The sequence below is a fragment of the Pseudomonas sp. ANT_J28 genome (genome assembly GCF_008370005.1).
In the GTDB taxonomy this organism is placed as follows: Bacteria; Pseudomonadota; Gammaproteobacteria; order Pseudomonadales; family Pseudomonadaceae; genus Aquipseudomonas; species Aquipseudomonas frigoris.
Map to the genome: position 1 here is coordinate 115,343 of NZ_VOBM01000006.1, position 85,272 is coordinate 200,614.

73 protein-coding genes and 4 pseudogenes (1 of these 77 running past the window's edge) are annotated in these 85,272 nt (G+C 58.7%); 35 read left to right on the forward strand and 42 right to left on the reverse strand.

Features of this window, described 5'->3' with window-relative positions:
• The 4 genes from FQ187_RS05710 to FQ187_RS05725 form a co-directional block, all read left to right on the forward strand.
• Nucleotides 1–492, forward strand: the 3' portion of a protein-coding gene (locus FQ187_RS05710) for a LysR family transcriptional regulator (RefSeq protein WP_149628737.1). The gene continues 414 nt to the left of window position 1, outside the view; 492 of the gene's 906 nt are visible here — the last part of the coding sequence; its start codon lies beyond the left edge, outside the window; the stop codon is at nucleotides 490–492.
• A gap of 75 nt (nucleotides 493–567) precedes the next feature.
• Nucleotides 568–1,581 carry a sensor domain-containing diguanylate cyclase gene (locus FQ187_RS05715; RefSeq protein WP_149628738.1) on the forward strand — a complete coding sequence of 338 codons (1,014 nt, stop codon included), beginning with the start codon at nucleotides 568–570 and terminating at the stop codon, nucleotides 1,579–1,581.
• Nucleotides 1,578–1,982, forward strand: coding sequence for a GNAT family N-acetyltransferase (locus FQ187_RS05720; protein WP_149628739.1), 405 nt, complete (start codon nucleotides 1,578–1,580; stop codon nucleotides 1,980–1,982). Before FQ187_RS05715 ends, FQ187_RS05720 begins: the two co-directional genes overlap by 4 nt.
• A 43-nt stretch (nucleotides 1,983–2,025) precedes the next feature.
• A complete protein-coding gene (locus FQ187_RS05725) occupies nucleotides 2,026–2,553 on the forward strand; it encodes a GNAT family N-acetyltransferase (RefSeq protein WP_149628740.1) in 528 nt (175 codons plus the stop codon).
• Here FQ187_RS05725 and msrA read toward each other — a convergent pair.
• Genes msrA through msrB form a run of 3 tightly spaced genes read right to left on the reverse strand, consistent with a single transcriptional unit; the run spans nucleotide 2,548 to nucleotide 5,623 of the window.
• Nucleotides 2,548–3,255 (reverse strand): peptide-methionine (S)-S-oxide reductase MsrA, encoded by a 708-nt coding sequence (gene msrA, locus FQ187_RS05730; protein WP_149628741.1) that lies wholly within the window; start codon nucleotides 3,253–3,255, stop codon nucleotides 2,548–2,550. The two genes, FQ187_RS05725 and msrA, sit on opposite strands and share 6 nt — an antisense overlap.
• Before the next feature lie 31 nt (nucleotides 3,256–3,286).
• Nucleotides 3,287–5,062, reverse strand: coding sequence for a cytochrome c biogenesis protein DipZ (locus FQ187_RS05735; protein ID WP_149628742.1), 1,776 nt, complete (start codon nucleotides 5,060–5,062; stop codon nucleotides 3,287–3,289).
• Between the two features lie 42 nt (nucleotides 5,063–5,104).
• Nucleotides 5,105–5,623 carry a peptide-methionine (R)-S-oxide reductase MsrB gene (gene msrB / locus FQ187_RS05740; RefSeq protein ID WP_149628743.1) on the reverse strand — a complete coding sequence of 173 codons (519 nt, stop codon included), beginning with the start codon at nucleotides 5,621–5,623 and terminating at the stop codon, nucleotides 5,105–5,107.
• Between the two features lie 151 nt (nucleotides 5,624–5,774).
• On the opposite strand from msrB, the gene FQ187_RS05745 reads away from it, so the two are divergent.
• The 4 genes from FQ187_RS05745 to FQ187_RS05760 all read left to right on the forward strand — a co-directional run bounded on the left by FQ187_RS05745 (nucleotide 5,775) and on the right by FQ187_RS05760 (nucleotide 9,427).
• Entirely contained in the window at nucleotides 5,775–6,491 is a 717-nt protein-coding gene (locus FQ187_RS05745) for a response regulator transcription factor (protein ID WP_149628744.1), read from the forward strand.
• The gene (locus FQ187_RS05750; RefSeq protein WP_149628745.1) at nucleotides 6,488–8,005 is read left to right on the forward strand and encodes a HAMP domain-containing sensor histidine kinase; all 1,518 of its coding nucleotides are present in this window, start codon (nucleotides 6,488–6,490) and stop codon (nucleotides 8,003–8,005) included. Before FQ187_RS05745 ends, FQ187_RS05750 begins: the two co-directional genes overlap by 4 nt.
• Before the next feature lie 64 nt (nucleotides 8,006–8,069).
• Entirely contained in the window at nucleotides 8,070–8,585 is a 516-nt protein-coding gene (locus FQ187_RS05755; protein WP_149628746.1) for a DUF6622 family protein, read from the forward strand.
• Between the two features lie 137 nt (nucleotides 8,586–8,722).
• Nucleotides 8,723–9,427, forward strand: coding sequence for a hypothetical protein (locus tag FQ187_RS05760; protein WP_149628747.1), 705 nt, complete (start codon nucleotides 8,723–8,725; stop codon nucleotides 9,425–9,427).
• A gap of 73 nt (nucleotides 9,428–9,500) precedes the next feature.
• Here the strand turns inward: FQ187_RS05760 and FQ187_RS05765 are convergent, their stop codons facing one another.
• The 13 genes from FQ187_RS05765 to FQ187_RS05830 form a co-directional block, all read right to left on the reverse strand.
• A complete protein-coding gene (locus FQ187_RS05765) occupies nucleotides 9,501–9,995 on the reverse strand; it encodes a RidA family protein (RefSeq protein WP_129445070.1) in 495 nt (164 codons plus the stop codon).
• Between the two features lie 415 nt (nucleotides 9,996–10,410).
• Nucleotides 10,411–11,298, reverse strand: a complete 888-nt coding sequence (gene cyoE / locus FQ187_RS05770) for a heme o synthase (protein ID WP_008147631.1) — start codon at nucleotides 11,296–11,298, stop codon at nucleotides 10,411–10,413.
• A gap of 11 nt (nucleotides 11,299–11,309) precedes the next feature.
• Nucleotides 11,310–11,645, reverse strand: a complete 336-nt coding sequence (gene cyoD / locus FQ187_RS05775; protein WP_033061037.1) for a cytochrome o ubiquinol oxidase subunit IV — start codon at nucleotides 11,643–11,645, stop codon at nucleotides 11,310–11,312.
• Nucleotides 11,646–12,272, reverse strand: a complete 627-nt coding sequence (locus FQ187_RS05780; protein WP_008147627.1) for a cytochrome o ubiquinol oxidase subunit III — start codon at nucleotides 12,270–12,272, stop codon at nucleotides 11,646–11,648. It lies immediately after the preceding gene.
• Nucleotides 12,273–12,275: 3 nt separating this feature from the next.
• Nucleotides 12,276–14,306 carry a cytochrome o ubiquinol oxidase subunit I gene (gene cyoB, locus FQ187_RS05785; RefSeq protein WP_149628748.1) on the reverse strand — a complete coding sequence of 677 codons (2,031 nt, stop codon included), beginning with the start codon at nucleotides 14,304–14,306 and terminating at the stop codon, nucleotides 12,276–12,278.
• 3 nt (nucleotides 14,307–14,309) lie between these two features.
• Nucleotides 14,310–15,254: a ubiquinol oxidase subunit II gene (gene cyoA / locus FQ187_RS05790; RefSeq protein ID WP_008147621.1), complete on the reverse strand. Its 945-nt coding sequence runs from the start codon at nucleotides 15,252–15,254 to the stop codon at nucleotides 14,310–14,312.
• Nucleotides 15,255–16,069: 815 nt separating this feature from the next.
• Nucleotides 16,070–16,579 carry a disulfide bond formation protein B gene (locus tag FQ187_RS05800; RefSeq protein ID WP_129438267.1) on the reverse strand — a complete coding sequence of 170 codons (510 nt, stop codon included), beginning with the start codon at nucleotides 16,577–16,579 and terminating at the stop codon, nucleotides 16,070–16,072.
• Nucleotides 16,580–16,769: 190 nt separating this feature from the next.
• Nucleotides 16,770–17,546, reverse strand: a complete 777-nt coding sequence (locus FQ187_RS05805; protein ID WP_149628749.1) for an ABC transporter substrate-binding protein — start codon at nucleotides 17,544–17,546, stop codon at nucleotides 16,770–16,772.
• Nucleotides 17,547–17,865: 319 nt separating this feature from the next.
• Nucleotides 17,866–18,318 carry a molybdopterin synthase catalytic subunit MoaE gene (moaE, locus tag FQ187_RS05810; RefSeq protein ID WP_046045949.1) on the reverse strand — a complete coding sequence of 151 codons (453 nt, stop codon included), beginning with the start codon at nucleotides 18,316–18,318 and terminating at the stop codon, nucleotides 17,866–17,868.
• Nucleotides 18,319–18,321: 3 nt separating this feature from the next.
• Nucleotides 18,322–18,564 carry a molybdopterin converting factor subunit 1 gene (gene moaD / locus FQ187_RS05815; RefSeq protein ID WP_149628750.1) on the reverse strand — a complete coding sequence of 81 codons (243 nt, stop codon included), beginning with the start codon at nucleotides 18,562–18,564 and terminating at the stop codon, nucleotides 18,322–18,324.
• Nucleotides 18,561–19,034: a cyclic pyranopterin monophosphate synthase MoaC gene (moaC, locus tag FQ187_RS05820; RefSeq protein WP_149628751.1), complete on the reverse strand. Its 474-nt coding sequence runs from the start codon at nucleotides 19,032–19,034 to the stop codon at nucleotides 18,561–18,563. The genes moaD and moaC overlap by 4 nt, the downstream gene beginning before the upstream one ends.
• Nucleotides 19,035–19,137: 103 nt before the next feature.
• Nucleotides 19,138–20,532, reverse strand: coding sequence for a PhoH family protein (locus FQ187_RS05825; protein WP_149628752.1), 1,395 nt, complete (start codon nucleotides 20,530–20,532; stop codon nucleotides 19,138–19,140).
• Between the two features lie 337 nt (nucleotides 20,533–20,869).
• On the reverse strand, nucleotides 20,870–21,994 hold the full coding sequence (locus FQ187_RS05830; protein WP_149628753.1) for a polysaccharide deacetylase family protein: 1,125 nt from the start codon (nucleotides 21,992–21,994) through the stop codon (nucleotides 20,870–20,872).
• Between the two features lie 180 nt (nucleotides 21,995–22,174).
• Here FQ187_RS05830 and yaaA point away from each other — a divergent pair, with 180 nt between their 5' ends.
• The 16 genes from yaaA to FQ187_RS05910 all read left to right on the forward strand — a co-directional run bounded on the left by yaaA (nucleotide 22,175) and on the right by FQ187_RS05910 (nucleotide 42,101).
• Nucleotides 22,175–22,954, forward strand: a complete 780-nt coding sequence (gene yaaA / locus FQ187_RS05835; RefSeq protein WP_149628754.1) for a peroxide stress protein YaaA — start codon at nucleotides 22,175–22,177, stop codon at nucleotides 22,952–22,954.
• An 807-nt stretch (nucleotides 22,955–23,761) separates the two neighbouring features.
• Nucleotides 23,762–25,078: a nucleotide sugar dehydrogenase gene (locus FQ187_RS05840; protein ID WP_149628755.1), complete on the forward strand. Its 1,317-nt coding sequence runs from the start codon at nucleotides 23,762–23,764 to the stop codon at nucleotides 25,076–25,078.
• 122 nt (nucleotides 25,079–25,200) lie between these two features.
• Nucleotides 25,201–26,682: a mannuronan synthase gene (gene alg8 / locus FQ187_RS05845; protein WP_371925509.1), complete on the forward strand. Its 1,482-nt coding sequence runs from the start codon at nucleotides 25,201–25,203 to the stop codon at nucleotides 26,680–26,682.
• A 35-nt stretch (nucleotides 26,683–26,717) separates the two neighbouring features.
• The gene (locus FQ187_RS05850; RefSeq protein WP_149628757.1) at nucleotides 26,718–27,887 is read left to right on the forward strand and encodes an alginate biosynthesis protein Alg44; all 1,170 of its coding nucleotides are present in this window, start codon (nucleotides 26,718–26,720) and stop codon (nucleotides 27,885–27,887) included.
• Nucleotides 27,888–27,899: 12 nt separating this feature from the next.
• Nucleotides 27,900–29,306 (forward strand): alginate biosynthesis TPR repeat lipoprotein AlgK, encoded by a 1,407-nt coding sequence (gene algK, locus FQ187_RS05855; protein ID WP_149628758.1) that lies wholly within the window; start codon nucleotides 27,900–27,902, stop codon nucleotides 29,304–29,306.
• The gene (locus FQ187_RS05860) at nucleotides 29,303–30,790 is read left to right on the forward strand and encodes an alginate export family protein (protein WP_149628759.1); all 1,488 of its coding nucleotides are present in this window, start codon (nucleotides 29,303–29,305) and stop codon (nucleotides 30,788–30,790) included. The genes algK and FQ187_RS05860 overlap by 4 nt, the downstream gene beginning before the upstream one ends.
• A 26-nt stretch (nucleotides 30,791–30,816) precedes the next feature.
• Nucleotides 30,817–32,406, forward strand: coding sequence for a mannuronan 5-epimerase AlgG (algG, locus tag FQ187_RS05865; RefSeq protein WP_149628760.1), 1,590 nt, complete (start codon nucleotides 30,817–30,819; stop codon nucleotides 32,404–32,406).
• A 10-nt stretch (nucleotides 32,407–32,416) separates the two neighbouring features.
• On the forward strand, nucleotides 32,417–33,865 hold the full coding sequence (locus FQ187_RS05870; protein ID WP_149628761.1) for an alginate O-acetyltransferase: 1,449 nt from the start codon (nucleotides 32,417–32,419) through the stop codon (nucleotides 33,863–33,865).
• Between the two features lie 7 nt (nucleotides 33,866–33,872).
• A complete protein-coding gene (locus tag FQ187_RS05875) occupies nucleotides 33,873–34,997 on the forward strand; it encodes a mannuronate-specific alginate lyase (protein ID WP_149628762.1) in 1,125 nt (374 codons plus the stop codon).
• Nucleotides 34,998–35,227: 230 nt separating this feature from the next.
• Nucleotides 35,228–36,793 carry an MBOAT family protein gene (locus FQ187_RS05880; RefSeq protein WP_149628763.1) on the forward strand — a complete coding sequence of 522 codons (1,566 nt, stop codon included), beginning with the start codon at nucleotides 35,228–35,230 and terminating at the stop codon, nucleotides 36,791–36,793.
• A gap of 11 nt (nucleotides 36,794–36,804) precedes the next feature.
• A complete protein-coding gene (locus FQ187_RS05885; protein ID WP_149628764.1) occupies nucleotides 36,805–37,980 on the forward strand; it encodes an alginate O-acetyltransferase in 1,176 nt (391 codons plus the stop codon).
• A 17-nt stretch (nucleotides 37,981–37,997) separates the two neighbouring features.
• Entirely contained in the window at nucleotides 37,998–38,654 is a 657-nt protein-coding gene (locus FQ187_RS05890; protein WP_123365349.1) for an alginate O-acetyltransferase AlgF, read from the forward strand.
• Between the two features lie 106 nt (nucleotides 38,655–38,760).
• Complete coding sequence (locus FQ187_RS05895; RefSeq protein ID WP_149628765.1) at nucleotides 38,761–40,212, forward strand: mannose-1-phosphate guanylyltransferase/mannose-6-phosphate isomerase; 1,452 nt, start codon at nucleotides 38,761–38,763, stop codon at nucleotides 40,210–40,212.
• Nucleotides 40,213–40,381: 169 nt separating this feature from the next.
• Complete coding sequence (locus tag FQ187_RS05900; RefSeq protein WP_149628766.1) at nucleotides 40,382–40,846, forward strand: multidrug transporter; 465 nt, start codon at nucleotides 40,382–40,384, stop codon at nucleotides 40,844–40,846.
• Between the two features lie 32 nt (nucleotides 40,847–40,878).
• A complete protein-coding gene (locus FQ187_RS05905; RefSeq protein WP_149628767.1) occupies nucleotides 40,879–41,706 on the forward strand; it encodes an SDR family oxidoreductase in 828 nt (275 codons plus the stop codon).
• Nucleotides 41,703–42,101 carry a DUF4440 domain-containing protein gene (locus FQ187_RS05910; protein WP_149628768.1) on the forward strand — a complete coding sequence of 133 codons (399 nt, stop codon included), beginning with the start codon at nucleotides 41,703–41,705 and terminating at the stop codon, nucleotides 42,099–42,101. Before FQ187_RS05905 ends, FQ187_RS05910 begins: the two co-directional genes overlap by 4 nt.
• Nucleotides 42,102–42,103: 2 nt before the next feature.
• On the opposite strand, the gene FQ187_RS05915 is transcribed toward FQ187_RS05910, so the two are convergent.
• The 4 genes from FQ187_RS05915 to FQ187_RS05930 are packed head-to-tail and all read right to left on the reverse strand — an operon-like array spanning nucleotide 42,104 to nucleotide 46,908.
• Nucleotides 42,104–42,952, reverse strand: a complete 849-nt coding sequence (locus FQ187_RS05915; RefSeq protein WP_149628769.1) for an HlyD family secretion protein — start codon at nucleotides 42,950–42,952, stop codon at nucleotides 42,104–42,106.
• 39 nt (nucleotides 42,953–42,991) lie between these two features.
• Entirely contained in the window at nucleotides 42,992–43,192 is a 201-nt protein-coding gene (locus FQ187_RS05920; protein WP_007896379.1) for a DUF1656 domain-containing protein, read from the reverse strand.
• Nucleotides 43,182–45,386 (reverse strand): FUSC family protein, encoded by a 2,205-nt coding sequence (locus FQ187_RS05925; RefSeq protein ID WP_149628770.1) that lies wholly within the window; start codon nucleotides 45,384–45,386, stop codon nucleotides 43,182–43,184. Before FQ187_RS05925 ends, FQ187_RS05920 begins: the two co-directional genes overlap by 11 nt.
• A gap of 10 nt (nucleotides 45,387–45,396) precedes the next feature.
• On the reverse strand, nucleotides 45,397–46,908 hold the full coding sequence (locus tag FQ187_RS05930; RefSeq protein WP_149628771.1) for an efflux transporter outer membrane subunit: 1,512 nt from the start codon (nucleotides 46,906–46,908) through the stop codon (nucleotides 45,397–45,399).
• Between the two features lie 192 nt (nucleotides 46,909–47,100).
• On the opposite strand from FQ187_RS05930, the gene FQ187_RS05935 reads away from it, so the two are divergent.
• The 4 genes and pseudogenes from FQ187_RS05935 to FQ187_RS05965 all read left to right on the forward strand — a co-directional run bounded on the left by FQ187_RS05935 (nucleotide 47,101) and on the right by FQ187_RS05965 (nucleotide 50,632).
• Nucleotides 47,101–48,069: a LysR family transcriptional regulator gene (locus FQ187_RS05935; protein WP_008150590.1), complete on the forward strand. Its 969-nt coding sequence runs from the start codon at nucleotides 47,101–47,103 to the stop codon at nucleotides 48,067–48,069.
• 26 nt (nucleotides 48,070–48,095) lie between these two features.
• A pseudogene (locus FQ187_RS05940) lies at nucleotides 48,096–48,366 on the forward strand (DUF6124 family protein); the annotation flags it as partial.
• 643 nt (nucleotides 48,367–49,009) lie between these two features.
• Nucleotides 49,010–49,984, forward strand: a complete 975-nt coding sequence (locus FQ187_RS05960) for a D-glycerate dehydrogenase (RefSeq protein ID WP_149628773.1) — start codon at nucleotides 49,010–49,012, stop codon at nucleotides 49,982–49,984.
• 138 nt (nucleotides 49,985–50,122) lie between these two features.
• Entirely contained in the window at nucleotides 50,123–50,632 is a 510-nt protein-coding gene (locus FQ187_RS05965; protein WP_149628774.1) for a DUF2165 family protein, read from the forward strand.
• A gap of 27 nt (nucleotides 50,633–50,659) precedes the next feature.
• Here FQ187_RS05965 and FQ187_RS05970 read toward each other — a convergent pair whose 3' ends face one another.
• Both FQ187_RS05970 and FQ187_RS05975 read right to left on the reverse strand, forming a co-directional pair.
• Entirely contained in the window at nucleotides 50,660–51,562 is a 903-nt protein-coding gene (locus tag FQ187_RS05970; RefSeq protein WP_149628775.1) for a DMT family transporter, read from the reverse strand.
• A 212-nt stretch (nucleotides 51,563–51,774) separates the two neighbouring features.
• A complete protein-coding gene (locus tag FQ187_RS05975; protein ID WP_149628776.1) occupies nucleotides 51,775–52,263 on the reverse strand; it encodes a hypothetical protein in 489 nt (162 codons plus the stop codon).
• A gap of 226 nt (nucleotides 52,264–52,489) precedes the next feature.
• Between FQ187_RS05975 and FQ187_RS05980 the strand changes: the two genes are divergently transcribed.
• On the forward strand, nucleotides 52,490–53,365 hold the full coding sequence (locus FQ187_RS05980; protein ID WP_149628777.1) for an AraC family transcriptional regulator: 876 nt from the start codon (nucleotides 52,490–52,492) through the stop codon (nucleotides 53,363–53,365).
• A 164-nt stretch (nucleotides 53,366–53,529) separates the two neighbouring features.
• Here the strand turns inward: FQ187_RS05980 and FQ187_RS05985 are convergent, their stop codons facing one another.
• The 8 genes and pseudogenes from FQ187_RS05985 to FQ187_RS06020 all read right to left on the reverse strand — a co-directional run bounded on the left by FQ187_RS05985 (nucleotide 53,530) and on the right by FQ187_RS06020 (nucleotide 61,737).
• Nucleotides 53,530–55,959, reverse strand: a complete 2,430-nt coding sequence (locus FQ187_RS05985) for a TonB-dependent receptor (protein ID WP_149628778.1) — start codon at nucleotides 55,957–55,959, stop codon at nucleotides 53,530–53,532.
• Nucleotides 55,960–56,191: 232 nt separating this feature from the next.
• Nucleotides 56,192–57,181 carry a FecR family protein gene (locus FQ187_RS05990; RefSeq protein ID WP_149628779.1) on the reverse strand — a complete coding sequence of 330 codons (990 nt, stop codon included), beginning with the start codon at nucleotides 57,179–57,181 and terminating at the stop codon, nucleotides 56,192–56,194.
• A complete protein-coding gene (locus tag FQ187_RS05995; protein WP_149628780.1) occupies nucleotides 57,178–57,741 on the reverse strand; it encodes an RNA polymerase sigma factor in 564 nt (187 codons plus the stop codon). Before FQ187_RS05995 ends, FQ187_RS05990 begins: the two co-directional genes overlap by 4 nt.
• A gap of 4 nt (nucleotides 57,742–57,745) precedes the next feature.
• Nucleotides 57,746–58,073: pseudogene (locus tag FQ187_RS06000) on the reverse strand (DUF3325 domain-containing protein).
• Nucleotides 58,074–59,654, reverse strand: coding sequence for a PepSY domain-containing protein (locus tag FQ187_RS06005; protein WP_149628781.1), 1,581 nt, complete (start codon nucleotides 59,652–59,654; stop codon nucleotides 58,074–58,076).
• A complete protein-coding gene (locus FQ187_RS06010; RefSeq protein WP_149628782.1) occupies nucleotides 59,654–59,956 on the reverse strand; it encodes a DUF3649 domain-containing protein in 303 nt (100 codons plus the stop codon). The genes FQ187_RS06005 and FQ187_RS06010 overlap by 1 nt, the downstream gene beginning before the upstream one ends.
• 212 nt (nucleotides 59,957–60,168) lie before the next feature.
• Complete coding sequence (locus tag FQ187_RS06015; protein ID WP_074873857.1) at nucleotides 60,169–60,576, reverse strand: HPF/RaiA family ribosome-associated protein; 408 nt, start codon at nucleotides 60,574–60,576, stop codon at nucleotides 60,169–60,171.
• A 213-nt stretch (nucleotides 60,577–60,789) separates the two neighbouring features.
• Nucleotides 60,790–61,737, reverse strand: a complete 948-nt coding sequence (locus tag FQ187_RS06020; RefSeq protein WP_008150625.1) for a LysR substrate-binding domain-containing protein — start codon at nucleotides 61,735–61,737, stop codon at nucleotides 60,790–60,792.
• 135 nt (nucleotides 61,738–61,872) lie between these two features.
• On the opposite strand from FQ187_RS06020, the gene FQ187_RS06025 reads away from it, so the two are divergent.
• The 3 genes and pseudogenes from FQ187_RS06025 to FQ187_RS06035 all read left to right on the forward strand — a co-directional run bounded on the left by FQ187_RS06025 (nucleotide 61,873) and on the right by FQ187_RS06035 (nucleotide 64,601).
• Nucleotides 61,873–63,249 carry an L-serine ammonia-lyase gene (locus FQ187_RS06025; RefSeq protein ID WP_149628783.1) on the forward strand — a complete coding sequence of 459 codons (1,377 nt, stop codon included), beginning with the start codon at nucleotides 61,873–61,875 and terminating at the stop codon, nucleotides 63,247–63,249.
• 39 nt (nucleotides 63,250–63,288) lie between these two features.
• Nucleotides 63,289–64,078, forward strand: a pseudogene (locus FQ187_RS06030) (HAAAP family serine/threonine permease); the annotation flags it as partial.
• A gap of 205 nt (nucleotides 64,079–64,283) precedes the next feature.
• Entirely contained in the window at nucleotides 64,284–64,601 is a 318-nt protein-coding gene (locus FQ187_RS06035) for a DUF3509 domain-containing protein (RefSeq protein ID WP_149628784.1), read from the forward strand.
• Here FQ187_RS06035 and FQ187_RS06040 read toward each other — a convergent pair.
• Nucleotides 64,598–65,098 (reverse strand): phosphate-starvation-inducible protein PsiE, encoded by a 501-nt coding sequence (locus FQ187_RS06040; RefSeq protein WP_008150634.1) that lies wholly within the window; start codon nucleotides 65,096–65,098, stop codon nucleotides 64,598–64,600. The two genes, FQ187_RS06035 and FQ187_RS06040, sit on opposite strands and share 4 nt — an antisense overlap.
• Before the next feature lie 308 nt (nucleotides 65,099–65,406).
• Here FQ187_RS06040 and FQ187_RS06045 point away from each other — a divergent pair.
• Nucleotides 65,407–65,661: pseudogene (locus FQ187_RS06045) on the forward strand (YebG family protein); the annotation flags it as partial.
• A gap of 162 nt (nucleotides 65,662–65,823) precedes the next feature.
• Here the strand turns inward: FQ187_RS06045 and FQ187_RS06050 are convergent.
• The 4 genes from FQ187_RS06050 to FQ187_RS06065 form a co-directional block, all read right to left on the reverse strand.
• Complete coding sequence (locus FQ187_RS06050) at nucleotides 65,824–66,933, reverse strand: dihydrolipoamide acetyltransferase family protein (RefSeq protein WP_149628786.1); 1,110 nt, start codon at nucleotides 66,931–66,933, stop codon at nucleotides 65,824–65,826.
• Between the two features lie 16 nt (nucleotides 66,934–66,949).
• The gene (locus tag FQ187_RS06055; RefSeq protein WP_149628787.1) at nucleotides 66,950–67,936 is read right to left on the reverse strand and encodes an alpha-ketoacid dehydrogenase subunit beta; all 987 of its coding nucleotides are present in this window, start codon (nucleotides 67,934–67,936) and stop codon (nucleotides 66,950–66,952) included.
• Nucleotides 67,929–69,023, reverse strand: coding sequence for a pyruvate dehydrogenase (acetyl-transferring) E1 component subunit alpha (gene pdhA, locus FQ187_RS06060; protein ID WP_149628788.1), 1,095 nt, complete (start codon nucleotides 69,021–69,023; stop codon nucleotides 67,929–67,931). The genes FQ187_RS06055 and pdhA overlap by 8 nt, the downstream gene beginning before the upstream one ends.
• 113 nt (nucleotides 69,024–69,136) lie before the next feature.
• The gene (locus FQ187_RS06065) at nucleotides 69,137–70,156 is read right to left on the reverse strand and encodes a Glu/Leu/Phe/Val dehydrogenase dimerization domain-containing protein (RefSeq protein WP_149628789.1); all 1,020 of its coding nucleotides are present in this window, start codon (nucleotides 70,154–70,156) and stop codon (nucleotides 69,137–69,139) included.
• A gap of 183 nt (nucleotides 70,157–70,339) precedes the next feature.
• On the opposite strand from FQ187_RS06065, the gene FQ187_RS06070 reads away from it, so the two are divergent.
• Nucleotides 70,340–71,143: a SirB1 family protein gene (locus FQ187_RS06070; protein WP_149628790.1), complete on the forward strand. Its 804-nt coding sequence runs from the start codon at nucleotides 70,340–70,342 to the stop codon at nucleotides 71,141–71,143.
• 7 nt (nucleotides 71,144–71,150) lie between these two features.
• Here FQ187_RS06070 and maiA read toward each other — a convergent pair whose 3' ends face one another.
• Genes maiA through hmgA form a run of 3 tightly spaced genes read right to left on the reverse strand, consistent with a single transcriptional unit; the run spans nucleotide 71,151 to nucleotide 74,411 of the window.
• The gene (gene maiA, locus FQ187_RS06075; protein WP_149628791.1) at nucleotides 71,151–71,786 is read right to left on the reverse strand and encodes a maleylacetoacetate isomerase; all 636 of its coding nucleotides are present in this window, start codon (nucleotides 71,784–71,786) and stop codon (nucleotides 71,151–71,153) included.
• Between the two features lie 12 nt (nucleotides 71,787–71,798).
• Nucleotides 71,799–73,103: a fumarylacetoacetase gene (fahA, locus tag FQ187_RS06080; RefSeq protein WP_149628792.1), complete on the reverse strand. Its 1,305-nt coding sequence runs from the start codon at nucleotides 73,101–73,103 to the stop codon at nucleotides 71,799–71,801.
• Between the two features lie 3 nt (nucleotides 73,104–73,106).
• Nucleotides 73,107–74,411 (reverse strand): homogentisate 1,2-dioxygenase, encoded by a 1,305-nt coding sequence (hmgA, locus tag FQ187_RS06085; protein ID WP_149628793.1) that lies wholly within the window; start codon nucleotides 74,409–74,411, stop codon nucleotides 73,107–73,109.
• A 163-nt stretch (nucleotides 74,412–74,574) separates the two neighbouring features.
• Here hmgA and FQ187_RS06090 point away from each other — a divergent pair, with 163 nt between their 5' ends.
• A complete protein-coding gene (locus tag FQ187_RS06090) occupies nucleotides 74,575–75,366 on the forward strand; it encodes an IclR family transcriptional regulator (protein ID WP_149628794.1) in 792 nt (263 codons plus the stop codon).
• A gap of 52 nt (nucleotides 75,367–75,418) precedes the next feature.
• On the opposite strand, the gene FQ187_RS06095 is transcribed toward FQ187_RS06090, so the two are convergent.
• From FQ187_RS06095 to FQ187_RS06110, 4 genes are all read right to left on the reverse strand, one after another.
• Nucleotides 75,419–78,910 (reverse strand): dermonecrotic toxin domain-containing protein, encoded by a 3,492-nt coding sequence (locus FQ187_RS06095; RefSeq protein ID WP_149628795.1) that lies wholly within the window; start codon nucleotides 78,908–78,910, stop codon nucleotides 75,419–75,421.
• A 162-nt stretch (nucleotides 78,911–79,072) separates the two neighbouring features.
• Nucleotides 79,073–81,628: a LuxR C-terminal-related transcriptional regulator gene (locus FQ187_RS06100; RefSeq protein ID WP_149628796.1), complete on the reverse strand. Its 2,556-nt coding sequence runs from the start codon at nucleotides 81,626–81,628 to the stop codon at nucleotides 79,073–79,075.
• Between the two features lie 140 nt (nucleotides 81,629–81,768).
• On the reverse strand, nucleotides 81,769–83,136 hold the full coding sequence (locus FQ187_RS06105) for a DUF1329 domain-containing protein (RefSeq protein ID WP_149628797.1): 1,368 nt from the start codon (nucleotides 83,134–83,136) through the stop codon (nucleotides 81,769–81,771).
• Nucleotides 83,137–83,159: 23 nt separating this feature from the next.
• Nucleotides 83,160–84,953 carry a DUF1302 domain-containing protein gene (locus FQ187_RS06110; RefSeq protein WP_149628798.1) on the reverse strand — a complete coding sequence of 598 codons (1,794 nt, stop codon included), beginning with the start codon at nucleotides 84,951–84,953 and terminating at the stop codon, nucleotides 83,160–83,162.
• Nucleotides 84,954–85,272 lie beyond the last annotated feature (319 nt).

Sequence of the window (85,272 nt, forward strand, 5' to 3'; positions counted from 1 at the left end):
TTCGACGTGGCATTTCGCCTGGGCAATACCGAGGAGGCCCACCTGATCGCCCGTCCACTCCTCGACTACAGCCTGACCATGTGTGCATCACCGGGGTACCTGGCGCGCAAAGGCACACCGCAGAAACCTGATGATCTGCAACACCACGACTGTCTGTCCTTTGCCTATCCGGCCGGGGATGACTGGCAGTCGGTGGAAAAACATTGGCGCCTGACTGGTCCCGAGGGCGAAGTGGCGGTAGCGGTCAATGGACCGATGTTGATCAACAGTTCGGCAGGACTGCATCAAGCGGCGCGAACCGGTATGGGCATCGTGGTGTTGCCTGATGCGTTGATGGAGCAAGATCTCAAGGACGGAAAACTGGTGGCATTGCTGCAGAATTACTTGCCGCCGAGCCGACCGATGAACCTGATGTATGCCCAGGATCGCTACCGTTTGCCAAAACTGCGTAGTTTCGTCGACTTTGCCTTGCAGAGATGGGGCAAGCACTAGCCGACCGAATACCCCATGCACTAATCTCCTCGACAGGCGGGTCACTTAGATATCAGGGCGGCAGGGAGTGCGGACATGGGTGAAGCGTCGAATATCGAGCCGTTGAAGTTCAATCTGTCTGATTTGAACGAAGACATGCTGCACACCATTCTGGAACTGGTCAGCGACGGCATCTGGGACTGGAACGCCAACACCGGGTTCGTCTATCGCAACCTCGGGTGGTACGAGATGCTCGGTTACCCGCCTCATTCCCTGAATAACAACGTGTTGACCTGGGAAAACGTGATCCATCCCGACGATTACCCGCAGGTCATGGCGCTGTTCGACGACTACCTGAATCAACGAGCCCCCGGCTATCAGGCCGAGTATCGCTGCCGCATGCAGGATGGCAGCTATACCTGGATCGAAGACCGTGGCTACGTACTCGCACGCAATGCCGACGGTTCGGTGGCGCGGATGGTCGGCGCGCACCGCAGCATCGAAGACAAGAAGCGCCTGTACGAAGCGCTTGAACGGCGCAAGCAATCCCTTGAAGCGATCGTTGAAGAACGCACCCGAGAGTTGTCTCGCGTCAATCAGCAACTGCAAATCCAACTCGAAGAAAACCGAAAACTGGCGGAAACCGATGCACTGACATCGATCGCTAACCGCTATCGCCTGGAAAAAGCCCTGCCCCAGGAATGCGACCGTGCCCAACGCTTTCGACAACCGCTGTCGTTGATAGCCATGGACATCGACGACTTCAAGAACATCAACGATCACTATGGCCATGCGCTGGGTGATGCGGCATTGGTGCAGGTAGTCGAGAGCGTGAAGCACTGCGTGCGTGAAGGCGATCTGCTCGCGCGTTGGGGCGGCGACGAGTTCATCCTGATCCTGCCCAATACACCATTCGTCGATGCCCGGGCCCTCGCTGAACGTATCCGCCATGGCCTCGCAAGCCTGCATCCAGTCGGGGACTTTCAAGTGACCATGAGTTTTGGCGTGGTTCAGCGCTTTGAAGAGGAACAACAGACCGGGTTGCTGGCCCGGGCTGATCAAGCGCTGTATCGGTCGAAGATCGCGGGCAAGAATGTGATTTCGGGATGAACAATGTCATGCGTGTCCGCGATGTACTGCCCTCGGAAGTAGAGCCCGTGCGCCTTTTTCTGGACCAGAACGAATGGGCTCACCGCACAGGTTCCGCTGAACATTTTGCGCAGTTGATCGCTAACTCCCAACGCACAGCCCTTGCTATGAAGGGCTCCCAAATTATCGGTTTTGCCCGAGGCATCACTGACGGCCTATCAAACGGTTATCTGTCGATGGTCGTCGTCTGTGGACAACATCGACGTGAAGGTGTCGGGCGCGCGCTGGTTGAGCATGTCATGGGCGAGAACCCCGACATGACCTGGGTTCTGCGAGCAGGCCGGGAAGGCGCTTCGGATTTCTTTTCAAGCCTGGGTTTTGAAACGTCGACCATTGCGATGGAGCGCCCGCGTCGTAAATAGCCAAACATTCCTTAACTGAAACAAGAAGTGCCAAGGAAAGCCAATGACTTCCCCTCTCCTCTATCGCCGGGCGACTCCGGACGATCTACTCGCCATTTGCGAACTGGCCCAGCAACTCAACAGTCTTCACCATCAAGAGCGGCCAGATATTTATGCGCCAGCAACTGAAAATTTCGCGCGCGACAGCACCCATTGGCAGCCGTACATCGACGGTGAAAATCAGGTGACCTTTCTCGCCGAACAAGCAGGTAGAACGATTGGATTCATCACCGTGCAAGTCACTCAGTTCACCAGCCCGCTGATGCAACCTCAGCGGGTCGGCAGGGTCGGTTCAGTGTGTGTTGATGAAAGTATTCGGGGCCAAGGCATTGGACGAGCATTGATGCAGTGCGCTCAAACCTGGGCCATCGAACAAAACGCTGTGGATCTGCGGCTAACCGTTTGGGCATTCAATGCACCGGCACTTCGACTGTACGAAGAGTTGGGCTATGAAGTGCGAGCCTTCGAGATGGGCATTCGCCTGGAGGAAATTCCTGATCAAGGCGCGTGCCGTACCCTGTCACGTTTATGACCCCGCCTTCACCAAAACCGGTTTCTCCTGATACCGATCCGGATACAGCTGCTTCAACTGCGCGACCTTCGGTAGATCGTTGATCACGATGTAGGGATAGGTCGGGTGCTCGGTCAGAAAATCCTGATGTTCCTCCTCGGCCGGGTAGAAACCGTTGTAGGTTTCCAGCTTGGTAACAATGGGTTTGTTGAACGAATGGGCGGCGTCGAGCTGGGCGATGTAGGCCTGAGCGATACGCTGCTGTTCGCTGTTTTCCGGGAAAAGCGCCGAGCGATACTGAGTGCCGCGGTCAGGTCCCTGACGGTTGAGTTCGGTAGGATTGTGAGCCACCGAAAAGTAGATTTGCAGCAAGGTGCCGTAGCTGACCTGACGGGGGTCGAAGGTGACTTCGACGGATTCCGCATGACCGGTATCGCCATTGCTGACCCGTTCGTACTGAGCGGTGTTGACTGCACCGCCGGCGTAACCGGAGACCGCTTTCTTCACTCCTTTGACATGCTGGAACACACCTTGGACGCCCCAGAAGCAACCGCCGGCGAAGACCGCCTTTTCGCTGTCGGCCTGGGTGGTTTCGTCGAGGGTGGGTGAAGGAATGATGACCGCGTCTTCCGCCGCACCGAAAGAGAACGCCAGGCATTGGCCGATGACGCCGGCAGCGGCCAGGCCCAACAGGGTGCGGCGCCAGGTGAATAGGGTTTTCATGAGACTGATTCCTGAATGAATGGAATGAAGATCAACCGAACGTAAACGCATACGCCGACACTTCGGGATCGAGAAACTCGATGCTGAAGATCCGATCCGTCACGCCACCGGATTGGCGCACCAACTGGTACAAGCGTTGTTCAGTCACGCTGCCGCTGCCGTCGGGCGCCACGTCGGTACCGTGGTCTTCGCCGGGGGCTTTTCCGTCAATCAACACTTTGAAACGCACCGGTTTACCGTGAGTGCCAGGCCCCAGCACCAGGTGCAGATCGCGGGCATGGAAGCGGTAGACGATGCGACTGGCCGGGCCGCTTGAAGTCGCCCGCTCCGAGCCGACATTCCATTGACCGTCCAGACTCCAGTCATTGAGTGCTAATTGCGATGGAGCGGTATAGGCCGACACCCTGTCCGGCACCAGGCTGGTTTCAGGCACGAAATGCTCGGCGCGCTGGTAGCCAACATAGGTTTCCGGTGATTGCACTTCGTTCATGTCCGGCGCCAGTTGAACACCCTCGGCGCTGGCATTGATCAGACCGTCCGCGACCTTCACGGCACCTGCTTCGCGCAGCAGTTGCTGGATCACCCGCTCCGATTCGGCGTACTCGCCTTCGCCAAAGTGGTGATAACGAATGCGACCCTGAGCGTCGGCAAAATAGTGAGCCGGCCAGTATTCGTTGTTGAAAGCTCGCCAGATCTTGAAGTCATTATCGATGGCCACTGGGTAGTTGATGCCCAGGTCCTTCATCGCTTTGGTGACATTGCCTACGTCTCGTTCGAAAGCAAACTCGGGCGCATGGACGCCAATCACCACCAATCCCTGATCGCGGTACTTCTCGGCCCAAGCCTTCACATACGGCAGTGTGCGCAGACAGTTGATGCAGGAGTAAGTCCAGAAATCCACCAGCACGACTTTGCCCTTCAAGGCCTGCACTGTGAGCGGTGGCGAGTTGAGCCATTGCACCGCGCCGTCCAGCGATGGAAGGTTGCCTTCAATCGGCAGTGCGCCCGGCGCTTTGTCAGCCACTTTCATTGCACTTCCCGAGGCCGGAACCTGCGCCATCATCGCCCCGCTACCGTTCGGTGATTTTCCGGCCAGCCGTCCAACCAAAGCCTGCTCGATACCGCCGGTGGACGCCGTCGAAACCCGCGCCAGGATCCCGGTGTCGAGCCCCAGGGCAATCGCCGCGACACCGGCCAGCATCGCGGCGCCCAGGCCTCGACGCAGCCACTCGCCAGCGCCGATGGAACGCTTCATCGCCGCGAAGACTTTACCGCCCAGCAGCAGCGCCACCGCGAGGGAAGTTGCGGTACCCGCGGCGTAGGCCAGCAACAACAAGGTGGTTGCGATGCTTGCCCCTTGCAGCGCGGCTCCGGTCAGCAACAGCCCCAGAATCGGCCCGGCACACGGAGCCCAGAGCAGGCCCGTGGCGACGCCGATCAGGAACGAAGCGCCGGGACGCGGCCGGGCATCGGCGCCCGCGGCTTCCGACAACCGGCTGCCCGCTGCCACCAGTGGCCGCGTCAGGCGCTCGGCCAGTCGCGGCAGCAACAGCGTCAGCCCGAACAGTGCAACGAACAGCAACGCGAGCCAGCGACCGTACTGATTGACTTGCACCACCCAACCGCCACCCACCGCCGCCAACGAGGCGACGAGCGCAAAGGTCAGCGCCATTCCCGCCAATAGCGGCAACCCGCTCTTCATGAACGGCTGCCCGGTGCGAGCGAAGACAAAGGGCAGTACCGGCAGGATGCACGGGCTGACAATCGTCAACACACCACCGAGATAAGCGAGGACTAGAAGCCACATAACGTCGACCTGCAAAAATGAGTGAAAGGGAGTACCCGCGGATCAAGCTGTCTTCGGCACAAAAGTCATCGCCAGGCCGTTCATGCAGTAACGCAGACCGGTGGGTTTGGGCCCATCGTCGAAGACATGGCCCAGATGACCGCCACAACGCCGGCAGTGGACTTCTTCGCGCAGCACCCCGAAGGAACGGTCCTGACGAGTGGCCACAGCCTTGTCCAGCGGTGCCCAGAAACTCGGCCAACCGGTGCGGCTGTCGAACTTGGTCGCGGAAGAAAACAACGGCAGGTCGCAACCGGCACAGGCAAACGTACCTTCACGGTGCTCGTTGTTCAGCGGGCTGCTGTAGGCCCGTTCGGTGCCCTCTTCGCGCAGGATTTCGTACTGCTCGGCGCTGAGCATGGCGCGCCATTCGTTGTCGCTGTGAGTCACCTCGAACACCTCTGCCGCGCTGGCATCACTGACCAGTGCAGCGCTCGCGGAAAATTTTGGCAATACACCGATGACCAGCGCTGCAGCGCCTAGCCCGCCGCTTGCTACGAGAAACTGTCGCCGTGAAAACATGGTCGTCTCCGAAAAATCCAGGTGCCTGACATGGAACACAGCCTAGGCTTGGGTTGATCGCCAAATCCTCACGGAGAGTTAAATAATTCGTGATAACTCCGGCCCCGGAAAACCCGCACAATGCGCTCATTGCGCCGAAGGATTGAGCTTGATGGAACAGACCAAACGCGTCCTCGTGGTCGAGGACGACCTGCATATCGCCGACCTTATCTGCCTGCATCTACGCGATGAGCAGTTCGAGGTGGTGCACTGCGCCGATGGCGATGAAGGCATGCGACTGCTGCAACAAGGAAGCTGGGACGCACTGATCCTCGACCTGATGCTGCCCGGCGTCGACGGCCTGGAAATCTGCCGCCGCGCCCGTGCCATGGCCCGCTACACACCGATCATCATTACCAGTGCGCGCTCCAGCGAAGTGCACCGGATTCTCGGGCTCGAACTCGGCGCCGACGATTACCTGGCCAAACCCTTTTCCATGCTCGAGCTGGTGGCCCGGGTCAAAGCGCTGTTGCGACGGGTCGACGCCATGGCCCGCAATCTGAAAATGGACGCCGGAAGCCTGATCACGGACGGCCTATCCATCGACCCGATCACACGCGATGTGTCCCTTGACGGTCGCCGCCTCGACCTCACTCCACGGGAGTTCGACCTGTTGTATTTCTTCGCCCGCCAGCCCGGCAAAGTGTTCTCGCGCATGGACCTGCTCAACGCCGTCTGGGGCTACAGCCATGAAGGCTACGAGCACACCGTCAACACTCACATCAACCGCCTGCGGGCAAAGATCGAGGCTGATCCGGCACAACCGGTGCGCATCCTCACGGTGTGGGGGCGTGGCTACAAATTCGCGGCCAGGGAGGAGCAGCCGTGAGACTGACCCTGACTCAGCGCCTGTCTCTGGTGTTCGCCGTGTTGCTGCTGGTGTGCTGCGGCACGTCGGCCTGGTTGCAGGTGCGGTCCAACCAGATGCATGAGCTGGAAGTGGTGCAAGGGTTGTCGCGGGATCTGGCCCGGCACATCGCCCATGACACCGTGCTGATGGACACCAAAGGCCTGATGCCCGACGCCGTGCGCGACCTGTTCAGCCAACTGATGCTGGTCAATCCCAGTGTCGAGGTCTATCTGCTCGACCCCGAGGGCCGGATTGTCGGCAGTGCTGCGCCCGAGGGGCGGATACACCGGGAGCGGGTCGATCTGGCGCCGATCCAGCGCCTGCTCAATGGCGATGCCCTGCCGGTTCTCGGCGACGATCCGCGCAGCGTCGATGGCCGCAAAGTGTTCAGCGCCGCGCCATTGCAGGTCAATGGAAAACCGGTGGGCTATCTCTATGTGGTGCTGCTGAGCGAAGAGCACGACCGCTTCGCCGAACGCGGCGCCACCAGCGCCGCCCTGAATACCGCGCTGTTGTCGATCGGGCTGGTGGCGTTGCTGTGTCTGATTGCCGGTCTCACGGCATTCGCCCTCATCACCCGACCTTTGCGCCTTTTGACCGAAACCGTCAGCCAGTTCGACATTGATGGCGCTCCGGTAACGCCGTCTGCATCCGTACCGGTGGAAAAAGCCGCCAGCCACGATGAAATTGCCATACTCGACGCCACCTTCCGGCAGATGCAGGCGCGCCTCGGCGAGCAATGGCGTTCGTTGACCCGCCAGGACCAGGAACGCCGCGAACTGGTGGCCAACATCTCCCACGACCTGCGCACGCCTCTCGCCTCGCTGCACGGTTACCTGGAAACCTTGTCGCTCAAGGACGCCACGTTGTCACCCGCCGACCGTCGCCGTTACCTGGGCATCGCGCTGGATCAAAGCCGCAAGGTGGGTGGTCTGGCGCAATCGCTGCTGGAACTGGTGCGCCTGGAACATGGTTTCGTGCAACCGGTGCTGGAGCGTTTCTCGCTGACCGATCTGGTGCAGGACATTTTCCAGAAGTTCGAACTGACGGCCGAGGCACGCCAGGTCGAACTGAAGGCCACCTTCGCACCCAATGTTTCAGCGGCCTGCGCCGACCTTGGATTGATCGAGCGGGTGCTCACCAACCTGTTCGACAACGCCCTGCGCCACACCCCGCAAGGGGGAGAAATCGAGCTCAGCCTGCGCCCTCAAGGACCTTTTATCGAAGTGACCGTCAGCGACACCGGCCCTGGCATCACTGCCGAACTGCGCGAAGGTCTGTTCCTGCGCCCGTTCAACATTGGCGGCGCACGGCGTGACGGCGGACTGGGGTTGCGGATCGTGCACCGGATCCTGCAATTGCACGGCCACGAAATCCAGCTGATTGATGTTCCCGGCCGCGGCGCGACCTTCCGTTTTTCGTTGGCGGTGGACCAGCAAACGGCCGAGCAATTGGCGGTTCGGTCGATGAATCTGAATACGCTGGGGAAATAGTCGACTGCCTGGGCCGCAGCAACGGCTAATATCCCGGCACCCATTTCGGCAAGGACGCTGCGCGATGCTCAACACCCTGCAAAACACCCCGCAGTGGGTTTACGCGATTTTTCTGCTGCTGTGCTACTTCGGCGTCAAAGCCCTGTCCCCGACCCGTGAAGGCAAAACTTCATTGCTCGTCACAGCGCCGATCTTGCTGGGCTGGTCACTCTATTCGCTGAACCTGACGCTGAATCCGCAGCTGTCGGTCAGTTGCTGGTTGGCCGCCGTCATCCTGGGCAGCCTCGCGGCGCTGCTGATTTTCCCACGCAAGGGCATTGAGCTGGATGATCCGCAAACCGGCCTGATCGTGCCGGGTACAGCAAAAAACCTGGTGCTCTACCTGCTGTTTTTTGCGGTGAACTATTACTTCGGCTACCAGGATGACGTTCACCCGGAGCTGGCCGCCACCCTTGAGATGTTGCTGCTCAAGGCGTCGGCTTCCGGTTTTGTCTGTGGACTGATCAGCGGTCGGGCGTTGAAGTTTTATCGGCTACTACTGACACTTCAGGCAAAACGCCCCCAGATAGCCGCCGGTTAAAAGCCGCTGCGCCAAAAATGATGACCAGCCGCCTGTTCATCAGTGACAACGCCGCCTCGGTCCAATAGATTAGGCGGCCTGAAAAGGCCCTGTGCTTTCTCGCCTCAACCCAAGTTAAAAGAAGTAGTGAAATTTCAATGTCCGATTCCAATACCGCTGAATCCGTAGTCACCTTGTCGTCCAAAGCGGAATACGAAAACTCCATCAATCTTTCACACCACGTGCCCCAGGCCAAGACCATCAGCGAGATGGTCCTGGACGCTTTCCAGTCCACCCGGGAAAGCGACCAGATCCGCGAGCTGCGCGCCGCGATTCGCCAGGCTCACGACAGCTTCGACGACGATAAAGCCTACCAATTGATGGGTGAACTCAAGCAGCTCAAGGACGCCGAGGCTTCCGACATTGCAGCCCTGGAAGACTTGAGCAGCAAATTCCCGATCAGCCGGATTCTCTCCAGTTTCAAGGACGATCCGGCATTTCAGGAACTGGTCTATGGCCTCGCACTGAAAGTGCTGAACCAGACCCACCAGGCCATCAGCAACCCGAGTAGTGGCAAAAGCAAGGCTGCTCGCGCCAAGAAAGATGTCGAAGTGTTCACCATCAGCAAAGACGGGATCAGCGTGACGCTGCCGCTGCGCACCCCGCGTTCGCGACTGAACGTTGACCGTGAAGCGCTGGAGTTCCTGGGTTTCACCTTCGTCGGTGAAGGCGAAGAAGCGGAACTGGAAAGCGAGACGTTCCTGGACAATGCCGGGGCCGAACAAGCGGTTAACCGCAAGAACATCATCACCGCGCTTCAGCAGCAAACCGCGTTCGATGGCTACAGCATCGCCGCGCAGTAACACACGCCATCGATGACTGAAAAGCCCGCACTGAGATTCAGCGCGGGCCTTTCTATTGCCTGCTGGTTCATCGTTAGAGCGTTGATGGCCGTATCGCCACGATCATGTCAACTTCAATGGCTGCGTCTTTCGGCAGTTGATAAACGCCGATCGTGGTTCGTGTATGTTTACCGGCATCGCCCAGTACATGACTGAAAACGTCCGACGCACCGTTGGCCACTTCGCTCAAATCGACAAAATCCGCGGTGGACTTTATGTATACCGTGACGCGCAATAGCGACTTGATCTTGTCCAGCGAACCGATGGAATCAACAATCAATGCCAGACCGCGCAACGCACTGATGCTGGCAGCGCTCTGTGCATCTGCCAGCGTCAGATCCAGGCCTACCCTGCCCGGATACTGAATTTCACCATTCATCCGCGGCACCAGACCGCTGATATAAAGCTGATCGTGATGCCGCACCAACAGCGCGTAATGCCCGCCGGCCGTATTCTCACCGTAGATGTCGTAACCGAGCTCTTTTGCCAGCGCGATGAATCGTTCATCGCAGGTCATATGTTCAGTCATCTCTCCTCCCCGATCAAAAATTGGATCCATTTTTTTGACAGATTAGCCCAAAGATCTCGACTCGGGGGCTGGCCTATGAAAATCAGCCTGGATCAAATTGATGTCCCTTAGATTCAGCAAAGCGCCGGACGCTAGCCACTTCCTGCGTTTCAACGTGGCGCACAGCGATAACAGCCAGGTGCGGGAACGGGTTTTTCGGTTGCTCGATAGTTGAGTTTTCCTGATAGACCGCGGTGCGGCCTTCGCGAGCAGGCTCGCTCCCACAGGGGTTCAGCGTCGTACCCATAACTCGCGGCAACGCAGATCCAGTGGGAGCGAGCCTGCTCGCGAATGGGGCAACTCGGTCCACCAGCGCCCCAATAAAAAACCCCGCGCTTCTTTCGAAGGCGGGGTTTTTCTTTACAGCATCCGACGCTTAAGGCGCGTACGTCAGCAACAGCTCACTCGGCACTTTAAAGTCCAGCGACATCATCACGCTCAACGCGGTAATGGTGAAGATCGAGAACACGAACAGCTTGCGTGCCCAGACCGTGTCATCCACTGCCTTGTAGCCGGTCCAGGCCATGTACAACCAGTACATGCCCATGGCCGCGGCGACGGCGAGGTAGCTCATGCCGGCGTAGCCGCTGAAGGTCAGCATCAAGGTCGCCACGAGGAACGCCAGGATGTAGAGCAGGATGTGCTTCTTGGCCACTTCAATCCCGCGCTTCACCGGCAACACCGGAATCGATGCAGCCAGGTAATCGTTGAAGCGGAAGATCGCGATGGCGTAGGAATGCGGCATCTGCCACAGGCTGAACATCACCAGCAACGTCAGTGCGGCCATGTCGAAGCTGTTCGTCACAGCGACGTAGCCAATCACCGGCGGCATGGCGCCCGACAGACTGCCCACCAGCGTGCCGTGAACCGACTTGCGCTTGAGGTACAGGCTGTAGAAACCGACGTAGATGACAAAGCCGATCACCGCGAACAACGCGGCCAACGGGTTGGCCACTTTGTACAACAGTGCAACGCCGAAAACACCCAGGACGGTCGCAAAAGCCAGGGCCAGTTTCAGGGAGATCAAGCCCTGGACCAGCGCCCGGTTTTTGGTGCGTTCCATCTTCAGGTCGATGTCGCGGTCGATGCAGTTGTTGAACACGCAACCGGAAGCCACCACCAGCGACGTGCCGATCATGGCGGCCAGGAAAATGGCCAGATCGACATGCCCTTTCGAGGCCAGGAAAAATCCGCCCGCCACAGAAAGCACGTTACCGAAAATGATCCCCGGTTTGGTGATTTGGATAAAGTGCTTAAAGGACATCCGGACTTTCCTCAGTGCGCCATCATGTTGGTGTGGATGCTGTACATGATCCACAGCGACAGGCCTACCAACAGAACGATTACCAGTGCAGCGAAGACAAACGCGATCACGTTGTTACGCTGGGCAGCGGAGCGGTCCAGGTGGAGGAAGTACACCAGGTGCACCAGCACCTGGATCACTGCGAAGGCCAGTACGATCCACAGGGTCAGGGCTTTCGGCAGCGATGGGTACATCACCAGGCCGAAAGGAATGACCGTCAGGATCACCGACAAAATGAAACCGATAGCGTAAGACTTGACGCTGCCGTGGCTGGCGTCGTGGCTATCGTGGGAATGAGCGTTAGCCATTTACATAGTCCCCATCAGATAAACAACGGTGAATACGCAGATCCACACCACGTCCAGGAAGTGCCAGAACAGGCTCAGGCAGCTCAGACGGGTCTTGTTGGTCGCCGTCAGGCCGTTTTTCTGCACCTGATACATCATGATCGCCATCCAGATCAGACCGCTGGTCACGTGCAGACCGTGAGTGCCGACCAGGGTGAAGAACCCGGACAGGAAGCCGCTGCGGCTAGGACCGAAGCCCTCGGAGATCAGCATGTGGAACTCGTTGATCTCCATGCCGATGAAGCCGGCACCGAACAGGAAGGTCATGCCCAGCCAGCCCAGGACCTGGTTCTTCTTGCCCTTGAACAACGCCAGCATGGCGAAGCCGTAGGTGATCGAACTGAACAGCAGCAGAGCGGTTTCGCCCAGTACGTACGGCAGTTCGAAGATGTCGTGGCCCGACGGGCCACCCGCTACGTTGTTAACCAGCACCGCGTACGCCGCGAAGATCGACGCAAACAGAATGCAGTCGGTCATCAGGTAGAGCCAGAAACCGAATACGGTCATCTCGCCCGAGTCGTGGTGATGGTCGTCGTGCCCATGGTCCGTGCCATGGGCGTGTCCAGCAGTGGTCACTAAGTTCGACATGGTTTAAGCCTGTTCCAACGAGGTTTCAACACGGGTGGCAGTGGCTGGAACTTTCCCGGCCGCTACCAGACGCTTGTGCTGCTCGGCTTCGATGCGCTCGATCACGTCGACCGGCACCATATAGCCCTGATCATCGCGGGCAGCATGGATCACGAAGTAGCCCACGGTGCCAACCAGACCAACGATGGCCAACCACCAGATGTGCCAGATCATCGCGAAACCGAACACGGTCAACAGAGCACCCATGACCACACCGGTCGCGGTGTTGTTTGGCATGTGGATCGGTTCGTACCTGGCCGGAGCCTTGTACGCGGTACCGTTTTCCTTGGCTTCGGTGAACGGATCGATGGTTTCCGCTTTTGGCAGCACGGCAAAGTTGTAGAACGGTGGTGGCGACGAGGTCGACCATTCCAGCGTGTGGGCATTCCACGGGTCACCGTGTTCGCACATGTTTTCCGGCTTGTTGCGATCACGCACGCTGACGTACAGCTGAATCAGCTGGCAGGCGATACCGGCCGCGATCATCACCGCACCGAACATGGCGACGTACAGGTACGGCACCCACTCAGGGTTGGTGGTGGCGTTCAGACGACGGGTCATGCCCATGAAGCCCAGTGCATAGAGCGGCATGAACGCGACGAAGAAGCCCGAGATCCAGAACCAGAACGCTGCCTTGCCCCAACCTTCGTGCAGCTTGAAGCCGAACGCTTTAGGGAAGTAGAAGCCGAAGCCTGCGATGTAGCCGAATACCGCGCCGCCGATGATCACGTTGTGGAAGTGAGCGATCACGAACAGGCTGTTGTGCAGGACGAAGTCCGCACCCGGGATGGCCAGCAGTACGCCGGTCATGCCACCGATGGCGAAAGTCACCATGAAGCCCAGAGTCCACAGAACCTGGCTGGTGAAACGCAGACGCCCTTGGTAAATGGTGAACAGCCAGTTGAATAGCTTCACCCCCGTCGGGATGGAAATCAGCATCGTCGCCAGACCGAAGAAGGCGTTGACGCTGGCACCCGAACCCATGGTGAAGAAGTGGTGCAGCCAAACCATGAAGCCCAGGATCGAGATCGCGCCCGATGCGTAGACCATCGAGTGGTGGCCGAACAGACGCTTGCCGGTGAAGGTCGAGATGACTTCGGAGAAGATCCCGAACGCCGGCAGAATCAGGATGTAAACCTCGGGGTGACCCCAGGCCCAGAACAGGTTGACGTACATCATCGGATTGCCACCAAGTTCATTGGTGAAAATGTGGAAATCCATGTAACGGTCAAGCGTCAGCAGTGCCAGGGTAGCGGTCAGGATCGGGAACGAGGCCACGATCAGGACGTTGGCCCAGGTGCAGGTCCAGGTGAAGATCGGCATGTCCATCAACTTCATGCCCGGGGTACGCATTTTCAGCACGGTGGCCAGGAAGTTGACCCCCGTCAGCGTCGTACCCAACCCGGATAGCTGTAGTGCCCAGATGTAGTAATCCATCCCCACGCCCGGGCTGTATTGCAGGCCCGACAGCGGCGGATAGGCAACCCAACCGGTCTTGGCGAATTCGCCGACGCCCAGGGACAGGTTGATCAGCACCACACCAGACACCAGCAGCCAGAAGCTCAAGGAGTTCAGGAACGGGAAGGCCACGTCACGCGCGCCGATCTGCAGCGGCACTGCAAGGTTCATCAGGCCGGTGAAGAATGGCATCGCCATGAAGATGATCATGATCACACCGTGAGCGGTGAAGATCTGGTCATAGTGTTCAGGCGGCAGGTAGCCAGGCGAACCCTCGGTGGCCATGGCCAACTGGGTACGCATCATCATGGCGTCGGCAAAACCGCGCAGCAGCATGACCATGGCGACGATGATGTACATCACGCCGATTTTCTTGTGGTCGACCGAGGTCAGCCACTCGGACCACAGGTAGGTCCACTTCTTGAAATAGGTGATTGCAGCGAACAGCGCCAGACCACCGAGCGCGATCATGGCGATGGTTATCATCACGATCGGTTCGTGGAACGGGACCGCTTCCCAACTTAATTTACCAAACATCGTTTACTCCTCTGCCCCGGCAGCTGAATGCGAACTCATGTCCATCCCTTCCATGGCGGCCATTTCGTGCTCTTTCTTCTCGTGGTGCATCGGCTTGCCCGGATTCATGCCTTCGTACTTGTCGACGATGATCTGGAACAGGTTCGGCGTGACCGAGGAGTAGAGCTCGACTGGGTTGTTCTGGCTTGGCTTGGAAAGGGCTTCGTATTCAGCTTTTTCAAGCTGTTTAGGTGCCTTTTTGACTTCGCTTACCCAGGCGTCGAAATCTTCCTGAGAGGTGGCGATAGCTTTGAATTTCATGCCGGTGAAACCAGCGCCGCTGTAGTTGGCGGAGATACCGTCCATTTCAGCGTTCTGGTTGGCGATCAGGTGCAGTTTGGTCTGCATGCCGGCCATCGCGTAGATCTGGCCGCCCAGGGCCGGGATGAAGAACGAGTTCATCACGGAGTCCGAAGTCACCTTGAAGTTGATCGGCGTGTGCGCCGGGAACACGATCTTGTTGACGGTGGCGATGCCTTGTTCCGGGTAGATGAACATCCACTTCCAGTCCAGGGCGACTACTTCAATGGTGATCGGCTTGACGTCGGATTCCAGCGGCTTGTAAGGATCCAGCGCGTGGGTCGACTTGTAGGTGACGTAACCCAGGGCAATGATGATCAGCACTGGAACAGCCCACACTGCGATTTCAATCTTGGTGGAGTGCGACCATTTCGGCGTGTAGACGGCGTCGGTGTTCGACGCGCGGTATTTCCAGGCGAACAGGAAGGTCATGACGATGACCGGAACCACGACCAACAGCATCAGCAGCGTTGCGGTGATGATCAGGTTTCGCTCGTCCAGGCCGACCTGGCCCTTGGGATCGAGCAAGGTCATGTTGCAGCCTGACAGCAACAACGTGCCGATCAGCGGCAATAAGCCTAGTAGTCTGGGGTACCTGTTTTTACTCATCTCACGACCTCTAAAGCAGCTTGCGCAATGCAGTTGGGTTTTGATCGCCAACACTTCACCCTGCCAAGGGTTGGCATTTTTCTTGGATTGAATAAGTGGCTACCCGTCGCGCGTCAGACGCTGTTCGACAAATCCTGGGCTAGCGTTGCGTTCTTATTCGAATTCGTGGTCAAAGGCCTTGTTACAGACCAATTCCATTTGGTGCGGATAATTGGAAGGCACCGACACCTGGGAGTCGCATGAAGCCCTTCGGCCTCTCGACGCCCTATTCCTGCTCAGGGATGAGCAGTGCCGGGATTTCAGTGCGGGCGATTGTAGATATGTAACGTTTTATAAACCATGTCTCATCCCGAAATAATTTTTATCCATTCCAGCAACAATCATTAACGGTATTTGCAAAAGTGCGCCATGGTATCGAAATTAATTCTCAACAAAAACACCAAAAATTGTAGGTCTACCTCAGGCAGTTCAGACAGTATCGAAGGTTCTGCGCCCTCCTTCGACCCTGCCAAAGCCCCCATGTGACAAGGGCTCTGGCAATTCACCAAGGCCTGTTAAAACTGCCTGTTCCGGATTGTTGGGGCTGAAATCGCCAGACGCTAAAACAGGCCAGTTTTGTTGCGTGTTCATGTACCAATTCGGCGCCTTGAAATGCCTTGCGACACTCTTGCTGTGACAACATGTCGCACACGTGCCGCACCCATACTTGTCGCGCATCAAGGTCATTTTCCCTGCGCCCTGAAATGCAAAACGCCCCGGCCCCTCAACGAGGGCCGGGGCGTTTTTTTGTGTGGCAGCGATTGCGGCGGATGACTTCAGCGCAGCGCTTTGCGGTTACGCGACGTGAGCAGCGGCACCAGCACCACGACCAGCACAAAGGCTAGCAGCGCCCACTGTGCAAGCGACAGACCGAGGATCGGCGGGTACGGCGTGGAGCAGAAGCCGTCGACCTGGAAGCCCAGCGGGAAGATCTTCGCCAGTGGCAAACCGTCGACAATCGGCTGCAGCACATCGATGCCGCAGCTGACCGCCGGATAGAACTGGGTATAGACGTGATGCCCGGCCACCCCGACGCCTGCCAGGGCACAGATCACCACCAGGGTTTCAAATACCGTGATGCTGCGGCGGGTGCGCATCGCCGCGCCGATGAACGCGAAGAGCGCGATCAGCAGCAACGCATAACGTTGCAGGATGCACAGCGGGCATGGCGCCTCGCCCAGAACAATTTGCATGTACAGCGCGCCACCGATCAGCGCCAGGCAGATGATGCCCAGCAACACCAGATAGCGCCGTTCACGGCCCAACCGCATCGTTTCCTCGCTCATTGCGTTTCCCTTCTAAATATCGATTGCCCAGAAGTCTACACGCTGGCCCTGACCTTTGAGAGTCCGGCGCGCACAGCGGGGTATCGGGGAATAAACGACAAGCCGGTTAAGAAGGGATTAACTTTTACGCGTTTTTCAGGAATCGGAACCGCGCAGAGGCTTTCGTGAGAAAGCCCCGGCCAACGATTGATCAGTCGCCGTAGATATCAGACTTGAAGTACTTCTCTGAAATCTTCTGGTATTCGCCACTGGAGCGAATGCCGTCGATGGCCGTATTCAGCTCGGAGACCAACTCCGTGTTGCCCTTGCGCACCGCAATCCCGGCGCCCTCGCCCACGTATTTCGGATCCTTGAGCTCCGGCCCGACAAAGGCATAACCCTTGCCACGAGGCATCGTCAGGAAGTCATTCAGCGGGATGGTGTCGGCAAAAATGGCATCGAGGCGACCGGCAGCCAGATCCATGTAGATCTCTTCGTTGTTGCCGTAACGCTTGACGTTGATACCCTTCGGTTCGAAAACCTCAGTGGCGTAACGGTCAGTGGTGGTTGCTCGTTGCACGCCAACCGTCTTGCCCTTGAGGCTGGCGTACTGGTCATCCACGACCGCTCCGTCCTTCATCACCAGACGCGATGAGGTGAAGTAGTACTTGTGGCTAAAATCCACCGACTTCTTGCGGTCTTCGTTGATGGTCATGGACGACAGCGCCATGTCGATTTTCTTCACTTTAAGGGAAGGAATCAGACCGTCGAACTCACCTTCGACCCATACGCACTTGACCTTCATCTGCGCGCACAGAGCATTGCCGATGTCGTAGTCGAACCCGACAATCTCACCTTTATCGGTTTTGGACGCGAACGGTGGATAAGCCGCTTCGATGCCGATGCGCAGGGTTTTATCGGCGGCGAACAGGCTGCTGCACGCCAACAGGCTCAGAGCCAGACCGGTGATGAGGGGGAATTTCTTCATGTTCGTTCTCTCGCGGGTTGTTGTTGGTTTGGCAAGACAGAAGAAAGAGCAGAAACGGGGAAGCGCTTTTTTGTACTTATAATTCCATACTGGACTTTTATGTATTAGTCGTCAATCGGGGCCCTTAAAGATGTGGCCGCCGATGGTCGGGAGGTGAATCAGTGGGAAATTGGGTGATGCGGATGGCCTCTTCGCGAGCAAGCCCGCTCCCACATTGGTTCTGAGTCGAACACAAAACTAGTGTTTGATGGAGATCTAATGTGGGAGCGGGCTTGCACGCGAAGGCGGACTGACAGTCAATGAAGAACTAAATGGCTGTCTACTGCTTCCAGCGATCCGCCGCCGCATGATCACTGTCGCGCCCTTCAACCCAACGCGACCCGTCAGGGGTGTTTTCTTTCTTCCAGAATGGTGCGCGGGTTTTCAGGTAGTCCATGACAAAGGCGCAGGCGTCGAACGCCGCCTGGCGGTGGGCACTGGCAGCGCCAACGAAGACGATCGGCTCCCCCGGTTCCAGGGCGCCGATGCGATGCAGCACTTCAAGTTTGAGCAGTGGCCAGCGCTGCTCGGCCTCTGTGGCGATCTTGGCGAGGGCTTTTTCGGTCATGCCCGGGTAGTGCTCAAGGAACATTCCGGCGACGTCGAGTCCGTCATTGAAGTCGCGAACATAGCCGACAAAACTCACCACCGCACCGACGCCCACATTGGCGGCGTGCATGGCGTTGACTTCAGCACCCGGATCGAACGCCGTGGACTGCACGCGAATCGCCATGGCTCAGCCTCCGGTCACGGTCGGGAAAAAGGCCACTTCATCGCCATCGCTCACCGGCTCATCGAGCTGGCACAGGTCTTCGTTGCGGGCGCACATCAGGTTCTGTTCGCTCAGCACATCGGCACCGTCACGCTGGGCCAGCAGCGCGCGCACATCGTCGACTGTGGCGAAATCACCTTCAACCTTCACCGAGTCCACGCCGAGCGCTTCACGGTAACGGGCAAAAAACTTCACGGTGACGTTCATGGCTGGTCCGCCTGGAAATGGCCGCTCTTGCCGCCGAGCTTCTCCAGTAGCCGCACGTTTTCAATAGTCATGCCGCGATCCACGGCTTTGCACATGTCATAGATAGTCAGCGCCGCGACGCTGGCGGCGGTCAGGGCTTCCATCTCCACGCCGGTTTGTCCGGACAACTTGCAGCGCGCGACGATGCGCACGGTGTCGTCGCCTTCGGCATTGAGTTCGACCTTGACGCCGGTGAGCAGCAGCGGATGGCACAGAGGGATCAGATCGCTGGTTTTCTTCGCGGCCTGAATGCCGGCAATACGCGCCACGGCGAACACATCACCCTTGGGGTGACCGCCGCTGACGATCATCTGCAGGGTTTCGGGCAGCATGCGCACAAGCGCTTGGGCCGTTGCTTCACGGAACGTCACGGCTTTTTCAGTGACGTCGACCATATTGGCGCGACCTTGGGAATCGAGATGAGTCAGCACAGGGATACTCCTGATCAGGAGCACCGATTGTAAACCTGTGGGTCAAATTTCGGCCATAAAAAACCGGGCGGCCTGCGCAGGCCGCCCGGTTCTGTCGAGGCGATTACAAATGCGATTCGGCGTATTCGGCCAGAATCGAACGTGGCACCCCTTGCAGGGTGATGTGCACACCGTTGGGGAAATCCTTGAAGCGTTCTGTCAGGTACGTCAGCCCGGAACTGGTCGCGGACAGGTAAGGGGTGTCGATCTGAGCCAGGTTACCCAGGCACACCACTTTGGAACCGGCGCCAGCACGGGTGATGATGGTTTTCATCTGGTGCGGCGTGAGGTTCTGGCATTCATCGATCAGGATCAGACTCTGCTGGAAGCTGCGGCCTCGAATGTAATTGAGGGATTTGAACTGCAACGGCACTTTGCTGAGGATGTAATCGACACTGCCATGGGTGTTTTCGTCATCCATGTGCAAGGCTTCGAGGTTGTCGGTGATGGCGCCCAGCCAAGGCTCCATTTTTTCCGCTTCGGTGCCGGGCAGGAAACCGATCTCCTGATCCAGGCCCTGCACGCTACGGGTCGCGATGATCCGGCGATAGCGTTTGCTGACCATGGTCTGCTCGATCGCTGCCGCCAGTGCGAGGATGGTTTTACCGGAACCCGCAGCCCCGGTCAGGTTGACCAGGTGGATATCCGGGTCGAGCAAGGCGTACAGCGCCAGGCTTTGATAGATGTCACGCGGTTTCAAGCCCCAGGCTTCCTGGTGCAACAGGGGTTCCTGATGCAGGTCGAGAATCAGCAACTTGTCTTCCTCGATCTCCTTGATCCAGCCGACAAAACCCTGTTCGTCGATGATGAACTCGTTGATGTGCACCGCCGGCAGGTTGTCGATCAACTGCACCTGGTGCCAGGTGCGGCCATGATCCTGACGGGTGTCGACATTCCTCACACGGTCCCAGAAGGAGCCGCTCATGTTGTGATAACCGTTGGGCAGCAGCGACACGTCGTCAACCAGTTGGTCGGTGCTGTAGTCCTCGGCCGCAATCCCGCAAGCCCGGGCCTTGAGGCGCATGTTGATGTCTTTGGTGACCAGCACCACGGGCAGTTTTGGTTCGCGCGCGTGCAGGTCGATCAACTGGTTGATGATGATGTTGTCGTTCAGGTGCTCGGGCAGAATGATGTTCGGTTCGGCACGTTTGCTCATCAAAATTGACAGCAGACCCTTGGGCCCACTCTTGCCGCGCTGGATCGGCACACCGAGTTCGACATCTTCGGGGCTGGCATCGCCCAAGGTCTTGTCGATCAGGCGAATCGCCTGACGGCATTCAGCAGCCACGCTGTGATGCCCGCTCTTGAGCTTGTCGAGCTCCTCAAGCACGGTCATCGGGATGGCGACGTGGTGTTCTTCGAAGTTAAGCAGGGCGTTTGGATCGTGAATCAATACGTTGGTATCGAGTACATAAAGGATTGGCTGGTTGGAGGAAGAACTACGTCCGTGATCATCCATACTCGGTCACCTTTGTGGGAGCCAGTCGACGCAATACCGTGACAGTGCTGCGCCTCGAAGTGGCCACCGAATTCACCTGTTGGGACTCAAGTGAACTGCATCCATAGCTGGGTCTTGGAAGACGCCACCTGTGTTGCAGGTTTCGGCGGTCTGTCTTCGTAATACTCCAAAACCTGTGACAGAAAAAAGTACTTTGACGTTTTTTTGAAGTTTATTTTTCAGAGTGACCAATAGCACTAGGCGGATTGCCATCACCCCGTTAAAGTCGGAAGTCCGCCTGCACCGAATTCTCGCCAAAAATCGACCACCGCCCAATGTTTACGGCCTTTCGCCGTTTTCAGCGAAACGCGTCCTGACAGTCTTCCCAGCCGATTCCGCTTTGCGCCGTTTGCGTGATGAGCCAGGGCATCGCCGTTTTCAGCGCATCCTGCTTCACGTTGAAATTGATCACCCCGTGGCGCCACAACAGCATCAGGGTCAATACCCGTTGTGCGCTCGGGTTGCCCTTGAGTTTGCCGGCGCCGTCCTGGGCATCGATGTCCCACAGGGCCACCTGCAAACCCTGAGTGTTGAAGAAGCCTTCGGCATCCGAGCGACGCTGCCCATCGGGCGGCCGAAACAATGGCACGTAGTTCTCGGGCAGTTTGCTTTTGACCAGTTCGACGCTGCGTCGCACCGAGTCCTGCCAGTCCTGCCAGTGGCTGTGGGAGCGAAACTCCCAGCCTTGCGCGCCAATGCACTGCTTCGAGTACGTCGCTTGCAGGCTGGCTACCGAACGATCGGCCAGACGGGCCTGGATGTCCTTGCCGAGGACGAAGAACGTGCCACTCATGTTCGATTTGCGCAGGTATTCCGTGGCCCAGGCGGTGTTATCCGGCGCGGTATTGGCGGCACTGTCGAAGGTCAGCAAAAACAGCCGGTCATGCATCTGATCGCCGTTGCGCTCATAGTCGCCAAAACGATCGACTTCGCTGCTGGTTTGCGGAAACAGCGCTGCCTTGCGCAATTGCTCGTCCAGGTACTGGGCGTGGAACAGTCGGCTCGGCTCGGCCCACTTTATGTAGTAGCTCTCATCGCTGACCTGAAACTTGGCGGCTTGCTGGCGCAGGGTGTCCATGTCCTCGACCAGGAAACAGAAGGAAGCATCCTGATCGCAGCTTTGCTGGGCGTAGTTGTAGTTGGTCAGCAGCCGCTGCCACAGGCGCTGGCGCAGATTGTTGATCGATTCCAGATTGACCGTGCGCAACCCCAGGCGCTGGGCCAGGCTCACTTCGTCCAGGGATTCGCTGGCCAACAGGACGTGAGCGAACATGAGTATCTCGGCTCGTGACGCCACATCAAACAGGGTCGGGCTGTTGAGCTGTTCAGGCCAGGTGCTGCGATCAAGCGTCGCCACATCGCCCGGCGCCGCCATGGCACCGAAGCTCAACACCCAGGCCGAGAATAGAAAAACGATACGCAATGGGATGTCTCCATAACAAAACCCGCGCGGCACTATAGCTGATCGCCGCCACATTCCCGCAGCACCGCCGAACTCCTATGGGATCGCGGATAGGCGCCGATCATCACCTATGGACTTGATAGCTGGAGTCAACAAGGCCAACCCCCTAGAATCGCCCCCACGATTAAAGGAGACGACTTCATGCTGATGGTGATTTCCCCCGCCAAGACCCTCGATTACGAAACACCGCCGGCGACCCAGCGCTTCACCCAGCCACAATACCTCGACCATTCCCAGGAGCTGATCCTGCAATTGCGCGAGCTGGCCCCTGCGCAGATCAGCGAGTTGATGCACGTCTCCGACAAGATCGGCGGGCTCAACGCCGCGCGTTTCGGCAGCTGGACGCCCGCGTTCACTCCGAAAAACGCCAAACAGGCACTGCTCGCCTTCAAGGGCGACGTCTACACCGAGTTGAATGCTCAAACCTTCAGCGAGGCCGATTTCGATTACGCCCAGCAGCACTTGCGCATGTTGTCCGGTCTGTACGGCCTGCTGCGCCCACTGGACCTGATGCAGCCGTATCGACTGGAGATGGGCACCAAACTGGCGAATGCCCGTGGCAAGGACTTGTATGCCTTCTGGGGCACACGGATCAGCGAATGGTTGAACGAAGCCCTGGCCGATCAAGGCGATGACGTGCTGCTGAACCTGGCCTCCAACGAGTACTTCTCGGCGGTCAAACGCAACGCCCTGAACGCGCGCATCATCAATACCGAATTCAAGGACCTGAAGAACGGCCAGTACAAGATCATCAGCTTCTACGCGAAAAAGGCCCGCGGCATGATGAGTCGCTTCGTCATTGAAGAGCGCATCAACGACCCGCAAGCCCTCAAGCAGTTCGACGTACAAGGTTATCGCTACAGCGCCGAGCAGTCTAAACCAGACAATCTAGTGTTCCTGCGCAATTACGCACCCGAGTAAACTCCTGGTTGGCGCACGCCTCATTAAAGGGTCGTGCGCCACGTCCAATCGTCCAACAATTCCCCACCTCATTCGTCACATTACTGACGCCAAGAATCAATCACTCGATTTTCTAACTTTAGTTTCACTCGACTTTGTTGAATTTTTTCAGTAGTGGCACTGAAATTTTTTATCAGTAGTGGCACATAACTATCTAATCCGACAATACCCTTATATATCAAGGGCGAAACAGGCGTTGATATCATTATGAAGGCAGTGCCATCTTTTTCAATATTTCAAGAAATTTCAGAATTCGCGATGGGTGGACAGGAACTATGTCCAAATGCGTCGCTCATACCACCGGTAACCATTCTCTCTGAGCTTGTACGAGATAACTTACGCAGATAAGAGATTCACGTAGCAAAGTTGTCACATTAACTTCTGCGAACGGGTCCCTGATTTGGGCAACACATGAAGGACAGGAGATTAAGCATCACAAATATCCCCTACAAGGCCAAGGCTGCGCCCCTATAAACGTGCTCACCTGAGCACCCAACCGCTTGATTTACGGGCTTCTGCCTGGCATTGAGCGCGCAAGACCTTTGCACGAATGTCTTCTGATTAGAAGATCTGTTGCATAACAGGGCACGCCATAACAATAAAAGCCTAGTTGCGCACCTTTTGAGTGAACTTATTTAGACACTCGGAACTTATATGCCTGCACGCGGCATTGTGGCGCCTTTAAGGCGCACTTCCGAGTGCACTACCACCGCTGAACACCATTAACTCCGGCCATGTAATGGCTTGATAAACACAGAGGTAATTGCGATGCGCATCAGCATATTTGGTTTGGGTTACGTCGGCGCAGTATGTGCCGGTTGCCTGTCTGCACGGGGCCATGACGTCGTTGGCGTCGATGTTGCCAAAGACAAAATCGATATGATCAACGCCGGTAAATCGCCGATCGTTGAACCGGGTCTGGGCGAGCTTCTGCAGAAGGGTATCGAGACGGGCAAATTGCGCGGCACGACCAACTTCGCCGAGGCGATTCGTGACACCGACCTGTCGATGATCTGCGTCGGCACGCCGAGCAAGAAGAACGGCGACCTGGAACTGAACTACATCGAAGCCGTGTGCCGCGAGATCGGTTTTGTCCTGCGTGACAAGACCACCCGTCACACCATCGTGGTTCGCAGCACCGTACTGCCAGGCACTGTGGCAAACGTAGTGATCCCGATCCTCGAAGACTGCTCCGGCAAGAAAGCCGGCGTCGACTTCGGCGTTGCAGTGAACCCTGAGTTCCTGCGTGAAAGCACCGCGATCGCCGATTACGACCTGCCGCCAATGACGGTCATCGGCGAGTTCGACAAGGCGAGCGGCGACGTTCTGCAATCGCTGTACGAAGAACTCGACGCTCCGATCATCCGAAAGGACATCGCCGTGGCCGAGATGATCAAGTACACCTGCAACGTGTGGCACGCCACCAAGGTGACCTTCGCCAACGAGATCGGCAACATCGCCAAGGCCGTCGGCGTCGATGGTCGCGAAGTGATGGAAGTGGTCTGCCAGGACAAGACGCTGAACCTGTCCCAGTACTACATGCGCCCTGGTTTCGCGTTCGGCGGTTCCTGCCTGCCGAAGGACGTTCGCGCCCTGACCTACCGCGCCGGTTCCCTGGACGTGGAAGCACCACTGCTCAACTCGCTGATGCGCAGTAACGAGTCCCAGGTGCAGAACGCCTTCGACATCGTCACCAGCCACGGCAAACGCAAAGTCGCCCTGCTGGGTCTGAGCTTCAAGGCCGGTACTGACGATCTGCGCGAAAGCCCGCTGGTTGATCTGGCGGAAATGCTGATCGGCAAGGGCTACGACCTGAGCATCTACGACACCAACGTCGAATACGCCCGTGTCCACGGTGCGAACAAGGATTACATCGAGTCGAAGATCCCTCACGTCTCGTCCTTGCTCAACGCCGATTTCGACGACGTGATCAACAACTCCGACGTGATCATCCTTGGCAACCGTGACGAGAAGTTCCGCGCCCTGGCGCAGAACGCTCCACACGGCAAGCAAGTGATCGACCTGGTCGGTTTCATGTCCCAAGCCACCAGCGTGAGTGGCCGGACTGAAGGCATCTGCTGGTAACAAGCGGCATCGGGAGGGTTTTCGGCGCTCATATCGTCAGCAAACCCTCCCGGCTTTTTCGCCTGCCTTAACCCCATCGGGCCACCCCACAGGCTCGCCCGAGATAGAGACGGATGCAGATTATGCACAGGCTAAAGCACGGCCTACTTCAGGTCGCCGGTTGGCTGTTTTACTTAAGTATTTTGATGGGCATTGCCATGGCGTTGCCTGCGTCCACGTTCGACTCCGAGTCGAAGGACTTCATCTTCCTGATCGGTATCGTCGGTATCTGGCGCTACTCGATGGGTGCCACGCACTTTCTGCGCGGCATGCTGTTTCTGTACGTGGTCTACCCGCACCTGCGGCGCAAAGTGCGCAAGCTGGGTAAAGCGGCAGACCCGTCCCATGTGTTTCTGATGGTCACCAGTTTTCGTATCGACGCGCTGACCACCGCCCAGGTCTACGCCTCGGTGATTCGCGAAGCGATCGACTGCGGACTGCCGACCACCATGGTCTGCTCCATCGTGGAAATGTCCGATGAGAAGCTGGTGAAAAGCCTTTGGACCAAAATGAATCCACCGGCTCGCGTCAAGCTCGACTTCGTGCGCATTCCCGGCACCGGCAAGCGCGATGGCCTGGCTTACGGTTTTCGCGCCATCTCCCGCCACCTGCCGGACGACCGCGCCGTGGTTGCAGTGATCGATGGCGACACCGTGCTCGCCGAAGGCGTCGTGCTCAAGACCGTGCCGTGGTTCCAGCTGTTCGGCAATGTCGGCGGCCTGACCACCAACGAGTTCTGCGAAGTGCGCGGCGGCTACATCATGAGCGAGTGGCACAAACTGCGCTTCGCCCAGCGCCACATCAACATGTGCTCTATGGCCCTGTCCAAGCGCGTGCTGACCATGACCGGGCGGATGTCGGTATTCCGCGCCACTGTGGTGACCAACCCGGACTTCATAGCCGACGTGGAAAGCGACTCGCTGCAACACTGGCGCCTGGGTCGCTTCAAGTTCCTCACCGGTGATGACAAGTCGAGCTGGTTCAGCTTGATGCGCCTGGGCTACGACACGTTTTATGTGCCAGACGCCGCCATTCACACCGTGGAACACCCGCCGGAAAAAAGCTTCATCAAGGCCAGTCGCAAACTGATGTTCCGCTGGTACGGCAACAACCTGCGGCAGAACTCCCGCGCCTTGGGCCTGGGGATGAAACGTCTCGGCCTGTTCACTTCGGTGGTGCTGTTCGACCAACGTGTGTCGATGTGGACGTCGCTGCTGGGCCTGACCGTCGCGCTCATCGCCACCTTCAAATACGGCGCCGCGTTCATCCTGGTTTACCTGCTGTGGATCGGCATTACCCGACTGATCCTGACCGTGCTGCTGTCTTTGTCCGGTCACACGATCGGCCCGGCCTACCCAGCGATTCTCTATTACAACCAGATCGTCGGCGCGCTGGTGAAGATCTACGTGTTCTTCCGCCTCGACCAACAGTCCTGGACTCGCCAGCCCACTTCCCTGACCCGTGATCTCGCCAGCTTTCAAGGTTGGTTCAACACTTGGTCGTCTCGGACCATGACCTTCTCCGCCGGCAGCATCTTTGTTGCTGTGCTGCTGATGATGGTCTGACCGAACTCGCCTGAATTAACTAGGAAATCGTCCATATGAATACCGCCGTCAACGCCAACGTAGTGCATGAATCAGAAGCCCAGCGCCAGCACGCCCGAGTGAAAATCCCGGCCAAGCTGCGCTTCTACGGTCCTGACCGGACCCCGGTAGAAGCTCGGGTCCTCGACCTCTCCGCTGGCGGTCTGGCCTTCAACGCCGGTCAGTTGCCACTGAAGATCGGCGACGTGTACAAGGCGCGCCTGCAGTTCGTCATCGATAACCTTGGCCTGGCCATGGACGTCGAGTTACTGGTCCGCTCCCACGACCGCGAAACCGGCCGTACCGGTTGCCAGTTCCAGAACCTCGAATCTCAGGACATTTCCACCCTGCGCCACCTGATCACCTCGCACCTGGCCGGCGACATTGTCAGCATGGGTGAAGTGCTGGCAACCCTGCAGCGCGACAACTTCACCAAGGCGCGCAAGGTCAAGGATGGCGGCCACGGCATGACCGCGTTCGGTCGTCTGCGTGCAGTGACCTTCAGCTTCGCGATTTTCCTCGTCGGCCTGACGGCATTCGGCTTCATTTTCAAGTCGGTGTACGGCATGTACTTCGTCAGCCACGCCCAGGCCGGTCTGGTCAGCGTAGCGGGCATGAACATCACCATGCCGCGCGACGGCACGGTGCAGAGCCTGATCAAAACCGACGGCGTTGCGGCCAAAGGCGCCCCGCTGGCGACGTTCAGCACCAGCATGCTCGACGTACTCAAGGGCCATCTTGACGACAATCAATTACAACCGGCCAAGGTTGAAGAACTGTTCGGCAAGCAAATGACCGGCACCCTGACGTCGCCGTGTGATTGCACCGTAGCGCAGCAAATGGTCGCCAACGGTCAGTACGCCAGCAAGGGCGACGTGATCTTCCAACTGGTGCCGCGTAACAGCGAAGCCAACGTTGAAGCGCGCTTCTCCTATCGCCAGTTCGGCGACGTGCTGCCAGGCAGCTCGGTCAGCTTCCAGATCGCCGGCGAAGACAAAACCCGCTCCGGCACGATCATCAGCAGCACCAGCCTGAAAAGCGCCGACCTGTCGTCCGACATCCGCGTGCTGATCAAGCCTGACGAGCCGCTGGACAGCAAATTCGCCGGTCGCCCGGTTGAAGTCAACGCCACCCGTGGTCCGAACCTGAACTGGCTGATCGACAAAGCCATGGCCGCCGGTCGTTAAAAACAAGAGGACATGCCCGTGACTAGCCCACTCAGAATCCTGCCAGTCCCGCTGACTCTGGCCATGGCAATTGCCCTGGCCGGATGCGCCGGCCTGCCCGACCAGCGTCTGGCCAACGAAGCCCTCAAGCGCGGTGATACCACGCTGGCGGCGCAGAATTACCAGCAACTGGCAGACCTGGGCTACAGCGAAGCACAGGTTGGCCTTGCCGATATCCAGGTCGACAGCCATGACCCGGCGCAGATCAAGAAAGCCGAGGCGACTTATCGCGCCGCGGCCAGCGTTTCGCCGCGGGCTCAGGCTCGCCTGGGTCGTCTGCTGGTGGCCAAACCCGGCTCCACCGAAGCCGAACAGCACGAAGCCGAAGGCCTGTTGAAGAAAGCCAGTGCCGCAGGCGAAGGCAACACCCTGATCCCGCTGGCAATGCTGTACCTGCAATACCCGCACAGTTTCCCGAACGTCAACGCGCAACAGCAGATCAGTAAATGGCGTGCCGAAGGCAAGCCGGAAGCAGGCCTGGCCCAAGTGCTGCTCTATCGCACCCAGGGCACTTACGACCAGCATCTGGACGAAGTGGAAACGATCTGCAAAGCCGCGTTGAACACCACCGACATCTGCTACGTCGAACTGGCCACGGTCTACCAGAAAAAAGCCCAGCCAGAGAAACAGGCCGAGCTGATCAAGCAAATGCAAGCCGCCCAGGCTCGCGGCGCTGTTTCCGCCCAACGGGTGGACAGCGTGGCCCGCGTATTGGGCGATGCATCCCTGGGCAAGACCGACGAGAAAACCGCCCAGTCGCTGCTCGAAGGCATCGCACCCGGCTACCCCGCTTCCTGGGTCAGCCTGGCGCAACTGCTCTACGACTTCCCGGAACTGGGTGACGTCGACACGATGATGAAGTACCTGGACAACGGCCGCGCCGCCGACCAGCCGCGCGCCGAGCTGTTGCTGGGCAAGCTCTACTACGAAGGCAAAATGGTACCGGTTGACGCGAAGGTCGCCGAAGAACACTTCAAGAAAGCCGTCGACAGAGAAGTGGCCGCCGATTACTACCTCGGCCAGATCTACCGTCGCGGTTACCTGGGCAAGGTCTATCCGCAAAAAGCGCTGGACCACCTGCTCAAGGCTGCGCGTAACGGCCAGAACAGCGCCGACTTCGCCATTGCCCAACTGTTCTCCCAAGGCAAGGGCACCCGGCCCGACCCGCTTAACGCTTATGTCTTCAGCCAATTGGCCAAGGCCCAGAACACCCCGCAAGCCACCGAGCTTGCGCAAACACTCGAAACCCAATTGCCGCCTGCCCAGCTCGCCGAGGCCCAACGCCTGTTGAAACAAGAACAGGCCGTTCGTGGTGCCTTGAGTCAGAACACGCTGGAACTGCATGCCCTGGAAGAAGAAGACGGCGAGGAATCCCTATGAAGTTGAATCCATTTGTGAAGGCCGGTATCGGCCTGTCGTTCGCCCTCTTGTGGTCGTGCCCGACCCTGGCGGCCCTGACTGAAAGCAAGAACTACGGCCTGGACGTGAAAGTCACCGCCCAGTCCGAAGACGACACTGACCTCGGTACGGCGAAAGGCGGCGACGTCAATGGCGTCGGCCTCGACCTGCGTCCATGGATCTACGGCGAGAGCGGCGCGTGGAGCGGCTACGCCATGGGTCAGGCCGTGACGGCCACCGACATCATCGAGACGGACACCCTGCAACAGTCCGACAGCAGCGGCACCCAGAGCACCGACAGCGGTGGTCGCAAGAGCAAGAAAAACTACCTGGCGATGCGTGAGTTCTGGGTCGGTTACAGCGGCCTTACGCCCTACCCCGGCGAGATGCTCAAACTCGGTCGCCAGCGTCTGCGCAATGACGATGGTCAATGGCGCGACACCAACATCGAAGCACTGAACTGGACCTTCGACACCACCCTGTTGCGCGCCAACGCCGGTGTTGCCGAGCGTTTCAGCGAGTACCGCACCGACCTCACAGAGCTCGCGCCCAAGGACAAGGATCGCCTGCACGCTTACGCGGATGCGGCGTATCAGTGGACCCCGGGCAACTGGGTCGGCATTCGTGGTCACCACACTCACGATGACGGCAAGCTCGATACCGCGCAGCCAGGTGTTCCCGCCGATTCTCTGGACAAGAAGCAGAACGGCGACATCAGCTGGATCGGCCTTACCGCCGACAGCGATGCCTATAACTGGCGCAACACCAACACCGTCAATTACTGGGGCAGCGTCACTGGCATGAGCGGCGACCGCGACAAGGTCAACCCGCTCAACGCCGATGGCACCGCACCGGCACAAGCCACAACCAGTGGCAATGTTGATGGCTGGGCCACTGACCTGGGCGTGCGTCTGCGCCTCGATCCGCAATGGCAAGTCGGTGCAGCCTATGCCCGTGCCAGTGCCGATTACGAACAGAACGGCCTGCAAAGCAACCGCTCGAACTACACCGGTACTCGCTCGCGGGTTCACCGTTTCGGCGAAGCCTTCCGTGGCGAAACGAGCAACATTCAGAGCGCTACATTGTTCGGTTCGTGGATGCTTAACGACGAATACGACGCCAGTGTGATCTACCACAAATTCTGGCGCGTCGACGGCAACAAGCCGGTCGGCAGCAACGGCATCAACGCCGTCGAGAACAACACCGACGACGCGACCGGCGCGATTCTTTCCAGCACGTCCCTGCCGCTAAACGATGGCAACAAAGACCTCGGCCAGGAAATGGACGTGGTCGTCACCAAGTACTTCAAGCAAGGCCTGTTGCCCGCCTCCTTGAGCCAATCGATCGATGAACCTTCGGCCCTGGTGCGGTTGCGTGGCGGTGTATTCAAGCCCGGCGATGCGTATGGCAAAGGCGTCGACTCGTACATGCACCGCGCGTTTGTCGACGTGATCTGGCGCTTCTGATGCGAACCGCTAAGGGAGTTCCTGACATGAACAGTCCGAAGAGAGGCTCGATAACCTTGCTGGCCGGCGCGATGTTGCTGGCCAGCACGGCAGTCTTCGCCACTGTGGAGCCGGCCTCGCCTGTTCACAAAGGCCAGCCGGCGACCATTGCCAAGGGATTGCAACAGGCCAAGACCTACACCGTCAGCAGCGCACCGACCGCGCCGCTGGAGTTGGCCAAGCCGAAACTGCCGGACACCTCCGGCTACACCGCCGAAGCCATCGCCGCGAAAATCGTGCGCAACAAGGCCGGCAAAATCAGCGTGCGCCGGATGATGCAGGAAGACGCGCTGAAGGACTTCATCGGCGGCGACAACAAGATGTCTGAATGGGTGGTGCGTCAGCACGGCATCCCGCAGGCCATCTTCGTCGACGACGGCTACATGAACCTCAAGGATCTGGCCAAGAAGTTGCCCAAGCAGTACTTCAGTGAAACCTCGCCGGGTGTGTTCCTGGCGAAGTTGCCGATCGTGGTCGGTAGACACGGCATTCTGGAAATCGACAAGCAGACCCAGGAACTGCGCCTGTCCCAAGAGGCCGGTTCGTTCTTGGTCAACGACGGTCAGCTGTTTGTGCGTGATACCAAAATCACTGGCTGGAGCGAGAAGGCAAACGGCCCGGCGGCCTTCAAGTCGCCCAAAGAATTCCGTCCGTTCCTGCTGTCCTGGGGTGGCACCGAGACCTACATCGCCAACAGCAAAATCGCCAGTTTCGGCTACGCCAACAGTAAGTCTTACGGCGTGAGTATTTCCCAGTACACGCCGAACATGGCCAAGGTGCTCAAGCGCCCTGAACCGACCGGCTGGATCGTCGGCTCCGAGTTCTCGGACATGTGGTACGGCTTCTACTGCTACGAAACCCGTGACTTTGTGGTCAAGGGCAACACCTACAAAGACAACATCGTCTACGGCATTGACCCGCATGACCGTTCCCACGGTCTGATCATTGCCGACAACACGGTGTTCGGGACCAAGAAGAAGCACGGGATCATTATTTCCCGTGAAGTGAACGACAGCTTCATCTTCAACAACCGCAGCTACGACAACAAGTTGTCGGGCCTGGTGATCGACCGTAACAGCGTCAACAACCTGATCGCCTACAACGAGATCTACAAGAACCACACCGACGGCATCACCCTCTACGAGAGTGGCGACAACATGCTGTGGGGCAACAAGGTGATCAGCAACCGTCGTCACGGCATCCGGATTCGTAACAGCGTGAACATCCGCCTCTACGAAAACCTGTCCATGGCCAACGGCCTGACGGGTGTCTACGGACACATCAAGGACCTGAGCGACACGGACCGTGACATCAAGCTCGACCCGTTCGATGCCCAGGTGTCCCTGATCGTGGTCGGCGGCGAACTGGCCGGCAACGGCAGCGGACCACTGTCCATCGACTCGCCGCTGAGCGTGGAGTTGTATCGCGTGTCCATGCTCGCACCGACCAAATCCAGCGGCATCAGCTTCTCGGGGATTCTCGGCGAGCGCCAGGATGAAATTCTCGACCTGCTGGTGCGCCAGCAGAAAGCCGTGCTGATCGACCCTGTCGAACGCCAGACCGAAATGCGGGACTGAGGATAACTTTATGCACCCACACTTGATCAAATTACTCAGCCTGTCGGCTCTGACCGTCGGCATTTTCGCGGCCAGCGCCGGCGCTCGTGCCGATGAAGCCAAAGCACCTGCCTTCAGCGCCGAGCCGTGCTGCAGCCTGTGTCCGGCAGCCAACGACCCGAAGAACTACACCACGCGTTACCAGCAGAACTTCACCACGCTGGTGCAGGCTCAGGGCGATTGGCTGTTCCGTACGCAAGAAGACTTGCGCACCGAGTTCGACACCTCACCCGCCGGCTACAAACGCATGAAAGAACTGCACGATGCGTTCAAGAGCAAAGGCATTGAACTGGTCATCGTTTACCAGCCGACCCGTGGCTTGGTGAACCGCAACAAGCTCAACCCGGAAGACAAGGCCAAGTACGATTTCGACAAGGCCCTGAAGAACTACAAGACCATGCTCGGGCGTTTCGCCGCCATGGGCTACACCGTGCCGGACCTGTCGCCGCTGACCAACGAGTCGCTGCCTGACACCCTGCCGGCCCACGATTTCTACTTCCAGGGCGACCAACACTGGACGCCGTATGGCGCCCAGCGCACGGCGAAAATCGTCGGTGAGCAAATCAAGAAAATGCCGGCCTTTGCCGACGTGCCGAAACGCGAATTCGAGAGCCATAAGTCGGGTCGTATGGGCAAGACCGGAACGTTACACAACATGGCTGGTCAACTCTGTGGCACCAGCTACGCGATCCAGTACATGGATCAGTTCACCACCGAGCCGAAAGGCGAAGCAGCTGATGGCGATCTGTTCAGTGATTCCGGTAATCCGGAAGTCACCTTGGTCGGCACCAGCCACAGTGGCAAGAACTACAACTTCGCCGGTTTCCTCGAAGAGGCCATCGGCGCCGACATCCTCAACGTGGCGTTCCCCGGCGGTGGCCTGGAAGGTTCGATGCTGCAGTACCTGGGCAGCGAAGAGTTCCAGACCAAGCCGCCGAAGATTCTGATCTGGGAATTCTCGCCGCTCTATCGCCTCGACCAGGAAACCATCTACCGCCAGATGATGGCGCTGCTGGACAACGGTTGCGAAGGAAAGGATGCACAGATGACTGGCAGCACCACGTTGAAACCGGGCAAGAACGAATTGATGGTCAATAGCAAGAACCTGAATCTGCAAAACAGCAGCCACCAGGTTGATATCCGCTTCGCCGATCCGTCGGTGAAAACCCTGCAAGCCACCCTCTGGTACATGAACGGTCGCCACGAGGACATCAAGATCGAGAAACCGGAAACCTCCGATACCGACGGGCGTTTCGCCTTTGAGTTGCGCACGGACGATGACTGGGCCTCGCAGAATCTGCTGGCCGTCGAAGTCCAGGGCCCCGAAGCAGGTGCCGCGCCACAGAAAGTCGAAGCGAAAATCTGCAAACGCAACGTGTTCCCTGGCGCTGGGCAGCGTACCGCTCAGACCGGGCAATGAGGCAACTATGCAAACCCGCATTTTGAAAAAGTTACTCGCGCCCTCCCTGCTGACTCTGGCGATGTTCGCTGGCGCCACCCAGGCAGCCGCGCCCCTGCGTCCACCCCAGGGTTACTTCGCGCCGATTGAAAAAATCAAAACCGGCGACAAGAGCGAAGGCTGCGATGCGATGCCGACGCCATACACCGGCTCGCTGCAATTTCGCAGCAAATACGAAGGCTCCGACAAGGCCCGTTCGACACTGAACGAGGCATCGGAGAAAGCCTTCCGCGACAGCACCGCCGACATCACCAAACTGGAACGCGGCACCAGCAAGCGCGTGATGCAGTTCATGCGTGACGGTCGTCCGGAACAACTCGAGTGCACGCTGAACTGGTTGACCGCCTGGGCCAAGGCCGATGCGTTAATGTCCAAGGACTTCAACCACACCGGCAAGTCCATGCGCAAATGGGCGCTGGGCAGCATGGCGTCGTCCTATATCCGCCTGAAGTTCTCCGACTCGCATCCGTTGGCGAACCACCAGCAAGAGTCGCAGTTGATTGAAGCCTGGTTCAACAAAATGGCCGATCAGGTGGTCAGCGACTGGGACAACTTGCCGCTGGAACAAACCAACAACCATTCGTACTGGGCCGCCTGGTCAGTGATGGCAACGTCCATCGCCACCAACCGCCGCGACCTGTTCGACTGGTCGGTGAAGGAATTCAAGGTCGGCGCAAATCAAATCGACGCCCAGGGTTTCCTGCCCAACGAACTCAAGCGCCAGCAACGCGCCCTCGCCTATCACAACTACGCCCTGCCGCCGCTCGCGATGATCGCCAGTTTCGCTCAGGTCAACGGTGTGGACTTGCGTCAGGAAAACAACGGCGCATTGAAACGTCTGGGTGATCGAGTGCTCGCGGGTGTCAAAGACCCGGAAGAATTCGAGAACAAGAACGGGAAGGAACAGGACATGACCGACTTGAAAATCGACTCTAAATTCGCCTGGCTCGAACCGTTCTGCTCGCTCTACACCTGCTCGCCGGATGTGCTTGAGAAAAAGCATGAGATGCAGCCGTTCAAGACCTTCCGCCTCGGGGGTGACCTGACCAAGGTCTACGACCCGGCGAATGAGAAGGGCAAAAAAGGCTCCTAGAGCCAAACGCAAAACCCCTGTGGGAGCGGCGGCGCGACGATTCGACTTGCTCGCGAATGCGGTCTGACATTCAACATTGTTGTCGACTGACACACCGCTTTCGCGAGCAAGCCCGCTCCCACAGGGTCAGTGCAAGACATGAATTTTGTGTGATGTGTCCCCCGGTTTTCGGTGGGGGGTTAGGGGGGGCCGTTGGCCCTTGACTGTTGGTTAAACATGGAGAGACCGGGATGGTATTTTCATCCAACGTGTTCCTGTTTTTGTTCCTGCCGATCTTTCTCGGCATGTACTACTTAAGCGGAATACGCTATCGCAACCTGCTGCTGCTGATCGCCAGCTACGTGTTCTATGCCTGGTGGCGTGTGGACTTCCTTGCGCTGTTCGCAGCCGTCACCCTGTGGAACTACTGGATCGGCCTCAAAGTCGGTGCCGCAGGCGTTCGGACCAAACCGGCACAACGCTGGTTGCTCCTGGGCGTGGCCGTAGACCTGTGCATTCTCGGCTACTTCAAGTACGCCAACTTCGGCGTCGACAGCATCAACGCGATGATGACCTCCGTCGGTCTGTCGCCGTTCATCCTGACCCACGTGCTATTGCCGATCGGGATCTCGTTCTACATCTTCGAGTCCATCAGCTACATCATCGACGTCTACCGTGGTGACACGCCGGCGACCCGCAACCTGATCGACTTTGCCGCTTTCGTGGCGATCTTCCCGCACCTGATCGCCGGTCCGGTGTTGCGCTTCCGCGATCTCGCCGACCAGTTCAACAACCGCACCCACACCCTCGACAAGTTCTCCGAAGGTGCGACGCGATTCATGCAGGGCTTCATCAAGAAGGTCTTCATCGCCGACACCCTGGCGGTCGTGGCCGACCATTGCTTCGCCTTGCAGAACCCGACCACGGGCGATGCCTGGCTCGGCGCGCTGGCCTACACCGCGCAGCTGTATTTCGACTTCTCCGGTTACAGCGACATGGCCATCGGTCTGGGCTTGATGATGGGTTTCCGCTTCATGGAAAACTTCAAACAGCCGTACATCAGTCAGTCGATCACCGAGTTCTGGCGTCGCTGGCACATCAGCCTGTCCACCTGGTTGCGTGACTACCTGTACATCACGCTGGGCGGTAACCGTAAAGGTACGCTGATGACCTACCGCAACCTGTTCCTGACCATGCTGCTCGGTGGTCTGTGGCACGGCGCGAACATCACGTACATCGTCTGGGGCGCCTGGCACGGCATGTGGCTGGCGATCGAAAAAGCCCTCGGCCTGAACACCTCGCCGCGCAGCATCAACCCGATCCGCTGGGCGCTGACCTTCCTGCTCGTGGTCATGGGCTGGGTGATCTTCCGCTCGGAAAACCTGCACGTCGCCGGTCGTATGTACGGCGCGATGTTCAGCTTCGGAGAATGGTCACTGTCGGAACTCAACGCGGCCAGCCTCACCGGCCTGCAAGTGGCGACTCTGGTGGTGGCTTACATGACCCTGGCGTTCTTCGGCATTCGTGACTTCTACACCAACCTGCCGCCTGAAAAGACCAAGCCTGTTGTGAACGTCGAGGCCGATGGCCCGGCTGCCGCGACCCCTGGAATGATCAAAGCCGTACCGGGCGACAACCCGGGCAGCATCCACGAGCCTGGCTACACCGTCGGCGTTGAAGCGACTGTGCAACCGGCCTACTGGACTGCGGACTGGTCTCGTTACGTGATGCGCACGCTGGTACTGGTGCTGTTCATCGCCTCGATTTTCAAACTCTCGGCGCAAAGCTTCTCGCCGTTCCTTTACTTCCAGTTCTGAGGGATCTGACTATGACCCGCTCATTACGCATCCTCTACATCGGCCTGTTCCTGCTGACCCTGCTGGTGCTGGGCCTGTGGTCCACGCGCAGTTTCTTCGGCTTTAACACCAGCGCCGAAACGACGGTGCTCAACGGCCGCTGGACCAAAGCCGTGGAAACGCATTACGACGACGAGTTTCCGATCAAGCGTCTGGGTACCAACCTTTGGGCTGCGCTGGATTTCAAACTGTTCAACGAAGGTCGTCCGGGCGTCGTGCTCGGCCGCGATCAGTGGTTGTACAGCGATGAGGAATTCAACCCGATCGTCAACGAAGAGCTGAACCTGCAAGGCAACTACGCGCTGGTTGAAGGCGTGCGCCAGGAACTGAAAGCGAAAGGCGTGAAACTGGTCATGGCGATCGTGCCGGCCAAGACTCGCCTGTACCCGGAACACCTGGGTGAAGTGAAGCCTTCAAGCATCCACGCCAACCTCTATGAGGACTTCCACGCTCGTGTTGCGGCCAACAATATCGTGGCTCCCGACCTGTTCGGCCCGATGCTGAAAGCCAAGCTGAACGGTCAGCAAGTGTTCCTGCGCACCGACACCCACTGGACCCCGGAAGGCGCACAAATCGCCGCCGAGACCCTGGCGAAATCCATTTCCGACAAATACCCGCTGAGCGGCGAGCCGCAACACTTCGTCACTGAACCTGCGGAGAAGGTGACTCACAAGGGCGACCTGCGGTTGTTCCTGCCGCTGGACCCGCTGTTCGAAAACCTGATGCCCAAGCCAGAGCCGTTGCAGAAGCGCAACACCGTTGCGGCGCAAGACCAGCCTGCCGGTGATGACGCCCTGTTCGCCAACACTGAAGTACCGGTGGCCCTGATCGGCACCAGCTACAGCGCCAACCCCAACTGGAACTTCGTCGGTGCGCTGAAACAAGCGCTGAACAGCGACGTGGTCAATTACGCCGAAGACGGTCACGGCCCGATTCTGCCAATGCTCAGCTACCTGAAAAGTGATGCTTTCAAGAACAGCCCGCCACAGGTGCTGATCTGGGAGTTTCCTGAACGTTATCTGCCTGTGAACAACGAAATCGGTGACGCCGACCCACAGTGGGTCGCAGAGCTCAAAGAAGCCGGCGCGCGCCAACAAAACGTAGCCGCAAACACTAAATCCGAGACGCCCGACCGGGCGCAAAACTGAAAGAGAGAGGTACTTCCATGACTTTCACTACTACTCCTCGCCGTCTCGCCAAGACCTTCGCTTTGGCCGCGACCTTCAGCGTCCTTTCCATGAACGCTTTCGCCGGTGGTGACTCCGCGCTCTACGGCCCGACCGCACCGAAAGGCTCAAGCTTCGTGCGTGTCTACAACGCCGGTAACGCTGAAGTCAGCGCCACCGTCGGCACCACCAACCTGGCCGAGGTCGCGCCGCTGTCCAGCACTGACTTCAGCTTCATGCCGGGCGGCGACTACAGCGCCAAGGTCGGTAGCCAGTCCCTGCCGGTGAAACTGGCCGGTGATCACTATTACACCCTGGTCAACAACGCCAGCGGCGCGCCGCAACTGATCGAAGAACCGCCGTTCAAGAACAAGCAGAAATCCCTGGTTCGCGTGCAGAACCTCAGCGACAAGGCCCTGACCCTGAAAACCGCTGACGGCAAGACCGAAGTGGTCCCGACCGTGGCCGCCAAGGGCCGTGGCGAGCGTGAAATCAACCCGGTCAAAGTCAGCCTGGCGCTATACGATGGCGACAAGAAAGTCGGCGACGTGAAACCGGTTGCCCTGGAACGCGGTGAAGCCGCCGTGCTGTACGTGACCGGCACCGGCAGCAGCCTGGCGCCAGTCTGGGTAAAACGCCCGGTTTCGACGCGCTAATCATATTTTCGGGTAGCCCACGGGCTACCCGGACACGGAATAAGAACAAGAGTGAAACGACAGAACGCAGTAGCTCTGACCCATACGATTTTCAAGGAGTAACAACATGATTCCGGTGATCTTGTCAGGTGGTAGTGGCTCACGTCTTTGGCCGCTTTCGCGCAAACAGTTCCCTAAGCAATTCCTCGCCCTGACCGGCGAACAAACATTGTTCCAGCAAACCCTGGAACGCCTGGTGTTCGAAGGCATGGACACCCCGATCGTAGTCTGCAACAAGGAACACCGTTTCATCGTCAACGAGCAGCTGGCCGCCCGTAAACTGGACGTGCAGCGCATCCTGATGGAACCGTTCGGCCGCAACACCGCGCCAGCCGTGGCCTTGACCGCACTGATGCTGGTCAACGAAGGTCGCGACGAGTTGATGCTGGTACTGCCAGCCGACCACGTGCTGGAAGATCAGAAAGCCCTGCAACGCGCGCTGGCCCTGGCCACGGTTGCTGCAGAAAACGGCGAAATGGTGCTGTTCGGCGTACCGGCCACCAAACCGGAAACCGGCTATGGCTACATCAAGTCGACCAATGATTCGCTGCTGCCGGAAGGCGTCAGCCGCGTCTCGCACTTCGTCGAAAAACCGGACGTGAAACGCGCCACCGAGTTCGTCGAGTCCGGCGGTTATTTCTGGAACAGCGGCATGTTCCTGTTCCGCGCCAGCCGTTTCCTCGAAGAGCTGAAAAAACACGATCCGGACATCTACGACACCTGCGTGCTGACCCTGGAACGCAGCGAGCAGGATGCCGACACGGTCGACATCGACGCCGCCACCTTCGCTTGCTGCCCGGACAATTCCATCGACTACTCGGTGATGGAAAAAACCCAACGCGCCTGCGTCGTACCGCTGACCGCTGGCTGGAGCGATGTCGGTTGCTGGGCGTCGCTGTGGGAAGTGAACGAAAAAGACGCCAACGGTAACGTCACCAAAGGCGATGTGGTCATTCAGGACAGCAAAAACTGCATGATCCACGGCAACGGCAAACTGGTGTCGGTGATCGGCCTGGAAAACATCGTGGTCGTCGAAACCAAGGACGCCATGATGATCGCCCACAAGGACAAGGTCCAAGGCGTGAAACAGATGGTCAACACCCTCAACGACCTAGGCCGCAGCGAAACCCAGAACCACTGCGAAGTCTATCGTCCGTGGGGCTCCTACGACTCGGTGGACATGGGCGGCCGCTTTCAGGTCAAGCGCATCTCGGTCAAACCGGGCGCGTGCCTGTCGCTGCAGATGCACCACCACCGCGCCGAACACTGGATCGTGGTCAGCGGCACTGCTGAAGTGACCTGCGACGAAAACGTGTTCCTGCTCACTGAAAACCAGTCGACCTACATCCCGATCGCCTCGGTCCACCGCTTGCGCAATCCGGGCAAGATCTCGTTGGAAATCATCGAAGTGCAATCGGGCAGCTACCTGGGCGAAGACGATATCGAGCGGTTTGAAGATATCTACGGTCGCTCTACCCCGATCGAACGCGGCGTGTCGGTGAAAACCATCGCGCGGTGATTGATCTGTAACACAAGAAGCCCCCGCCCGACCCGCTGCGTTTCCCTATCCGCAGCGGGTTGGGTGGGGGCTTTTTTATTTCTCGTTCCCACGATCTACCTCGCAAGCCCATCGCCAACCGCACCCATGCTTAGGTAGGATGACCTTCTCCCCTCCCGAGGTTTGCGTCATGTTCATCGGCGTCCTGCTGGTCATCACCTGGCTGATCTTGTTGCTGCGCTACCCGGCCAAGGCATTGCCGGTCTCGGTGGCGGCGGCCATCGGGTTGGGTCTGGTGGCAACGTGGGTGATCTGGCTGGACAACCGCGAGGTCAAGCAACTGGCGCGCCTGGAGTTGCGCATCACTTACGCGCCAGAACAGTGCCCGGCCGATCGCCCACTGCAACTGAAAATGAACAACGGCAACGACGTGCCGCTGACTGAACTGCGCTGGCGCATCGCCGCCTATGCCCCGGGCGACACGGTCAACCTGGCCGACAATCAATATGCCGCACCGCGCTATCGCGGCCCCGGTGAACTACAGGCCGGCGCGAACTGGGAAGACTGTTTGCCGCTGCCGCCACTGCGCCCTGGTTATCGCCCGCAAACACTGGAGTTTCGCGCCGAGCGTTTGCAGGGTAGTTTCTCCGACTAATTCACTTCTTCTTTTTGCACAAGGACCGCGCCATGCCCGTTGCTTTGATTACCGGTTGCTCCAGCGGCATTGGCCGCGCCCTCGCTGATGTTTTCAAAAATGCCGGATACGACGTCTGGGCCAGTGCCCGCAAGGCTGAAGACGTAGCGGCGCTGGCCGCTGCCGGTTTCACCGCCGTGCAACTGGACGTCAACGACGGCGCGGCACTCGAAGACTTAAGCGAGCGCATCAACCAGCAACATGGCGGCCTCGACGTGCTGATCAACAATGCCGGTTACGGCGCCATGGGGCCGCTGCTCGACGGCGGGGTGCCGGCCATGCAGCGACAATTCGAAACCAATGTGTTCGCCATCGTCGGCGTCACCCGCGCCCTGTTCCCGGTACTGCGTCGTGCCAAGGGTCTGGTGGTGAACATCGGCAGCGTGTCCGGGGTTTTGGTCACCCCATTCGCCGGCGCCTACTGCGCCTCGAAAGCGGCAGTACATGCCTTGACCGATGCGTTGCGCATGGAACTGGCGCCGTTTGGCGTGCGGGTCATGGAAGTCCAGCCGGGCGCCATCGCCTCGAGTTTTGCCAAGAATGCAGGCCATGAGGCGGAGCAGCTGATCACCGAACAATCGCCATGGTTTCCGCTGCGTGAAGGCATTCGCGCACGGGCCAAGGCCTCCCAGGACAACCCGACCCCGGCCAGTGAATTTGCCGCTGGTTTGCTCAAGGCTGTACAGCAGAGCAAACCACCGCGTCTGGTGCGTTTGGGTAACGGCAGCCGGGCGTTGCCGTTGCTGGCGGGGTTGTTACCTAAAGGGCTGCTGGAGGCGGGGTTGATGAAGCGGTTCGGGCTGAAGGGGCAACTTCCATGACCGACTACACCGAATACTTTGATGAAGTGATCCAGGCCCACGTCGCCATCGAGCAATGGTTGGCCGAGGATCAAGACGAGCCGGCGCTTGAACAGTTGCTGACGCGTTTTTCACCGCAGTTTTCCATGGTCTCGCCGTTGGGGCGGGTGCTGGATTTCGATGCGTTGAGTGAGTTGTTTTTGATGGCGGGCGGGAAGAAGCTCGGGTTCAGAATTGAGCTCAGCGAGTTGCGTGGCATTGCCTGGCACGATGGTGGCGCGACGGTGAGTTATCGCGAGCAACAGACGGATGCAACCGGTCTGCATTCTGACCGGCGTTCGACCGTGGTGTTTGAGAAGCGGGCCGATGGCAAGCTCATTTGGCGGCATTTGCATGAGACGTTTTGCAAGGGATGAGATCAGTTAACAACCACGGTACAAGTAATCCCCGCCGCCAACACCACACCCTCCGGCACTTCATCAATGTGAATCCGCACCGGCACCCGCTGCGCCAACCGCACCCAGTTAAAGGTCGGGTTCACATCGGCAATCAGCTCGCGACTCTGCGGGTTATCACGGTCGTAGATGCCGCGAGAAATGCTTTCCACATGCCCCTTCAACACTTCCCCACTCATCAGCTGCATGTCGGCTTTATCGCCGACCCGCACGTGGGGCAATTTGGTTTCTTCGAAGAAGCCGTAGACCCAGAACGAGTTCATGTCGACCACGGCCATTTTCGCTTCGCCGATGCGCGCGTAATCGCCGCGATGCACATTGAGGTTGGTCACGTAACCGTCCACCGCTGCGCGGACCTCGGTGCGTTTGAGGTTCAGTTCGGCGGCTTCGAGCTGTGCCTGAGCATGCTGGTAATCGGCCAGGGCCGAATCGGCGATGTTACTGGCGTCATCGCGGTTTTCCCTGGAGATCACCAAGTTGTCCATGTCAGCGCGGCGGTGGGCGTTGACCTTGCGCATCTCCCAAGTCGACTTGCGTGAGGCCACCAGCGCCTGAGCTTGTTTGACCGCAATGCGGTAGTGCTCGGGGTCGATCCGCATCAGCAGATCACCCTTCTTCACCTGTTGATTGTCGCGCACCGGCACGTCCACCACTTCCCCAGTGACGTCGGCGGCGACGTTGATGATGTCGGCGCGCACCCGACCGTCGCGGGTCCATGGTGTGTCCATGTAATGCACCCACAGGGTCCGGCCGATCCACATCGCAAGGGCCAGCACCAACAGGGTGGCGAGCAGGCTGAAAAGCTTTTTCATCAGGGCCTTCTTCAGTGATAGAGAGTCAGTGATAGAGAGTCAACGGTAAACAGTCAGCGCCAGGGCGCCGAACAGACAGGTAAACAGACTCAGGCGCAGCAGCGCCGGGTGCCAGAAGAAGCGGTACAGATCGAACCCGGACAGGAACCGATCGAGTGCCCAGGCCAGCGCCGCCGCGATGAAAAACATCAGGGTCATGGTCGGCATGTACACGCCGTGGAAGGCGATTTCACGAGGCATGTTCAAGTCCTTGGGGCTTGGCGGTGGCGTTGGCCTTTATGTAGCCGGCGAGCGGCGATTGCGGGTCCAGTAACGAAGTGCGGATAAAGTGCAGGTAGCTCTTCACCCGGCGCAGGGCCGAGGTGTCGAAGTGCGGCGCGAAAGGTTCGTCGGTGGCTTGCACGCGGCTGATCGCGTGATCGACGGCGATCAGGCCGCGCTCCAGATTGCTCTGGCTCGGTTGCAGAAACAGCCTCACCAGCGAGCGCCCCATCACCCGGATCGCCTGACGCCACGGCTGCGATTCGGCATACGCCGGATGCACCGGCAGGATCGCCTGTTCCTTGCGCAACTCGATGATCGCGTGGCCGACTTCCAGCACCACGAACATCCAGCGCAGCAAGTCCCGTTGCACCTGCGGCTGCCCCGCCGCGAGACCGTAGGCCTGATGCAGCAAGTCCCGCGTACTGCTTTCGAAACTCGACGCCAAACCCTTGAGTTTGCCGCTGATGGCGTACACCACTTGCCCGCGTAAATCCTGCTCCAGCCGACGCCACAACCAGCGGCTGTTGGGCGGCAGAATGATCGCCCCGGCCGCCGCGCACACCAGCATGCCGAGCACCATAGCGATGTAGTCGTTGATGAACGCATAAGGGTTGTAAACGGTGAGGTTGTCCGGCACTGAACCGGTGCTGAAGAAGATCAGCAAACCGAGACCGACACCGGCGTATTGCGGCCGTGAAGTCAGGAACGAACCCATCACGATCACCGGGGCGAGCATCACGCAGAGCAACGGAAAGCCGTCGATCCACGGGAAGATGAAAAACATCTCGACGAAGCCGATCAGCGCCCCGAGGAGCGTCCCGCAAGCCATCTGAAATGCCATGCGTTTTGGATTCGGCGTCGCCGCTGAAAGGCCCACGGTCGCAGCGGCGATCAGGGTCATCGTCGCCCCGCTCGGCCACGCGGTGGCGACCCAATAACTGCCCAGCACCACCAGAATGAACGCCGCGCGAATCCCCGAGGCGGCCGACGCCATCCAGTTGGTTTGCGGGGTGAACGGCTCATCCCATTGCTCGCGCGCATGGCTGTGATCGGCCAGGGACGCGTGGGTCTGTGCATAACTGTGCAAGTCGTCGACGAAGCGATAAAGCAGTTCATATGCGGTATGAAAATCCAGCTGCTCGGCGTCGCTCGGATTGCTCTCCTGAAAAATCGCCCGCAGGCTGCGAACGCGCGCAGGCAGACCTTCTTTATAGGCGGTCAGCGCGATGACGAGGCGCCCCGCATCGCCGTTGGTCAGCGCACGGCCGCTGAAGCCGTCGAGCAGTTCGGCCAGGTCCCGCAAACCCGGCTTGATCGCCGCAACCACGTGATCGGTGCCGCTGCTGCGCAAGCGTTCGAGCAACTGGTGCAAGGCGTTGAAACGGGTGGTGATGCCCATGAATTCGCTGTTCAGTCGACTGAGCCGACCGTTGCGCCGACGCATGTGCGGGTCTTCGAACACAGTGACGCTACGCAGTCCTTCCAGCCCCACAGCCTCGGCGATGAAGCGCACGTTGCTCGCCTCGAAAGCCTCCCGTTTACTGCGACCGCGCAAGCCATCGGTGACGAACAATGCGAACACGCCGAAGCGCTCATACAAGGCGTTGCGCATCGCGGCACTGGCGGATTGCGGCAGGATCGCGGCGCTGACCAACGTGGAGCAAATGATCCCCAGGGAGATTTCCAGCACCCGCCAGACTGCCGCCATGAACGCGCCGTCCGGGTGCGCCAGTGCGGGCAAACCAACCATCGCGGCGGTGTACCCGGCGAGCACGAAACCATAGGCGCGGAAGTTGCGATAGCGCGCCGCACCGGCCGAGCAGACACCCACCCAGATCGCCAGCGAACCGAGGAACAACTCGGTGTTCTGCGCAAACAAGGCAATCAACGCGACCATCACCGCCGAGCCGGTCAATGTCCCAAGAAAGCGATAGAAACTCTTGGCCAGCACGTGGCCGCTTTGCGGTTGCATGACGATGAACACGGTGATCATCGCCGTGCGCGGCTGCGGCAACTCCAGGCGCATGGCCAGCCACAGGGTCAGAAACGCCGCGAACAGCACCTTGAAAATGTAGACCCAGGTCACGCCATCACTGCGCGCCCAGTCGAAGAAACCCCGGCGCCATTCAAGGGAATACAGCCAGCGCAAAGGTGCGGGCAAGGGAGTCATGAAATCCCGCTCAATGATCGAGGGCTTGGAGAATGGCCGGGGGTTTCGGCGCCTGCGTCTGGCTGTCTTTCGGCACGTCGTTACCCGCGCCCAGTCCGCCGCCGAGTGCCGTCACCAGTCCGGCGTGAGCACTGAGGCGTGCGGCTTGAACCTGCTGCTGAACCTGCTGCTGTTTGAACAACAAGGTCTGGGCGTTGAGCACGTTGAGGTAATCGGTTAGGCCGCGCTGGTAAGCGATCATCGCGATGTCGTAAGTCTTCTGGGCTGTGGCCACCGACTCGGCGGCGAAGGTTTGCTGCTTGTCCATGGATTCGCGGCGGATCAACTGGTCGGAGATGTTTTTCAGCGCGTTGACCAGCGTCTGGTTGTACTTGGCCACGGCGATGTCGTAACCGGCCGAGGCTTCGCCCAACTCCGAGCGCAAACGGCCGCCGTCGAAGATCGGCAAAGAGATGGCCGGGCCGACGCTGTAGTTGAGCTTTTTGCCGGTCAAAAACGCCAGCGCTCCACCGCCGGTGGCCATGTAGCCGAGGCTGCCGACCAGGTCGACGTTGGGGTAGAAACCAGCGTGAGCGACATCAATACCCCGTGCCTGGGCCGCCACTTGCCAACGACTGGCGACTACGTCCGGGCGTTGACCGAGCAACTGCGCGGGCAACGACGACGGCAGTTTCAATGCTGCGCCTAACGACAACGTTGGCCGCTGCAACTGCGCGCCCTCCCCCGGACCTTTGCCCGCAAGGGCCGCGAGCTGGTTGCGGCTGAGGGCGATTTCTTCGTCCAGCGCATCGAACTGGCGGTGGGTTTCAGGCAGCGGCGTTTCAGCCTGACTGACTTCGAAATGGGTGCCGATGCCGCCGTTCAGGCGCTTCTGTGCGAGGTCGAGAATTTGCCGCTGCTGTTTCAAGGTCGCCTCGACGATGTCCCGTTGCGCGTAATCCAACGACAACTCGATGTAGGCGCGCACGATGTTGTTCTGCAATTCGAGCTGGGCCAGACGCGCTTCGGCGGCGCTCATGTGAGCCATGTCCACGGCGCGCTCGGTGGCGTTGCTTTCGCGGCCCCAAAGGTCGAGGGCATAGCTGAAGCCCAGCGCGGCGTTGTTGTCCCAGGTGGTGGTGTTGGCCAACTCGCCCGGCCCGTAGAACTGATCGGTGGGCCAGTTGTGGCGTTTGAGAGTGGATTCGCCATTGATCTGCAACGACTCGGCGGACTCGGCGATCCCCGCCATGGATTTGGCCTGACGCACTCGCGCCGCCGCCATGGCCATGGTCGGGCTGCCTTGCAAAGCGAGGTCGATCCAGCGGTTCAGTTGCGGGTCGCCATAGGCCTGCCACCATTGCGCGGTGGGCCAGTGAGCGTCCTGTGCGGCGTTCTGGATGGCTTCGTCGGTGGCCAATGAATTGGCCTCCAACGCCTTGCCTTGCGGGGCAATACCTCCGGTACCGATGCAGCCGCTGATTGCCAGGGTTAAAGCCAAAACACTGAGCGTCTGAAGCGCTCTGTTGATGCGACGCGGCACTGCTGCGATTTCCTGAGGTGGGGAGTTGTTCCTGAGGTGCGCAATTCTAGGGGTCGGCTTTGTTGGCGATAAGCTGGGAATCCTGTGAATCTTTGTTACCGTTAACGCGATAATCCCTTGGTCCATCTTTAGTCGCCTGTAGAAAGTCAGCAACTTCGTGTCACAATTTGCCATTCGCCTAGAGAGCACCCCATGGACACTTTGCAAAACATGCGCGCCTTCAGTTACGTGGCCGAGGCCGGCAGCTTCACCGCCGCCGCCGTGCAACTGGACACCACCACGGCCAACGTCTCGCGCGCGGTCTCCAACCTGGAAGCCCACCTGCAAACCCGCCTGCTCAACCGCACCACCCGTCGCATCGCCCTCACCGAAGCCGGCAAGCGTTATCTATTGCGCTGCGAGCAGATCCTGGCCTACGTCGAAGAAGCCGAAGCCGAAGCCAGCGACGCCCATGCCCGTCCGGCCGGGCAGCTCAAGGTGCACACCATGACCGGCATCGGTCAGCACTTCGTGATCGACGCCATCGCCCGCTACCGCAAGACCCACCCCGACGTGACCTTCGACCTGACCATGGCCAACCGCGTCCCGGACCTGCTGGACGAGGGCTACGACGTGTCCATTGTGCTGGCCAGCGAGCTGCCGGACTCGGGCTTCGTCTCCCAGCGCTTGGGCATCACCTACAGCATCGTTTGCGCCTCGCCGGCCTATGTGAAAGCCAACGGCTGCGCACAGAAGCCCAGCGATTTGCTGAACCACGCGTGCCTGCGTTTGGTGAGCCCGGTGATTCCGCTGGAGAAATGGACCTTCGACGGCCCGGAAGGCCAGGAAATGGTGACGATCAATAGCTCACCGTTTCTGGTGAACTCCGCCGATGCGATGAAGACGGCAATCACCAGCGGCATGGGGGTTGGGGTTTTGCCGGTGTATGCAGCGATTGAAGGATTGCGCAACGGCACCCTGGTGCGGGTGATGCCGAACTATCGGTCGCAGGAATTGAATCTGTATGCGATCTATCCGTCGCGGCAGTATCTGGATGCGAAGATCAAGACGTGGGTCGAGTATTTGCGCGGGTCGTTGCCGGAGATATTGGCGGCGCATCAGGCGGAATTGGTGGCGTATGAATTGAGCGGGAGCATGGGTGGGGTTCGGGTGGCGAACTGATTTTGTCCGCGTACAGCTGCCACCTCCACTTCCCGTCGATTGCCGACATCAAAGCCACCCCGCGCACGCCCAACACTGTTCACAGTGGACTCAGAGGCCACGACCGAAACCCTCGTGGTTTTTCTGGTCGAGACGCTAGCCTCGGTCGATGTGATGGTCCATCACCTGGTGGACCATCTTGACGGTGGGTCGCGCAATACCCTGCTGGGCATTTCAAACATCATCATGCTGGCGGAGATCACGGCGAACCGAGTGCTGGGTAACATCGACACACCAAAACCTTCGCCGCACAGCTAATCCCTTGTGGGAGCGGGCTTGCTCGCGAAAGCGGTGCTTCAGTCGATATTAATGCTGAATGACACACCGCATTCGCGAGCAAGCCCGCTCCCACAATTGAATTTGGTACATCAGCAATATATTGGTCGGCTGTCAGGCCGCCTCGCAGGCAAGCCAGCTCCCACATCTATGGTTCGGATACGCCTTTCGCTCCTCACCACTCAACAGGCCGAGCGTTAGCTCGCCTGCAGCTCTTGATCTTGATCCACCCGCCCCTTCGGGAGGCTGAGTGGAGGTGTTCATCCGGGGAGTGGCGCGCAGCGCCGTTCGACGCAGTCGAACACGCTGCATGTAGGTCGTCGCGCAGCAGACCGGAGGGCAGTGTCCCCGGATGGATACCGGAGCGAAGGAACGCCGAGCCTAGGCGAGGGGCCGGACGCTCGGGGCGAGCCTTTTTGGGTACTTTTTTGGCGTTGAAAAAAGTGCCTCGCCGTAAGGGCGAAACCGCCATCCGCCGTTACCGCAGAAATGGATATGTACACCACCAACAGGAACATGGTCGGCCCAAAGGCCGCCAAGGACAAAAGAGCCCAACGGCCTCGCCCAAATCCAAAGAAGAATGTTAGCGTGCTTGGCATTCACCTGCGCCGAGAGCCCTCCTCCCATGAAAAAGACCGTCCTCGCCTTCAGCCGCATCACCCCCGAAATGATCGAACGCCTGCAACAAGACTTCGACGTCATCGTGCCAAACCCGAAAAACGGCGACATCAACGCCCAATTCAACGAAGCCCTCCCCCACGCCCACGGCCTGATCGGCGTCGGTCGCAAACTCGGTCGCGCACAGCTGGAAAACGCCGCCAAACTGGAAGTCGTCTCCAGCGTCTCGGTCGGCTACGACAACTACGATGTCGCCTACTTCAACGAACGCGGGATCATGCTCACCAACACCCCCGACGTCCTCACCGAAAGCACCGCCGACCTCGCCTTCGCCCTGCTGATGAGCAGCGCCCGCCGCGTCGCCGAACTGGACGCCTGGACCAAGGCCGGCCAATGGCAAGCCACCGTCGGCGCACCACTGTTCGGTTGCGATGTGCACGGCAAGACCCTGGGCATCGTCGGCATGGGCAACATCGGTGCGGCCATCGCCCGACGTGGCCGACTGGGCTTCAACATGCCGATCCTCTACAGCGGCAACAGCCGCAAGACCGAGCTGGAACAAGAGCTCGGCGCACAGTTGCGCAGCCTTGATCAACTGCTGGCCGAAGCTGATTTCGTCTGCCTGGTGGTGCCGCTCAGTGAAAAAACCAGACACCTGATCAGCCATCGCGAACTGGCGTTGATGAAGCCGAGCGCGATTCTGGTGAACATTGCCCGCGGCCCGGTGGTGGACGAACCCGCCTTGATCGAAGCCCTGCAAAACAACCGGATTCGCGGTGCCGGGCTGGACGTTTACGAAAAGGAACCGCTGGCCGAGTCGCCCCTGTTCCAACTGAAAAACGCAGTGACATTGCCGCACATCGGCTCGGCGACTCATGAAACCCGCGAAGCCATGGCCAACCGTGCCTTGGCTAACTTGCGCAGCGCTTTACTCGGTGAGCGACCGCAAGATCTGGTGAACCCACAGGTCTGGAAGCACTAACTAAAACGGGCAGGTGCTTAACCGCCTGCCCGTGACCTACACACCTTGCAATTCAGTTAACTGCTAAAAAAAGATGCTCACTATACACTCCCAATACTTAGTCTAACTTACGGACTTTAGTTATGGAGAGCACCTACCTTGAACCACCTTACGACCGACAAACTGATTAGATACAGCAAAGTAGTACTAATGGCCTATATAAGCTTCTTTGGCTTGATGGTGATGTACAGCAACTTTACCGACTACCCATCCAATTACGAATACGTCGGCCATATTCTCAGCATGGACACCACCCGAGAAAACCTGAACCTGAGCTACAGAGCAATCACTTCGCCGATGCTCCATCACCGCATTTATTGGTTCATCATCACTCTGGAAGTTGTTTACACGGCTTTCTGCTTGCTGGGTACCTACCATCTTTATCGAAACATAAATACACCTGCAGCCGTTTTTCACGAAGCGAAGAAGTTCGCGATCATCGGACTATTAATTGGTCTTTTTGTCTATTACATCTGCCTGCAAGTGATCGGCACCGAATGGTTCAACATGGATGAGTCTGCAATCTGGAACGCCAAGGATTGGGCTCGACACATCGTGGACTTCATGTTTCCACTGCTGATTTACATCGTGCTCAAAATCGAACGCTGAAATTTCAGCGCTCGATCAACCAAACCTTCATGCCAGTTTGCCGTTCCCTTGCACCATCGGCGCCCTGGGCTTAGAAAACACCAGCACATTGCCCAGCATCACCAGTACCAAACCCATCAATGCGGGCGCGGTCCATTGGTAGCCTTCGGCAAACGCCGACACGTTCAGCGCCACGACGGGGAACAGTACGGTGCAATAGGCTGCGCGTTCCGGCCCCATCCGCCCGACCAACGTCAGGTAGGCCGTGAAACCGATCACCGAACCCGGAATCACCAGGTACAACAGCGAGCCGATGTAACGCGCATTCCATTCCATGTCGAACGGAATGCCTTTGACCAGGCACCACGCCGACAGCATGGCCGCGCCATAGGCCATGCCCCAGGCGTTGGTGGTTAGCGGTTTGAGCCCGGCTTTCTGTTGCAGGCTCGACAGCATGTTGCCCGCCGAGAAGCACAACGTCCCGAGCAACGCCAGACCCAACCCGAGCAAGGTTTGCGGGCTCGCGGTGTGGCCCGCCACCTCAGGCCAGAACAACAGGCCAAGCCCGAACAAGCCCAGCGCACCGCCCATCAGCACATTGCGAGCGACTTTCTGACCGAAGAACACGCGTGCATTGAGTGCGTTCCACAACGTAGCGGTAGAAAACACCACCGCGACCAGACCACTGGGTATCCACTGGCTGGCAGTCAGAAAACACATGAAATTGATGCAGAACAGGCACAACCCCTGCGCCAGACAGATCAGGTGCCCGCGACGGTTCATCACTTGCAGGCGGCGACTCAGCAGCAGCATCACGAACAGCACCAACGCCGCGAGGCCGAAGCGATAGACGATCGACACCGGAATCGCCACCACGCCCAATTGCCATTTCAAGGCAATCCAAGTGGTGCCCCAGATCAGCACGGTCAGCAGATACAACGACAGGTTCATGGCAGACACTCCTCAGTTGGCTTTCAGTGTCTGCCCCGGATGACCGGTTGCGCTTGCACAAACTTGCTCTTTTTTAGCTCAGGCAATGGCACCAGAACCTGAAGCATTACCGCGATTTATCAATTGACGCGTTAAAACTGTCTCCCGAACAAGAGAGAAAGCGACTGCATCTAGTTACCCTGAAGAACCAACAGTAGCACCATCTGAAAAGCTTAAATTTTCCAAGCAAACCCTTCAATCGAGTCTATAGTGGGAGCGGCATAGTTAGCCTCGTAAAACACTGATACACGACCGAGTCTATTCAGATCGTTTCTCGGGTTTGAAAAATCAATCACATGATCGCCTCCTTGGACTTCTCCCATAAAGCGATCATCCTGATTAAAGAACTGAACAACGTCATCCGTTCGACTCATCAAATTAAAACGAATACGTCGAATGTAGTCTTCAAGCTTCAACGTGATCCTGGTTTCTGCATAAACCCCCTCTAACTCCTGATTCTCAAAAGCAAAGACGTTCCCCTGCATTCCTGCTTCAACCTCATATGACCTAGCGGGTCGACACTCGATTCTATAGTAGTCCGGCCCCCCAAACCCTACTCTCGCTTCCATCTTGAAGCTATCTAATTGAAGTTCCTTATAACTCCCGTGAGACACATTTTCAAAGCCCTCTTTCCATAACAATTCAATTGAGCCATGTGACATGATAATTCGCCTTTTAGTGATGGTTGTGTTTCCGCATTTAAAACGCCCCCACCCTCTACCACAACTGTCATATTTGACAGTTATTTAGAACAAAAGGAAATTAATGTGTTGAGTTTCGCTGTTTTTTTTACTATCGACACTTACATAATCTTGCGCTTTTATCGGGCGGCGAGATGGCAGGCCAACATCTACGGAGTAGGATGCAAGGCGTTGGAGAGAACCAATCATGGCCGCACTGGAAACCCTGCAAGTCTTTCAAGCCCTCAACCGCTCGCCCAATGCTCGCCTGGAGCACAGCGCGGAGCTCGGTGACGGCATGGCTGCGGCTTTGTGGAGCAACCATCACGACGCCCAGGACTATGAGGCGCCGAGCCATCACACTTTGTCGTGCTACATCGCCGGCGGCACCGGGACCTTTCGCCGCGATCAGCCCGGCACCAAGGGCGGCCCCGACAAGCTGTGCATTCTGCCGGCCGAGCATCAATCGGGTTGGGTGATCAACGGCGACATTCGCCTGGCCCACCTGTATTTCAGCCCTGAACAATTTGCCCTTGGCTGCGTTACGTTGCTGGACCGCGAACCTCGCGAGCTGCAGCTGTGCGAAGCCACCTTTCTCGACGACCCGGCGCAAGCCCGGCGCTTTCGGCAAATGCTCACACTCAACTGGGACGAGCCCGGCGAACGCGTGCTCACCAGCAGCCTGGCCCATGAAATGCTCAGCCACGTACTGCTCGGCCAGGTTGGAATGCGTGAGGGCTTGCGGCTGAAAGGCGGATTGGCTGCGCATCAGCGACGGCAGTTGGTGGAGTTCATCGACAACCAATTGGCCGAGGCCATCAGCCTGGGACAATTGGCGGCGTTGTGCGCGCTGTCGGAGTATCACTTTGCGCGGATGTTTCGAGAGAGCTTTGGGTTGCCGCCGCATCAGTATGTGCTGTCGCGGCGACTGAGCCGGGCACGGGAGTTGTTGCGTTCGACGTCGCAGCTGTTGGGGGATATTGCGCTGGCGTGTGGGTTTGCCAGTGCGAGTCATTTCACCAATCGGTTTCGGCAGGCATCGGGCGGAACGCCTGGAGAGTATCGGCAGGCGTTTTTGCGGTAGGCCTGAGATTTTCGGTGTCTGGGATGCAGCCTTCGCGAGCAAGTCGAATCGTCGCACCGCCTCTCCCACATTTGATCGCATTCCCATGAGAGAACTCGGTCAAATGTGGGAGAGGCGGTGCGACGATTCGACTTGCTCGCGAAGAACGATGACGCGGTCTGCGATCAGAACTCCAACGTGCTCGAAAGCGAAATCTGCCGCGAATCCCCCATCGACACGAAAAACCGGCTCGCCGCCGAGGTGTAGTAGGTGCGGTCAAACAGGTTCTTCACGTTGAGCTGGAACTTGACCTTCTGCCCCTCGACTTTGGTGTCGTAAGTGGCGAACGCATCGGCCACGGTGTAGCTCGGCAAGTCGAAATCGTTCACCGCGTTACCCGCTCGCTCACCGACATAACGCGCACCCGCGCCGACCCGTAGCTGATCCCCACCGATGATGTTGCCAAAGTCATAAACCGCCGACAGCGAGCCACTATTCTTCGCTACGTTTTGCAATTTTTTGCCTTTATAGGTTGGGTCTTCCGTGACTTCGGCATCGGTGTAGGCATAGCTGCCGATCATGCTCCAGCGATCACTCAACTGCCCGCTCAAGTCCAATTCCAGACCACGGGAACGCACTTCACCGGCGGCGCTGTAGATCGTCACCGGACCTTCGGAGTTGGCCACCAGCACATTGCGTTTTTTGATGTCGAACAGCGCGACGTTACCGGTGACGCGACCCGGCATATCTAGCTTGGCGCCGATTTCCCAGGACTTGGCTTCTTCCGGCGCGACGCTGCCATCAAGCACGGTGCTGCTGCCGCTCAAAGGTGCGATGGTCGAGTTGGGTTTGAACGACTCGGTGTAGCTGCCGTAGAACGACAGTTCATCGGTGTAGCGATACACCAGACCGGCGCGAGGCACCCATTTCTGGCCGTTGCTGTCGGTGTTGGCCTTGAACGGCACGCCTTTGCCGGCGTACTGGTCGTATTCCTGGAAACGTGCGCCAGCGACGAAAATCCATTGATCGTTCAGGTGGATCGAGTCCTGGAGGAAGATCGAATCGCTGCGCAATTCATCGGTCTGCGCGCTGTCGGCCGGGCTGACGGTGGTACCGGCGACTTCGCGGCCGTAAACCGGGTTGATGTAACTGAAGGTGCTCAGGCTTTTCTGCCGGATCAGGTCTTCGCGGTAGATCTTGCGGTATTCGTCATCGACGCCGAACACCAGGTCATGCTTCATCCCCGCGAGCTGGACATTGCCTTCAAGGCTGGCGGTGGTGAAGCGGTCGGTGCTGATCGCGTTCTGGGTGCCGTCCATGCTGCGAGTCAGGGTGCCTTTCTTGGTGTCGATGGCGGTGATGCGCACCTGGCTGGCATCGTAGGTTTCGCGATTCCAGCTGTAGCCGAAGTGGGCTTTCCAATTGTCGTTGAGCTCGTGATCGGCCTCGAAGTGATAGAGGTCCGAGCGGCCTTCCATGTTGTTGAAGGGCTCGTCGAGACGACGCTCGCGGGAGATGTCCAGCGGATGATTGTCACGCGGGTCGATGATCGTGCCGCGGTCGAACGGGGTCAGAAACTCGCGGTGTTCGTAGGCGAACAGCAGCTTGGTGCTTTCGCCGAACCAAGCCAGTGACGGTGCTACCAATGTCTCGCGATGAGTACCGAAGTTGCGCCAGTAATCTTCGTCTTCGTGGTCCAGGACCATGCGATAGGCCAACCCGGATTCGCCGAGTGCACCGGTGCTGTCGAGGCCGCCACCACTGCCGTTTTTGCCGTCGCCGTAGGTCGAGCCGCGCAGGGTCAACGCGTTGTACTGCTCAAGCTCGGGTTTCTTGCTGACCATGTTGACCACGCCGCCCGGGTCTTGAATGCCATAAAGCAGCGAAGCCGGGCCCTTGAGCACTTCGACCCGGTCCACGGTCGCATTCATGCCACGGCCCTGCACGATCGGCATGCCGTCGCGCATGATCGAGCCGTTACGGTTGTCGCCGAAACCGCGAGTCATCACCGAGTCCTGAGTGCTCGCCAGTGTGTTGCCTTGAGTAATGCCGCTGACGTTGGCCAGCGCGTCATCCAGATTGTGCGGCGCTTGATCACGAATGACCTGAGCCGGAACCACGTTGACGGTCTGCGGGATTTCCTGGAGCAAGGCCGATGAGCGCATCACCGAACTGGTGGGTGGCGGCTGATAGCTCATGGATTGATCGGCCACCGAGGTGATGGTGGTCGCGCCCAGGTTCAAGGCACCCTCGGTAGGCAACGGCTCCAGCACCCATGTGCGGCCGTCGGTGCGACGGAAGGTGAACCCCGAACCGCTGAGCAAACGCTGCATCGCCTGCTCGGCACTCATCTGCCCGCTGAGCGCTGGAGCGTTGATGCCGTACGGCGCCTCATCGGTGTAGACCACACTGATGCCGGTGATCCGGCTGAAGTCGCTCAAGGCCTGAGGCAGCGGTTTGGCGGCTATCGCGAAGTTGAACTGCGCATTCTGTCGGGCACTGCCGGCCTCAGCCGCCACCGCAATACTCAACGGCAGCAATGCCAACGCCGAAAAGCTCAAGGCACACGTACCCAACCATTGTTTGACCAAACCCGATTTTGCCCTGGACTTCATTGCTCACGACCGGTGTAGAACCTACGGAATGCGAATGACTCGCAGTTTCAGTCACTACACGAATGGGGCTTGGGTTTACCTCACCAAAATTTTGAAAATAATTTTATCGGGATTATGTATTGCTTGACTGGACGCATTCGCGAGAAAGCCCGCTCCCACATTTAATTGCATTCCCTCTGAAGGAACTCAGTCGAATGTGGGAGCGGGCTTGCTCGCGAAAGGGCCGGTAGCCTTACCGCAAAATAATCAGATGCCCCAGAACCTTGTGCTGCTCAAACCCCAACACCCCCTGCAACGAACTCAGCACCGCTTGCGGATCCTTACTCGGAAAGCTGCCACTGATCCGCCGCGCCGCGAGTTCATCGTTGAGCAGCACAATCCGTCCCGGGTAATAACGCCCAAGGTCTTGGACCACCTCGGCGAGTGTCGCCTTGTAGTAATTGAGCCATCCCTGGCGCCACGCCAATTGCGCTTCGCTGTCGACCCCGTGGAGTTTTTCCGCCGAACCCTCGCCATAGGCCGCTTGCTGGCCAGCGGTGAGAATTTGTTGCGCGGCGTGCTTGTCCGCCGTCACACCAACCCGCCCGGACAACACCGTGACCTGCGCGCCGTGCGGTTGCAGGCGTACTTCGAACTGAGTCCCCAGCACCTGCGCCTGGCCTTTTTCAGCGTCCACTACAAACGGCTCACCGGTGTGGGTCACGCTGAAAAATCCTGCGCCGCGCCGCAGCTGAACGTGCCGCTCGCCACGACTGAAATCCACCGCAATCGCGCTGTCAGCATCAAGCGTGACTTGTGACTGATCCGCCAGCGTGACGGTGCGAATTTCCCCCGGCGCCGACACATAGTCCGCGCCCAGATCATCGACCCAGCGCGACGGTTGCCAGCCAGCACCGAAGCCGATCATCAACACCAGACACGCGGCCATCGCCAACGCCCCGGACCAACGCCGAACGCTGGTACGGCGCGAGCGATTCATGGCGTTGAGGTAACCCTGCAAGGCAAACGCGTCTTCATCGGCCAACGTTCGGGCCGGTGTTTCGGTCAACTCCCACACCACTTGCGCCTGGGCGTAAGCCTCGGCATGGGCGGGGTCGGCCTGTAGCCAATGGCTGAAGGTGGCCTGATCGCCGCTGCTGGGCTGATCATGCAACAGACTCAGCCAGGCGAAGGCCGCCTGTTCCTGAGCAGGCGTCGGGGTGACGCGTTCGGTGTAGTTCACGGTGCTTTCCCTGGCATGCGCGGTTCGGGTTCCCGCAGGCTGGCCTTGCAAGCCTCGAGGGCGCGCATCATATGTTTTTCCACGGCGCTTTGAGACAAGCCCATGGCCTTGGCGATCTCGGCGTATTTGCGCCCGTGAATACGGTTGAGCAAAAAAATCTGCCGCGTCCGCTCAGGCAGCGCGCGCAACGCCGCTTCGACGTGACGCAAGTCGTTGCCCGCCTCCAACGCCGCTTGCGGTTCGCTGCCGTGACTGTCGGGTTGATCTGGCATCCAGCCCTCGCTGACCCGCACTCGCGTGCCTTCGCTGCGCAAATGGTCGATGGCGATGTTGCCGGCGCAGCGCAACAGGTAAGTGCTGAGCTCTTCAACCTGCACCAGCGGCCGACGCCAGAAACGCAGGAACAAGTCCTGCACCAGATCTGCGGCCGTCGCCCGACAACCGACACGACGGCTCACCAGCGCTTCCATTTGCGAACGCTGGGAAAGGAACACCTGCAGGAAATGCGCACGCGCACCGCGATGTTCATCGTCTCGGGATTCCGGGGGGCTAGTGATCATCAGGTCAGCCCTGCGCAAACACGGCGACGGGGCTGGCGAGCACGCTCAACCCGGCCAACGCCAAGGCCAGGCGCGGGCGATACGGCATCAACAACACCAGCAGCAAAGCTGCTGAGCATCAACACCGCAAACCACTCCACCAATCCAAGCCCCCAACCCGTCGACGACACCGCAGCCCACAGCGATAACGCCAGCAACAGCCAGCCACTGAGTTTCATCCCTTGACGGCGACGAGCCGAGGGTTTGCGCCCCAACAGTTCGGCGTGATGCCGATCCATCGATAAACACAGCACGGTGAAACCGCCGTAGCACAGCAACAGGGCCAGGAACATTCAGTGCGCCTCTTGCTCAAACATTATCGATTTCGCCCGCGGTCGGGTGACGATTCCAGGCTGCCCCGCGCGCTGCATTTTCCACGCAGCCCACGCGAAAAACAGACCACTGCCCAGGCACGTCAGATCGAAACCGGCCATGGCCCAATCACCCTGCATCAGGGTGACGCCCAAGTGATAAGGCGTAGTCAGCGCGTTCAGCAGCGGCAGCGCACAGAACAGCAACGCCGCCAGCGCCAACTGTTCGACCCACGCTGCACGACCACGGCGGACCATGGCGTGCAACACACTGAAGCCCCAGACGATGAAGAAGCCGTTCACTTCCCAATCCGCCCGCTCCGCCATTGCGACCGGCAACAATCGATTGGCCCAGAAGAACGCCGCCACCGCGACCATCAACCCCGACATGCTGGCGATGTTCAGGACTTCCACCAGCCGCAACTCAAACGGCATCACACCGCTCTTCGCATGTTTGAGCTGACGCTTGCCGAGCCAGATCACCAGCCCGGTACCGATCATCGCGGTGCCCGCCAAACCACACATGAAGTACAGCCAGCGCAACACCGGACCGGCGAAATGGCCCATGTGCAAGCCATAGAAACTGCCGGCAATCGCCATGGTTAGTGCTTGCTTCGGCGTCGTGCTGAGTAGCTGCCCGGTCACGCCGTTGAATGTCAACGCGCTGCCAAAGTCGTGGACCACTCGGTCGGCGCCGTCACGCGCAAGAATGACCGAGGCATTCGCATCGCCCGGATTGTTCACCGTCAGCCGCCCGGCCCGTCCGCCCGGCCATTGCTCGCTGGCCCGTTCCAGCAGCGGTGCCAACGGTGCCAACTGACCCGGCTTGCCTGCCATGTCGGGCGTATTGGACGCCGGAAACACCTCATCGTAAAACGCCTCGGCATCACCTTTGTACGCGGCAAGGATGCTCGCTGGCATCACCATCGTCATGAAAATCACCAGGCTGCTGTAAGTGATCATCAGATGAAACGGCAACACCAGAACGCCCACCGCGTTGTGCCCGTCGAGCCAGGAGCGCTGGCCCTTGCGCGGGCGGAAGGTGAAGAAGTCCTTGAAGATTTTCTTGTGGGTGATGATCCCGCTGATCAGCGCGACGAACATCACCATCGCTGCGATGGTCGACAGCCAGCGCCCCCACGGATAGGGCATCTGCAACTGTAAGTGGAAGCGGTAAAAGAACTCGCCACCGCGTGTGTCCCGGCCCTGCACTTCTGCTCCGGTTTGCGGGTCGAGGCGTTTTTCGGTGAATTGACCTCGCGTGCCGGGCTTGGCCGGCGACTGTTGCCAGCGCACCGACAGGCCCGGCTCTCGAGAACTCGGCAGATCGATCAGCCAGCGCGAAGCACCCGCTGCGTGTTGCTGAAGGTAGTTTTGCGCCAGCGTCAAACTGGCTTCGGAGGTCACCGAACGCGCCGGTATCTCGGGCTGCATCCAGTGGCTGATCTCATCCTTGAAATAGGCGAGCGTGCCGGTCAGGAAAATCGCAAACAGCAGCCAGCCGAAGATCAACCCGGCCCAGGTGTGCAGCCAGGCCATGGCCTGTCGAAAGCCCTCTTTCATCAGTGGCCCATCCAGTACGCCAGCCCCGACACCGCCGCCAAAACCACGCTTGGCACAATCAATCCGAACCAGGCTTGCCACGCACTGCTACAGGCAAAGCACCAGAGTACGGCGACCAGATACACCAGAAACGAGGTCATCATCCCGGTGACCACCGCTTCGCCGCGAGCCATGGGCAGCCACATCGTCAGGCTGACACTGGCCAATGCCGCGACGAGGTAACCCCCCAGCACGGCGGCCAGCACTCGGGAAGTGATGGCTAGGCGGCAGGAAACGGGGAGCGCGGTGATTTTGCCTTTCATGTTTCGACCTTGAAACGGGTGAAGCCTCGTGAACGTCACGGGGCCAACAAGGTCGCAATACTAATGATAAATATTCTCATACGCAAAACAGATCCGATGGGATCGTTGTTACGGCAGTCCAAATGATCGTTCCCACGCGCAGCACAAACAAGAACGGGCCTGCATAAGCAGGCCCGTTTTCAGTGGTGGAAAGGTAAAAAGTGAATCAGGCCTCAGCCGTTTTGTGCAGCCTGTTCGTTCTCGAGAAACTCGTCTTCCAGCAGCGCATCGGCTGCGACTCTCTCGAACGGCACCACAGCGGCACGTGGTTTGCCCCGAAGTTTGCCAAACAGGTGTTCCAGCGCATGTTCGAGTTTTTCGGCCGCCCCGTCGATCGCCAGTTCCAGGGAGTCGGCTTTATGGGTTACAGAAATCGGTTGGTGGCCTTTTGGACGCGCTTCCAGCTGACAGCGCATGTCATGGGGACCGGGCTTGTCGCCGTTCTCGTCCCGCAGATGAACCTCGACGCGTGTCAGGTCCTCTTCATAACGTTCGAGCGTGCTCTCAATGGTAGTACGTACCCACTCCTCCAGTCGGATGCTGCTTTGAATATGGTTATCGCTGTTGACTTGGATTTGCATAGTTCATCCCTTATTTCAGCTAGCTCGCGAGAGGCACATCGGCTGGCCCTTGGGCGTCATCACCGTGACCTCTTACTTACACAATCGGTCTGCTCGCAGAACAATTCAACCCCTAAAAAAAGATAATTTTCGATTCGCAAAAAAAGCCGGACAAGGAGCAAAAGCGCTGTTAAGGTCGGGAGTTGGGTCGCCTGACTCTTTTGTCACAATTGCTCACATCTGGCGCTCCGCCAGCGGGTGCAGGCTTCGAAAAATCCCCGCTTCCTCCACCAGCCAGTCATGCACCGCGCGCACGCCTGGATGGCTCAGCGCCCCAGGCGCATAGAGCAGCACGTAACGCTTGTGATTGGGCACCGCCAGGCCAAACGGCACGATCAACGTCCCCCGCTCCAACTCGTCATTGAGCAACGTTCGCCGCGCAATCGCCACGCCCATCCCGGCAATCGCCGCTTCGATGGTCAGGTGATTGCGATTGAAGGTATGCCCGCGCCGCACGTCCGCACCTTCGAAGCCGATGGCGTTGAGGTAGAACTCCCACTCTGCATACTCGTAACTGCCGCGCCAGGCGGTAATGTCGTGCAGCAACGGAAAATGCATCAGGTCCGCCGGGCCATGCAGCGGCGGCCGACCGCGCAGCAGGCTTGGGGCACAGACCGGAAATATCTGTTCGTCGAGCAAGGTTGTGGATAACAAACCGGGATAGCTGCCGTCATTCAGGTCGATGGCCAAATCGAAGTCGCCTTCATGCAATGGCACGCTGCTGTCCTCGGCCACCAGGCGCAATTGAATGTCCGGAAAGCGCTGCTGCAAACGCGGCAACCTTGGGGTCAACCACTTGCTCAGAAACGATGGAATCGAGCGCACCCGAAGAATCCCACTGATCATTCCGGCGTCCAGTCGTCGCAATTCCGCATCGATGCTGCCGTAAGCCTCGTTGACCGTGATGGCCAGTCGCTGGCCCTCGGCGCTCAGTTCCACACCCCGAGCGCGACGGTGGAAAAGTCGAAACCCCAGCCGTTCTTCCAGTTGTCGGATTTGCTGACTGACCGCACCCGGCGTGATGTGCAGTTCTTCGGCGCAACGGGTGAACGACAAGTGCCGCGCGGCACAGGAAAACACGTGCAGCCAGACGTAAGTCTGGGCGTGCAATTGGCGACTCATTGTTTAGTCCTGCTAAAGGCTATCTTAGGAAGTTTCGTTGGTCACGTAGGACCGAGGTAGGCAGTATCGCCGACATTGCGCTTGTCCTACAAAAATGGCAGCGATTTCTCTTCCATTACTTGTATAGGCTTTAGCATGGCTATCAGTGTTTTCGATCTCTTCAAAGTCGGCATCGGTCCGTCCAGTTCCCATACCGTCGGCCCCATGCGCGCCGCCGCGACCTTCGCCCAAGCCCTGATTGACCAACAATTGCTGGCCGACGTACGGCGAGTAGAAATCCGACTTTATGGCTCGCTGTCGGCGACCGGCGTCGGTCACGCCACCGACCGCGCCTGCGTCATGGGCCTGATGGGCGAGTGGCCGGACAGCATCGATCCCACGTCCATCGACAGTCGAATCCAGACCCTGCGCGAAACCGGCGAACTGTCTCTGGCAGGCAAAACCACCATCGCCTTCAACTGGCAACGCGATCTCCTGCTGCTCGACGAGAGCCTGCCCTACCACCCCAATGCGATGTCCCTGACAGCCTTCGGCGAAACCGGTGAGTTGTGGGAGCAAACGTACTACTCGATCGGTGGCGGTTTCATCATCGAGGCGGCTGAAGCCGAGTCAGGCATCGCGCCCACCAGCGATGTGGTGCTGCCGTACGATTTTTCCAGCGCCGCCGAACTACTCAAGCTCTGCAACCTGCACGGTCTGCGCGTTTCCGAGTTGATGATGGCCAATGAATTGGCCTGGCGCAGCGAAGCCGAAATCCGTCAGGGTTTGCTGCACATCTGGTCGGTGATGCGCGAATGCGTCGAGCAAGGGTTGCGCCATGAAGGCATCCTGCCCGGCGGTCTGAATGTTCCGCGTCGTGCTGCGAAACTGCACCGCAGTCTGTTGGAAATCGGCAAGCCGAATGTCATCACCTCCACGCTATCAGCCATGGAGTGGGTGAACCTGTTTGCCCTCGCCGTAAACGAAGAAAACGCAGCGGGCGAGCGCATGGTCACGGCACCGACCAACGGTGCGGCGGGGATCATTCCGGCGGTGCTGCATTACTACATGAAATTTAACCCGGACGCGTCGGACGATGACGTGGTGGCGTTCTTTTTGGGCGCTGCGGCCGTAGGCATTCTCTGCAAGAAAAACGCGTCTATCTCCGGTGCCGAAGTTGGCTGTCAGGGCGAAGTTGGCTCCGCCTGCGCCATGGCCGCCGCCGGGCTGGCGGACGTGCTCGGCGCCACGCCCGAGCAACTGGAAAACGCCGCCGAAATCGGCCTGGAACACAACCTCGGCCTGACCTGCGACCCGGTCGGCGGCCTGGTGCAAGTGCCGTGCATCGAGCGCAACGCCATCGCCGCCGTGAAGGCGATCAACGCTACGCAAATGGCCCTGCGCGGCGACGGTAAACACTTCATTTCCCTGGACCGGGTGATCCGCACCATGCGCGATACCGGCGCCGACATGCACGACAAATACAAAGAGACTTCACGGGGCGGCCTGGCTGTTAGCTGGGTGGAGTGCTGAGGAGCATTCCTTGACTGCGATTCTGTTGGGGTACAGCGGGCGCTGACCAACACCTTGAGCAGCTTCATGAAACATCAGTTGCACATCGCCCCGCCACCGCGGCGATTCTGTCGCTGGTGCTGATCTTAGGTCTGATGTCCATCGTCCGTTGCGGCCAAGGCGTCATCGTCAAAAGCATGAGCGTGCTGGTTTACCCGTTTGTCGCAGCGTTGCTGCTGCTCGGCGTGAGCCTGATCCCGAATTGGAACGGTGCATTCTTTCGCCACCGCCATTGAAGGCATGTCGATGCCGCTGTTCTTCAAGACGTTTTGGCTGGCGATCCCGGTGATGGTGTTCTCGTTCAACCATTCGCCGATCATCTCCGCCTTCTCCGCCGATCAGAAACAGCGTTACGGCGAGCAGGCCGAACGCAAAAGTAGCGGCATCCTCGCCATCGCCCACGCGATGATGGTGGTGACGGTGATGTTCTTCTGCTTCAGCTGCGTGCTGGCCCTGTCCCCGGCTGATTTGGCGGTGGCGCTTTCAGGGTCTGATCGTGAAAAGCCTGGGCGGCCGAGGCCGGGTGATGTCAGCGAGTTGGCGGAACCGCGTGACCGCGCTGTTCATGATCCTCAGTTGCTGGGCCGTGGCGACGTTCAACCCGAGCATCCTCGGCATGATCGAAACCCTCGGTGGGCCGATCATCGCGTGCCTGTTGTTCCTGATACCGATGTACGCCATCCGCCGCGTGCCGGCCTTGCGCCAGTATTCGGGTAAGGCCTCGAACGTGTTCGTGGTGTTGATCGGTTTGATTGCACTGTCTGCGATCATCTACTCATTCATGCCCTGAAACGGGCAGGCAAAAAGAAGGCGGGCTGTAGTGCCCGCCTCTTTTTTGCCGTGTCTATTGTTCGACAATTTTTCCGGCATGCCCCTTGCTGTGCCTTTGCACGGGTGAAAGTACATGAACATGGAATGCCGGTGGTCTGGTGTTGCGAACTAATCCCGATCACGGCCGGTCAACAACTGCACGTTCAATCAGGCGGTAACGCATCATGGACAATCCTTTTCAGCTCATTACCGATGCTTTTGCACCGGAATATCAGATCAACCTGAGCATTCAGGGTCTGGATGGCAGCATCATGCTGACCCTGTCCAACAGCGGTCACGTGGTCGCCAAACGGATGATCAGCGCCGAACAACGCAATGACCCCCAGCGCCTCAAACGCCTGGTGCAAAGCATTCAATTCGGCATTGCCATCGAACAGGGCCACAGCGCCGTGGCCATCCTCGAAGCCATGACCGACGGCGACAATCACAACCTGCCGCCGCCACGCGTCAAGGGCCACAGCCGGCCAGCCATGAGGCTTTAAAGCTCGCCCTTCTCGACTTCGGGATGCTCACCGGAACCCGCACCGATCTTGCGCTGCGGGTGTTCGATCTTCACCGAAGGGAATTGCGACGAGGCGTAACGCACCACCAGAATCGAGAACGCCAGCAGCAGAATCCCGCCGCACAGGTAGATGATGCCGATATCCGGCGGGTTGTGGTGCGAGACGTTGGAGATCAGCAGCCGCGTCAGCGCAGTGATCGCCACGTAGATCAGGAAGCGCACCGGCATGTGGTTGGTCTTGAAGTAAATCCCGACCATCGCCCCCAGTTCCAGGTAGATGAACAGCAGCAAGATGTCATCGATCTTGATGTGCCCCGCCTCGATCATCTGCAAAAACTCCATCACCGCCGCCCACGCGGTGACTGCACCGATGGCGAACAACGCCAGGTAGTGGAAGGTCTCGACGAATAGGTTGCCCAGAGACTCGGCCAGTTGATGCACGTTCTGCCGCAGGTTCTCGGCCCAGTTGATTTTCACGATGATTCTTCCTTAGCTCGGTTCGAGCGGATGATGCGGGTTTGACGTGACGGTTGTTCTGCATGCAGAAAAAAGGCCAGAGGCTGTTGGGTGAGATGGCGATAGGCTGCCACTGGACACTTTTGTGGAGAGTTCGAGGGCCTCATCGCGAGCAAGCTCGGCTCCCACAGGTCTTGCGCAGACCACCTGATTTCGGTCTACATTAAAAAGCCACTACCCAAAGCGCAGGGATTCGCTTATCCTTTTCGCTGTATATAAATACAGTAGTCGAATAAGACAACTTAATGTGAAGGCATGTGAGGTGGTGAATGGCCGTCGAAGTGGTATACCGCAGCAGCCGAGATCTGGAGCGCTTGTTCATGGATAAAGCCGAAGCTGACCGTCATGACAAAATGCTCGAACTGGCCGAGTTGCTGGCTGAAGTGTTGCACAAAGCCGTTCCGTCCCTGACCGAACAGCAAGTGGAAGAAGCCGGGATCTACATGGCGAAGAACCGCGATGTGTTCGCCAAGGCGTTCAAGAGCCAGCCGGACGCGTTGTCCGAATTGCTCAATGCGCCTGCTGAAGTCGTTGAAAAGGCTGCCCCCGTTGAGGCGCCTGCACCTGTTGAAGTCGCTGAGCCGACCAAGCCGGCAAAAGCCCCCAAGGCCGCCAAGTAAGCAACGCCCGAATTGAATAGGCCCTGAGTCAAAAGACTCAGGGCCTTTTTCATGCCTGCGAAAAACCTACGCGTCGGGTTGTTCCAGCGCCTCGACCAGCGCCTTGAAGAACCGCGCCGCCTCGCCCCCCGTCACCACGCGATGATCGAACGTCAGGGACAGCGGCAGGACCGGGTGCACCACCACTGCGCCATCGACCGCCACCGGTTCGTCGCGAATCGCACCAGCGGCGAGGATTGCCACTTGCGGCGGCACCACCACCGGGTTGGCGTAGCGACCGAACAAGGTGCCGAAATTCGACAACGTCAGGGTCGCCCCCATCATTTCCTTGGGCGGAATCGATCGCGCCTGCACGTCGGCCCTTAATCGCATGACGCCTTCCTTCAAGTCAGCCGGGGTGCGGTGACCGACATCGCGCAGCACTGGCACGAACAAGCCGTCCGGGGTGTCCACGGCGATGCCCAGATCGAGCCGTTCGTGTTGTTTGAGCGACAGGCTTTTGCCGTCGAAGGCGCTGTTGAGCACCGGTTCCACGGCGCACGCGGCCGCCATCGCCTTGGCCAGGCGAATCAGCGGTTCGCGGGCCTGACCCCAGCGATGCAGGTCGGCGTCACCGAAAATCGTCACCGGCACGACTTCGGCGTGGGACCGCGCCATGTTCAGCGCCATGCTGCGCCGCACACCGCGCAACCGTTCGCCGCCGAAGCGATCCAGTTCAGTTTGAGCCGCGTTTTCCACATCCGTGCGGGTGATCAGCCCCTCGTGGCCGGAGCCGGTCAACCCGCTCAGCTCCACGCCGAGTTGCCGAGCCAGTTGCCGCACGGCCGGCGTGGCGCGAGTCGCCAGATGCTCTCGGGTCGAGGGGGCAGCCCCAATGAAAAACGAGTCCTCCTGACTGCTGCCGCCACCTTCGAGTCGCCCCACTACGGTGCCCGCATCGGCTTCGCCTTCGTAGCCGAGCAAGGGTTCACCGACGTGAATAATGTCGCCCTCGCCGCCGTAGAGTTTCGCCACCACGCCGTCATAGGGGGCAGGGATATCCACTAGCGCCTTGGCGGTTTCTACCGACACCAGCAGTTGATCGGCCTTGACGTTATCGCCGACGGCGACGTGCCAGCGGACGATTTCCGCCTCCTGCAAACCTTCTCCCAGATCCGGCAGTTTGAAATATTTCATCAAGGCCTCCGTGGGTTCAGGCGAATTTCAATACCGTGTCACAGGCGTGAAGAATGTCTTCGACGTTGGGCATGTACAGCGATTCCAGTCGATACAGCGGCGGCGGAATGTCCGGCGCGGTAACCCGCTGGATCGGTGCCTGCAACTCCAGCAACACCCGCTCGTAGAGACTGGCGGCGATTTCTGCACCGACGCCACAGGACCGCGGCGCCTCGTGGACGATCACACAGCGACCGGTCTTGCGCACCGAGGCTTCCAGGGTGTCGAGGTCCAGCGGCTTGATACTCGCGACATCGATCACTTCCGCCGAGACGCCCCGTTCGGCCAATGCGGTGGCGGCTTGCAGGGTTTCCATCACGCTGGCGCCCCAGCTGATCAAAGTGATGTCGCTGCCTTCGCGCAGGGTGAAACAGCTGTCCAGCGGCAGGCGTTTACCGTCATCCACCAGCGTTTGCGGGTTCATGCGATAGAGCCGGGTCGGTTCGAGAAACACCACCGGGTCCGGGTCATCAATGGCCGCCAGCAACAAGCCATAGGCCCTGGCCGGCGATGACGCAATCACCACCCGCAGCCCTGGAATGTGCGCGAACAATGCTTCAGTGCTTTCGCTGTGATGTTCCGGCGCGCGAATCCCTGCGCCCATCGGCGTGCGCATCACCATCGGGCATGTGATCCGCCCGCGCGTGCGATTACGCATGCGGCTGGCGTGGGACACCAGGTGTTCCATGGCCGCGTAGATGAAACCCATGAACTGGATTTCCACCACCGGCTTCAAACCCTGAGCGGCCATGCCGACCACCAGCCCGCCGAGCATGGTTTCGGCCAGCGGCGAGTCGATGACTCGCTTGAAGCCAAAGCTGTCACGCAGCCCTTGGGTGGCGCGAAACACGCCGCCGTTCACTCCGACATCCTCACCGAGGACGATGACGTTCTCGTCTTCGCTCATCGCCCGATGCAGCGCGAGATTCACCGCTTCCAGCAACGTGACTTTGCCGTTACTCATGGCTCGAATCTCCCGCTCGGCGCGCCGCCTTTTCGAGCAACTCTTCACGCTGCCCGGCAAGGGACGCCGGCCATTGGACGTAGACGTGATCCATGATCGATTCGGGCGCCTGAGTACCCGCTGCCTCGAAGTTATCCACAGCGCGCTGCACCAAGCCTTGGCATTCGCTGATCAGCGCCTGTTCGCGGCCTTCGTCCCACACGCCCTGGTCGACCATGAAACGTTGCAGGCGTTTGACCGGTTCTTCCAGCCAGGCCTGTTTGACCTCGTCCGCCGGCCGGTAGCGTGTGGCATCGTCAGCGGTGGTGTGGTCGCCGAGGCGATAGCTCAGGCATTCCAGCAACACTGTGCCTTTACCATGACGCGCCCTTTCGAGGGCCACGTGTACTCGGTCGTAAACCGCGAGCATGTCATTGCCGTCGACCTGCTCACCGTGGAACCCGGCACCGATCGCTTTCTGTGCCAGCGTCGGGGCGCCGCACTGAATCCGTCGTGGCACCGAGATCGCCCATTGGTTGTTATTGACCACGAACACCACCGGCAACTGCCAGGCACCGGCGACGTTGAGGGCTTCGAGGAAATCGCCCTTGCTGGTGGCGCCGTCGCCGCAGGTGGTGACGGCGACCCGATGTTCGCCGCGGATTTTGAATGCACTGGCAACGCCGCAGGCATGCAGGGCCTGGGTGGCAATCGGCACACAGATCGGAAAGTCCTGGGCCGCCGCCGGTTCGGTAAAGTCGCTGCCGCGCTCGTCGCCGCCCCAGTACAGGAGGATTTCTTCCATGCGCACCCCACGCATCAACTGCACGGCGGTGTCACGGTAATACGGAATCAGCACGTCTTCGGCGTGCATCACGCTGCCGACGGCGACGCCAATGGCTTCCTGGCCCAATGTCGGCGCATAAGTGCCAATGCGCCCGGTGCGTTGCAGGGCGACGGCTTTCTGATCGAAAAGGCGGGTCAGGACCATCTGCCGATAAAGGCGCGTCAGCAAATTGAAATCGTCGGCCCAGGCAGGAAGTTCGCCGAGCAATTGGCCGTCAGGGGATAAAAATCGGGTGTAAGGCAGCTCAACCTTGTGAGGCATCAAAGGGGCTCCTGGCACGCCGCGTCAGCGTGCGTCAGTCAAGCCTGACGCTTGTGGCGCCAGGCCTAGGGAGCAAGTCTGGGATAGGCCCTCACTCCTTCATCGGTTCAACCTCATCGATACAGCACTTTCTCCGCCAACTCGTCAGCCACTCGGGCCGGCGAGCGTTTTTCCGCCTGGGCATGGGCGAAGACTTCGGTCAGCCGGGAGCTGATTTTCGACAGGTGTGCGGTGATGGTCGTGAGCTCTTCGCCGCGGTGCTTGAGCGAAACGTAGATCAACCCTCCGGAATTGATCACGTAATCCGGCGCATACAGAATGCCCCGCCGCTCCAGTTGATCGGCGACTTCCAGATGGGTCAGCTGGTTGTTCGCCGAGCCGGCCACCGCTGCGCAGCGCAGTTGCGTCACGCTGTGGCTGTTGAGCACGCCACCGAGGCCGCAGGGCGCGAGAATGTCGCAAGGGGTGCTGAGCAGCGCCTCGTTGGCGATCGGATGAGCGCCGAGTTGCTCCATCGCCAGTTGCACCTTGCCGTGATCGATGTCGCTGACCAACAGTTCGGCGCCGGCGGCGTGCAGTTGTTCCGCCAGGGCAAAACCGACGTTGCCCAAACCCTGGATGGCCACGCGCAAGCCTTCGAGGTTGTCGCTGCCCAGGCGCGCCATCGCAGTGGCGCGGATGCCAGTGAACACGCCCATCGCCGCGTGCGGTGCAGGGTCGCCCGCCGAGGTGGTGCTGGTGACGTGCAGGGTCTGCTGGGCGATGCAATCCATGTCCGCCACGGAGGTGCCACTGTCGATGGCGGTGATGTAGCGGCCGTCGAGTTGATTGATGCAACGCCCGAAGGCTTCGAATAGCGCGGCGCGGTTTTCCACATGGACCGGGCGCACAATCACCGCCACGCCGCCGCCCTGAGCCAGGCCGGCCAGCGCCGCCTTGTAACTCATGCCTTGGGCGAGGCGCACCGCATCCTCGACGGCGGACTCGTCGCTCGGATAGGCAAGGTAACGACACCCGCCGAGGGCAGGCCCCAGACGGCTGTTATGAATGGCAATGACCGCCTTCAACCCGGTGACCGAGTCGACGCTCAGATGCAGGGATTCAAGGCGAGTGCTTTGCATGAGAGCGAACATCGTAGGGCTCCCGAATCACTTCTTGTAGTCGCCAGTATAGGCTTGCGCCCGAAAATTGCAGAAGCGCACCGGAATAAGCGACGTCGCCAAGCAGACTTTCGGACATAACCTGTAACCGCCTATGTTCGGCACTGGACGAATGCCTGAGACGGGGCTAAAACGAGGCATTACCCGGAGATTTTGATGACCCCCCGCCAACGTTTTTTCGACTGTCTGCAACGTTCACCGCCCGCGCTGTTCGAGGCGGCGCTGTGGATTGCCGCCGAACACGACACTGAGGTAAATCCCGAAGCGGTGCTGCACGATTTCAAGGACCTGCAACAACGGGTCAGTTATGGCTTGCCGATGTTGCCGGTCAGCGAGTTGGCCCAGCCGTTGTTACGGCGCATGAATGACCTGGGATTCGCTCAGGACGACTCCACGCCATTGCGTCCGCAAGTCGCGCTGGTCAATAAAGTGCTGGAACGCAGACGTGGGCAGCCGCTGAGTCTGGGATTGATTGCCCTGGAACTGGCCAAAGGTCTGGAAATCCCCATGGTCGGGGTCAACTTCCCCGGGCATTTCCTGCTGCGGGTACCGGGCGCCGATCACCTGCTCGACCCATGCGGCGGACGTCGGTTGTACCCCAACGATTGCCGGGAACTGCTGCATCGCCAGTACGGCCCGAACATGCAGCTTGGCGCCGAGCATTTGCTCACCGCCGAGCCGGTGCAAATGCTGCAGCGGCTGTCGCGCAACCTGCGTCAGTTACACCTTTCCAACGATGACTACATCGGCGCCCTGATCGACGCCGAACGTGTGCTGGAACTGGGCAACGCCATCGCCTCCGACTACCTGGCCCGGGCCAGCCTCTATCAACGGCTGGATTGCCCGAACGCCGAGCGCTTTGACCTGGAGCATGCCCTGCTGCTCAGTGACGACCCGATCCAGCGGATTCGCCTGACTGAGCGATTAGGGCACCTGCCGCCTAACTCAATCGTCCATTGATAACGTTTTACGGTGTATCTGGCTGATTCGCCGGATGCGCCTGGATGAACGCCGGATGCGTCGCCGCCAACGCCGCCACTCGACGAATCCGCGGATATGCCTCAAGTGAAATGCTGAAACGCTCGGCCGCATACAACTGCGGGATCAGGTAGATATCCGCCAGCCCAGGCGTCGGACCAAAGCAGTACCCTTCATCGCCGATCAACTGCTCCACCGTCGCCAACCCTTGGCTGATCCAGTGCCCGATCCACTCCACCACTTGCGGTTCATCGTGCCCCAACTGCCGCAGCTTGTTGAGTACGCTGACGTTGTGCAGCGGATGCACGTCGCAGCCAATCACTGCCGCCACGGCACGCTCATCGGCGCGAGCGGCGAGGTCTTTGGAGAGCAGCGGCACCTGTGGATAACGTTCCTCCAGGTATTCGATGATCGCCGGTGACTGGATCAGCAGTTCGCCTTCGTCGGTGCGCAAGGCCGGCACCCGGCCTTGCGGATTAATGCTCAGATACGGCGGCTGTCGATGTTCGCCACCTTGCGGCGCGATCAGATTGATCGGCAACGCCTGGTAATCCAGCCCCTTGAGCGCCAACGCAATGCGCACCCGATAGGACGATGTCGAACGGTAGTAGGTATAGAGTTCCATGACCCGATCCTCTTAGCGCGCCGGCAGCACTTTGCCACGGCATTCGCCGAAACCGATGGAGGCAAAACCGTCGCGGGTGCAACGAGCCCGCAGGATGATTTCGTCGCCATCCTCAAGGAACTTACGCACCTCGCCGGACGCGAGTTCGATCGGCTTTTTACCGCCCTCGGTGATTTCCAGCAGGCTACCGAACTGACCGTTCTCAGGCCCCGACAACGTGCCCGAACCGAACAGGTCTCCGGCCTGCAATTGGCAACCGTTGACGCTGTGGTGCGCGACCATTTGCGCCACGGTCCAGTACATGTGTTGGGTATTGCTGAGGGTCAGGCGATGGGCCGGCAGTTTTTGCTCGCGCAGGCCTTCGGTGAGCAGCAGCACTTCCAGTTCGATGTCGAAGGCACCCGCCGCTTGATCGCGTTTGTCGAACAGGTACGGCAGCGGCTGCGGATCGCCTTCCGGACGTGCCGGCTGAGCGCGACGGAACGGCTCCAGCGCTTCGGCAGTCACGACCCACGGCGAGATGCTGGTGATGAAACTCTTGGACAGGAACGGCCCCAGCGGCTGGTATTCCCAAGCCTGAATGTCGCGCGCCGACCAGTCGTTGAGCAGGCAGAAACCGGCGATGTGATCGGCAGCGTCACCGATGGCGATCGAGTCGCCCATCTCGTTGCCCTGACCGATCCAGATGCCCAGTTCCAGTTCGTAGTCCAGACGTGCGCAAGGGCCAAAAGTAGGCTCGGTTTGGCCGGCTGGCAAGGTTTGACCTTTCGGACGGCGAACATCGGTGCCCGACGGGCGAATGGTCGAAGCGCGGCCGTGATAACCGATCGGCACGTACTTGTAGTTCGGCAGCAACGGGTTGTCCGGACGGAACAGTTTGCCCACGTTCTGCGCGTGCTCGATGCCGACGTAGAAGTCTGTGTAGTCGTTGATTTTCGCTGGCAGGTGCATCTCGCAATTCGCCGCCAGTGGCAGCAGTTTTGCGCCTTGGGCTTCAATCTTGCCGTGCAGGGTGCTGCCTTCCTTGAACAGTTCCAGCAGGCGTTCACGCAGGGCAACGCGAGCGTCACGACCCAGTTCGAAGTACGCGTTCAGCTGACCGCCACGGGTGGCTTCGACTGCAGTTTTTGCGACGCCATCGAACAGCCCGGCGTCCAGTGCAGCTTCCAGATCAAAGATATGTTCGCCAATGGCCACACCACTGCGCGGTGCCGAACCCTTCACGCTGAACACGCCCAGCGGCAGGTTTTGCAATGGGAAATCAGCATGACCGTTGGCGGAGGCAATCCAGCTACGAGTGATGGAAGTCTGAGTCATGGGTTATCTCCGGGTCGGGTCGAAAGTGGCGGGCAGCGTGGCCCAGCAGGCATCGTAGTTGTTTTGCAGTTGCGGGCAATCCAGAGCGAAACGGCTCGGGCGCAGCACCTGGCTGGTCTCGAACATGAAGGCCATAGTGTTGTCGATTTTCGCTGGCGCGAGTTCGGCGTTGATCGACTTGGTGCAGGTTTCGCCGTCCGGCCCATGGGCGCTCATGCAACTGTGCAAGGACGCACCACCGGGCACGAAACCTTCGGCCTTGGCGTCATACTCGCCTTTGATCAGGCCCATGAATTCGTTCATGAGGTTGCGGTGGAACCACGGTGGACGGAAGGTTTTCTCGGCGACCATCCAGCGTGGCGGGAAGATGACGAAGTCGAGATTGGCCAGACCGTGGACGCTGGTCGGCGAGGTCAGGACGGTGAAGATCGACGGATCCGGGTGATCGAAACTGACCGTGCCGATGGTGTTGAAACGACGCAGGTCATATTTGTATGGCACGTTATTGCCGTGCCAGGCGACCACGTTCAGCGGCGAATGATCGAGCTCACAGCCCCACAACTGGCCGAGGAATTTCTGCACCAGGGTGGTCGGTTGCTTGAGGTTTTCGTAATGCGCGACCGGCGTCAGGAAGTCCCGCGCGTTGGCCAGGCCGTTGCTGCCGATCGGCCCCAAGTCCGGCAGGTGCAGTGGCGCACCGTGGTTTTCGGCGATGTAGCCGCGAGCTTGCGGGTCGAGCAGTTCGACGCGAAATTTCAGACCGCGCGGCAGCACGGCGATTTCCAGCGGCTCCAGTTCCAGCACGCCCAATTCCGTTGCGATGCGCAGACGCCCCAGTTCCGGTACCAGCAACAGTTCGCCGTCAGCGTTGAAAAACACGCGCTCCATGGAGCGGTTGGCGCGGTAGCTATAGATGCTGATCCCGGCCGGTTTTTCCGCGGCCGAGTTGGCGGCCATGCTCACCAGCCCGTCAATGAAATCAGTTGGCTCGGCCGGAACATCCAGCGGGTTCCAGCGCAGACGGTTGGGGGTCACTTCACCCAACGGGCCGCCAGCCAGTTGCCGATCCAGTTTGACGAACGCCGGGTGATTGGCCGACGGCTGAATGCGGTACATCCAGGTGCGCCGCGCTTCGCTGCGGGGCATGGTGAACGCGGTGCCGGAGAACAGTTCGGTGTAGAGACCGTACGGGGCTTTTTGCGGGGAGTTCTGGCCGACGGGCAGTGCGCCGGGCAGCGCTTCACTGCTGAATTCGTTGCCGAAACCGGACTGATAAGCCAGCGCTGGCGCCGTTGAATCGAGGTTCATGGAGCCTCCTGAACAGGGAGTAGACATGGCTGTCGCTCCATTCAAGAGCTTTCGGCACGCCTGGGTTATTTTTATCGTAATTCGATTACGCTTAACGTAATTTGATTGGTATTGACCGTCAAGCTATAAAGACGCCCATTCGTCCCGGGATCACACCGCCTCCATGGAAACGCCGCGCAGCAACGATAAACAGAAAGTCCGCTCGGCCGAGGTCGGCACCGACATCCTCAAGGCCTTGGCCGAGTTATCGCCATCGACTTCACTGTCGCGCCTGGCCGAACACGTACAAATGCCGGCGAGCAAGGTTCACCGCTATTTGCAGGCGCTTATTGCCAGCGGTTTTGCTGAACAGAATGCTGCTACCAACCACTACGGTCTGGGCCGCGAAGCTTTGCGTGTAGGGCTGGCAGCCCTCAACAGTATGGACGTGCTGAAAGTCGGCGCCCTGCCCCTGGCTGAATTGCGCGATGAGTTGAACGAAACCTGCTTTCTGGCGGTGTGGGGCAATCAAGGCGCGACCGTGGTGCACATCGAGCCGGCGGTGCGCGCGGTGACGGTGGTGACTCAGTTGGGTTCGGTGTTGCCGTTGCTCAGTTCGTCCACTGGACTGGTGTTTAGCGCCTTTCTGCCACATCGGGAAACCGATGAACTGCGCGAACGGGAAATCGCCGTCGCCGACCACCTGCTGGCGGATGAAAGGACCTACGCCATCTTGTGCGAACAGATCCGCGAACGCGGTCTGCATCATGTGCATGGTTTGCTGATGCCGGGGGTCGATGCGTTGTCGGCGCCGGTGTTCAATGCTGTCGGGAATGTCGCGGCGGTGATGACCATTGTCGGCCCGGCATCGTTGTTCCACGCCGACGAAAACGGCCCGGCGGCGCAGCGATTGCTGGCGGCGACGCGGGCCGTTAGTTGGCGGATGGGGTATGAGACATCTCCCATCCATTGTTGAAATGCAGTTCTAGTTCTACGCCTGGACTTTTCGAGGCCTATTGATCACTGCATTAACCTATCAATCGAGTCGTGCTCTGCACGTCGTGTTGTGGAACGGCGACTGCCGTTATATAGCTGATGCCTACCGGGACCCCGGTTATAGTCGAGAGGAGGTCAGCAATATCCTTGATGCTGGACAGTAGGCCAACAGCATTAACAGGAGCTCCTACCGAAGCGACTTTACCGATGTACAGAATAATAGCCGCTCTCCAGGCAGTGGCAAAATGGGCATTGGCCGCCTTGTCATCCCCCTCGCTGGAAGCAACTATTCCCAGGACGACTGAGTGAGTGATTCGCAGCACGCTCACCACAATGCCAACTGGCGGGATTAACAACGACACCACATCGAGTGCCAAGTCAATCAGGATTTTTGCTTCCTGCCATATCAATTCGGCCGGGCTTGTCGTCTGATAATCCACATCGGCAATAAAGCGTCCAATCATTGACCCGTATTCCTGCTTGAAAGTCAAAACCGGATAGCTATTCTCCAGCACAGGCGTAGACGAGATCGGATCTTTCGAATGACTGTAACGACTTATTTTATTTTCTATGGCATTTCTATCTTCCAGACGCGCCAACTTCAAAATATGCTGGCAATAACGCAAGTCCTTCAATCGAGCGGCTAACTTGTTGACAGGAAAGAAGTCTTCGCCATCGGGCGTATCAGGTATATAGATAATGAATTCATCGTGACCGTTAACCTTACGACCGAAGACATAAGCGCCCTCCAGTTTGCGACCTTCAAGCGTAAATTCGTAAACCCCAATACCCGGCTTACCACCTGCGACAATGTTACCCTCACGAAGGATGTCTCGATAAAAACCGTCAATCAATCCCTTCAACCAGTTAGACTGTTCCTGCGACATCTCACCTTTCATTTTCTGCGTGAGTGCCGACCTGAACATTTCATTTTGTTTGAGCTTGCGATAAAGGCTCACCTTCAAATCAACATCCGGAGCGTGCAGAAATTTGGCCCTAAGATACTCAATGTATTTTTCACCTGGCATTAGACGAATGAGGGCATCAACTACCCTTCCATTCAATCTCTGTATCGATTGATTAGTAAAAGTCCAGAAGTGCGCCGGGGTGGAACCGTCACCATTGAAAATATAATCTATACCCGTGCCCACGGCCGAGCCAGATTTTGGCCACAACTGCCACTGAATAAACAAATTGGTCAAGCTGATTTTCGAAACGCCATGAAACTTCACAAATACTTCATCAGGGTCAATCTGCGGATTAGATCCGGTGCGACTCAGGTACTCGTTCAGCGTCTTCATCACCAGGCTTCGAGCGAATTTATGGAACGGCTCAATATCAAGCTTGTCTTTGGAAATCTGATAAATCGCCTTGAAGTCTGCATTTAAGCGATTCAACAGAAGCTGATCTGCCACATTCGAGTTCCTGTACCACCACGGCGTAGCGACTTCCACCTCGTCCGCCTCCCAGCTGATTACATTCTGGATACTCCCTTTTAATGGACTATCTTCGATCCACTGTGTCAGTTGGATCGAGGACCACCACCACTCTTGTAACATCAAGCTCGGCTCTTCTACGTGATAAATTTTTTCCAACTCTTCTCTTTCACTTGAATATCCCTTCCCCCTCAAGTAGGTCTGCCCTTTTTTGTCAAAAGCCCAACGACCAATTTGCTGTTGTAAGCTTTTCAAATCAGGAAACTGAGACCACTCCTGCCCCGTCGGAAAATCCGGCGCATAAAGTACATGAGTGCTTCTATTGACATCGGCACTTTTTCTCCGATACACCATCAAATCTTTCATCGGCTTGAATCTAGCCTTCAGCGATATCCCCGTTGTCTCAATCGACGGATCGCCGAAGTTAAAACGCTGCACTATGTCCTGAGCGACCGAGGTAACGTGGTTTTGCAAGATGGCGCCAAACATTGTCAAGGCGGTCTTTCGCCCCAAGCGCTCCCGCATCAATTCGACGACGTGATCCTGCGAATAAACCCGCTGTCTCGCCATGTTAAACTCCACACGAAGATTTAACGACTGAATCGCTTGCGCAATATTAGAAGGACTTAACCTTGGATTATTATAGAACTCCTCTACAGCCACCACATACTGCCCCTCTTGATCATGAGCACCGTACATGAAAGCCTGAGTCAGCGTTTTTCGTTCACTGTGCTCTACTTTTTTTCCGTCCGCTAATTTAACAGTATGCCGAACAGTCACAAAGATGGTGTCTGGATCAATACGTTCATCTGTACCTGGCGATATGAAATCTCCTACAACTCCGTGAACATAGTTTTTAAACGTTGAAGCACCTTTAGTCGCTTCATGGAGCTTCACCTCGCTTTCAAGCAATCTCTGCTCAAGGGACGCATAAATTTCTTGATTAGTTTCATAACTCTCCTTCAACCATCCTGGCCGGGCATTTCTCGAAATCAACTTAATGAAAACGGCGGCACGACCTTTGGCATCCTTGGTCATCTCTTCCAGATGCAGCATTGAGCCAATTTCCTGCACCGATTTTTCGTTATCCCAACGCGAGCCGTTCATTTCCCGTAGCTGACGAACGATATTGGCCCTTTGTTTCTTCAGCGCGGCATTGATGCCAGCCGAAAATACATCTTCATCAATTCTCGAATAACGAATATCAGGACTATTGCTGACCTGATCTACGTCATCGGACGAAAGACCTTTCAGGAGCTCTGCCCGATGGTCCGGCTCACTCAGACGCTTCTTGAGTGCCTCATGCAGTGCCCGCGAAGTAGCGAACTTCTCCACACCTCGACTCGGTGTATAAACAATCACTGCACTGTCAGTCGCCGGGATAATCGCCCCCAACGACTGACCATCCAGGCGCATGACGAAGGTCGAAGCCAATGCCGCGAAGCCTCCTTTGTGCAACTGAACCGAGACACCATAAAACGCGCTGGGAAGCAGAGGGCTGGCCAACTCATTGACTTTCTTTTCGTCGTCCGGTGTCAAACCACCCTCCGCTGCCATGACGGCCAACTCACGCCAGAAAAGCCTGACATAGAGGGTCCGCAATATGCTTTTACGCGTAGACAATGGTCGCCCTGTGGCGTCGGAACCCTGAGAGGCAGACCAATACCCGTCAATAACCGCAGCGTACTTTTCCGGCAGATTCAGAAGTAGTTCTGCGATCAGTTTGCCAATCGTTACGATATCCAGAACAGGGTGGCGGTCCTCTTCAGCCGTCGAGTCACGCCAGTCGTATACACCATACTCAGCAGCGTTATAAACAGGTGCACGCCCACGTAACAGACACTCCATAACTACGTCATTCAGCACGCCTGTTGGCTCATTGGCAGACGCAGAAGCACTGTCGCGCCGATTGATAAAGACCCTGCTGACATACACTTCCGAATCCAGCTGCTGAAGTTCCTTCAGCACACACTCCTGAAGCAATCCTTTGAACGAAGGAGCATTCGCCAACTGACTAGATAACTGCTTAATAGCCTCACTTACTTCAGCTAATTTAAATTGCGAACTTAAAATCTTCTGATCATCCATAACCAATTTCTCTGAATTATTTAATTACAGGAGTGAAGCTCTTAACCTCACCCACTTGCAATCAAGCTAAATCAGACACCAGCAAAAAATAAAGTCAGATTTATTTTCAACTTATGTAGTGCTTTAAAGTTACAGTATCAACACCCGTTCCTCCTCAGCACTCTACTTCCACAAACCCAACAATCGGGCCTTGGCAACAGCATGAGTTCTGCGCTCCACACCTAACTTTCCGTGAATTCGCCGCACGTGAGTTTTTACCGTATGCAATGAAATAAAAAGTTGTTCGGCGATCTGCTGATTCGAATTGCCAGACGCAATTAATGTCAGCACCTGTGTCTCTCGCAGACTAAGCGGGTTATCGCCGTTCGCTGCATCGACTTGATCTGCAATGGACGCAGTCATACCCAGTTCGATTAATAGATTCGGCTGACGTAGACGAAGCTGACACAACAAAAACGACAAGTTACAACGACGAATGAGTTCCAGACCTTGCTCAAGAGTCTCCCTGGCCAAAGCAACTTGGCCCTGAACAAAAGCCACCTCCGCCATCGCCAGATGCAACTCGGCCTCCAGGCGTTGAGCGCCCTGTGCTTCTGCACAATCTGCAAACCGCTTGAGCCGGGCCAGCGGCTCTTGCGCTCTTTGAAGATGAACCTCCGCCAAAACCAGCAGGTATTCGATACGTGGTATCAAGTTCAGCGTCGCCGGCGGTGCCTGTCGCGCGTGCGGCCCACGATAGTGGCGCAACACACGAGTCAACGCTTCATGAGCCAGTTCCGGCCGCCCTTGCTGCAACCAGAAATGACTGCTGACTTGCAGCAGGGCGCCCCTGTAAACGGTGTCCGGGATCTGGCGCTGTTGCATCAGCCGCTCCGCGTCGCGCAGCCGGACAAAGGCCAGGGCATAGTCACGCTGATTGGCTGCCAGTTGCGCCTGACCGAGAAAGCCGTAGAGCACGCGCTTGTCGTGGTTGCGCAAACAAACGTCCAACCCTGCCTGGAAGAGTTCCGCTGCGCGCTCGTCCTGCCCCTGGTACAAAGCCAGACGCCCCCGACGCAGGGCGATTCGGCCCAGCAATGGAGTGGAACGGGTTAATTGTTCACGGAGCAGATCAGAAATGTTGGCAAGTAGTGTTTCTGCACGACCGAGAGCGCCACGCTGCTCCAGTAATTGCGCGTGATCGAGTTCCAGCAGCCCTTCAAAAACCAGCGAGCCTTGTGCTCGCGCCAGGCACAACGCATCGCGGTTTATCGCTTGTGCCACATCGAGTTCCCCCCGCAGCAGGGCCTGTTGCGTCAAACCCGACAGGCACATCAAGCGCACGGGCCAGAGGTCAGGACCGAGCACGGTCAGCGCCTCGAGAAAATGCGCGCACGCCCCCTCCATGCGCCCCTGTAAATGCAGTAGCCAGCCTTGCTGGGCCTGCCAACGCGCAATCAATTGCCGCTGAAGGAACGCCGACGGCTGAGGGGTGAATCGAGACAGATGTTCGATGCAATCGGCCGCTTGCTCGAATCGACCGGCAAACAGCAAGGCTGCGGTGATCAACCCGACCAGTTGCGACGACCCGAGCATCAGTTCCTCGCCCTGCTGCTCATGCAAACGCAACAACAGCACCACCGTTTGTTCCTCGAACAGGTGCTCGAAACTGAAATGCTGCAACAGGCTGACGGCGACCTCGAACTCTTCAGCCAGCAGTGCTTGTTCGAAGGCGGCTTTCCAATCGAGTTCGGCCGCAAACCACTGGCAGGCACGACGATGCCAGGAACGTCCCGCCGGCCATTGCTCATCGCGCATCAACTGGGTAAGTGGCGGGAAAATCTGCAGCCAGTCTGCCGAGTCCTGCCAAGGCTCGATAAAACAACCCAGTTCTTGCAACGTCCTCAAACATTGCGCACCTTCACCCGCGCCAAACAGGTGATCGCACAGCCTTGCATTGAATCGCGGTAAATGGGCGAGTACCCGCCAGGCTTCCGTCAGCTCCGGCGTCAGCGTGGTGAACAACTCGTGCTCCAGGTAATCGAGCAAGGTGTTCGTTCGGCCATGTGGCGTGTTGTTGTGTGACCAGTCGCATTTTTGCAGCAGTGCAATCCGTACGCCGGCGCACCAGCCACCACTGCGCTGGATGATCTTGCCGGCGACAGTATTAGCCTCGGCCGGTGCCAAATGTCGCAACAGCTGGGCGATCTCACTTTGATTAAACGCCAGCGTGGAGTGCTCGCACTCATACAACTCATCATCAAGCAGCAAGCGCGGCCAGTTGCATTGCGGCCGGCGGCGAGCACCCAGCCACCAGGTCAGCATCGGGTTGCTGACCGCCAGCATGCGATCCAGCAGCAGGTCTAATTCGGGGTTCGGGACGCGGCAATAGTCATCGAGAAACAGCCAGGTTGGCGTCTGCAATCGTGACAGATACCCCAGCAACTCGGATTCGCCTGACGAAGCCAGCCCCAGCGTCTCTGCCAGACGATGACGAAACTCCGTCGCACTCGACGCCACGCCAGACAATGGCAACCAATGCACCCGGCACTGGGTTGGCGCCTGCAACAGGCATTCGGCGAGCAGCGTTGTCTTGCCACTGCCGGCCGGCGCGCAGAGTAATCTCACTCGTGCCGTGGAGGCCAGCAACGGCTCGATCAAGCGAGCCCGTGACTGGTGATGAGTGGACAGACGGGGCAGGAATCCAGAACGGTCCAGACACGGGATCATGGCGGTCATTGCGGCGTGCCTTTTTATAATTGTCCGGCAACCCTAGCCCTCTCTCACCCGCTTGTTGAGAAGTATTCAGCACGCTGATTGGCAGCCATAAAAAAGGCGACCACCCGGTCGCCTTTTGTACTGTCGATGTATCAAAACCCTTACCGAACGCCCTCGGCGCGCAGGGCCGAAGGCGTGTAGTCGGCGGCCTTGGCTTCGAAGCCGAATTCGAAACTGTGTTTCTCTTCGTTCTTCATTCCCAGGGCAATGTATCGGCCGGCAATGATGTCGTAGAGCGCTTCGAGGGTGTAGGCCGGGGTCTGGTGATCGTAGTAGTACTGAGCGTGCCCCTCGGCCACCCGCCACAGCTGACCGCGACCGTCGTAGTGGTCCGCCAGCGCCACTTGCCAGCTGTCTTCGTCGAGGTACATGTGGCGTTTGGCGTAGATGTGCCGTTCGCTCGGCTTGACCGTACCGATCACTTCCCAGACCCGGTGCAACTCATAGCGGGTCAGGTCCTGGTTGATGTGCCCGGCTTTCACAATGTCATCGTACTTGAGGCTCGGCGAGTCGAGTTTGTAGCTGTTGTAAGGGATGTACATTTCCTTCTTGCCGACCAGTTTCCAGTCGTAGCGATCCGGTGCGCCGGAGAACATGTCGAAGTTGTCGGACGTGCGCAGGCCGTCAGCGGCAGTACCCGGCCCGTCATAAGCCACTTGCGGTGCGCGACGCACACGACGCTGGCCGGCGTTGTAGATCCAAGCAAGACGCGGCTCTTTCACCTGATCGAGGGTTTCGTGCACCAGCAGCACGTTACCCGCCAGACGTGCAGGCGCCGTCACCGACTGCTTGAAGAAGGTCAGCACGTTGGCAGCTTTTTCCGGGTCCAGTTCCTTCATCAGCTGCGGTACGGCGATCTCTTCCTCGAAGCGGATTGGCGTGTAGCTGCCGTTCGTTTGCGGGGTCACCTGAGTGATGATGCGGCGCAGGTTGCCGCCGTGATAGCGGGTGATGTGGTTCCACAGCACCTCGACGCCGGCCTTCGGAATCGGGAAGGCGTAGTAGCGGTTGCCGGTGAAATTGGCCAGGCCGTTACCGTCGTTGATGCTGTTCACGTTCAGTGCGCTGCGCTTGGCCGACTCGTAAATCTCCGGGGGTACGGCCACGGTGCGGTGGGTCGGGTAGACCGGGATCTTGTAGGTTTCCGGGTAGCGCTTGAACATCGCCACCTGACCTTCCGACAACTTGTCTTTGTACTTGTCGACCGTCGCGGCCGTGATGATAAACAGCGGTTTTTCGCTGGCGAACGGGTCAGCCAGGAAGCCTTTGCTGTCCACCGCGCCGGCATTTTTCGGGATGCCGCCGGTCCAGGCCGGGATCGAGCCGTCGGCGTTGCCGGCCTTCTCGGCGCCCAGCGGAGTGAGGCTGGTGCCAAGCTTGTTGGCTTCTTCAGGCGAGACCGCCGCCATCACGTTGGCAGCCAGTAGACTCAAGGCCAGGGCGCCGCATTGCAGAATCATCTTGCGCATTAAAATCATCCTTCTCAGCCAGATCAGAAGTTCACGCCGAAGCTCAGCGCCAGGAAGTCGCGGTCTTCCAGGGTGTTGTAGTCACCGCCGAAGAAATCGGTGTAACTGAGGCTCGCGGTATAGGTGTTGCGGTAGTCGGCATCGACGCCGACGCTGACCGCCTTGGCGCCTTCGTTGAACAGACCGTTGGGGCCATAGCCGGCGACGTCGTGGGACCAGGACAGGTTGGGCTTGAGGTTGATCCCGCCAATCACGTTGGCGTAATCGAGGATCGCCCGGGCGCGGTAGCCCCAGGAGGTCGAGGTGACGAAGCCGTCGGTATCGCCGCCAAAACCGTACTGGCCATAGACCGAGTCACGGCCGTAACGCAGCTTGGTTCGCGACTCCAGACCACCCACGTGCACCACCGCCGCTTCGCCAACCAGGGTCAGCCGTTGGGCGCCCAGCACTTGGTCGAAGAAGTGCGTCAGGGTGCTCTGGACCTGCGTCACTTCTTTGCGGCGGTAGCCTTTGTTGTCGGCACCTGGCGTGGTCGCGATAGGCGATGCCGCGCCGCGTGCGATCGGGTTGAGCAACGCCAGGGTCAGATCGTTGGTGTTGACTTGCACCGGAGCGTTGGGGCGATAGCTGATCTCGCCGGTCCACGCCGTGCCGGTAGGCAAGGTGGTGGAAAAGCTCGCGCCGTAGAGATGAATGTCTTCCGGGTACTCAAGGTAATACTGGCCGCGTCCGAGCATCACACTCTGTGCCAGTGCGGACCCGGTACCGGGTGCGATTCTGTTGGCGGCACCGACGATGGCCGGGATCCGTGCCAGCGTTGTCAGGCCGGCAGTGGTGGTGCCGACCGTCGGGGTACGGCTGTGATAGTTCATGAAGTACAGACCGTACTCGGTGTCGTCGCCGAGCCAGCGCAACGCCGTGCCCCACTGCCCGGAGTCGCGGGCATCGCGGTCACCGCCACGTGGGACGATCACGCCTTCCCTACCGACCTCGAAGCCTTGGCCAAACGCTGCAGCGATCGGTTGCAACGGTGCGATCGCCGGGCTGGCAACGGTGTAGTTCTTGTTGCAACCATCCGCCACCACGTCGTTGCCAAAGAAGGTGCCGCAGTTGTCGACGACAGTCTGGTCCCACTCCAGTTGATAGAAACCTTCCACCGAGAGCTGATCGGTCAGACCCTGGGAGGCGAACAGCATGTTCACCGGAATCAGGCCTTCCTTGATTTCGGCGCCAGGACGGCGGAACGCTGAAACGTCAATCGGGTTGATGCTGTTGATCGAGTTGCCGATGAAGGTACTTTCACCCCAGCTGACCACTTGTTTGCCGGCGCGCACAGTGCCCGGCAGATCGGCGATGGAATAGTTGTGATAGACGAAGGCGTCGAGCAGCTGCGCCCCGGAGGACTTGGCGCCTTCTTTACGACCGCTGTCACTGATCTGCTTGAACTCACGGTCCTCGTCCTTGAGTTCGAAGTCGTACCAGTACTTGCCACGCACGAACACACCGGTGTCACCGTACTTCAATTCAAGGTCATGAATACCCTTGAAGATCTTGGAGAAGGTTTCGCCCTTCTTGAAGTTCAGCCGCCCGTCATCCCCGGTCGAAGACTGGCCGGTCCCGCCATTGACGATGCCCACCAGAGATTTGTCAGCATCGCGCATACCCCAGCTCGCGCCGACAGACAGCGAAGAGTCAAAGGTCCCCTCGATTTCCCCAATGTTGAATGAAACAGCCTGCGCCTGGGCGCAGCAACCCAAGGCAACCGCAGCGACCAGCGCTTGCGGCGTGAAGATGGCGCGCATTGTTGTTTTTGTCATGCGTCTTCCCCGGTGAGTGACAGAAGGCCCCACCCTACTGCCGCACGTTGGGAGCGATAAGCGCACCAAGGAGGTATTCGCGATGTACCTCCAAAGGATGAATGCCCGCATGGGACGGGGATTTGCGCGGGTTATGGATGGGCTGGATGGGGGGTTATCAGTCAGGTGCATAGGGCGTTGTGAACGCAAACCTGTAATTGGATGGACTCGCCCAAGCCGAGGCGTCAATGCGCCACGGTGGCAGTCTAAACAGCCAACGACAGCGAGGGCGAGTCCATGAAAAATCATAGTTCGATTGATCAATCCCTGTCTTCTTCCG

What these genes read in the sequence shown, in the direction of transcription:
- FQ187_RS06095 (WP_149628795.1), bottom strand. Translation starts at nt 78,910, where the DNA reads ATGGATGATCAGAAGATTTTAAGTTCGCAATTTAAATTAGCTGAAGTA.
- algK (WP_149628758.1), top strand. Translation starts at nt 27,900, where the DNA reads ATGCCCGTGACTAGCCCACTCAGAATCCTGCCAGTCCCGCTGACTCTG.
- FQ187_RS06015 (WP_074873857.1), bottom strand. Translation starts at nt 60,576, where the DNA reads ATGCAAATCCAAGTCAACAGCGATAACCATATTCAAAGCAGCATCCGA.
- FQ187_RS05915 (WP_149628769.1), bottom strand. Translation starts at nt 42,952, where the DNA reads ATGAAAAAGCTTTTCAGCCTGCTCGCCACCCTGTTGGTGCTGGCCCTT.
- FQ187_RS05975 (WP_149628776.1), bottom strand. Translation starts at nt 52,263, where the DNA reads ATGTCACATGGCTCAATTGAATTGTTATGGAAAGAGGGCTTTGAAAAT.
- cyoB (WP_149628748.1), bottom strand. Translation starts at nt 14,306, where the DNA reads ATGTTTGGTAAATTAAGTTGGGAAGCGGTCCCGTTCCACGAACCGATC.
- FQ187_RS05905 (WP_149628767.1), top strand. Translation starts at nt 40,879, where the DNA reads ATGCCCGTTGCTTTGATTACCGGTTGCTCCAGCGGCATTGGCCGCGCC.
- FQ187_RS05920 (WP_007896379.1), bottom strand. Translation starts at nt 43,192, where the DNA reads ATGCCTCGTGAAATCGCCTTCCACGGCGTGTACATGCCGACCATGACC.
- FQ187_RS05880 (WP_149628763.1), top strand. Translation starts at nt 35,228, where the DNA reads ATGGTATTTTCATCCAACGTGTTCCTGTTTTTGTTCCTGCCGATCTTT.
- FQ187_RS05980 (WP_149628777.1), top strand. Translation starts at nt 52,490, where the DNA reads ATGGCCGCACTGGAAACCCTGCAAGTCTTTCAAGCCCTCAACCGCTCG.
- FQ187_RS05800 (WP_129438267.1), bottom strand. Translation starts at nt 16,579, where the DNA reads ATGAGCGAGGAAACGATGCGGTTGGGCCGTGAACGGCGCTATCTGGTG.
- FQ187_RS05745 (WP_149628744.1), top strand. Translation starts at nt 5,775, where the DNA reads ATGGAACAGACCAAACGCGTCCTCGTGGTCGAGGACGACCTGCATATC.
- FQ187_RS06070 (WP_149628790.1), top strand. Translation starts at nt 70,340, where the DNA reads ATGACCCCCCGCCAACGTTTTTTCGACTGTCTGCAACGTTCACCGCCC.
- FQ187_RS05885 (WP_149628764.1), top strand. Translation starts at nt 36,805, where the DNA reads ATGACCCGCTCATTACGCATCCTCTACATCGGCCTGTTCCTGCTGACC.
- FQ187_RS05875 (WP_149628762.1), top strand. Translation starts at nt 33,873, where the DNA reads ATGCAAACCCGCATTTTGAAAAAGTTACTCGCGCCCTCCCTGCTGACT.
- FQ187_RS05735 (WP_149628742.1), bottom strand. Translation starts at nt 5,062, where the DNA reads ATGTGGCTTCTAGTCCTCGCTTATCTCGGTGGTGTGTTGACGATTGTC.
- FQ187_RS06020 (WP_008150625.1), bottom strand. Translation starts at nt 61,737, where the DNA reads ATGAGTCGCCAATTGCACGCCCAGACTTACGTCTGGCTGCACGTGTTT.
- FQ187_RS06035 (WP_149628784.1), top strand. Translation starts at nt 64,284, where the DNA reads ATGGACAATCCTTTTCAGCTCATTACCGATGCTTTTGCACCGGAATAT.
- FQ187_RS06055 (WP_149628787.1), bottom strand. Translation starts at nt 67,936, where the DNA reads ATGAGTAACGGCAAAGTCACGTTGCTGGAAGCGGTGAATCTCGCGCTG.
- FQ187_RS06105 (WP_149628797.1), bottom strand. Translation starts at nt 83,136, where the DNA reads ATGCGCAAGATGATTCTGCAATGCGGCGCCCTGGCCTTGAGTCTACTG.
- FQ187_RS05725 (WP_149628740.1), top strand. Translation starts at nt 2,026, where the DNA reads ATGACTTCCCCTCTCCTCTATCGCCGGGCGACTCCGGACGATCTACTC.
- FQ187_RS05760 (WP_149628747.1), top strand. Translation starts at nt 8,723, where the DNA reads ATGTCCGATTCCAATACCGCTGAATCCGTAGTCACCTTGTCGTCCAAA.
- FQ187_RS05850 (WP_149628757.1), top strand. Translation starts at nt 26,718, where the DNA reads ATGAATACCGCCGTCAACGCCAACGTAGTGCATGAATCAGAAGCCCAG.
- FQ187_RS05890 (WP_123365349.1), top strand. Translation starts at nt 37,998, where the DNA reads ATGACTTTCACTACTACTCCTCGCCGTCTCGCCAAGACCTTCGCTTTG.
- FQ187_RS06090 (WP_149628794.1), top strand. Translation starts at nt 74,575, where the DNA reads ATGGAAACGCCGCGCAGCAACGATAAACAGAAAGTCCGCTCGGCCGAG.
- FQ187_RS05985 (WP_149628778.1), bottom strand. Translation starts at nt 55,959, where the DNA reads ATGAAGTCCAGGGCAAAATCGGGTTTGGTCAAACAATGGTTGGGTACG.
- FQ187_RS05870 (WP_149628761.1), top strand. Translation starts at nt 32,417, where the DNA reads ATGCACCCACACTTGATCAAATTACTCAGCCTGTCGGCTCTGACCGTC.
- maiA (WP_149628791.1), bottom strand. Translation starts at nt 71,786, where the DNA reads ATGGAACTCTATACCTACTACCGTTCGACATCGTCCTATCGGGTGCGC.
- FQ187_RS05860 (WP_149628759.1), top strand. Translation starts at nt 29,303, where the DNA reads ATGAAGTTGAATCCATTTGTGAAGGCCGGTATCGGCCTGTCGTTCGCC.
- FQ187_RS05910 (WP_149628768.1), top strand. Translation starts at nt 41,703, where the DNA reads ATGACCGACTACACCGAATACTTTGATGAAGTGATCCAGGCCCACGTC.
- alg8 (WP_371925509.1), top strand. Translation starts at nt 25,201, where the DNA reads ATGCACAGGCTAAAGCACGGCCTACTTCAGGTCGCCGGTTGGCTGTTT.
- FQ187_RS06005 (WP_149628781.1), bottom strand. Translation starts at nt 59,654, where the DNA reads ATGAAAGAGGGCTTTCGACAGGCCATGGCCTGGCTGCACACCTGGGCC.
- FQ187_RS06065 (WP_149628789.1), bottom strand. Translation starts at nt 70,156, where the DNA reads ATGTTCGCTCTCATGCAAAGCACTCGCCTTGAATCCCTGCATCTGAGC.
- FQ187_RS05995 (WP_149628780.1), bottom strand. Translation starts at nt 57,741, where the DNA reads ATGATCACTAGCCCCCCGGAATCCCGAGACGATGAACATCGCGGTGCG.
- algG (WP_149628760.1), top strand. Translation starts at nt 30,817, where the DNA reads ATGAACAGTCCGAAGAGAGGCTCGATAACCTTGCTGGCCGGCGCGATG.
- FQ187_RS05935 (WP_008150590.1), top strand. Translation starts at nt 47,101, where the DNA reads ATGGACACTTTGCAAAACATGCGCGCCTTCAGTTACGTGGCCGAGGCC.
- FQ187_RS05780 (WP_008147627.1), bottom strand. Translation starts at nt 12,272, where the DNA reads ATGTCGAACTTAGTGACCACTGCTGGACACGCCCATGGCACGGACCAT.
- moaD (WP_149628750.1), bottom strand. Translation starts at nt 18,564, where the DNA reads ATGAACGTCACCGTGAAGTTTTTTGCCCGTTACCGTGAAGCGCTCGGC.
- FQ187_RS05805 (WP_149628749.1), bottom strand. Translation starts at nt 17,546, where the DNA reads ATGAAGAAATTCCCCCTCATCACCGGTCTGGCTCTGAGCCTGTTGGCG.
- FQ187_RS06050 (WP_149628786.1), bottom strand. Translation starts at nt 66,933, where the DNA reads ATGAAATATTTCAAACTGCCGGATCTGGGAGAAGGTTTGCAGGAGGCG.
- cyoE (WP_008147631.1), bottom strand. Translation starts at nt 11,298, where the DNA reads ATGTCCTTTAAGCACTTTATCCAAATCACCAAACCGGGGATCATTTTC.
- FQ187_RS06100 (WP_149628796.1), bottom strand. Translation starts at nt 81,628, where the DNA reads ATGACCGCCATGATCCCGTGTCTGGACCGTTCTGGATTCCTGCCCCGT.
- FQ187_RS05895 (WP_149628765.1), top strand. Translation starts at nt 38,761, where the DNA reads ATGATTCCGGTGATCTTGTCAGGTGGTAGTGGCTCACGTCTTTGGCCG.
- msrA (WP_149628741.1), bottom strand. Translation starts at nt 3,255, where the DNA reads ATGAAAACCCTATTCACCTGGCGCCGCACCCTGTTGGGCCTGGCCGCT.
- pdhA (WP_149628788.1), bottom strand. Translation starts at nt 69,023, where the DNA reads ATGCCTCACAAGGTTGAGCTGCCTTACACCCGATTTTTATCCCCTGAC.
- FQ187_RS05970 (WP_149628775.1), bottom strand. Translation starts at nt 51,562, where the DNA reads ATGAACCTGTCGTTGTATCTGCTGACCGTGCTGATCTGGGGCACCACT.
- FQ187_RS05825 (WP_149628752.1), bottom strand. Translation starts at nt 20,532, where the DNA reads ATGGATGATCACGGACGTAGTTCTTCCTCCAACCAGCCAATCCTTTAT.
- hmgA (WP_149628793.1), bottom strand. Translation starts at nt 74,411, where the DNA reads ATGAACCTCGATTCAACGGCGCCAGCGCTGGCTTATCAGTCCGGTTTC.
- FQ187_RS05925 (WP_149628770.1), bottom strand. Translation starts at nt 45,386, where the DNA reads ATGACTCCCTTGCCCGCACCTTTGCGCTGGCTGTATTCCCTTGAATGG.
- FQ187_RS06010 (WP_149628782.1), bottom strand. Translation starts at nt 59,956, where the DNA reads ATGAAAGGCAAAATCACCGCGCTCCCCGTTTCCTGCCGCCTAGCCATC.
- cyoA (WP_008147621.1), bottom strand. Translation starts at nt 15,254, where the DNA reads ATGAGTAAAAACAGGTACCCCAGACTACTAGGCTTATTGCCGCTGATC.
- cyoD (WP_033061037.1), bottom strand. Translation starts at nt 11,645, where the DNA reads ATGGCTAACGCTCATTCCCACGATAGCCACGACGCCAGCCACGGCAGC.
- FQ187_RS05720 (WP_149628739.1), top strand. Translation starts at nt 1,578, where the DNA reads ATGAACAATGTCATGCGTGTCCGCGATGTACTGCCCTCGGAAGTAGAG.
- FQ187_RS05840 (WP_149628755.1), top strand. Translation starts at nt 23,762, where the DNA reads ATGCGCATCAGCATATTTGGTTTGGGTTACGTCGGCGCAGTATGTGCC.
- yaaA (WP_149628754.1), top strand. Translation starts at nt 22,175, where the DNA reads ATGCTGATGGTGATTTCCCCCGCCAAGACCCTCGATTACGAAACACCG.
- FQ187_RS05715 (WP_149628738.1), top strand. Translation starts at nt 568, where the DNA reads ATGGGTGAAGCGTCGAATATCGAGCCGTTGAAGTTCAATCTGTCTGAT.
- FQ187_RS05765 (WP_129445070.1), bottom strand. Translation starts at nt 9,995, where the DNA reads ATGACTGAACATATGACCTGCGATGAACGATTCATCGCGCTGGCAAAA.
- FQ187_RS05900 (WP_149628766.1), top strand. Translation starts at nt 40,382, where the DNA reads ATGTTCATCGGCGTCCTGCTGGTCATCACCTGGCTGATCTTGTTGCTG.
- FQ187_RS06110 (WP_149628798.1), bottom strand. Translation starts at nt 84,953, where the DNA reads ATGACAAAAACAACAATGCGCGCCATCTTCACGCCGCAAGCGCTGGTC.
- msrB (WP_149628743.1), bottom strand. Translation starts at nt 5,623, where the DNA reads ATGTTTTCACGGCGACAGTTTCTCGTAGCAAGCGGCGGGCTAGGCGCT.
- FQ187_RS06025 (WP_149628783.1), top strand. Translation starts at nt 61,873, where the DNA reads ATGGCTATCAGTGTTTTCGATCTCTTCAAAGTCGGCATCGGTCCGTCC.
- fahA (WP_149628792.1), bottom strand. Translation starts at nt 73,103, where the DNA reads ATGACTCAGACTTCCATCACTCGTAGCTGGATTGCCTCCGCCAACGGT.
- FQ187_RS05755 (WP_149628746.1), top strand. Translation starts at nt 8,070, where the DNA reads ATGCTCAACACCCTGCAAAACACCCCGCAGTGGGTTTACGCGATTTTT.
- moaE (WP_046045949.1), bottom strand. Translation starts at nt 18,318, where the DNA reads ATGGCGATTCGCGTGCAGTCCACGGCGTTCGATCCGGGTGCTGAAGTC.
- FQ187_RS05960 (WP_149628773.1), top strand. Translation starts at nt 49,010, where the DNA reads ATGAAAAAGACCGTCCTCGCCTTCAGCCGCATCACCCCCGAAATGATC.